This is a genomic window from Methanobacteriaceae archaeon (assembly GCA_013403005.1).
Classification (GTDB): domain Archaea; phylum Methanobacteriota; class Methanobacteria; order Methanobacteriales; family Methanobacteriaceae; genus Methanobacterium.
Genome location: JACBOA010000015.1, coordinates 12501 through 127843, shown reverse-complemented (window position 1 = coordinate 127843; position 115343 = coordinate 12501). Strand labels below are relative to the sequence as shown.

122 protein-coding genes, 3 tRNA genes and 1 pseudogene (2 of these 126 cut by a window edge) are annotated in these 115343 nt (G+C 38.8%); 19 read left to right on the top strand and 107 right to left on the bottom strand.

Features of this window, described 5'->3' with window-relative positions:
• The 4 genes from HVN35_09970 to HVN35_09955 all read left to right on the top strand — a co-directional run.
• Positions 1–162: the 3' end of a hypothetical protein gene (locus HVN35_09970; GenBank protein ID NYB52868.1), read on the top strand. The gene continues 249 nt to the left of window position 1, outside the view; only the last 162 of its 411 coding nucleotides appear in the window; the start codon falls outside the window, past its left edge; its stop codon occupies positions 160–162.
• Between the two features lie 25 nt (positions 163–187).
• Positions 188–634 carry a PepSY domain-containing protein gene (locus HVN35_09965; protein ID NYB52867.1) on the top strand — a complete coding sequence of 149 codons (447 nt, stop codon included), beginning with the start codon at positions 188–190 and terminating at the stop codon, positions 632–634.
• Between the two features lie 240 nt (positions 635–874).
• Entirely contained in the window at positions 875–1678 is an 804-nt protein-coding gene (locus HVN35_09960) for a hypothetical protein (GenBank protein ID NYB52866.1), read from the top strand.
• A gap of 42 nt (positions 1679–1720) precedes the next feature.
• Positions 1721–2413, top strand: a complete 693-nt coding sequence (locus HVN35_09955; GenBank protein NYB52865.1) for a TIGR00289 family protein — start codon at positions 1721–1723, stop codon at positions 2411–2413.
• A 138-nt stretch (positions 2414–2551) separates the two neighbouring features.
• Here the strand turns inward: HVN35_09955 and HVN35_09950 are convergent, their stop codons facing one another.
• The 44 genes from HVN35_09950 to ehaA all read right to left on the bottom strand — a co-directional run bounded on the left by HVN35_09950 (position 2552) and on the right by ehaA (position 40173).
• On the bottom strand, positions 2552–2932 hold the full coding sequence (locus HVN35_09950) for a hypothetical protein (protein NYB52864.1): 381 nt from the start codon (positions 2930–2932) through the stop codon (positions 2552–2554).
• On the bottom strand, positions 2922–3488 hold the full coding sequence (locus tag HVN35_09945) for an AAA family ATPase (GenBank protein ID NYB52863.1): 567 nt from the start codon (positions 3486–3488) through the stop codon (positions 2922–2924). The genes HVN35_09950 and HVN35_09945 overlap by 11 nt, the downstream gene beginning before the upstream one ends.
• A 2-nt stretch (positions 3489–3490) precedes the next feature.
• The gene (locus HVN35_09940) at positions 3491–4243 is read right to left on the bottom strand and encodes a phosphopantothenate/pantothenate synthetase (protein NYB52862.1); all 753 of its coding nucleotides are present in this window, start codon (positions 4241–4243) and stop codon (positions 3491–3493) included.
• A 123-nt stretch (positions 4244–4366) separates the two neighbouring features.
• A complete protein-coding gene (locus HVN35_09935; GenBank protein ID NYB52861.1) occupies positions 4367–5266 on the bottom strand; it encodes a DUF2101 family protein in 900 nt (299 codons plus the stop codon).
• A 51-nt stretch (positions 5267–5317) separates the two neighbouring features.
• Positions 5318–5830, bottom strand: coding sequence for a class III signal peptide-containing protein (locus HVN35_09930; protein ID NYB52860.1), 513 nt, complete (start codon positions 5828–5830; stop codon positions 5318–5320).
• Positions 5831–5996: 166 nt separating this feature from the next.
• A complete protein-coding gene (locus HVN35_09925) occupies positions 5997–7184 on the bottom strand; it encodes a prepilin peptidase (protein ID NYB52859.1) in 1188 nt (395 codons plus the stop codon).
• Between the two features lie 39 nt (positions 7185–7223).
• On the bottom strand, positions 7224–8837 hold the full coding sequence (gene pyrG / locus HVN35_09920) for a CTP synthase (glutamine hydrolyzing) (protein NYB52858.1): 1614 nt from the start codon (positions 8835–8837) through the stop codon (positions 7224–7226).
• Between the two features lie 426 nt (positions 8838–9263).
• Positions 9264–9986 carry a glutamine amidotransferase gene (locus HVN35_09915; protein NYB52857.1) on the bottom strand — a complete coding sequence of 241 codons (723 nt, stop codon included), beginning with the start codon at positions 9984–9986 and terminating at the stop codon, positions 9264–9266.
• Positions 9987–10161: 175 nt separating this feature from the next.
• The gene (locus HVN35_09910; GenBank protein NYB52856.1) at positions 10162–11481 is read right to left on the bottom strand and encodes a DUF1727 domain-containing protein; all 1320 of its coding nucleotides are present in this window, start codon (positions 11479–11481) and stop codon (positions 10162–10164) included.
• A gap of 255 nt (positions 11482–11736) precedes the next feature.
• Positions 11737–12963 (bottom strand): cofactor-independent phosphoglycerate mutase, encoded by a 1227-nt coding sequence (locus HVN35_09905; protein NYB52855.1) that lies wholly within the window; start codon positions 12961–12963, stop codon positions 11737–11739.
• A 216-nt stretch (positions 12964–13179) separates the two neighbouring features.
• Positions 13180–14202: a homoserine dehydrogenase gene (locus HVN35_09900; GenBank protein ID NYB52854.1), complete on the bottom strand. Its 1023-nt coding sequence runs from the start codon at positions 14200–14202 to the stop codon at positions 13180–13182.
• Positions 14203–14228: 26 nt separating this feature from the next.
• Entirely contained in the window at positions 14229–14717 is a 489-nt protein-coding gene (locus HVN35_09895) for an amino acid-binding protein (GenBank protein NYB52853.1), read from the bottom strand.
• On the bottom strand, positions 14714–14929 hold the full coding sequence (gene gatC, locus HVN35_09890) for an Asp-tRNA(Asn) amidotransferase subunit GatC (GenBank protein ID NYB52852.1): 216 nt from the start codon (positions 14927–14929) through the stop codon (positions 14714–14716). Before gatC ends, HVN35_09895 begins: the two co-directional genes overlap by 4 nt.
• Positions 14930–15092: 163 nt before the next feature.
• The gene (locus tag HVN35_09885; GenBank protein NYB52851.1) at positions 15093–16640 is read right to left on the bottom strand and encodes an asparagine synthetase B; all 1548 of its coding nucleotides are present in this window, start codon (positions 16638–16640) and stop codon (positions 15093–15095) included.
• A gap of 659 nt (positions 16641–17299) precedes the next feature.
• Positions 17300–18685: a cysteine--tRNA ligase gene (locus tag HVN35_09880; GenBank protein NYB52850.1), complete on the bottom strand. Its 1386-nt coding sequence runs from the start codon at positions 18683–18685 to the stop codon at positions 17300–17302.
• A gap of 148 nt (positions 18686–18833) precedes the next feature.
• Positions 18834–18904 (bottom strand) — tRNA-Cys (locus HVN35_09875).
• Between the two features lie 133 nt (positions 18905–19037).
• The gene (locus HVN35_09870) at positions 19038–20255 is read right to left on the bottom strand and encodes a hypothetical protein (protein ID NYB52849.1); all 1218 of its coding nucleotides are present in this window, start codon (positions 20253–20255) and stop codon (positions 19038–19040) included.
• 342 nt (positions 20256–20597) lie between these two features.
• The gene (locus HVN35_09865) at positions 20598–20993 is read right to left on the bottom strand and encodes a pyridoxamine 5'-phosphate oxidase family protein (protein NYB52848.1); all 396 of its coding nucleotides are present in this window, start codon (positions 20991–20993) and stop codon (positions 20598–20600) included.
• A gap of 151 nt (positions 20994–21144) precedes the next feature.
• Positions 21145–21789: a YkgJ family cysteine cluster protein gene (locus HVN35_09860; GenBank protein NYB52847.1), complete on the bottom strand. Its 645-nt coding sequence runs from the start codon at positions 21787–21789 to the stop codon at positions 21145–21147.
• Positions 21790–21898: 109 nt separating this feature from the next.
• Positions 21899–23275 (bottom strand): FAD-dependent oxidoreductase, encoded by a 1377-nt coding sequence (locus HVN35_09855; protein NYB52846.1) that lies wholly within the window; start codon positions 23273–23275, stop codon positions 21899–21901.
• Between the two features lie 323 nt (positions 23276–23598).
• Entirely contained in the window at positions 23599–24252 is a 654-nt protein-coding gene (gene rnc, locus HVN35_09850) for a ribonuclease III (protein ID NYB52845.1), read from the bottom strand.
• Positions 24253–24350: 98 nt separating this feature from the next.
• Positions 24351–25502, bottom strand: coding sequence for a tRNA 4-thiouridine(8) synthase ThiI (thiI, locus tag HVN35_09845; protein ID NYB52844.1), 1152 nt, complete (start codon positions 25500–25502; stop codon positions 24351–24353).
• Between the two features lie 68 nt (positions 25503–25570).
• On the bottom strand, positions 25571–26206 hold the full coding sequence (locus HVN35_09840) for a CBS domain-containing protein (GenBank protein ID NYB52843.1): 636 nt from the start codon (positions 26204–26206) through the stop codon (positions 25571–25573).
• Positions 26206–26961, bottom strand: coding sequence for a 4Fe-4S binding protein (locus HVN35_09835; GenBank protein NYB52842.1), 756 nt, complete (start codon positions 26959–26961; stop codon positions 26206–26208). Before HVN35_09835 ends, HVN35_09840 begins: the two co-directional genes overlap by 1 nt.
• Before the next feature lie 201 nt (positions 26962–27162).
• A complete protein-coding gene (locus HVN35_09830; GenBank protein ID NYB52841.1) occupies positions 27163–28077 on the bottom strand; it encodes a carbohydrate kinase family protein in 915 nt (304 codons plus the stop codon).
• Entirely contained in the window at positions 28074–28976 is a 903-nt protein-coding gene (locus HVN35_09825) for a formylmethanofuran--tetrahydromethanopterin N-formyltransferase (protein NYB52840.1), read from the bottom strand. Before HVN35_09825 ends, HVN35_09830 begins: the two co-directional genes overlap by 4 nt.
• A complete protein-coding gene (locus HVN35_09820; GenBank protein ID NYB52839.1) occupies positions 28977–30002 on the bottom strand; it encodes a hypothetical protein in 1026 nt (341 codons plus the stop codon).
• 224 nt (positions 30003–30226) lie between these two features.
• Positions 30227–31603, bottom strand: coding sequence for a 4Fe-4S binding protein (locus HVN35_09815; GenBank protein NYB52838.1), 1377 nt, complete (start codon positions 31601–31603; stop codon positions 30227–30229).
• Between the two features lies 1 nt (position 31604).
• On the bottom strand, positions 31605–32642 hold the full coding sequence (locus tag HVN35_09810; GenBank protein ID NYB52837.1) for a 4Fe-4S binding protein: 1038 nt from the start codon (positions 32640–32642) through the stop codon (positions 31605–31607).
• Between the two features lie 131 nt (positions 32643–32773).
• Positions 32774–33910, bottom strand: a complete 1137-nt coding sequence (locus HVN35_09805; GenBank protein ID NYB52836.1) for a nickel-dependent hydrogenase large subunit — start codon at positions 33908–33910, stop codon at positions 32774–32776.
• Positions 33907–34356, bottom strand: coding sequence for an NADH-quinone oxidoreductase subunit B family protein (locus tag HVN35_09800; protein NYB52835.1), 450 nt, complete (start codon positions 34354–34356; stop codon positions 33907–33909). Before HVN35_09800 ends, HVN35_09805 begins: the two co-directional genes overlap by 4 nt.
• Positions 34357–34413: 57 nt before the next feature.
• On the bottom strand, positions 34414–34839 hold the full coding sequence (locus HVN35_09795; GenBank protein ID NYB52834.1) for a DUF1959 domain-containing protein: 426 nt from the start codon (positions 34837–34839) through the stop codon (positions 34414–34416).
• A complete protein-coding gene (locus HVN35_09790; GenBank protein NYB52833.1) occupies positions 34836–35159 on the bottom strand; it encodes a DUF2104 family protein in 324 nt (107 codons plus the stop codon). Before HVN35_09790 ends, HVN35_09795 begins: the two co-directional genes overlap by 4 nt.
• Positions 35160–35169: 10 nt before the next feature.
• A complete protein-coding gene (locus tag HVN35_09785) occupies positions 35170–35430 on the bottom strand; it encodes a hydrogenase (GenBank protein ID NYB52832.1) in 261 nt (86 codons plus the stop codon).
• An 11-nt stretch (positions 35431–35441) separates the two neighbouring features.
• Positions 35442–36305, bottom strand: a complete 864-nt coding sequence (locus HVN35_09780) for an NADH-quinone oxidoreductase subunit H (GenBank protein NYB52831.1) — start codon at positions 36303–36305, stop codon at positions 35442–35444.
• An 83-nt stretch (positions 36306–36388) separates the two neighbouring features.
• A complete protein-coding gene (locus HVN35_09775) occupies positions 36389–36604 on the bottom strand; it encodes a DUF788 domain-containing protein (GenBank protein ID NYB52830.1) in 216 nt (71 codons plus the stop codon).
• A 119-nt stretch (positions 36605–36723) separates the two neighbouring features.
• On the bottom strand, positions 36724–37401 hold the full coding sequence (locus tag HVN35_09770; protein ID NYB52829.1) for a hypothetical protein: 678 nt from the start codon (positions 37399–37401) through the stop codon (positions 36724–36726).
• 24 nt (positions 37402–37425) lie between these two features.
• Complete coding sequence (locus HVN35_09765; GenBank protein ID NYB52828.1) at positions 37426–38106, bottom strand: EhaG family protein; 681 nt, start codon at positions 38104–38106, stop codon at positions 37426–37428.
• Entirely contained in the window at positions 38103–38588 is a 486-nt protein-coding gene (locus HVN35_09760; protein NYB52827.1) for an EhaF family protein, read from the bottom strand. The genes HVN35_09765 and HVN35_09760 overlap by 4 nt, the downstream gene beginning before the upstream one ends.
• Complete coding sequence (locus HVN35_09755) at positions 38585–38845, bottom strand: EhaE family protein (protein NYB52826.1); 261 nt, start codon at positions 38843–38845, stop codon at positions 38585–38587. Before HVN35_09755 ends, HVN35_09760 begins: the two co-directional genes overlap by 4 nt.
• Positions 38838–39122, bottom strand: coding sequence for an EhaD family protein (locus tag HVN35_09750; protein NYB52825.1), 285 nt, complete (start codon positions 39120–39122; stop codon positions 38838–38840). The genes HVN35_09755 and HVN35_09750 overlap by 8 nt, the downstream gene beginning before the upstream one ends.
• A 1-nt stretch (position 39123) precedes the next feature.
• On the bottom strand, positions 39124–39372 hold the full coding sequence (locus HVN35_09745; GenBank protein NYB52824.1) for a DUF2109 domain-containing protein: 249 nt from the start codon (positions 39370–39372) through the stop codon (positions 39124–39126).
• 10 nt (positions 39373–39382) lie between these two features.
• Positions 39383–39886 (bottom strand): hypothetical protein, encoded by a 504-nt coding sequence (locus HVN35_09740; protein ID NYB52823.1) that lies wholly within the window; start codon positions 39884–39886, stop codon positions 39383–39385.
• Positions 39883–40173: an energy-converting NiFe hydrogenase A subunit EhaA gene (gene ehaA, locus HVN35_09735; GenBank protein NYB52822.1), complete on the bottom strand. Its 291-nt coding sequence runs from the start codon at positions 40171–40173 to the stop codon at positions 39883–39885. Before ehaA ends, HVN35_09740 begins: the two co-directional genes overlap by 4 nt.
• 113 nt (positions 40174–40286) lie before the next feature.
• On the opposite strand from ehaA, the gene HVN35_09730 reads away from it, so the two are divergent.
• From HVN35_09730 to HVN35_09720, 3 genes are all read left to right on the top strand, one after another.
• Complete coding sequence (locus HVN35_09730) at positions 40287–40796, top strand: DUF1616 domain-containing protein (GenBank protein NYB52821.1); 510 nt, start codon at positions 40287–40289, stop codon at positions 40794–40796.
• Between the two features lie 105 nt (positions 40797–40901).
• A complete protein-coding gene (locus tag HVN35_09725; GenBank protein NYB52820.1) occupies positions 40902–41849 on the top strand; it encodes an SDR family oxidoreductase in 948 nt (315 codons plus the stop codon).
• Positions 41850–41952: 103 nt separating this feature from the next.
• The gene (locus tag HVN35_09720) at positions 41953–43182 is read left to right on the top strand and encodes a GDP-mannose 4,6-dehydratase (protein ID NYB52819.1); all 1230 of its coding nucleotides are present in this window, start codon (positions 41953–41955) and stop codon (positions 43180–43182) included.
• 88 nt (positions 43183–43270) lie between these two features.
• On the opposite strand, the gene HVN35_09715 is transcribed toward HVN35_09720, so the two are convergent.
• The 8 genes from HVN35_09715 to HVN35_09680 all read right to left on the bottom strand — a co-directional run bounded on the left by HVN35_09715 (position 43271) and on the right by HVN35_09680 (position 56009).
• Positions 43271–44923 carry a glycosyltransferase family 39 protein gene (locus HVN35_09715; GenBank protein ID NYB52818.1) on the bottom strand — a complete coding sequence of 551 codons (1653 nt, stop codon included), beginning with the start codon at positions 44921–44923 and terminating at the stop codon, positions 43271–43273.
• A gap of 1896 nt (positions 44924–46819) precedes the next feature.
• A complete protein-coding gene (locus HVN35_09710) occupies positions 46820–49030 on the bottom strand; it encodes a DUF2206 domain-containing protein (GenBank protein ID NYB52817.1) in 2211 nt (736 codons plus the stop codon).
• A gap of 246 nt (positions 49031–49276) precedes the next feature.
• Positions 49277–50404 (bottom strand): glycosyltransferase family 4 protein, encoded by a 1128-nt coding sequence (locus HVN35_09705; GenBank protein ID NYB52816.1) that lies wholly within the window; start codon positions 50402–50404, stop codon positions 49277–49279.
• Between the two features lie 15 nt (positions 50405–50419).
• Positions 50420–51421: a DUF362 domain-containing protein gene (locus tag HVN35_09700; protein NYB52815.1), complete on the bottom strand. Its 1002-nt coding sequence runs from the start codon at positions 51419–51421 to the stop codon at positions 50420–50422.
• Complete coding sequence (locus HVN35_09695) at positions 51414–52595, bottom strand: glycosyltransferase (GenBank protein ID NYB52814.1); 1182 nt, start codon at positions 52593–52595, stop codon at positions 51414–51416. The genes HVN35_09700 and HVN35_09695 overlap by 8 nt, the downstream gene beginning before the upstream one ends.
• Positions 52596–52600: 5 nt before the next feature.
• Positions 52601–53590 (bottom strand): NAD-dependent epimerase/dehydratase family protein, encoded by a 990-nt coding sequence (locus HVN35_09690; GenBank protein NYB52813.1) that lies wholly within the window; start codon positions 53588–53590, stop codon positions 52601–52603.
• Positions 53591–53638: 48 nt separating this feature from the next.
• Complete coding sequence (locus HVN35_09685) at positions 53639–54580, bottom strand: NAD(P)-dependent oxidoreductase (protein ID NYB52812.1); 942 nt, start codon at positions 54578–54580, stop codon at positions 53639–53641.
• A gap of 265 nt (positions 54581–54845) precedes the next feature.
• Positions 54846–56009: a nucleotidyltransferase family protein gene (locus HVN35_09680; protein NYB52811.1), complete on the bottom strand. Its 1164-nt coding sequence runs from the start codon at positions 56007–56009 to the stop codon at positions 54846–54848.
• A gap of 90 nt (positions 56010–56099) precedes the next feature.
• Between HVN35_09680 and HVN35_09675 the strand changes: the two genes are divergently transcribed.
• Positions 56100–56513 carry a hypothetical protein gene (locus HVN35_09675; protein NYB52810.1) on the top strand — a complete coding sequence of 138 codons (414 nt, stop codon included), beginning with the start codon at positions 56100–56102 and terminating at the stop codon, positions 56511–56513.
• A gap of 11 nt (positions 56514–56524) precedes the next feature.
• Here HVN35_09675 and HVN35_09670 read toward each other — a convergent pair whose 3' ends face one another.
• Together HVN35_09670 and HVN35_09665 are read right to left on the bottom strand one after the other, a co-directional pair.
• Positions 56525–58363, bottom strand: coding sequence for an ABC transporter ATP-binding protein (locus HVN35_09670; GenBank protein NYB52809.1), 1839 nt, complete (start codon positions 58361–58363; stop codon positions 56525–56527).
• Positions 58364–58367: 4 nt separating this feature from the next.
• The gene (locus HVN35_09665; protein ID NYB52808.1) at positions 58368–58826 is read right to left on the bottom strand and encodes a lasso peptide biosynthesis B2 protein; all 459 of its coding nucleotides are present in this window, start codon (positions 58824–58826) and stop codon (positions 58368–58370) included.
• A 576-nt stretch (positions 58827–59402) separates the two neighbouring features.
• On the opposite strand from HVN35_09665, the gene HVN35_09660 reads away from it, so the two are divergent.
• Positions 59403–64373 (top strand): DUF11 domain-containing protein, encoded by a 4971-nt coding sequence (locus HVN35_09660; protein ID NYB52807.1) that lies wholly within the window; start codon positions 59403–59405, stop codon positions 64371–64373.
• Between the two features lie 281 nt (positions 64374–64654).
• Here the strand turns inward: HVN35_09660 and asnB are convergent, their stop codons facing one another.
• The 3 genes from asnB to HVN35_09645 form a co-directional block, all read right to left on the bottom strand.
• Positions 64655–66541 (bottom strand): asparagine synthase (glutamine-hydrolyzing), encoded by a 1887-nt coding sequence (gene asnB, locus HVN35_09655; protein NYB52806.1) that lies wholly within the window; start codon positions 66539–66541, stop codon positions 64655–64657.
• 234 nt (positions 66542–66775) lie between these two features.
• The gene (locus HVN35_09650) at positions 66776–67063 is read right to left on the bottom strand and encodes a PqqD family protein (protein NYB52805.1); all 288 of its coding nucleotides are present in this window, start codon (positions 67061–67063) and stop codon (positions 66776–66778) included.
• Positions 67064–67492: 429 nt separating this feature from the next.
• Entirely contained in the window at positions 67493–68377 is an 885-nt protein-coding gene (locus HVN35_09645) for a hypothetical protein (protein ID NYB52804.1), read from the bottom strand.
• Positions 68378–69064: 687 nt separating this feature from the next.
• Between HVN35_09645 and HVN35_09640 the strand changes: the two genes are divergently transcribed.
• Both HVN35_09640 and HVN35_09635 read left to right on the top strand, forming a co-directional pair.
• Positions 69065–69286 (top strand): type II toxin-antitoxin system HicB family antitoxin, encoded by a 222-nt coding sequence (locus HVN35_09640; protein ID NYB52803.1) that lies wholly within the window; start codon positions 69065–69067, stop codon positions 69284–69286.
• Positions 69286–69475 (top strand): annotated as a pseudogene (locus HVN35_09635) (type II toxin-antitoxin system HicA family toxin). The gene HVN35_09640 and the pseudogene HVN35_09635 overlap by 1 nt, the downstream one beginning before the upstream one ends.
• 179 nt (positions 69476–69654) lie before the next feature.
• On the opposite strand, the gene HVN35_09630 reads toward HVN35_09635, so the two are convergent.
• The 3 genes from HVN35_09630 to HVN35_09620 all read right to left on the bottom strand — a co-directional run bounded on the left by HVN35_09630 (position 69655) and on the right by HVN35_09620 (position 72901).
• Positions 69655–70542 (bottom strand): hypothetical protein, encoded by an 888-nt coding sequence (locus HVN35_09630; GenBank protein NYB52802.1) that lies wholly within the window; start codon positions 70540–70542, stop codon positions 69655–69657.
• Positions 70543–70992: 450 nt separating this feature from the next.
• Positions 70993–71655, bottom strand: coding sequence for a plasmid pRiA4b ORF-3 family protein (locus HVN35_09625; GenBank protein NYB52801.1), 663 nt, complete (start codon positions 71653–71655; stop codon positions 70993–70995).
• Positions 71656–72205: 550 nt separating this feature from the next.
• Positions 72206–72901 (bottom strand): hypothetical protein, encoded by a 696-nt coding sequence (locus tag HVN35_09620; protein ID NYB52800.1) that lies wholly within the window; start codon positions 72899–72901, stop codon positions 72206–72208.
• 110 nt (positions 72902–73011) lie between these two features.
• Here HVN35_09620 and HVN35_09615 point away from each other — a divergent pair, with 110 nt between their 5' ends.
• From HVN35_09615 to HVN35_09580, 8 genes are all read left to right on the top strand, one after another.
• Entirely contained in the window at positions 73012–73389 is a 378-nt protein-coding gene (locus HVN35_09615) for a nucleotidyltransferase domain-containing protein (GenBank protein NYB52799.1), read from the top strand.
• Positions 73386–73805: a DUF86 domain-containing protein gene (locus HVN35_09610; protein ID NYB52798.1), complete on the top strand. Its 420-nt coding sequence runs from the start codon at positions 73386–73388 to the stop codon at positions 73803–73805. The genes HVN35_09615 and HVN35_09610 overlap by 4 nt, the downstream gene beginning before the upstream one ends.
• Before the next feature lie 198 nt (positions 73806–74003).
• Positions 74004–76253, top strand: a complete 2250-nt coding sequence (locus HVN35_09605) for a DUF1616 domain-containing protein (GenBank protein ID NYB52797.1) — start codon at positions 74004–74006, stop codon at positions 76251–76253.
• Between the two features lie 342 nt (positions 76254–76595).
• A complete protein-coding gene (locus tag HVN35_09600; protein NYB52796.1) occupies positions 76596–76889 on the top strand; it encodes a hypothetical protein in 294 nt (97 codons plus the stop codon).
• Between the two features lie 13 nt (positions 76890–76902).
• Positions 76903–77574, top strand: a complete 672-nt coding sequence (locus HVN35_09595) for a hypothetical protein (protein ID NYB52795.1) — start codon at positions 76903–76905, stop codon at positions 77572–77574.
• 62 nt (positions 77575–77636) lie between these two features.
• A complete protein-coding gene (locus HVN35_09590) occupies positions 77637–78254 on the top strand; it encodes a hypothetical protein (protein NYB52794.1) in 618 nt (205 codons plus the stop codon).
• Positions 78255–78390: 136 nt separating this feature from the next.
• Positions 78391–79212 carry a CPBP family intramembrane metalloprotease gene (locus HVN35_09585; protein NYB52793.1) on the top strand — a complete coding sequence of 274 codons (822 nt, stop codon included), beginning with the start codon at positions 78391–78393 and terminating at the stop codon, positions 79210–79212.
• Between the two features lie 145 nt (positions 79213–79357).
• Entirely contained in the window at positions 79358–80242 is an 885-nt protein-coding gene (locus tag HVN35_09580) for a glycosyltransferase family 2 protein (GenBank protein NYB52792.1), read from the top strand.
• Positions 80243–80451: 209 nt separating this feature from the next.
• On the opposite strand, the gene cobM is transcribed toward HVN35_09580, so the two are convergent.
• From cobM to HVN35_09345, 47 genes are all read right to left on the bottom strand, one after another.
• Entirely contained in the window at positions 80452–81219 is a 768-nt protein-coding gene (gene cobM, locus HVN35_09575; GenBank protein ID NYB52791.1) for a precorrin-4 C(11)-methyltransferase, read from the bottom strand.
• Between the two features lie 386 nt (positions 81220–81605).
• Complete coding sequence (locus HVN35_09570) at positions 81606–81860, bottom strand: PIN domain-containing protein (protein ID NYB52790.1); 255 nt, start codon at positions 81858–81860, stop codon at positions 81606–81608.
• Positions 81857–82120: a hypothetical protein gene (locus HVN35_09565; protein ID NYB52789.1), complete on the bottom strand. Its 264-nt coding sequence runs from the start codon at positions 82118–82120 to the stop codon at positions 81857–81859. The genes HVN35_09570 and HVN35_09565 overlap by 4 nt, the downstream gene beginning before the upstream one ends.
• Positions 82121–82360: 240 nt before the next feature.
• Positions 82361–83254 carry a thymidylate synthase gene (locus tag HVN35_09560; GenBank protein NYB52788.1) on the bottom strand — a complete coding sequence of 298 codons (894 nt, stop codon included), beginning with the start codon at positions 83252–83254 and terminating at the stop codon, positions 82361–82363.
• 264 nt (positions 83255–83518) lie between these two features.
• Entirely contained in the window at positions 83519–84415 is an 897-nt protein-coding gene (locus HVN35_09555; protein NYB52787.1) for a 4Fe-4S binding protein, read from the bottom strand.
• A 287-nt stretch (positions 84416–84702) separates the two neighbouring features.
• Positions 84703–85008, bottom strand: a complete 306-nt coding sequence (locus HVN35_09550) for a TIGR04076 family protein (GenBank protein ID NYB52786.1) — start codon at positions 85006–85008, stop codon at positions 84703–84705.
• A 172-nt stretch (positions 85009–85180) separates the two neighbouring features.
• Positions 85181–86203, bottom strand: a complete 1023-nt coding sequence (locus tag HVN35_09545) for an adenylosuccinate synthetase (protein NYB52785.1) — start codon at positions 86201–86203, stop codon at positions 85181–85183.
• Positions 86204–86498: 295 nt separating this feature from the next.
• Complete coding sequence (locus HVN35_09540; protein NYB52784.1) at positions 86499–87839, bottom strand: ATP-binding protein; 1341 nt, start codon at positions 87837–87839, stop codon at positions 86499–86501.
• Positions 87840–88245: 406 nt separating this feature from the next.
• Positions 88246–89925: a glutamate--tRNA ligase gene (locus HVN35_09535; protein NYB52783.1), complete on the bottom strand. Its 1680-nt coding sequence runs from the start codon at positions 89923–89925 to the stop codon at positions 88246–88248.
• Positions 89926–90041: 116 nt separating this feature from the next.
• Positions 90042–91040 (bottom strand): polyprenyl synthetase family protein, encoded by a 999-nt coding sequence (locus HVN35_09530; protein ID NYB52782.1) that lies wholly within the window; start codon positions 91038–91040, stop codon positions 90042–90044.
• On the bottom strand, positions 91040–92389 hold the full coding sequence (locus HVN35_09525; protein NYB52781.1) for an RNase J family beta-CASP ribonuclease: 1350 nt from the start codon (positions 92387–92389) through the stop codon (positions 91040–91042). Before HVN35_09525 ends, HVN35_09530 begins: the two co-directional genes overlap by 1 nt.
• Positions 92386–93441: a type 2 isopentenyl-diphosphate Delta-isomerase gene (locus HVN35_09520; protein NYB52780.1), complete on the bottom strand. Its 1056-nt coding sequence runs from the start codon at positions 93439–93441 to the stop codon at positions 92386–92388. Before HVN35_09520 ends, HVN35_09525 begins: the two co-directional genes overlap by 4 nt.
• A 482-nt stretch (positions 93442–93923) precedes the next feature.
• Entirely contained in the window at positions 93924–94718 is a 795-nt protein-coding gene (locus HVN35_09515) for an isopentenyl phosphate kinase family protein (GenBank protein ID NYB52779.1), read from the bottom strand.
• Positions 94719–95702: a mevalonate kinase gene (gene mvk / locus HVN35_09510; protein ID NYB52778.1), complete on the bottom strand. Its 984-nt coding sequence runs from the start codon at positions 95700–95702 to the stop codon at positions 94719–94721. It lies immediately after the preceding gene.
• Between the two features lie 266 nt (positions 95703–95968).
• Positions 95969–96817, bottom strand: a complete 849-nt coding sequence (gene amrB / locus HVN35_09505) for an AmmeMemoRadiSam system protein B (protein NYB52777.1) — start codon at positions 96815–96817, stop codon at positions 95969–95971.
• A gap of 308 nt (positions 96818–97125) precedes the next feature.
• The gene (locus tag HVN35_09500; GenBank protein NYB52776.1) at positions 97126–97722 is read right to left on the bottom strand and encodes a 30S ribosomal protein S2; all 597 of its coding nucleotides are present in this window, start codon (positions 97720–97722) and stop codon (positions 97126–97128) included.
• A 136-nt stretch (positions 97723–97858) separates the two neighbouring features.
• Complete coding sequence (locus tag HVN35_09495; protein NYB52775.1) at positions 97859–98050, bottom strand: 4Fe-4S dicluster domain-containing protein; 192 nt, start codon at positions 98048–98050, stop codon at positions 97859–97861.
• 196 nt (positions 98051–98246) lie between these two features.
• Positions 98247–99497 carry a phosphopyruvate hydratase gene (gene eno, locus HVN35_09490; GenBank protein ID NYB52774.1) on the bottom strand — a complete coding sequence of 417 codons (1251 nt, stop codon included), beginning with the start codon at positions 99495–99497 and terminating at the stop codon, positions 98247–98249.
• A 187-nt stretch (positions 99498–99684) separates the two neighbouring features.
• Positions 99685–99882: a DNA-directed RNA polymerase subunit K gene (locus tag HVN35_09485; GenBank protein ID NYB52773.1), complete on the bottom strand. Its 198-nt coding sequence runs from the start codon at positions 99880–99882 to the stop codon at positions 99685–99687.
• A 73-nt stretch (positions 99883–99955) separates the two neighbouring features.
• A tRNA-Gln gene (locus HVN35_09480) sits at positions 99956–100144 on the bottom strand.
• Positions 100144–100311: a DNA-directed RNA polymerase subunit N gene (locus tag HVN35_09475; GenBank protein NYB52772.1), complete on the bottom strand. Its 168-nt coding sequence runs from the start codon at positions 100309–100311 to the stop codon at positions 100144–100146. Before HVN35_09475 ends, HVN35_09480 begins: the two co-directional genes overlap by 1 nt.
• Before the next feature lie 78 nt (positions 100312–100389).
• Positions 100390–100791 carry a 30S ribosomal protein S9 gene (locus HVN35_09470; protein ID NYB52771.1) on the bottom strand — a complete coding sequence of 134 codons (402 nt, stop codon included), beginning with the start codon at positions 100789–100791 and terminating at the stop codon, positions 100390–100392.
• Between the two features lie 16 nt (positions 100792–100807).
• Positions 100808–101230, bottom strand: coding sequence for a 50S ribosomal protein L13 (locus HVN35_09465; GenBank protein NYB52770.1), 423 nt, complete (start codon positions 101228–101230; stop codon positions 100808–100810).
• A gap of 16 nt (positions 101231–101246) precedes the next feature.
• Positions 101247–101597 (bottom strand): 50S ribosomal protein L18e, encoded by a 351-nt coding sequence (locus HVN35_09460; protein NYB52769.1) that lies wholly within the window; start codon positions 101595–101597, stop codon positions 101247–101249.
• A 12-nt stretch (positions 101598–101609) separates the two neighbouring features.
• The gene (locus HVN35_09455; protein ID NYB52768.1) at positions 101610–102398 is read right to left on the bottom strand and encodes a DNA-directed RNA polymerase subunit D; all 789 of its coding nucleotides are present in this window, start codon (positions 102396–102398) and stop codon (positions 101610–101612) included.
• Positions 102399–102415: 17 nt separating this feature from the next.
• A complete protein-coding gene (locus HVN35_09450; protein ID NYB52767.1) occupies positions 102416–102814 on the bottom strand; it encodes a 30S ribosomal protein S11 in 399 nt (132 codons plus the stop codon).
• A 9-nt stretch (positions 102815–102823) separates the two neighbouring features.
• Positions 102824–103399 carry a 30S ribosomal protein S4 gene (locus HVN35_09445; protein NYB52766.1) on the bottom strand — a complete coding sequence of 192 codons (576 nt, stop codon included), beginning with the start codon at positions 103397–103399 and terminating at the stop codon, positions 102824–102826.
• Between the two features lie 18 nt (positions 103400–103417).
• Complete coding sequence (locus HVN35_09440; GenBank protein ID NYB52765.1) at positions 103418–103870, bottom strand: 30S ribosomal protein S13; 453 nt, start codon at positions 103868–103870, stop codon at positions 103418–103420.
• Positions 103871–104143: 273 nt separating this feature from the next.
• Positions 104144–104228 (bottom strand) — tRNA-Ser (locus HVN35_09435).
• Between the two features lie 387 nt (positions 104229–104615).
• Complete coding sequence (locus HVN35_09430; protein ID NYB52764.1) at positions 104616–105578, bottom strand: RNA-guided pseudouridylation complex pseudouridine synthase subunit Cbf5; 963 nt, start codon at positions 105576–105578, stop codon at positions 104616–104618.
• A gap of 150 nt (positions 105579–105728) precedes the next feature.
• On the bottom strand, positions 105729–105959 hold the full coding sequence (locus tag HVN35_09425; GenBank protein NYB52763.1) for a 50S ribosomal protein L14e: 231 nt from the start codon (positions 105957–105959) through the stop codon (positions 105729–105731).
• The gene (locus HVN35_09420; protein NYB52762.1) at positions 105959–106477 is read right to left on the bottom strand and encodes an AAA family ATPase; all 519 of its coding nucleotides are present in this window, start codon (positions 106475–106477) and stop codon (positions 105959–105961) included. Before HVN35_09420 ends, HVN35_09425 begins: the two co-directional genes overlap by 1 nt.
• 15 nt (positions 106478–106492) lie before the next feature.
• Entirely contained in the window at positions 106493–106777 is a 285-nt protein-coding gene (locus tag HVN35_09415) for a 50S ribosomal protein L34e (protein NYB52761.1), read from the bottom strand.
• A gap of 129 nt (positions 106778–106906) precedes the next feature.
• Positions 106907–107476, bottom strand: coding sequence for a DUF106 domain-containing protein (locus HVN35_09410; protein NYB52760.1), 570 nt, complete (start codon positions 107474–107476; stop codon positions 106907–106909).
• A 187-nt stretch (positions 107477–107663) separates the two neighbouring features.
• Entirely contained in the window at positions 107664–108224 is a 561-nt protein-coding gene (locus HVN35_09405; GenBank protein ID NYB52759.1) for an adenylate kinase, read from the bottom strand.
• A complete protein-coding gene (gene secY / locus HVN35_09400) occupies positions 108221–109573 on the bottom strand; it encodes a preprotein translocase subunit SecY (GenBank protein ID NYB52758.1) in 1353 nt (450 codons plus the stop codon). Before secY ends, HVN35_09405 begins: the two co-directional genes overlap by 4 nt.
• 70 nt (positions 109574–109643) lie before the next feature.
• Entirely contained in the window at positions 109644–110081 is a 438-nt protein-coding gene (locus tag HVN35_09395; protein NYB52757.1) for a 50S ribosomal protein L15, read from the bottom strand.
• A gap of 96 nt (positions 110082–110177) precedes the next feature.
• Positions 110178–110636 carry a 50S ribosomal protein L30 gene (locus HVN35_09390; protein NYB52756.1) on the bottom strand — a complete coding sequence of 153 codons (459 nt, stop codon included), beginning with the start codon at positions 110634–110636 and terminating at the stop codon, positions 110178–110180.
• Between the two features lie 9 nt (positions 110637–110645).
• Complete coding sequence (gene rpsE / locus HVN35_09385; GenBank protein ID NYB52755.1) at positions 110646–111293, bottom strand: 30S ribosomal protein S5; 648 nt, start codon at positions 111291–111293, stop codon at positions 110646–110648.
• Positions 111293–111874, bottom strand: a complete 582-nt coding sequence (locus tag HVN35_09380; GenBank protein ID NYB52754.1) for a 50S ribosomal protein L18 — start codon at positions 111872–111874, stop codon at positions 111293–111295. Before HVN35_09380 ends, rpsE begins: the two co-directional genes overlap by 1 nt.
• A gap of 15 nt (positions 111875–111889) precedes the next feature.
• Entirely contained in the window at positions 111890–112336 is a 447-nt protein-coding gene (locus tag HVN35_09375; protein ID NYB52753.1) for a 50S ribosomal protein L19e, read from the bottom strand.
• A 344-nt stretch (positions 112337–112680) separates the two neighbouring features.
• Positions 112681–113010 carry a 50S ribosomal protein L32e gene (locus HVN35_09370; protein ID NYB52752.1) on the bottom strand — a complete coding sequence of 110 codons (330 nt, stop codon included), beginning with the start codon at positions 113008–113010 and terminating at the stop codon, positions 112681–112683.
• A 5-nt stretch (positions 113011–113015) separates the two neighbouring features.
• Positions 113016–113549, bottom strand: coding sequence for a 50S ribosomal protein L6 (locus HVN35_09365; GenBank protein ID NYB52751.1), 534 nt, complete (start codon positions 113547–113549; stop codon positions 113016–113018).
• Positions 113550–113559: 10 nt separating this feature from the next.
• A complete protein-coding gene (locus HVN35_09360; protein ID NYB52750.1) occupies positions 113560–113952 on the bottom strand; it encodes a 30S ribosomal protein S8 in 393 nt (130 codons plus the stop codon).
• Between the two features lie 10 nt (positions 113953–113962).
• Entirely contained in the window at positions 113963–114106 is a 144-nt protein-coding gene (locus HVN35_09355) for a 30S ribosomal protein S14 (GenBank protein NYB52749.1), read from the bottom strand.
• Between the two features lie 8 nt (positions 114107–114114).
• A complete protein-coding gene (locus HVN35_09350) occupies positions 114115–114639 on the bottom strand; it encodes a 50S ribosomal protein L5 (GenBank protein NYB52748.1) in 525 nt (174 codons plus the stop codon).
• Positions 114640–115343, bottom strand: partial view of a 30S ribosomal protein S4e gene (locus tag HVN35_09345; protein NYB52747.1) — the 3' portion only. 22 nt of this gene lie beyond the right edge of the window; only the last 704 of its 726 coding nucleotides appear in the window; its start codon lies beyond the right edge, outside the window; the stop codon is at positions 114640–114642.

The window sequence follows — 115343 nt, the reverse complement described above, 5'->3', positions numbered from 1 at the left end:
TCAAGTTCGGGTAATTCAAGTACATTAACTATCATGCGCGGTGATAAAAATGTTACCATACCACTCATACCAAAACAATTTGTAAACAATTACACCCTAAACAGTGGTAAAAATTATAAAATCTCTAACATAAATAATACTATTATTATAATTGAATTATAACTGAACTACTTGGGTAGGTTTATCAATGGATTTAAGAGATTTAAGAAATTATATACTGGATTTTTGGAATGACGGATGGGAAAAAAAAGCACTTATAGTCTTGGGGGTTGTGGTTTTAATAATTTTGGTCTATGCCTTCAATCCTTTCCAGCCTAAAACTAATCTAACAGGAGATAATGGTGCTATTACACCTCAACCATCAAATATTCCCACAAACACACCAAGTCCTCCAACAAATGTAAGCACTAATACTTCAAACAGTTCCGGAAACATGTCGTTTGTTATAAGTGAAGAACAGGCCAAAAAAATTGCTTTACAGGGTAATAGTGGATACAAGGCTGGAGATCCTTTGCAAGGAACGGTTGTGGTTAACCAAACAACTGTAGTTGTTTGGATTGTACCCCTCTCTAAAAATTCCCAAACTAAAACTGTCTATGTTGATGTAAACTCGGGTAAAGTAATCAATATTTAAAAAGAATATTTGTTAAATTATGGGTACTATGGCCCACTTCAACGTTTTATCAATAAATATAAAATGAATAAAAAATAATTAAATACTAAAACTATTGAAATAGAAGAATTCTTAAAATGATGTATAATCTAACTATTGGAAAAATTTACTATTTTTAATTGATTATGAAATTAGAAATTTGTTGTTAGCAACTATATTCATATTAAGTAGTGAGATTACTGGAAAGCAGAGGATGAAACCATGGAAACACTATTTGTTATCGTAATGATTGTACTATTCATCCTTCTTCTTGCATTTGTCTTCTCAACAGCACTCCTCACACCATTCATAGGTAAAAAAAACTTTTTATTTGTTATTGCCATGGGTTTTATTGTGGGAGTAATTGGCGGAGCATTCTTCATAGCCCCAGTCTACGATGATCTGCCTGATATGGCCCGTGCCCTTTATATGTCTACCAGTGAAGAGCAGGAAGTAATAACTATCAACATTTCCACAGATAGTAATGTCAACCAGGCCATTGAAGAAGTAAAAAAAATCCCCGGTGTTTTAAGTGTTGAAAGTGGGGAAATAACAGTTAAAACTACAACTATTAGCAATGCTTGGAAGAGTAGTATCGAGTCGCGGATAACTACTGCTAATAGCAATATCACATCTGGAAAGGTGGTATCATCTGATACTATGATGGTTCAGATCAAACCTGGAAGTAATCCCACGGAGGTGATCAAGAAACTCAAAAGCTGGCTGGTGCTGGTTAGTGGTATCGATATTAAGTTCAGCATTGTTCAGGTTAAAGTAGTTGTTGATGCTTCCAAGGTGGATGAGGTTGTAAAACAACTCCCTCAGGGCGAAGTGGTGGTAACTGAAATTAGTGGCCCGGTGGAGAAAGAAATTCAAAGTCTAAAAAATATTCTTCCCTCTAAAAATAATGTGATCTTGTTCTGTGGATTCCTTGGAATTATTGTTGGCTTGGTGGGGATGTTTATAGACAGTATCTTACGAGGATTGAAAGGCATCAAAGATTTGTTGCGTAAAAAAGAAGATTGATCAGATAAAGGATACTTTAATTAAGACTTACAGATGATGATCATGAAAGCAGCAGTACTTTTTTCTGGTGGTAAAGATAGCACAATGGCTGCTTATAAGGCTATGGAAGATGGATGGCAAGTGGAATATCTGCTTTCTATGCACTCAGCAAACCCCAACTCCTACATGTTCCATGTTCCCAACATCCACCTTACCCAGTTACTGTCTGAGGCAATGGAAATACCTATTATAGAACAAGAGACACCTGGTGAAAAAGAAGACGAGTTGGAAGATCTGAAAAATGCCCTTTTTGAACTTAAAATAATAGGAGTGGATGCCATATTTACCGGGGCAATCGCTTCTAAGTATCAAAAATCCCGTATTGATAAGATCTGTCAGGAGATTGGATTAGAGTCTCATGCACCACTGTGGCACCAGGATCCTGAAGATTACATGAGAGAAGTTTTAAAACTGGGATTTGAAGTGGTGATAACTAGTGTGGCTGCAGAGGGTCTTGATGAATCCTGGCTGGGTAAAGTAATAGATGAAGATTTATTAGACGAGCTAAAAAAACTCCATAAAAAGCATGGATTGCACCTGGCATTCGAAGGGGGCGAAGCAGAAACCCTGGTCATCAATGGCCCTATATTAAAAAAGAAACTTGGTATTTTGAAATCCACAAAGGTTTGGAATAAAGATAGTGGATATCTACTTATTGAAGATGCAATTTTAGAAGATAAAATTTCAGAAGATTAAATATAAAGATAAAGATTAAAGCAAAGAATTTCTTGCCAAAAATCTGTATAAAATTAAAACTATCATTTTTACTTCGTTTAGATATGTACAACATTATTCAAAGAGTGATATAATTATTTTCAGTGACTTTTTTAAATGTTAATGGTCACATAACCAATTAATCAATTTTTCTGGTGTATTAGTTTCAATGATTAGTTCTATCTCTCCTAGGGAAGATAAGTTCTCATCAACCAGGTTAATTTTACTGGCAAAGGCTGCCTGTTTATTTAATTTTAATCTGACTTTTTTATTCTCTTTATCTAATCCTCTTAGCATTATTTTTAAAGCCGTATCTCTTATTCGTTGTTTTTCAAGGGATTCCTTTAAAGGAAATAAACTGGAAGTTGTCCCAGTTACTATAACAACATCTTCTCCTATTATCAGGTCATCATAGTCAAAAATATTGGAAAGTGCTTCAATGATTTTGTCCATATCTTCTGTGGGATTCACAGTTGCTTTTGCTTCCATTTTACAGTTCATTTTTTATAATGCTCCGTATTATATCTTTAAATTTATTTATACTGCTTTCGTTAACCACCATAAAATCTGCATTGGCGATTACATCCCCTATCCCGAATTTTAGTTCGCGCTGGTCTCTTTTTACAGATTCCTTAATTTCGGCTGAATCATCGGATCTCATTCTTTTTTTAAGCCTTAAAAAGCGTGTTTCAGGTTTAGAATGTACAGCTATTACCTTAAAGTCAGGAAAATTTCTTTTGAATATTTCAACCTCATATGGGCTGCGAATACCTTCAATAAGGAAGGATTGGGGTTTATTTTTTTTAGATTTGTCTTCTTGCGTTGAATAGTTATTTGAGGCATTCTTTATAAACTCCACACATCGATCAGCAACCACATATTCACCAAATTCTTTGCGTAATTCAACGGCTACTAGTCCGGGAGCTTGATTTCTTATTTTGGCTTCATTACGAATAACATCACCCATCCGGACTACATTCATTCCAAGGCTTTCTGCTACTCTGGATACCACGCTCTTCCCAGAACCTGGCATTCCTGTTACTCCTATTACCTTCATGATTACACTTCTCTAAAATGATGGGATATTAAATGGAGTGATTCTGAGATATTCTTTTGATTATTGAATTCACTCACAATATCATTCAACTCCTCTCGTGAACAACTTTTGAGTTTTTTCAGCTCCTCGTTCATTAATGGTATTGCTCGAACCACATTATCCACAATAGTAATGGAAGCAGTTTTGGATGTTCTTGATAAAGGATTTAAATCAATAGTTATGACCTTTTTCCCGGATTCTTTCAATGCTTGAGCCCGATCCCCATCCTCAAGTGGTACCAGAACTACATCTGCTCTGTGAATACCATCAGGGTGAGCTCGAGATCTGGGACCTTCCAATCCAGGGATCGGAACATGCTCATCTCCTTCTTTACCGAGGATATCTGTTGCACCAGCATCCTCTAAAAATTCTTCCATTTTCACAACCCTTGAGGGGGTCCGGTAGAACAGATTAATTTCAATCTTAGCAGAAACCAAACGTGATAAATCCACTAAATATTCAGCTGCAAGAACTGCAGTATTCCCGTTAACTGATATCACGGGATAATTTGCTAGTAAAAGAGAAGCACAAGCTGTTTTAATGGCTTTGATTGCAGGTGGAGTGGTTTCCTCACCCAGGATATAATCAAATGCCTCACCTCTGCCATGGGCGATGAGAGCGGTGTCAGCGAGAATTCCTTGTTTATATGCTTTTGCTATTTTCTCCCGTAGAACAAGGGAATAATAACGGGGATGGTTTGGTGAAATTTCATTCATTTTAAACTTCCTTTATGAATTTTTTTCCATGGATTATTTTTATGGGATCGATAAGATGATCATTAATTTGGTTAAACATTTATTAAGTTTAATAATCTAATTAAAATCTAAAAATAGCGGATGTTAGATTTTATGCACTGTTTCCAGTATTCTAATAGGTTTATTACCACTGTTACTGAAAACTTTTTGTTCTGTTTTTAATTTTACTCGGTCTCCAGCAACTGCACCTGCACTGTTTTCTACAATGTAGATATCTGGTTTAACATTGGAACGTATATCGAACTCTACCTTGACGTAAGCCATCTTTTCCCCAGTTTCAATAACGATTCCATATGTGAAGTCACGGTAATAACGAATCCTGAAAATAAGATAAACCCCTGCAACAGCGATAACTGCAAATATCAAGATGGTGAGGGATGGGAAGTAACTTAATGAAAAAGCCATTAACAAGTTAGAGTTAGTTCCCACTACAACCAGGATGATGCCTACTGCCAGATACATTAGGAAGAAATCCCTGTAAGCAGGAAATTCTGAACCATACATTAGTTTTACCCGAGTATATAAAAGATAAATGATATAGCTTGCTAATAGGATACCAATGATTCCGTAGAGAACAAGGGATAGAAAGTTAAAAAGATATATGACTGAAAAAATAAGGAATCCTGCGGATAATAGTTGCAGACGGAAAATTGTATCTTCTTTTTCTTTTGAAGTAAAATTGGCAGAAATAAGAATGACATCCGAATCTTGAGAACTTTTTGGTGGTGTGTGAATATTTTCATGCGAATGTTCTTTGGAAGAGGGTATTTTTTTTTTCTTGGTTATATTGGATACTCTTTCATCAATTCCCAGATTATCTTTCACCTTGGAAACATTTTTCTTCCCGGAGTATATTTTTTTTTTGAAATGATATGTATCTACATTCCTAAGTTTATAAGGAATTTTAGGTATGCTAAATATTAAATTACCAATTAAAGCGAAAATTCTTATGATTAAATCACCTAATTTAGTAAAAAAGCTCATATTTAACCTCTATAATGGCTGATCTATTGTGTATTAAATAAAATTATTGAATTATGTTGCTGAAAAATTAACAGCTATGGTTCTATTTCCTACAGGCCAATAAACCGTGACTTTATACCAACCACTGGCAAGATTAGCGCCATTAATTACATTCACGGGATAATTCGTATTAGCATACACAAAAATATCAGATCTACCATCTGTAGTAGCGATATTCATGATATGGGGAGAATTGTACGGGCCGCCTGCAATATTTGTTAAGTTCATTCCAATGAAATTACCACTAAGTGTTACATCTGGATAGGCAGTGGCATTGTTTGATACAGTGGTTCTCTGGGGAATATAAACATTCACAGTTCTTTTAGCTCCAGGTCCATTTGCATAAACAAGGTTAACAGCATCAGATATTGTTTTAATAGCATTCGTTGCGTCAGATGTTGTGGAAACTGCCATGGTGTTGCTTATTGAATTACCAACAAGGGGCATAGTAACCGCAGCCAGAATAATTAAAATAACCACTAGTAGAAGTAAATATTCTGCAGATGCCTGTCCTTTGTTTTCCATATTAATCACTTTCACTATATCTAAACTGTTATTATATATAAGGTATATTAAAAGATTCATATAAATATTAGCACTACTTGGCTATCACCAACCCTAATTATAGGATTTATTGTTATTTGAATGTTATGAGGGATTTCAGTTGTATTATAGGTCTGTTATCCCAAATTTAGTAGAGGATGGCAACCAGCACTGTCTGTAAGATGTATGCCAGATCTCCAATAAAAATGGATATTAAAAGCCCAATAAGGATAGATGGGGCAAAAGGCACTCCCTTTTTAATTCTAAACTCTGATGGTATTTTATTCTCATTATTCAATTTTTTTAAAAGTTCAATATCATCACCAGTCAACCCTGCAGCCAGATTACCCACCAAAAGTTTCCCTGGAGGTGTGGTAAGCACTCCAAGGTCTCTTTTATGAAATGCCTCCATAATTTTCCCAGTTAAACTCTTATCATCCACATAGATTTCACCATCTCGTTGGTAAATATTATATGCAGGGATCATACCCTCCTGGAGTTTTTCCAGGGAATAGTCATCCTGAAGGGCTTGTTTACTCACTGAGGTTAACAATTTTCTCACAACTTCAATTAGCATTATGGTGATGAATAAAATAATGATACTGCTTATGGTAACCTGGAAGTTATAAAAAAGAGCAGCTACAGTAAACAGTGAAACAAAAACGGCCTTAACCTGATTTGGTAGTTTAGAAATTAGCATGGAAAGTATGTAGATTAATATTAAAGAAATTATGATTATCTGAATCTGTGTCTGCTGCATTATGGACTGGAAATGTGATTCCTGAGTTATGAAAAACGTTATGGTCACAGCAGAAGTAATCACCAAAGTTAGAATTATGTTTTTTTGATAATCTTTTACTGGTTCTATCAGTTCACCCATAAGATGGGGTTTGGTTTTAATTACAATATAAAACACGTAAATAAGCAGGAAAGGGAGAATAGATAGAATACTGTTAATTATCAGTGTTAAGGGGAAAGGATAACCTCCTTCCAGGGGAAATGACACTCCTAATATTTGATAGGATATTAATGCAGGGTAAAATGGAAGAAGCGCGGCCAGTGCAGTGAAAAGCTTTACATCACCCCCAGCCCATGCCCCCATCTTCCAGAAAAGATAACCAAGTGCAAAAATAACTCCCGTAACCACTGCACAAATCACTATAAACCATATATCCCCTATCATGAAAGCATAAATTCCATTAAGGATCAAACCCAGGCCAATGAGGGGAAAAGTGAGTTTATTGGGAATAATCCCCCTGGTAAGATCCGTGTAACTAGCATATAAACAGGCCATAACAGCAATTATCGTGGTGATGAAGGGGATGTAAATAATCATCAAAATTCCTCTAACAATATTTCAAGCCTGATTCCTAAGTTAATTCCCTTGCTTTTGCTTATGATTCCTAAGAGCTGCCTCTAGAAATGATACAAAGATGGGATGGGCTTTATTGGGTCGTGATTTAAATTCAGGGTGGAACTGGCAACCCAAAAACCAGGGATGGTCTTTTAACTCTACCATTTCCACTAGAAAATCATCAGGGGAAGTGCCGGAGATAATCAGTCCTTTTTCCATAAGAGCATCACGGTATTCATTGTTTAGTTCGTATCGGTGACGGTGACGTTCGCTCACTTCCTCTTCTCCATAAGCTTCACTTGCCATGGTTTTTTCTTTAATTTTGCAGGGGTATGAACCCAATCTCATGGTACCGCCCATATTTTTAATCTTTTTCTGTTCTTCCATAAGATCTATAACTGGGTAGGGTGTGTTTGGGTCAAATTCTGTACTGTGAGCTCCTTTAAAACCTTCAAGACGGGCGAATTCTATAACCATGCACTGCATTCCCAGGCAGATTCCAAATAGAGGCACCTTGTTCTCCAGGGAGTAACGCACAGCATCAAGTTTTCCTGAAATTCCCCTCTCCCCAAAACCTCCAGGTATTAAAAGAGAGTCCAGATGACTCACTTTATCTTCATCAATGGTTTCTTCTGCCTGTATCCATTCTATGTCCACTTTTATCCCCAGATGGGCTGCGGCGTGTTTTAAAGATTCCCTGATACTCATATAGGCATCTTCCAGTTCCACGTACTTACCAATAATCCCCACACTTACATGGTAGGCATCCTGTTTCATGGATTCAACTACATGTTCCCATTCTGTCAAGTCCTGCTGCTTAGCATCTATTTTAATACGGTTAATGATGTACTCTCCCACATTTTCCTCATTTATAATCAGTGGAACTTCATAGATAGACCCCACATCAGGGGTGTTAATCACTGCCTCCCTTTCCACGTCGCAAAAGTGAGCAATCTTATTTTTTAGAGGTTGATCAATAGGTAACTCCGAACGGCATATAATCATATCTGGAATAATACCTGTGCTGCGGAGTTCCTTGGTACTGTGCTGGGTGGGTTTAGTTTTAAACTCACCTGCTGCCCGAAGATAGGGAACATAGGTCACATGTACGAACATCACATTATCATGACCTTCCTCATTCCTCAGTTGCCTTAAAGCCTCTAAGAAGGGTTGACTTTCAATATCCCCCACTGTACCTCCCACTTCAACCAGCACCACATCGGCCTGGCTCTCATTGGCAATTTTTCTTACCATGTCCTTTATTTTATTGGTTATATGGGGAATGATCTGCACACAGGAACCCAGATAATCTCCCTTACGTTCATGTTCAATGACCGAAGAGTAAACTTTACCTGTGGTTATGTTGGATTCTCCGGAGAGGTTAACATCTAGAAAACGTTCATAGTGGCCTAAATCAAGGTCTGTTTCCATACCATCTTCGGTAACGAAGACTTCTCCATGCTGGTAGGGGTTGAGGGTTCCAGAGTCCCAGTTAAGATAGGGATCAATTTTAATAGCTGTGACATCCACACCATATGACCTTAAAATTCTACCAATCGAAGCTGCGGTTATGCCTTTTCCAATTGAACTTACCACACCACCAGTTACCACTATATATTTAGACAGATGAACCATCTCCTTTTAAAAGATTCTAAAATTGTATCTTATTAATTTATTTTTCTTAGCGATGAAAATTATCCATTTTGGAATTTTTTTTGAATTTCTATTAATTTGTTATTAATTTAAAAATTTGGGCTCCGATCTTTCATCCTTTAATTATAGGATTTATAGGATTTAAATCAAGTATGGGGAGTACTACCAGATTTGAATTAATTATTGTTTTTAGATGGACTTCCGAATAGGATCTGCATAATAGGAACATCTATCTATTGGTTTATCTTATTAAAAAAAGTTATCTAAATAAAACCTGTTTTTTTAAAACCCAGTGAGAATTGGTAACTCCAAATTCAATTTCTTATTTTTCTTAACAATATAGTCTCTATAAAGAAGTATTTAAGATATTAAAGAGTATTTAGATAAAAAAAGATGATTCAGATAAGTTCAGGGTAAATAAAGTTGCAATACTTTATTGTGGGCTGAATATTCTTCCTGATCAGAAAGGGAGGATAACTTTTTCACTCCATATTTTCTCTCCAGAGCTTTCAGGATAAGGTGATCAGCCAGGTGAGGGTTTTTTGGAAGTAGAGGGCCGTGTAGATAGGTGCCTATACAATTTTGATAGACCATACCTTCTTGCTGGTCTTTGCCATTGTTCCCATGGCCAACTATCACCGTACCAAGGGGTTCATGGTCATGGTAGGTGCGGCCACCATGATTTTCAAAACCAAGGATAGTCTCAGGTGCAATTCCTAGGCTGTTTTTGATGATTATATTACCAATAAGTCTTCCTTCCTCACTTTTCGTATGGTAATCGAATATTCCCAGACCAGGAACATCGTTTCCATCTGCATCAATATATTTCTCACCCAGAAGCTGATAACCTCCACAGATAGCCAGAACAGGAGCACCATCTTCAATCAGATATTCCATTTCCTTCCGGTATTTTAAAAGGTGCGAATAAACAATATTCTGACCCCGATCAGAACCTCCTCCAATGAAGAAAAGGTCACCATCCCTTAGGGGTGCTTCCTGGTTCATGCTGAATCCCACAACTTTAACTTTTATACCTCGCCAAAGGCATCTTTGACGGAGACAGGTGACATTACCCAGATCTCCATAGAGGTTTAAAAGATCAGGATACATATGATAAATTTTCAGTTCCATATTTGTCCCTGCACATTTTTTTTCAATTTTTTATGAGTTTTTAATACTATTGGTTTAAGGTAATTTTTTTTTTAATCTAATACTTTTTTATTAGTTTAATTTATTTGAATAAAAGTTTTTCCTGATTCTTTAGAATAATAAGGATGTATTTGGTTCTTTTATTCTTTTTTATTGTTTATCGCCCGGGAAATTTCAGGTTCTTCAAATATTCACGAAAATGTGACATTTTCTTACCAGTACCCTCAAGACGTGCCAGTACCAGTTCACGAGCCTGAAACACAGCGGTATAGGTGGGTAAGATGTAGACAATTTCAACTTCCTCTTTCAAAACTTTTCCAATGGCCTGATCCATATTGTCATCTACTTCAATCATATCTACTGGGATTCCGGCATATTTAAGTCTCAGAGCCATATCTTCTGCCCGTCTGCCGGAACAGAAGATTTGCTTAATATGTTTAATATTTAATGTTTTTTCAACTTCAGCATCCCAGATCCAGGACACATCCCTACCATCAGCTGGGTTATCGTTAAGCACGAATAACATGGATTTCGGTCGATCATCCAGAGATATGCTGCTTATAGTTTCACTGAGTCCAATAGGATTTTTTACCAAGGCAATTTTAACTATTTTATCTGGGAATTGGAAATTTTCCATCCGACCCAAGTGATATTCAAATTCTTCAATGGACTGTGCCACTTTATCCAGGGGTATTCCTATTTCCAGAGAAGTTGATAATGCAGCACAGCAGTTATAAGCGTTGTATATTCCTTCATAGTCGAAACTAATTTCCTGAGAGGTGTTATCTCCCCTCTTTTTAAACTGGAAATGATACTGGTGGTCCTTATAATTTATTTCAGCAATGTTGTAGTCATAGGGAGGGTTTTCAAAACCACAATCCGGGCATTTATATCCTCCCAGTTGCCCGTAATTGTAATAACTGTATTCAAGGTAGCTGCTACATGCAGGGCAAAATCTGGACTCTACAATTCCCTGCTGACTGGTGCTGTACTGGTTTCGGTTAACTCCATAATAAATATTTTTTTTATTCAGTTTTCGGAAGTTAGAAACCAGAGGATCATCAGCATTGAGAATTAAAGTTGTTTCCAATGGTTCAAGAGCCTCTAGAATGTCCTGGAATGCTTTTTCTATTTCACCGTAACGGTCCAGCTGGTCCCGGAAGAAATTGGTAACCAGAACATAGTCTGGTTTGACATATTCAGTGACTCTCTCAAATGATCCTTCATCTACTTCGAAGATACCCCAATCGTATTCCTTTTTACGGTGGTGTAGAAAGGCACTTACCAGTCCCTGGGGCATGTTAGCCCCCCTTAAATTGGAAAGAACAGACCTAAATTCTCTTCTGAAGATGAAATTAAGCAGGTTATTGGTGGTGGTTTTACCATTGGTACCAGTTATGAGGATCTTTTTATGGCAGCGTTCATTGATTATTTTCAAAATATGAGGATGGATGGTCATGGCTACCTTCCCAGGCATAGCACTGGCACTGCTTTTTAAAATTTTCCGCAGTATGAAAGAGGCAATATTCCCAGCAGCAACTGCAAAATAATACCTGAATCTGGAATAACTTATATTAAATCCCACCTTTATTAACAAAGAGATCTAAAATTTATTAATTTAATATTTCATCTGTTTTATGTTTTCCTTTTTAATTGATTTAGGTTTTCCATGGTCTTATGAATAACTTTTATCCTGCCTTAAGTTAATGTCTTGCTCATTTAATTCTGAATATTATAACGCCTTTCTGTGGTTTGGATAATCAAGGAAGTATTTCAAAAACTTGTATCCTTCCCTTAACTTTTTAGAACTGTTTTTAAAACTTTTTAGAACTGCTACTTCACTGTAACCTTCAGTTTCATCAGCTTCACAATGGGGAGAATACACTGCATAAGGGATGGGATCTGAGGTATGGGTCCTAACATTAATGGGTGTGGGATGGTCAGGTAGTACTGCTATGGCATAATCACCTAGTGAGGGGAGTTCTTCTAAAAGTTTTCCAAGTATTCGGCGGTCGATGCGTTCAATGGCCAGAATTTTCTCTTTAACGTCTCCAGCGTGTCCTGCTTCATCAGGAGCCTCCACGTGTATGAAAATCAGATCATGGGTTTTCAGGGCTTCCAGGGCGTATTTGGTTTTTCCACAGTAATCAGTGTCAAAGTAGCCTGTGGCACCAGGAACACGGATGTTGGTAAGTCCCAGATAAGTTCCAATTCCTTTAATAAGATCCACACCAGTTATGGTTGCACCTTTAAGACCGTAAATATCTTCAAAAGGGGTCATATCTGGTTTCCTACCCTGCCCCCATAACCAGATCATGTTAGCGGGCTTTTTACTTTCATCTAATCTTTTCTGATTAACAGGGTGTTCAGCCAGGACCTCTGAAGATTTGTACATTAATTCATTTAGCTTAACTGACAATGGGTGTTTTGATGGTTTAAGGAGATGATGGTTTAATGGTTCTCCCACCACATCATGGGGTGGTGTTGATTTAAGGGAAGCAGCGTCTTTATCTTTAAAGACGAATAAATGTCGGTAACTGGTTCCCAGATAAAATTTCCCATAAGAGTAAAATGCTTGGTTTAAGGATTCTATTAGTTGGGATGCCTCGGCAGTGCTGATGTGTCCTGCATTAAAATCAGCTAGATTTCCCTCTTCTGCAGTTATAAAGTTACAGCGAAATGCAACATCCTTATCTGAAAGTTGAGCACCTATACTGGCAGCTTCCAATGGGCCTCGACCAGTGTAGTATTTTTTAGGATCATAACCCATTATGGAAAGGTTGGCCACATCGGAACCAGGTTCCATCCCCTGTGGAACTGTTTTCAAAAGGCCACATGAACCATTTTTTGCTATAAAATCCATATTAGGAGTGTAAGCTCGTTCTAGGGGTGTTTCACCATCTAATTCTTTAAGGGGTTCATCGGTCATTCCATCCCCAATAACCACTACGTACTTCATTAATATCTCCCAAACCAGTAAATTTGATAACAGTTCTGTTTGAAGTCTAAACCCAGATAATCAGATCTGGTATGCAATGAATATGTTAATAAAAAGCCTAAATCCATAAGTAAATTCATATCTGGGACTAATTTAAATAAATTTAATTTTATGGGTAAATAATCTTTTTAAACTTTTATTATATCTTTTATTACCAATTTTCTTTTATTAAACATTTCATCTTCGAGTTTTCCAGATACTTATTATATCGCTTAAAATAGCAGAAGCTGTTTCCACGGAACCAGCACCTTTACCAACCACAGTTACATCATCTGCCAGGTCAGTTTTCACAGTGGCAACGTTTAATGTTCCCTCCACATCCAGTGGAGATCCCTGGCGAACCAGGCGTGGTGATACTTCCAGAGAATCAGGAGAAGCTTCACCAATGAGCTTAATGAGCAAACCTTCCTTTTTAGCCAGTGCAATTGATTCAGATGTTATCCTGGATATACCTTCCACTTCAACATCTTTAAGAGTAACTGGTAGGTTAAGTATAGAGTTAGCCAGTATAACGATTTTACAGGCAGCATCAATACCCTCTACATCCTGATAAGGGTTGGTTTCAGCGATTCCCATTTCCTGAGCTTCTTTAAGGGTTTGTTCATAAGATGAACCCTCATTAGCCATCCGTGAAAGGATATAATTGGTTGTTCCATTTAATATTCCATATATTGATTCAATGTTGCATCCTGCCAGGGTTTCATGGGCGAAGTTTATTATGGGCATGGCACCCCCCACAGACGCTTCAAATTTGAATTCCACACCATTGGAATGGGCGCATTCTGCCAGTTCCTGGAAGGATAATGCTAGCGGACCTTTATTGGATGTTACCACATCTTTACCATCTTGCATGGCTTTTATAATATGGCTGTGGCCGGGTTCACCATCATCAATATCAGTGGGTGTAACTTCCACCAGACAATCATAATCTACCTCATCCAGAACCTGCAGACTTTCCATACCAGGAGCACCATAATGGGGATAAAGGGAAATTTCACCTTTTTCCTCCTTGATTTGGAGAAGTAATTCTTCATCCAAGCCTTCTGGGTTTATGGATGCCCCTGAACTATCAGTTACTGCTACAATTTCAAGATCAAGGTCATATCTGCTCTTCAAGTATTCTTTTTTCATGGATATTACACGGGCAACACCACGACCCACTGCTCCGAAACCTAAAATAATAATTTTCATTAATTTCACCTTTTACCAAAAGACCAAAAAATGGCTTAGATTTCATTAATAACCAGGAAACCTTTCTTGGCACCTAATTCTTTAACCTTTTTAAGGACTTCATTTTTGAGTCCAAAATCTGCTTCCATAACCATTTTAGTGGCTGAGTTTTTAGGGTTATCAGACATTTTAAGGTCGAGATCAGCCACTCTGACTCCTTCTAACTGGTTTAAATAGGCCATGGTGTTCTGCATATCTTCTTCTATAATATCTCCCACCAGGATGGTGCTGATCTGTTCCTTACGCAGGACATTGTCTACTTCCAGTATCTGGATATCCTTAGATTCCAATGCATCCATTACCTTATCCAGGGTTTCCTTATCACCCTCAATGGTTATCTGAACTGGAACAGTTCCACGTTCTGTTTTAAAATCTCTCTGGTGGATAACCGCAACTATGTTGGCTCCTAATCTTCCCATGGGTTCTAATGCTTCCATTAATTGTCCTGGAACGTCTGGCAAATCCAGTACTAAATTTAATCTCATTTTACCCACTTTCCTTTCTCTACAATAAGATTCCCATCCTCATCCACACGGGTGTTTCTCATGATTTTCTCAGAATCCTTTTGCTTAGCACAGTCTTCACGTGAGAGGTTAACGTTGTCCACCATGTAATGGGTTTCTTCCAAATCAGGTATGTCTTTCAATGCCTCAGAAAAACTTTGTAATATTTTCTCTGCCTCTTTTTCGATCTTCAACTTAGTTCACTCCCAGATGCAAATAGATACAATTAAATTTTTTGATTAATTTTTTTCCCAACTATTTTTTCATCGTTATTTAATCGCTATTGAAAAATGCTATTTAAAATTATATTATATTCAACGAGAGTTATAAACCATCTTTAGTTTAATTTTTATAAATTTAAATGTCTATAAATTTAAAGGATTTTTTCAGCTGGTCCATGTAATGATGATCCTTGATGATCTTTTTTCTAAGTATTTTATCAATGCCGGAACCATATTGAGCAGCCTTTTTTGGTCTTTTAACAACTTCATTGGGCACCCCAAGATCAAGGGCTACTTCTCGTAAAATGCGTTTGCGAAGAGCATCACCCTGGCCACAGATCTTGTATTTCATAGGTATCAGCATGGCTAAATTTATAATATCCAAATCCAGATAGGGAACCCTTAGTTCTACACTTCGGGCCATGGTTACTTTATCATCACGCTCCAGATTAACATGGTAAAGATTTTCAACATCACCCTTAAGGTCTTCCTGGGCTTCTTCTCCTTTTTCATGGTAAAAATTAAGATAGCGGTGGTAACCAGCGAAGAGTTCATCTGCACCCTGGCCCGAGAGCATCACCCGAAAACCATCCTCATTTGCCATGGCTGCTGCCAGATATGCAGTCATCCCCACCCCTAATTTCATCAAGTTCCACTCTTCTATGGCATTTAATACAAGGGGAGTGTATTCTCTCACCATCTTTTCATCAACCTTAGTGATGTGGATGGGCAAGTGCATGTGTTCAGCTATTTTTTCTGCAAATTTAAGGTCAGAAGAACCTTCACTTCCCACAGCATAAAGCTCAGCATGGACTCCCAGATCAGCACACAACACAGCAAGAATGGTGCTATCAACCCCTCCAGAGAAAAGTATCCCAATATTTTCCAATCCCCTCACTCTTTTTTCAACAGATTTAATGAGCATATTTCTTAAAATCTTTTTTAAATAATTTTTACCAGGATATTTACCATAGGTATCCGTAGACTTTTTAATTTCATCCTGGGATTTTTGGTGTGATTGATGAAATAATTGACTGTTAGAAAGTCCATCTTTCCAGGAAAACCTTTCAGGTAAAGATACTAACTCCTGATTATGCAGCATATAGTTTGGTGGTAAACTATGTGTGTCATTTATCCCCACTTTCTGCAGGGCTTTCCTTTCAGATGCTAATCCCAAATAATGATCATTTGAACCATAGTAAATGGGTTTTACACCTACCGGATCCCTGACAGCCACCAGGTCTTTACCATCATAGGCAACAAAGGCATAATCTCCATCAAGACGTTCTAATACTGGAGGAATGCAATCTGATAATTTACCATCATAATATATATTAATAAGAGCTGAAATTACTTCCGAGTCGCTTTTTGTTATAAAATCGTAATCAAAATCCTTTTCAAGTTCAAATCTGAGTTCATGATAGTTGTATATCTCACCATTACAAGTTAAGATTATATTACCACTTATCAGTGGTTGTTTTTCTTGATCACCCACAATTGACAGTAAGTTGTGCCCTATTGCTCTAAAACCTGGAGGTATATCTATTTCAGACAGGTCTCCATAGACAAGGTTCCCATCTACCCAGGCACCTGTACCATCAGGTCCTCTATGTTGAAGGGTGTGGAGCATGTCATACAATTTAAGATGAGCATTTTCCCCGATAATAGCCGCTATCCCGCACATGTTCTACCTGAAAAATAATTTATTCAGAATATATAAGAGTTATTAAGTTATAAGAGTAAATTAAATTGCTTAAACTGAACCTTTCTAGATCATTTAAAAAACTTTAATAAGTCAAGCTTGAACAAGTAATAGATTATTGGTAAGATTTAGTAATCTCATTAGGCATCAATGCAGGCATGAAAATCCAGAGTGAATTTATCTTATTTCCTGATGTAATTTTAATTAATATTATTTTATGAGTATTTATTTTTTGCCCATATTTCACAGTTATAGGGTATTTATCTCTCCGGAAGGGTTAAGGTTAGCAAGGCATTGTGCTTAATTTTTGATGAATTATTTGGGGTTTTCTCATTAAATTTCAAGCCTTTTCCTCTCTTTTCAATTATGTGCTGGAAACTGCAGTTTGGATATGACCATATATGACCATATAATTATATCATCTTTTGTTAAAGATCCATATTTATTGTTTAAGACCTACACTTATTGGTTATTTATCATTAGTTCTTTAGCAGGTCCTGATTTTGCGTGGGAATTACATACCACCCCCTATTTTACAAGGAGATCTTATTTGAAGTCAAATCAATTGTTCATTAAAAGAAACACCAAATTTTTTTAAGTTATATTTTAATATTCAAGTCCTTATTCTTTATCCTTATTCTTTATTTATCTTCTAAATTTATATCCAGATCACTTAACTTGCTCCGAATTTCATCTGAAAGTTCCCAATCCTTCCTCTCTCGAAGTTTTTGCCTTACATCAGTTATGATGTTAATCAGTTCTCCTGAAATTCCTTCATCTTGTACGGCACAGTCGGATGCGAAATTGAAACCAAATATTTCACCTATTTCTGTTAAGAAAAATTTTATATTTTGGAGTGATCTTTTGGAAATTAAATCATTATTCAGGGTCCTGTTGGTGTCTCGTATGAAGTTAAAGAGAATTGAAAGTGCATAGGGGGTGTTGAAATCATTATCCATGGCTTCCAGAAAATTAATCCGAGTTTGCTTCAATAAATTACCTTGAATTTTATCATTTTCTCCATTTTCAGGATGATCCTCATCTAGGAGTTCGTTTATGTTGTAATAGAATTTATATAATCTTTTTAGACTGTTCTGGGATTGTTCTAATATTTCATGGCTGAAGTCTATTGGGCTGCGGTAATGAGTGGACAGAACAAAGAAGCGGAAAACCTCAGGAGGGTATTCTTCCAGGAGTTCTTTGATAGTGATGAAGTTTCCCAGGGATTTGGACATCTTTTCTCCTTTGACATTCAGAAAACCGGTGTGCATCCAGTAGCGCACCATGGGTTTTTGGCCGGATGCAGATTCCATTTGGGCAATTTCTGCCTCGTGGTGGGGAAATATCAGGTCCAATCCACCACCGTGTATGTCATATTGAGGTCCGAAATACTCCTCAGTGATAGCTGTGTCTTCAATATGCCATCCAGGGCGTCCTGCACCCCAGGGTGAATCCCAGGAGGGTTCTTCATCCTTTTTCTTCCACAGTGCAAAGTCTTCTGGATTTTTTTTAGCACGGTCAGGGGTTATACGGTGCACTTTCAGATCTTCTATTTTGCGATGGGATAACTTACCAAAATCCGCAAATTTAGATACATCAAAGTAAACCCCATTTTCACTTTCATAGGCGAATCCCTTATCCAGGAGGGCTTCAATTTGTGCTATAATCTCAGGCAGATGTTCTGTTGCCCTGGCAAATAGATTGACATTATCCACTCCCAGGGCCTTCATATCCCTAAGATATTCTGCTTCAAATTCCCTGGCAAGAAGCAAAGGGTCCTTTTTAGTTTCAGCAGCCCTTTTAATTATTTTATCATCAATATCAGTGATGTTCTGAAGGTAGAATACACTAAAACCGCGATATTTAAGGTAACGGACTATAACATCAAAAGAGATATAGGTTCGGGCGTGTCCTATATGGGAATTATCATAGACTGTTGGTCCGCAGACGAAAAGTTTCACCCGGTTTCCCTTGAGGGGTTTTAGGGGTTCTTTTTGGCGAGATAATGTATTATAAACTTTTATCATTTAATCACATGATTTTAAAGATTGATTAGTATGATTTAAGTAAATAGAATATCAGTATATTTAGATTTAGATCAGTTAATAGACTTGATAAAGGTAAGTGGATCATTTAAGTGGATAAAAGTTGATTATATTTAATAGGGTTAATAGAAGCCGAGATCGGGATTTGAACCCGAGTAGCGTGGTCTGCAGCCACGTACCTAGCCTCTCGGTCATCTCGGCATATTATCATCTTGTGTTTTTTTTTTAAACTTCCTGGACTTAATACCCTAAATTATGAGTTAAAATACTATTAAGTTGTATGTATGTTGAACAATTTTCATATGTAAATATTTTGATAGAGATCTAGGGACTGTCAAAAACTTGGGGGATAACCATCAAAAACTTTTCTTTGGTTCCAAATATCAATTCTAATGTTTATACGTGACATTACTCCCTTTTTAATCTTCATTAAACGCTTAACACTTTTAGGAAAGGTTTTTTGAAATACATTTTCCAAAATACTTGTAGTTCGCTCAATATTTCCATCTTCCAAGAAAGCAAACAAGGTCTTAAAGTACGGCATAAAATAATCATAGATAATTGATTGAATAACCTTCGAATAATCTTTAATTTTGTTTAATATCTTTTTAAATCCATTTCTAGCACTTTCAAATGATTTAAAGTCAAATAAACTGAACAATTCTAGTTTTTCTTTTCGTATTTTATCAATTTCATCATCTGTGAGTTCATTTTCTTTAATATACTCCGTTATGATTTTTTTAAAAACTTTTAGTGCGTGAAAATAGCACCATTGATGTTTAAACCCTAATTCTTCAATAATAGGTTTATATTTTGCATCTAGATCCGTAGTTATGGCAATTGTTTTATTATTCATTGTATTTTGCTCTAGAAACTCTTTTATGTTCTTAGAATTCTCTTTAGAGTATATTTCATCAGCAACTATAATATTCTGTTTACTGTCGAATAAAGTGAATCTGTAGTTCCAAATACCGTTAATTTTAATCCACTCAACATCAAAAATGTAATATCCAGAATAACAGCTTTCAGAGTCTTCTTTATTGTTTTCGTATTCGAGTATCCAGTTTTCAATAGTTTGTGGTGAAACACGGACTCCTGTTTCTTTTTGAACTAAATAAGCGATATTACGCACTGATCCAATGAATAAACCGACTAATTCAATACATTTGTCCTTAAATTCGTGTGTGAAATTACTATTATCCTCAACAATTTCAGAGATATCAGTAGTAAATTTTTTACCACATTTGTTGCATTTATAAGCTTGAATTTCTGTTTTAACAACGCCTTTATAGTAAAATATAAGTATTCTTTCTTTAAACCCGTTTTTGTTCACGAATTTGCTGAAACAATCAGGACAGGTTGGATTTAACATCTCAATATGGAGTTTATCTTTTTTATACCATGTTTTTAATGTTTTGAATACTTTATGGTTTGTTTTATTTGATTTTAATTGGTTTTCAACAAATTTGGACAAATCTTCACAAAAATAGGAAAGTTTATAACCCTGATCAAACAAACTATCAATTGGAGCAAGTTTTTTTGTTTTTACCATACAAAATACTATGCTCCACTTATTATAAAAGTTTTTAGGTTTTTATTTCAGAAAATAGTATGTTTGAACGGGGATAAGAAATTGTATTGGTCATTTCATGATTTTTTGAAATCCCCCAAGTTTTTGACAGAGCCGAGATCTAGAGATAATATTCCTAGAGGTAACATTAATTCTGTCGCTGTTGTACTAAACTAACAGGAAATTCATTGGTTGCAATTCATTGGTTCTTGTGAACTTTTCTAATTTTTCATATAAATAATAATTCAATCTTTATAATTCATTCTAATGCATAACAAAGATAAGAGGAAGAAAGAAAATGTATCCTCTCCTTATTTAATCAACCTAATCAACCTTTTTACCAGCTTCAGGTCCGGGTTGAACAGAGTAGATCTCAGTTACTTTTACTACAATGGCTGCTTTGGGATTGAGTTTGGTCATAACATTCAGTGCCCATTCCACCACTTCATCGAATATTTCACCAGATTCAAATATTTCAGCAGTACCCTTAAACTGGTAAGGATTCGTTTTAGCGTCTTTGGTGACTATGGCCACATGAGGGTTTTCTTCAATATTTTTCCGGGTTTTGTTCATGTAGTTGTCAGCAATTAATATGCTTCCATTGTCAATGGGCCTTGCAAAACCTATGGGAACCACATTGGGAATTCCTTCGCTGCTGGCTGTTGCCAGAAATACTAAATCTTTCTCAATTGCATCCATCATCTCTTTGCTCATGGTCATTTTATCAACCTTTATATAGATTATATCCTAGTTGAATTTATTATTGTTGAATTCATTTAAAATGTATTCCTTTCCAAATCATTATTATTTGAAATACTTTTGTTATATTAATACAACAATGCCTTTGATACATTACTATTAATATCTCTTATTATTCACATTTGAGCCTGCGAATGGATTCGTCAAATAATATTATTGATTTTGCCAGGACCAGTTCCACAGAATAATTACAAGTACTACGCAGGTAAATGATATTTTTTGCCCTACCCTCGGATTCAATCAATACCAGTGGGTGATTTCGACATACCTGTGGTCTTGAATTGTATATTGAGCACAAGTTGGTTTCAGGGTCAATGAATTTACAGGGTTGAATATGTTTGAGTTCAAAATGTTCAGGATATAATCTGTTGGGTATAATATCCTTTTCCAGTTCAGGGTTGAAAGTGAGAAGAAGATTCAATTCATCTTTGTGAATGAATACGGATTCTGATTCTCTGCAGCATCTTCCACAAACAGTGCACCATTCTTCATGTTCAATGGCAAGTTCGTAATTTGATGGGCCGCCTATTACATCTAATCCAATGATGGCTGCAAGTTCAATTATCTCCTTAAGGTCCCCTTTAGTAACTCCTAATTTTTTGTACCTTTTCACTGATCTCTTCTTTTTCAATCGATTGAACACGGCCTTTTCCAGGAGTTCAACTTCTTCAGGAGAGTTTTCCCCAGCATCAGATTCTAAGGATTTCCTTCTAAGCTCCTGAAAAAGTTCTTTATCAATAATAAGATCTCTTAACATTCTGACACTCACTAAATTAATTGAAATAGAATTGATTAAATTTATACATGAAATAAATGTTTTTATTAGATACTATTTTATTGATACTATTATTTTTTGTATAAATTATTCATAGATTTCTGTTCGTAATTTTATTATTTTGAAAATCTTTCAAGTTGTCACATACATGTTCTGCTGCCAGAATAATAGGATCAGTTACCATTGAAACTGGAGGGGCATAAGAAAACTCTGCGGTAGCCAGTTCAGAGCATGTTACACCGTTTGATATTGCTAAAGTCATGGTATCAATTCTTTCCGCGACTCTTTCTTCCCCAATTATTTGACAACCGATAATCTGTCCTTTAATGTTGCATATGATCTTCACGTCAATTCTTTTAGCATCCGGATAATAACGGGCCTTACTGAGGGCTTTAATTTTCCCAGATATTACATCTATCCCTTTTTGAGGGGCTAATAACTTAGTTATACCTACAGCACCAAATTCAAGTTCCCCAACTTTAGAAACCATGGAATTCAGCACGGGTTTGAATTCTCCGCCAATTCCAGTAATATTTTTGGCAGCTATTTTTCCCTGACTTACAGCAGCTGTCCCTAACATGGATTGAGTGTATTCTCCAGTTATTGCATCTACTACTTCTACACAATCCCCAACAGCATATATATTTGAAACGGATGTTTGCATCTTCTCATTGACTCTTATTGCCATGTTTCCAAGTTTGCAGCCTGCTATTTCAGCTAATTTAGTCTGAGGTCTGACCCCCGTAGCCAGAATAACCATATCTGCCTTAACTGTTCTATCTTTAAAAACCACTCCTTCAACCTGTTTCTCACCCAAAATTTTCTCTGCTGGGCGATTCAGAATGACATCAATTCCTTGTTTTTCAATGTATTTGTGAACTATTCCCGCCATATCTGGATCTAATGATCTTGGAATAATTTGAGGTAACATTTCAGTCAGGGTTACTTTTAAACCCATCTGTTTGAGGGCGTAAGATGTTTCTAAACCGATTAGACTGGCCCCTACAACCACCGCATGTTTACTATTTCCAGACCACTCTTTGATTTTAAAACCGTCTTCAATAGTCCTGATTTTGAAAACACCTTCCAAATTTGTTCCTTCAATTGGAGGTATGTATGAAGTTGCTCCAGTTGCTATTACAAGGTAATCATAGGATAATTCTTTTACATTAGAATCATTTCCTGTTTTCAAACGGTATTTTACTTTATTTTCACTACTTATCACATCATATACTTCTGCTTGAGTTATTATTTTGATATTTTTCTCCAGATAATCATCTTTTTCGTGCATGATGATATTCTTAAAATTTTTGATTTCTCCACCTAAAACGTAAGGTATAGCACAGGGGGAATAGGCAATATGTTTTTCTTTAGTAATCACGGTAATTTCCGCATTTTTATTGCATTTTCTAATGTTTGATGCTGTAGAAAGTCCACCAGCACCACCACCAGCTATTACTATTTTCATATATTTCTCACCAAAGGATAATCCAGATACATATCCATAAAATTTTCATTTCACGAGTTGGTAATAGTTCTTTATATTTTTCTTAAAATAAACTCAAATAATCATCCATAAATAATAAAAAAATATGTAATTTTAATATTAATTTATAATTATAGATATAATTATAGATTTTTTAAAAAATCTTAAATATAGATAATTTTCAATTTTTTCCTTATTAAAACTTATTTGGCTCTTAAAATATTCTTTAACTGTCTTTTTTGTTTTTTTTTACTTGATGTTTTTAAATCTCCCAGAATTGCCAATTATAGAACACTAACCATAAATCAAAGAATATTTAAAGCTACACGAGCAGCATTCTGTTCTGCTTCTTTTTTACTTCCCCCGCAGCCGGTTCCGCAATTTTTCCCATTAATAAACACAGCCATGGTGAATTTTTTATTATGTGGTTCTCCTTCCTCTTTGATTAAATCATAAATTATGGTACGACCCTCCTGGTCGCATAACATTTTCAATTCAGATTTATAATCATGAAAAAAGATGTCCTGGTTTTCTATGTGGGGGAGAACAGTTTCATCGAGGAATTCTTTCACTTTGTCCAAGCCTTGGTCCAGATATAAAGCACCAACAAAAGATTCAAAAACATCACTGACTACAGAATCGAGTTCTCTTCTGGTTAATTCAGCACCAGCACCTAATTTTATATACTTATCCAATCCTAATTCTATGGAATAAGTGTATAGTGCCTTTTTACAAACATAATTAGACCGTATTCGGGTTAACTCACCCTCAGTTGAATTTGAGTTCATGCTATATAAGTATTCAGAAACTACCAAATCTAGAACTGCATCTCCCAGAAATTCTAATCTTTCATAACATTCATCGAGGTTGTTTTCATGGGAATAGGACTCATGTAGGAAAGCGACCTCATAAAGATGAATATCATGGGGAACAATGGAAAATTTTTCCAGGATTTTCATAATATCTTTTTTTTTATTTGGTGACACGTATGGAGTGGATTGATTTTTATTAATGGAATATCACTAGAGAATATCAGTGGCAACGAATGGTAAAGCTTTTATTTAAGTTTTTTTTGGGTTGAAACAGCCTTATTTAATTCATCCTCAGCATCAATTTTATCCAAGACCTCTAAGACTCTGGTTAATTCTGCATTGGTCTCAGGGTGGCGGGGTACTGCAGAACATCCCTCTTCTGGGAGTATGGAAATATCGTAAGTTCCTATCTTCTTGGCCAAGTTCTCAATTTCAACTTTGTCCAGTCCAATTAAAGGACTTAATATGGGCATCTGGGTAGAATATCGAGTTGCTAAGATGTTTGGAAGAGTTTGAGATGCTACTTGTCCGATGCTACTTCCATCAACAATGGCTAAGATTTTTCGATTTTTGGCAATTTTTTCTGCGATTTTGTACATCCCACTTTTACACAGTACACAAGTCATCCTTTCCGGGGCAATCTCAATGCACTTGTGAAGAAATTCACCATAGTCAATCTGGTAAAGATCTAATTTCGCCCCAGCAGAATATTCTTTCAGTTTTTCATGAATTCTCAGGATTTTCTCACTAGATTCTGAGGAATAGGGATAGGTGTTGAAATTGAGGAGAGTCACACTGCAACCTCTTTTCATCATTAGAAAACTGGCCACCGGCGAATCAATGCCACTTGAAATCAAAGCTATAACTCTTCCCTGAGTTCCTACAGGCAAACCTCCCAGTCCCGGCATTTTCTGGTGGAATATGAAGGTTTCATCCCCTCTTACTTCCACGAATAATTCAAAATCAGGATGAGAAAGGTCAACTTTAGATTGAGTTAAACCGTAGACAACTGAGCCACAGTATGCAGCCATTTCTTGGCTGGTGAAATCATGATCACCCACTCTCCTGCAACGGATGGCAAAGGAATCATCCCCCGAGAAAATACCATCTTCAACCAGTTTATTAATGTAAATTTCTATCAATTCTTTAATTGAATCATGATTAGTCTGGGTTACGGCTGCAGGACTGTATGAAACTATGCCTGGAATTTTATTGAGATATTCAAGGGCAGTTTCCAATTCATAAGGATGGATGAGTATTCTACCTTGTTTCAATTCCACATAACCATCAATAACACTTTTTATATTCTCAATGAGTTTACGCTCGAACCTGCCCCTAACTTTAGTGCTTTTTATTCCAATTTCCCCGTAACGAACTATTATTAATTTGTATTCCATATACAGGCTCCAAAATAAGTAAAAAATGGAAAGAAAAAGATAAAAGGGAAAATAATTCCCTTGCTTATTTATTTCCTTGCTTTAGCCACCTTTCTGGCAATAACCAGTTCACCAATGGCAATTAATCCTACGAAAAACTTTTCCAATCCTCCAGTAGCCCATATTGCCTCACCAAATGTGGAATCCTTTATACGTTTCTCGTAGTCTTTTCCTGTTACTCGTTTACCAGTTCTTCTTCGAGTTACAATGGCCGAAGCTTCCATGAGTTCATCCCAGCTCACTCCTTTAAGTTCATCTTCCATGGCCTCGAAGATCTTGGAAACTTTAATTTCATATAGGCTGGAAAGAGTTTTCACGATATCAAAAGTGCGCACCACACCTACCACCACATCATCATCATCCAAAACTGGAATACTGACCACCCGGTGTTGTGATGCTTCGAGTACTGCTAAACGTGCCGGGTCATTCTGATGCACATGTACAATATTATCTTTAACCTGCATCACATCTTCAACCTTCTTTCGACCTTCCCTGAAACCCCTAGTGACATCTAATGAAGTTATCCATCCAATAAGTCTATTCTGCCCATCAACTACAGGTGTGGTGAATTTGCGTTTTTCTTCCATCAATATGGAAACATCTTTTAGGGTTTCTTCAGGTGATACCACTATAAAGTTCTTGTCCATAATTTCCTTAACTAACATTACATCATCTCCAGTTTAAGAGCTCCTACTGGGCACTTACTAGAACAAACTTCGCATAAAATGCATTTATCTTCATCTAAAACCACCCTATCTTCTTCTACTTTAATGGCATCCACTGGGCAGTTTTCTTCACAGACTTGGCATTGCACACAAGTATCCTGATCTACCAGGAGCTTTTTGGTCTTAATAACAGGCCCTAACTCTCTTAAAAGTTCTATTGAACCCTCCGGGCAGACGTTAACGCAGGCACCACATCCTACACAGGCTTCTTCATCAATACATGCAATACTACCTTCAGGAACCTTAATGGCACCTGTGGGGCAGAATCTCACGCAAGTAGCACATGAGTCACATTTATCTGGATCAACGTGAATCTCTTCCATGCGCAGTTTACGATGTGGAACTTTTTGACTTTTAAGATGATATCTAACTTCATCAGATGTCACATGGGATGTGCTGTCAATGACATGAATGCAGCTAACTGGACATGTTTGGGTGCATATTTCACATTTAACACAGTTATCAAGTATTCTGGCAGGCTTGGAGAATCTAGCATTTTCAATAGCATTAACCGGACATTCTTCCACACACAGATTGCAGCGGACACACTCAGGAGATATGGTTATAAATTTATCCTCAAGGGAACAATCTTCAATTTCTCCTTTAAATCCTTCATGACTATCTTCCAAGTCCCTGGATTTGAGAGCCACTTCCCCCTCCAGTACTTCTTTCATCTTCTTGAATGTAACATCCATTTTAACACCATTTACCTTTAGAGCCCTATATAAAAAAAATCTAATTGTTTTATGTTATTTTTTTTATTCTTTTTTTATTTTTTTATTTTATTTAAAACATCTTTTATTAGCAAGTAATTTAGTTCAAATCGGTTATATTTATTAATATTGCTGCTTATTAGTGCTTAATGCCAAGACCTGATTAAGATTATGGTTAAATCATCACCAAGATATATCGTCAAGATCAGATTTTGATGGAAGGCCGGTAGTGGCTCCTATTTCCTGAACACAACATGCAGCAACGAAATTTCCAATAACTGCAGATTCTTTAATACTTTTACCATTAATAAATCCATAGATGAATCCTGAGTTGAATGCATCTCCTGCACCTGTGGTGTCCCGACAATCTACTTTCAATGCTTCTAAGATGTGGGTTCTAGCACCATCTGTTACTAAACACCCCTTATCTCCCTGTTTAATAACTATTACCTCAATCCCATAATTTAAGAGGGTGTTAATATTAACATCATGTCCTTCTGCAGGAGGCAGAAGAAGATCAAACTCACCCTGATTAATTAACAGAATATTGGTGCGTTGAAGAATGTTTTCCAGTAACTCCAAGCCATAAGATGCGTAGATCATCCCTGGGTCCAAACTGACAATAACCTGATCCGGGATTATTTCGAGTAATGCTTCCTGAGCTTTGATTGATTTGCCAACAAAAGATGTAAGGTGTAGAAGGCGTGTATTGAATGCGTATTCTTCATTTATCCCGTCTATGGTGATTTCGTCATTCACCCCGGGGTCAACGTATAATGCTCGCTGTCCTTCACCATCAACATAACCCTGTACTGTTCCACTTCTCCCAGAAGTGCTTAGGATAATCCCCTGAGTGTCCACTCCTTCACTCTTAAGGTTATCCAAAAGTTTCAATCCTTCAGAGTCTTGGGCAAGCTTCCCGATAAATCCTGTGTCTAATCCTAATCTGGCCAGTCCAACTATGGTATTGGCAGCTGAACCACCGCAACATTCGTGTAAATCTTCGATGTGACCTTCTTCATCCTTGCAGGCGATCTGGTTCACCTGGTAAAGTCGGTCCAAGTTAAGCGCACCAAATCCAATCACATCCAGGGTCATGGGAACATCTCTTTAAGTTGAATTTTATAATCTCCTAACTTTCCACCGTAATTCCCGGCGGAAATACCCAGCACATCATCATAATCCAGTAAAATTTCTATACCCCTCTTCATAGCTTTTTTAAGGCTTACCATGTCCAATCCATTTAAAACTATCTCTGGGATGTACTCCACACCGCGGGGTACCTTTGATTCTTTACCAAGGACCTTCTGCAGGGTGGGACAGTAAGGATGGTTAGTGGTGGGCCCTATCCAGGGGTAGTTGGTTTCAGGTTTAGAAGCTGCTGAACAAATATCGAAGGGAGTAACAACTCCTTTAACGGACTCAATGGCTTGTAGTGCTTCTCTACCTCCCTTTAGCACAGCTTCTTTACTACTGCAGTAGTACCAGAAATTAGCACCCATTACACCCTTCATGTATCCTAGTTTGCGTTCAATCAGAAAATCGGGTGTAGCAATGGGTACAATAATCATATGACGCCCATATAGATCTTCTTCCCATTCATATCCATCTCCACAATGACCCACATGTTTCATGGTGTCAATGTAACCTGCAGGATTAATGGATGCATCAAATAAGGATGTGAATGGTTTTACCAGGATATCTTGGCGGATGCGATAAGATAATTCAACTTCAAACTTTTCAATATCCTCTTTATCATACCAAAAATGTAATATAGCTCCTTTTCTACCATCAGGGGTCTTTTCTTCGGGTAACCATCCTTCGATTCCACCTTCCACTCTACCAATAACTGTTCCCGGGGTGGAAGTGGCATCATAGGCTGCTCTATGCAGAGTTTCCTCATCATCTGCTGTAACTATAACTCTGCAACATATTCCCTTGAAGGCTTCGGCATAGGTATCTTCTATTTTATCCAGACGTGTTTTTTTCCCTTTCATTTAACCCAAACCTCCGATTGCCTCTCCCCTAACTTGTTTTCGGAACTTGCTGCTGTCTTTTTTCAATTCTTTAAGGTTTTCTGAAGTAATAAGCCCCATCCGGGTGTAGGTTTCTTCAAGTTTAATGCTTAATTCTGGGTTAACATCATATTCCTTCAAAGCTTTTTCAGGATTTTCTCCAAATGATGTGGCAAATTCCAAAACAACTTTACTGTTGTATCGATAAAACAGGTCTGCAATTATAGAAGTTATAAGTGTATTATCAGAAATAATAGCAATAGATGCCTCTTTAAGTGCGTATTCATTCCCATTAAAAGATACTGCAACTCCATTATTTTTCCTTGCAAAACGTAGGGGTTCCACATCAGTAATGCTGTCCCCTACATACATCAGATTATGTGATTGGAAATTGTTTTTATGTATGATATCTAGAACTGCCTCTTTTTTTGCTTCTCCACCAACTGGATGGACCTCATTAAACAGGGAACCAATTTCCATCTTAGGTATTTCTTCCCAGAAAATCCGTTCCAGGTTATCAAATGATGGGTTAAAAATAACAGATGACTTTAATTCTTTAAGCCTCCGGGCATCCTCTTCATTCAGGGAATGGCTTTCCATATCGATTTGGGTGCAGTAACATTGATCAAATGGAAATTCAATCAAATCACAAAGAGCCCGGATGTATGGTTCGTAGCTGGTGCTAACAATAAATGAAGGCATCATATCATTCAAGTGCTTAAGGGTCTCCCTAGCACCAGGAATCAGCAAAACATTACCCGAGGAAAACTCCTCCATATTCTGATTAGTAGCACCATACGCCTTTAAAAAGGGCAAAATTAATTTCAAAGTATCTCCTGCATTGTAACCTGGTCTTTTAACTTCATCTACCAGGATGTCATCATATCGACTGACTATCTGGAAGAATCTTTCACCATCATCAATGAAATGAGCAGCCAGTTCAAAGGCATTATCATTTACTGATATGGGTCCTTCACAGTCAGAAACAAAAAATTTACTCTTCAACAGACATCCTCCTCGGAAGCTTGAAATTTTGTTTATTAATAATTACAGTTATAAGTACAGTTATTTAGTAAAATATTTTTAAGTACAATATCATAATAAACTTTTTATCAATTATTATTATCTATCAATTATTAAATATTTAAATGAGTGTTAGGTAAATAGTGTGGGTTGGTGTGGGGGCATGGATATAGAGTTTTTTGTTAAAAAATTAATGATAAATTAAGATGTTAGGGTACTGTTTCATGTAGCTCGACAGCTCTGGTGGGGCATATGCGCTGGCATTCACCACACAAAATACAGGTATCCTCATCTACCACTACCTGATCATCTACCATGCTCATTGCATCCACAGGACACTTATTTATACAAACACCACAGCGCTGACAGGATGCTGCGTCAACAGAAACTACACCTGTTGATGGTCCTAGAATATTACGCCGTTTAAATAGGATACGCCCATCTTCCACTTGGAAGGATTCCTTTTTAAGACTGATAGCTTGGAAGGGACATGTTTCAACGCATTTACCACAATATACGCATGCATCTTTAATGTGTACTGGGGAGGGCAACTCCAGTTCAATACAGTCAACAGGACATTCCTTGATACAGGCACCACAACCAATACATGCTTCTTCTGAAACATTAATCACACGGTGAGGGGCTGTGGCCTGGATAATTTCACTCAAATCTTCAATGTCAAGTTCACCTTCCAGCAGTGCCTTGATTTCATCAGTCACAAGTTCAGTGACATCCTGGGTGAATTCATCCTCTTTATGACTGTAGCTGACTTCACGGGTGATCTTATTTAAGATAGAATCAATTTTAACTGTTTCAATGGCTAATTTTTTACTTTCTTTCTCCAGAAGATCAAAAACTATATCCATGGTTTTGATCTTGCTGTAACCTTCATAGGCCCGTTTACGGGATGAATACTTAATGGCAGTGGAGGGGCAGACGTTCATACACTCCTCACACCGGGCACAGTAGGAAGGATTGATATAGGGAAGCTTACTGAGCTTGCTGATATTAATTGCTCCCCGGGATGGACAGACCCTGGTGCAGGTCATACAACCTATACATTTCTTTTCATTCACCACTATGGCTTTACCACCCACCACTGAGCGTGGTAAAATTTCACCATACTTAATGGCTTCAGTGGGACAAACTCGGGAACAGTAACCACAACGCACACATTTATCCTCGTCTATTTCACTATGAGCTTCCTCAGTACCAGAAGATGTAAGGTGAATGGCCCCGGTACGGCAGGCATCAACACATGCTCCACACTGACGACATAGTTTGGTGTTGATATTAGGAATGTTCTCTCTGCGTGGTTCGGAAAGTGTGGTTTCCATAGTTATGGCATCATAAGGGCAGGCATCCCTGCAGAGGATGCATCCGAAGCATTTATCATCGATTTCAATATGATTATCTGGGGGAACCTCCCTAACAGCATTTACAGGACAGGCATCTAAACAGGGCCTTTCAATGCATGAGGCACATTTATCATGGTCCACTTCGTAATCCACTTCCACATCCCGTAATGGTTTGTAGATTTTTTTCACTTTATCGGATTTTTCACCATTTTCTTGTGCAGTGGTAATTTTAATCAGCTCCTATGGGTAACTGAGAGGCTTTAACTGTGATATGTATAACACCATCCTCCAGGGAAGGGGGATCTAACAGGAATCGGGCTACAAAATAACCAGCCACTCCAAAAGGACATGTCTGGTAACAGGTACTGCAGCGGAGGCACTTTTTAGGATTTCTTCCAACGATTTTTTCTTCCTGATTGTAGCTTATGGCCCCAGATGGACATTCCTTGACACATAACTGGCATTTTTTGCATTTATCCTCGTCCCAGGTGACAATGCGAAGTTTCAGCCGGTCAGTGATTTTCTGGAAGATATCCAGTATCAGTTCATCATCTGCTATAATGGATCGGGCACGTTCAACCAATTCAGTGATTTCAAGGTCAAATTTGTAAACTTCCTTTTCAGTCAAATGAGTTATATCATCTCTTTTTTCTTCTATAGATTCTTCAAGCGTGTTCACGACCAAATTGATGATATCTTTTTGTTCCTGGACATGAGCTATGAATATACCCTTTACAGCCCCTTTCACCGGACAGTTCTTTAAACATTCCCCACAACTGATACAAACAGACTGATCAATGATAATCTTGTTATCTTCTTCGTAGATAGCCCCGTGAACCGGGCAGGCTTTCAAACATTTCTTGCAGCGGATGCAGAGATAATCATCGATTACAAACATACGGTCCGCTGGTAAAATAGTGAATTCTTCCCTGATGAGGTGGTTTTCACCGCAGGTAATTGTTTTGGGGTCAGTGGGACATACTTCTGCGCAGAAACCACAGCGGATACAACCTCGATTATTAATCACAGGATATGTTTTTCCTTCTTCTTCTGCAGTATCCTCACTTCTAACCAGGGATATGGCGTTAGGAGCAGGGCAAGCAGCGGTACACGCTCCACAGGATATGCAGTATTCAGGGAATACTTGGGGGAAGTCACGGAAACGTTCAGGTGTTTCAACGATTTCAGGGTTGGTTTTGGCTACTGCAAAATTTTCAGCCCACGATTTCCGGGCGAACTCGTAAAGGTACCAGATTACTGATGACATGATGCATCAACTTTGTTTTTAGTATTTTTTTGATGATTTGTTAATCGTAATTCTCAATCTTTACATTCTTTTTTTTTATTCGTTTTAATTATTCTCAGTTTCTATTAAGGTTTATTGGATGGTATTATTGATTATTTTAGATATTTAACCTTATGAAGACCATCAAATTCTCTTTTTTCCCCTTCTTCGTTGAGTATAACCACGCGTTCGGTGCAGGCAACACAGGGATCCACACTGGCATAGGTGGCTACGGCATCAGCCACTGTAGCCACATCCTGTAACATGTACTTACCACAGACATCAATGTTCATGATACTGGGTGTTCTAATGGAGATATTCTGTATAAGGTTCCCGTTAGTTTCAATAAAGTAACTGACTTCTCCACGGGGTGCTTCATTTCTCCAATCTGCATATCCAGCAGGGATGTCGATTTTTTTACGCACATCTCCCGGGGGAATGTTTTCAATGATCTGTTTGATGATCTTAATGGATTCGGTGATTTCATCGAAACGGTTCATGGTACGGGCGTAGTTATCTCCTTCTTTCCTCCAGATAACTTTCCAGTCAAATTCATCCTTATAAGTATGATGATCTTCTCGAACATCATGCTTCAAACCCGAAGCTCTGCCAATGGGACCCACAGCACGACCCTTAATGGCATCTTCCTTGCTCATCTTACCCACATCCTTAGATCTGAGACTTAAAAGTGGACCTTCATGGAACATTTCCACGTATTTATCATATTCAGCTTCTAAATCAGTGATGATCTGGTAGATGCTGTTAAGATGCTTCTCTTTAGCATCCATTCTAACCCCTCCTACCACATTCCAGCCCATGTTCACCCGGTTACCGGTGAGTAGTTCAATGGCATCCATAATGGGCTCCCTCAGGTGCAACATGTACATGAATAACGTCTCATGCTCAAGAGCTTTGAAGTAGGTGGAGTTGGCAATGAAGTGGCTCTGTATCCGGTCCAGTTCATTGGTGAGAGACCTTAGATATTGCGCCCGGAGGGGAACTCTTTCCCCAGCTATTTTTTCAAAGGTTTCTGCAAAGGTCTGGGTGTGGATGTAGGAACAGATACCACAAACTCTTTCCGAGAGAAATATGGCTTTTTGCCAGGTTTTACCCCGCATAACTCTTTCTATACCTCTGTGAACATATCCGTAGTCAATCTCGGCACTTATAACCTTCTCACCCCGTGTTTTCAGTTTAAGGCGCACTGGTTCTTTGAGTGCGGGGTGTATTGGTCCAATTGGTAGTATCATGGTTTCTGCCTCCCTTTGGCTGCAATGGCATCAGGACCCACTGCTAAAATAGCGGCTAAAATTTCTGAAGGCCGGGGTGGGCAGCCAGGTATTTCTGCATCTACCGGTATGAAGTCAGACACTGGTGCATAAACACTGCATCCTTCCTGGTTAAAAACATCCCCTGTCAGAGGGCAGTTTCCTATGGCTACCACTATTTTAGGTTCCGGTGCTTTGGCATAGATTCTTTGCAAATTTTTCTTCCATTGTTCAGACATGGCTCCAGTTACAAGAATTACATCAGCTTCCCGGGGATTATTGTGTACATAGATACCGTACTGTTCCAAATCATATCGGGGTGATAGGAGTGCCACCACCTCAATGTCACATCCATTACATCCTCCGGTGTTAATAAGGCACACGTGAATCGAACTTTTCCTTACAACATCTTTAAGGCCATCTAACATTGAGTTTACCTCTATTTATCTCATTATCTACTCATTAATTATCTAATCATTATCTATTTATCTCATTAGATATTCCAACAAATCTTTCCTACCCTCTTCCAGGGCTTCCTCATAAGACTTGTCTTCTTTTAATATTTCTGCAGCGATTTTATTTTTGATTCTTTCAGCTTCTTCCTCAGAAAGTATATTCATTACATCACAAAGCCAGCATAACCTCAGGTCTGCATGCAATTTTTCTTTAATACAGTAATGCTTTGATGATTCATAGCGAGGATGCAGGGCCTCTAAACTGGCCATATCCAACCTTTTAATTAATATTTCTTCCAATTGTTCCTCTGTAATTCCCAGTTCTTTAGAAATAGGTTCTACTATGTCCAATTTCCAGCGAAAACTTTCAATGATTCGCATCTTCATGATGCGCATCACATCATCCTCATCTAAAAGGGATATGTCCCCAGTCTTTCCTATATCCTCTTTGCTCAAAGGATCACCGTCCTCAATATCCAGATGATTCCAGCTATTATTATACCAATAAATGTTTCATTCCTACCATAACCTGGCCTCATCCCTAATACCATTGCCAGGAGGAACACACCAATGCTTATGGTGATATATTGGGGTATGAAAGTGATTAAAACACTGTTAAGTGCTAAACCCCATCCTATTACTGCCAAGACCATGGCAAAAATATCTAGCTTTCCTAAGGCATAGGGAGCTTTGTATTTCCGATAACTTAGTACCAGTCCAAGCAAGGATCCCAGTACAAATGAAAGTATGTAGATGAGATAAATTGTTTCATTCATTAAATCACCATTAAACTGGATGGTAAAGGTATATGAAAGCAGCTATGAAGCAGATGAGGGTGATGATCATTACCCACTTCTCAGCATTTTCAGAGAAATGGATGGCGCCCTTCTTATAAAGTAAGAAGGTCAGAATCATCAGGATAAAAACTGCAACAGTAAGGGGTAAAACTACATTCCACTGCAATACAACTGCCAGACTGCTGGCTAGAAATGCTCCGAAGGCTGCCAGGGTCATGAGGAACAGTGTGTCTTTTTCTTGCATTTCCATTTTATTTCTCCTTATAAGTAGGGTAAAAGTATTAAGGAACCAACTATTCCAATTATGGCAAAGCTCACCTGCATCATAATGGAATGATTGGGGTTTAAGATAGGGGTGGTGGCATTGATAAAAGCCACTATTGTTGATAGAACAACCATACCTACCAAGTACCAAAGTGGGGTTAATCCTCCAATGAAAACTGTTAAAAACACCCATAAAAGCATGTACCATGCTATTGATTCTGATATCATAAGATAACCTCTTAAAAGTCCGAAGTGTTCTGTTTCATATCCAGAAATGATATCTTTTCCTTTGGTTATGGCGAATGGAGAGTATGGAGCTTTGGATAATATTAAAACGAAGAACATGGCTGCTGCTAAAGGTATGCTGTATATTAAGGGTCCATTTGCAGATTGGTAACTCACTATTTGAGCTATGTTCATGGTTCCCACTTTGAAGTAAATGATTATTAGCACTGCAAATAGTGGTACTTCGGCTGCTGCTGAGAAAACCGCTCTCACACAGCTAAGTTTACCATAAGGGGATCCTGAGGAGGATCCTGCATTGTGCTCCACAATTTTATGGATGGCATATATGGCAAATATAAGTAAAAGGGACCCTTGTGTCACTGGACCCACAATAACTGCGGAAACCCATATAACACATAACATGGCAGTTATAGCTATATAAAAGGGCATTGCTGCTGTTTTGGGGAATGAAGATTCTTTGATGAAGAATTTGAGTGTGTGCAGGAGGTGCTGGATGATGGGTGGCCCAGGTCTCATTTGTATTCTGGCCATTATCTTCCTCTGCAGTCCAAAAAGGACGCTTCCCACCAGAAATGCAATGAGAACGTTCAACAGAATGTTTGCCATTAGATTCAATATGATCACCGATTATTAAGTCCTTTTTTTTGCGGTTATTCACGGTTAAAGTTTTAAGTGTTTTTGATATGGTTTTTTAATGCTTAATATCCAATAAATGGTTCCCGGGTTTTATCATCTTCTTCCTCTTCAGGTCCTCGGGCCATGACAATCAGTCCAAAGGATAGTATTAATGTAGGTATGAATATAATGGAAATTGCATAAACCACCCAGTTAGGTGGGTTGAACAGGAGAGCATAGATTATTCCTGCCAGAGAGATTATTAACAGTAAATAACTTGATATTTTTAGTTTATCCATTATTTTCACCAGATTCATTTTAAATTACTTTTAATTTGATAAATTTCAAGAGTTTTGGTGACAATTCCGGTTTTTTTTTAAATCATTTTTTTCCAAATCATTTTTTCATTTATTTATCTTCAGAATGGTTTGTTTATGATCAGGAGTATTTCAATCACTCGAACTATTACCAGTAGTGAACTTAAGTGAATAATCAGCAGGAAGGGGGAACCAGGGGTTCGAAACATCTCTGCTTTGGTAGCGTAAAACGGAGCCACTCCAGTCTCACCCGCTACTCCAATGAACAACAGGAGTGAACCGAAGATCATCAAGGCAGTGGTGGGAATTTGTGAGATTTCCAGTAAGCTTAGGGTTCCAGTTGATGCTAGGATCATAGCTGCACCTCCAAAAAGGGGTAAAACTGCAATCATGGCAACTAATCCATACTGGAATGCAGCATCCAGAACATCCACCTGCTTCACAGCGGCAACTATTCCAATGTTAACAATACCAATGAGGCACACGAATAAGGTGAAGTTGAATAGGTCTCCAGTGATCATGGAACCAGCAGTGGCCAGTCCACAGATAATGGCCAGGAAACGTCGGATTTTGAATTCATCCTTATCAACTTTAACTTCTTTATCTTTAAGGGTGCCTACGCCAGCTTCAACCTGGGTTTCTGTTCTGCTTATGGCTATAAGGGTAGTGAAGGCGAGAGCACTGGCAAACATAAACAGGTTTACTGGAGCCAGATACAGGACGATATCTCCTAAGGGTATGTATCCCATTAATTGTTGGCCCAATATGATGATATCCATTTTTATAACTCCTTACTGCTCCTTCTATTTCTTATTGAATTCTTCACGACCAATAACTCCTATGAGACCTGCTTTATATGCGACTTTAATGAAAACACCAAATGCTGCCAGGAACAATGCCAGGAGCCAGAACTGTGGGAATGCGAAAAACATCAGGAATCCCACTAGCCATAGGCACCATGCAATACCTGATACTCCAGCTATGCCTTCCCAAGTGTCTGATGGGACGCCACGCATCCGTTTGGAGAGAACATAGAATAATATTCCCCCACCTGCTACTGCCCCACCTGTAAATCCTGTAAGGAATGCTCCATAGGCAATTAATATTATGGCTAAGAATGTCGGTGCAGTGTTCATCACTTCCATATCCATGGATAAGGGTAAGGGAATCAATTCAGCATTTTTGCCTTTTTTTCTCATCTCCCTACTCATGAGTATCTCGGAAATGGCTAAAATTTCAGCCAGTTCCACCACTAATCCGGGTAGTATGAGTGCTTCTGCCAGGTCGGTTCCAACCGCAGCAACCAAAATTAACATTCCAATACCCACAATGTCCGTGAGTATCAGGGCGCTCAAATCATTTTTCTGGTAAGCGATGGCCATTAAACCTATAAGTCCCACAATTAAGCCGGTGAAGATTGCAGGAAGATATAGGGAAACCACCATTGGAGAAACAATGCTGGGTACCAGTACTGATGCACTCATTCATCTTCCCTCCTTCTCATGGTGAAATGTAAGGCCACCCATGATGCCACCACAAAGGCCATCATGAGGATACTGGACTCAAGGACGGTGTCAAATCCTCTTGAGTAATATAATATCTCGTCAATCAATCCACCCGGGGATGAATAAATAGATGTACCATAATAGAGAGTGGTGTTACTAACTCTGATTGCAATTGGGGAAAGATAACCAGTTACCATGCCTGCCTGCTCTGAAAATTGAGGATACTGAGATCTGACAATTCCTGGTTCTTTAAGAGGAACTCCGCCACGATCATAAGGGGCTAACGGGTCCTGCTCACTTATTTGTAGCTGTGGTGCAGGTCTTGGGTACAGCTGATTATCGTTAAGTGCCAGAGGCATCAAGAAACCAACTAATAGTAAAACACCCAGGATCACGGAATAAAACCGGGGGATCCTTTTGGGAGTGGCCAGGGAATTCCATAGTCTGCCTATTCTACTCATAAATCAGCCCCCACTTCTTCCAGTCTAACTATGGCTCTTAATAGGATCATGGTGATAATGGTGGTTGCTGCAATGTAAGTGAGCAGTGCAATGGTGTGATTGTAAGTTAAAAATATAAGGGAAACGCCTACTGCAGCAATTTCTGTGTTTAAGGTTCGAACAATAGGATCTTTAACTCCAGGGCCTATGGCAGTACCAAGGCCACCCAGTATGACCAGAGCCACGCCAGTATAGAACCATATGTAAATATCAAGCAAGGTTCACTTCCTCCTGGGATTTTTGATTTTTCTTGCGAACCTCATTAATCTTAATAATTCCGATAAGTAAGATAATGGTGGCTATGGGGTCGAAGATGGCTGCGGCCATGGCCACATCCAGATACTTGGCAGCCACGATCATTCCCACAAAACCCGCCTGGAGAAGGGCAAACATGATCACTTTATCCAGTGGCTTGGGAAGGGATATGATTCCGGCAGTACCTATTAATGTGAGTGCTGCTGAAACTGTGGTTAAATTTATAAAGTCAAGGTACATTTTATTTCACCATGATCTCTTCTTTCACCCTTCCCAGAGAGTAGGCAATGGCATTGGAGCTTAAAGTTGAAGCCACGAAGAATGTAATGGCAATAATTGCTCCGAAGGGTGTTTGTATGTATAAAGCAATAATTGCAGACATGCTGAATCCGATAACGTTAAGATAGAGAAGTCTTTCCTCACGGTTCTGGGCTAAGAGTGTGCGCAGTGCCATGATCACAACGATAATCCCTAATATTTCGATAAACATGATATTGCACCTATGTTAATTTGGTGTGCCTCCCCATTTTCGCTGCTATTTTCCCCAAAAGCCGGGAAGCAGCAGGATGGTGTAATCCCTGTATGGTAAGGATGGCTATCACCATTCCTACAATATAGTATTCAGGTTTAAAACCGATAAATGATGTTAAGTAGATAATTGCAGTAATGCTAAGCGCTCCGGTGGTACCTGCATATCCAGGGTCAGCACATAACCTATTACCAAAGTACACTAAAAGAGCAGCTATTAATCCTCCCTCAGGTATTCCGATGCAGTAACATCCCACAGAAGCCAGTAAGGTTCCAGCGGAAGCATCGGGTGAACAAACTATATTTCCCTGGAAGAAACCTCCAGCCAGATCTCCACCTCTTTTTTGAACTGACCTGCCTATAACATCCGCACCTTTAACTCCTGGTGATTCTGGAAGACCCATCCAAGTGTCAATTATGACAAAGTTCAACCAGGATATAATGGCAGCCAGTGCAATGCCTAGAATTTCATTCATTCAGGTTCCTCCGATTCAGGTCTGGGAACTACTTTTTCTAAAATAAATTTGGCAAATAAAGCAGTAATAATCCCGGTGATTAGTGCAACGATATATCCCTGGTAACCTAACTCGTAAACCATGGCATAGAAACCTATAGCCATCACTGCAGTTGGGAAAACAGCACTGATGGTCCACGAATGCCTCATGGGTTTCTCAGGCAGTAATGGTAGCCTCAAAGCCAGTGCAGGTAGCAATGCGGCAGCCAGGGCAATAAGATAGTTGAAAACATTAGCATGAATAATCATGATAAATAGGTGGTCTCCTTTATGTATTTAAATGTTTACTTTTCCATAAGTCATAAGTAATATCAAATTTTATATTTCCTAAATGATTATTAAAATTTATTGCTTAAAAAAATATGCTATATGGCTGGAAAAAACATTTAATTTACTCCAAAAAATATATAACTTTTATAAGCTCAGTTAACAATAAAAAGGAGTTTATTATGAACATAGACAGGACTTTATCCATCTTTTTAACTTGTATTATATTAGTGGGAATTATTGCTGTAGTATATATCATACTGAATCCATTTCAAGGTGAAAAATTTACAGAATTTTATATTTTAGGGTCTGAAGGCAAGGCCGGAAATTATCCTACTAACTTGAATCAAGGAGATATTGGAAATATCACTGTTGGGGTTGTCAATAAGGAACAAGCAACTATTAATTATTTAATGGTGATTAAAGAGTCCAATCAAACATTAAAATCAGAAAACTTTACATTGAATGATGGCGAAAAAAAAGAATTACCATTTAACTTCACAGCAGAATCAAATGGTCAGCAGAAAATTGAATTTAATCTTTATAAGTTACCCGATACCAATAAAGTTTATAGATATCTATTTTTGGTGGTAAACATAAATTAAATTTTGATAGTTTGAAAAAATTTTTAAAGCCAATAATTGTGCTTATATGACTTAATTTTCGATTTTAAATTGAAATATAGGTTATTCGTGGATTAGGAGATTATAATGAAAAATAAAAAAGTTTTGGTTACAGGAGGGCTAGGTTTTATTGGTTCACATTTGGTTGAGAAACTTTCTCATGATAACCAGGTGATTATAGTTGACGACCAGTCTACAGGAAAGATGGCAAATATCGAAGAATTTGATCAGGATAATATAAGTATCGTACTAGGTGATATTAACCAAATCGACTTGGTAAATACAATGGATGGTTGTGATTATGTTTTTCACCATGCAGCTCTGGCCAGTGTCCCAGCCAGTGTTGATAATCCATTACTCTGTAATAAGGTAAACGTAACGGGCACTTTAAAAGTTTTAGTTGCTGCAAGGGATGCTAATGTTCAAAAAGTTGTTTTTGCATCATCATCTGCAGTTTATGGAGATAATGAAAATCTTCCTTTATCTGAAGACATTCTTTTGAATCCATTGTCTCCATATGCAAGTAGCAAGGCTTCTGGTGAAATGTACTGTAAGAATTTCACTGATCTGTTTGATTTATCTACAATATCGTTGCGTTATTTCAATGTATTTGGTCCCCGACAAGATCCAAATTCTCAATATGCTGCGGTTATACCTAAATTTATAGATGCTTATATCCATAATGAAAAACCTGTGATATTTGGGGACGGTAAACAGACTCGTGACTTCATATATGTGAAAGATGTTGTTAATGCAAATATTATTGCAGCAGAATCAAATATAACTGGTGTTTACAATATTGCTTCTGGTGAAGTTATTAGCATTAATCAACTTATTGAATTAATAGAAGATATAGTCGGTGAAGAACTAGATGTCAAATATGAAGATCCCAGAAATGGTGATATTAAACATTCTACTGCAGATATATCCAAAGCCAAATCATCAGGGTTAATTAAAAAACACGATTTAAAATCGAACCTTGAAGAAACTGTTGTTTGGTTTAATGAAACAATTAATTATTTTAATCGAAAATAAATATCTCTCTGAAAACATATTCCTAAATAATCATATATCAATTATTGCGTATTGAGATTTAAAACAAATTTATAAATACTTTTACAGATAAGGAGGCTATTATATGAATTGGAAAGGAAAAAATGTTCTTATCACAGGTGTTGCTGGATTTGCTGGTTCTTACCTTGCAAAAAAATTGCTTGATTTGGAAGCTAATGTTTGTGGCATGGTACGAAAAAGGGCAGATGGTACTAAAGCAAAAAATTTGATTGATAGGGGAATCATTAACGATTTAACTGTTACAGAAGGTGATTTAACAGATATAACATCTTTAGCCAATGCTTTAGATTTTTCGGAACCCGAATATATATTTCACTTGGCGGCACAGTCTTTTGTTCCCAGATCTTTTGAAAGTTCTCTGGAAACTCAGATGATAAATTGCATAGGAACTGCAAATTTGTTGGATGCCGTACGAATTAAAAATATTGATCCTAAAATTGTCTTCGCAGGTTCAAGTGAAGAATATGGTCTCGTTATATCATCAAAAGACCATTATAATAGTGCAAAAAAGGAATATGGGACAATATTTCCAGAACCTGAAAAAATCCCTGAAGTTCCTATTAGTGAGACTAACCCTCTGCGTCCAATGTCTCCCTATGCAGTTTCCAAAGTTTATGGAGATTATCTAATGAGAAATTATTATCACTCCTTTGGATTGAAAACTGTTGTATCTCGTGCTTTTAATCATGAAGGAGCGGGTCGAGGCTTGATGTTTGTGACTTCTGTTGTAACAAATCAAATCATGAAACTGAAGTACGGGGAAGTAGATAAGATTAATATAGGAAATTTAAATGCATTCCGTGATTGGTCTCATATTAATGATATTGTAAATGGTTATTTGAAGCTCGCTGAGAAGGGAATATCTGGAGAAGTATATAATCAGGGTTCACAAAGAACTAATTCTGTTTTAAGTTATATACTTTTAGGTTTGAAAGAATCTAACTGGCAAATAAACAAAATAGAGACTTTTAACGGAGATAAAATTATTAAAGACCCCGTTGAGCATGATGATAATGAGATATTTGGTCTTAAATTTGCTAAAACAAAAGTTGATCAGATGATGCTTGAGGGAGAATTAGAGTATACTCTTAAAGATAAGGGCATATTTGTCCACACTGATCAGGGAAAAATTTCAATTGAATTTAATCCACACAGATTCAGGCCTGCTGAAGTTCCAATACTCTTAGGAGATACAGGAAAGATTCAAAAATTGGGTGCAGAAATTAAACACAGTCTGAATGACATTATTAAAGATCAGTTAAACTATTTTTTGAAAAAAGAGAACAGAAATTGAGATTGTGATCATTTAATAAAACCAAATTGAATGGAAGTAAAAAATTTATTTTTTTCCATATCATCTTCTTTTTATATATTTAGTTGGATCATACATTAACTTTCTCGTATATAACAACCACACCAATTGATTTAATTATTTTATAACCCTTAAGATCCGGATGAGGGTTACTTATAGTGTCAATATAATACTTAACATTGTTTTTCTGGAGATAATCAGCAAATTCATCTGAATTGTTGAAATATCTTGGAAAAGCTGCAAATACTTCTTTCTTAAAAAACCAAGTAGCTGCATTAGGATAATCAGAACCAATAACTACTTTCATATAATTAGGATCATAATTTTTTATCCAGTTACTCGCATCGCCAATATCCACAGTAAAACTTTTTTTAGGGGTATGTCCAAAATATGTTGCTGTAGATGTAGACAAAAAAACTAAAGCTATAACTATATAAATTATACCACATTTAAAGTTTGGATTATCTATTTTAGTTTTTAATTCCAATAAAAATTGATTCAAACCCAATATTATGAAATAAACAAGTGCTGGGGCCATTGTAATGAAATATCGATCTACTTTAAATGGCAGAGTAGATTGGAAAATGAAAAAAGCACAGAACCACGACAAAAATACAAAATCCATATCTATTATTCTTAGAGTTTTCTCAGAAACATCACTACTTATAAACCTATATAAAATGTATAATAATGTCAATAAAAATATTTCACTGAAAATTAAGGATTTATAATAGAAACTGATTATTAACAAACTTAACAAAGCTAACAATATTATAATTTTTATAAAATTTGTAATATTTATTAGTGATTTATCTTCGAATCCTATTCTTGAATTAATACCCCTATAAACATAAAAAGAAAGGCCAATTACAGTTATCAGACTAATTAAATAGGATAATAATGAAGGATAACCATAAGATGGATTTAATATTTGGTGATATGTGCCCTGGAAAGGGCCAACTGAAATATAATTCAAAATATTTTGTGAAAAGTATAAAAGATTAGGATTATAACCGACATCACCCACTCCAGTGGAAGATGAAGTTACGATCAAAAAGAAAAGATTGTAAAATGCAGCACTATCTATTTTAGTTATAAAATATACTAAAATCAAGAATAATGCTCCTATTTCTATTCCTATTCCTAATAGAACCTTTTTCATGTTTTTAATTTTTTTTATATTTTTAAAATTTATCAACAGACATAAGATAATCGGTATTATCATCAGACCAGCAGTGTACCTGGTAAGTGAAGCAATGACAAAGACTGGTAAAACTAAATATAAAAATTTTGAATCTTTATTTAAACCAATAATAGTAAAATAAAGTGCCCAAATAGAAAATACAACTCCAGGTATGTCTATACCTCCACTAACTGCCCAGGATAATACAACTGGTAATGAAATAAAAATTAAACTACCTGTTAAACTTTGTATGGAATTAAAACGTTGTTTTAATAGTAAATAAAATCCAATAATTCCTATTAAGAATATTAATCCACTCACTATGAAAATAGCATTGATTGACAAATAACCCATTCTAAACAGAATAGATGTTAGTAATGGAATTACAGGAGGAAAATATGTAATAACACCTCCACCATTCATACCTGCGTAATAAACTGCATTGTTAAGATAGTTAAAAACATCCCAATAAGGAACTCCAATTTTTATCTGAACACTTAAAAGATATGAAATCATTCCTAAAGTGATTAAAATTAATATAAAGAGAGGATTTTTGTATAGTCTTCGAAAAAGTCCTTTACTATCTTCTTTTAGATTTTTTTTACCATCCAAATTATCACCTGATTTCACTAGACAATCATCTATAAGAATAACTTAATAGATTTTACAATTGCTCTTTTTTAGATTAATAACAAGCAGGGTAGTTAATGTGATTTTTTTTATATTGTATTTATTTTTTAAACTATTGAGACTTTCCCATTATACATTGGCAATGGAATGTTGATTATTTTTCAACATAAAGCACTTATTATCTTTGTGTGGTGGTTGGGTTCCCGTTTAGTTTGGTTCCGTGATGGTTGTGGTGTTGGGTTGTTGTTTTCTGTGTATTTTTGTGTCCAGTTCGCTGCCTCGGATTTTATGGTGTTAAATATATAAGTCCTGCAGCAGCATAGTTCACGGGATTTGTTGTTCCCTTTTCTTGATTAGAATAGGTTATATTTGTTGTTTCATGGTTTGTGTTTGAATAGTTTGTATCTTTAGTTAGTTTGGTGCTTTCTGATGCTACGTTCACCGTGTTTGTACTTAGAACGAGTGTGATACTAATTAATAATAAATTAATGTCAATTTATTTTCAATATTACTGCCACATATGATTTATTGATAAGAATACTTTATGAGTTTTTTCCGCAGATTACATTTTATTACCGCTTAATTTGATTTTGTTTAAATGAATTTATTATTATTTATTGAATGTTCAGATTAGTTCTTTATCAACATAGATCGATATTAAATATGTAGGTTAATTATGTAGGTTAATGAATTAAATAACAGTAAAGAGTTAAGATAAGCATCAGGTGCAAATCAACTTTAGATTTTTCTAAACTCATTAGAAGGTTTTCTCTCGTTTTGATGACTGCCAATTAGTACTATGAATTTTGTTTTTAAATGTCTAAGTAAAGAATTTGAGGCGTATGTGGAGGTTAAATAGGAAGATAATCATTTCAACTGATATCCGTATCAGAATTAATCTTGACAAAAATCGTCTTATGATGATAGAATTTAGAAGAAATGGCTATAAATTATGGCTTTTCTATTATGAAAAAAAGAAATTGTGTTGGAGCTGAATTAACTATAGCCATGGATATAAGACACTTGTACAACCATTAGGCATGCTATTCCACCAATGGGGGCAGTTCATGTACAGTAAAAATTTTATCTAGAAAATCCGTTGCGAACCTAAAAATATAAAAAGGGGATACTAAAAAAATGAGACTTATCCTTGCCGTGTAAAGGCTATTTTTCAGTTTTAAAAACTATGGGTCTGGATTAAGTGGACTAATTAGAATTGTTCCTTTAATTCGACCATAAGAAAAATTCACGAATAAGATAAGAGTTTTCCGCCGATATATTACAAAATATATTATAATATTAGAGTTATGTGCATGGGAAATCCATCAAAATATTTATAAAAACGATTAATAAGTAAATTAAGTAAATTATATGATAAATGGGGCAATTTAAGTCTATAAGAAGCAAAATTGAAACTTTAACAAATTCTTCAAGAATGGAGTGGGCTACAATACAACCTCTATATCATACAAATCAGTAGCAAAAACCACCTATTTAAGTGTACTTTTAGCAGCCTTAATAGTATCCAAACTAAAACCCGATAACAAGCAACTACAACGCCTCGCTGAAATGTAAAAATCTAACACCCTATAAAGTCCATACAAAGCAAAATCGAAGACTTTATCAAATTCTTCAAGAACGGAGTCGGTTATGAACAAGTACCGTCTTATACATACAAATCAGTAGCAAAAACCACATATCTAAGTGTACTTTTAGCAGCAATAATAGTATCCAAACTAAAACCAGATAACAAGCAACTACAACGGCTCGCTGAAATGTAAAAACCTAACACCCTATAGATAATAATTAAGTATTTAGAAATATATCATTTCCAGTGTTGCTATAAATCTTGTTAATTTTGTTCAAATTATCCAATGAATCTTGAGAGATCTTTGTTTCAGACACGGATGTTCGTTTTCGTAGGATATTAAAACCCATAACTTTCACAATCGAATTTAAGTAGAAATATCCTATGTATCCTTTTGAAGTTGTTTTATTCAGATCAATAATTGTTGCATTCCTAAATCCAAAAACATACAACTCAGTGCTCCCATAAGCAGTAAAAGTTCGTTGTTTTGAGTCATAATGATCGATGAACCATTCTGCTGAGCTTAATTCACTTGATGAAATGGTTTGAACCTTTAAGTACATGAGCCCTTTCGTTTTTTCAATCTTCGTAATATCTTTCGCATGGTGCATGGATAATGGAATTGAATTAGGTAAATCATCATCCACAATCTCATATACAAAACCAGAATTAAAAAGGAAGAATATTGCTAAAAATAATGCTAATAATCTATTTAATGTTATTCCACTAACATCAACTCTAAATTTTAGAAATTTTGCCGTATTCGTTTTAATTAATGTTAAAAATCTCTTAAAACCAAGCACCATATATGGTGCTAAAATTAAAGATGTAACCTGAAATATTCTTTCAAAGCCAAGCGAAAACCCTGCAAAAGGCAAAACCACAAAAATACCTAAAATTGCACAACTTGAAATTGCCATAATCTCAAACGTTTTTACTTCTTTTTTAATTCGTATACGTTGTAACAGATCAATCATTCCAATGACTATGAAAAAAAGAACAGAATAGAAAATATATCTGAATATTGTGTGAAAGATTTTTGAAGAAGATGATGTGAGAACTTTAACTGAAACATTTGCTTGGGGAGTAAATATGTCTGAAAGTCCATTGAATATTGTTTCAATAAAACCCACAAGGAAACCCAGAACCGACCCGTAAGAGACATAAATTTGCCATGCAACTATTAAAACTACCAATAATAAAATATAATTTAAATTAATTTTGGACTTACTAAAAAAAAACGTGTACTTTAAACTCGTTTTGGAAATGAGATATTTTAGAAATATATACGATAGAACATAAAAAAGAAAAATATAAGCCAGTGAGTAGTGAGAACAGACTAATGCAAAGGTAAATAAAATAAATACAATTACATTTGCTGCATTGTACTTTTTGTCAACTATTAACCAGAGAAGTAATACAAAAAATAGTTCTGCAATTTGTTGTCTTGCAAGTCCTATCATTAAAAAAAAGAACTGTGAGAGTGAAATGACAAAAAACACAGCTAATAATTTCTCTTTTTCTGTAAGATCTATGGCATTTTCATAAAATGAATACAATACAACAGGCACTAATGAAAAGAAGAATGGTGCAATATATTTTAAATAGAAAACATTGTCAAAGCCACACATGATCGAAAATATTGGGGGAAGTATTGTAATACTCAAAACAGAATTTAATAAGCCAGTCGTAGACACATCCCATATCTGATTTATGTATGTTAAATTCGCCTGCCAAAGTTCTCCAAATATATCAGTTCCCACTAAAAAAGGAGAAAACAATGAGACATGATACAATAAAGCAAGGGATGTAATAAATATTACAAAGGGATAGAATTTTGAATCAAACTTATTGAATACAACAAAAATAGGAATAAGAGATATTATTAAAATGAAGATCATCAATAGAAGATTGTTATCTAAGTAATAAGCAAAATTAACCCCTATCACGCCAATAAACAGATTCAAAATTATTAAGAGTAGATATGGGTTCATTAAAGAAAGATTGATTTTACTGGGCTTTGGTTTGTAATCGTTGTCAATAAGATAAGCAATAATTAAGAGTATAATTACTGAAAAAATGAAGGTTAATTGAAGAATAAGCTGAGTAAGAGGTTTTAAAATTCCAATTAAAGGTATTATCTGATTTAAAATTAATCCAATAATCATAATAAGGGCTAAACTAAGTCCTATTGAAAATGTAAATGACTTAGTAAGCCCCAATTCATGAAGATTTAAAATTCGAAGAATAATGAATCCTGGAATTAAAAGAATCAAAACCCCAAAAAAGGCTTTGAAATCAGGTAAACAGATTTTTAATGTTTCTAATAATGAAATAGAAATATAAACAATTAATATTGAAAATATTAATACCGTAAATCTTCTCATTGACCAGTCATTGATTTGTAACTCATTAATATGTAAATCCATTGAATCACATCGATAATTCCTTAAACGTCAAATATTAAATGCCCGGTGTTAATGTCAGATGGGGACTGTAAAATTAATGTGTGTTTTAGTGTTCATGAAAAATTGAAATTAGTTAATTATTGGTTCTTTCACCAAACAAAGATAAAGTATAGCAAAGATAAGTTGCAAATATCACTCAACCCCTAATAACTTTACACCCCGTCAGATGAAAAAGTTTTAATATATTATTAATTCATTGCGTAGTTTTCAATTCATTCCTGTATGTTTACATTCCTTATAAATATTATAAGCTTTTAATAATCTTTTCTCCATAATACTCCATTTATATTTTTTCTCATAAGCATTTCTTCCATTCTTTCCTAATTTTTCATATATACTTGGATCTTTAAGTGTTACGATAGCTTTTTTAATAAATTCTGCATTTCCATAGGGAACTATTATTCCACATCCTTCTTTCTGAACAATATTTGCCATTGAAGTGCCATCATTAACTATAATAGGTTTTCCAGACATCATAGCCTCAAAAAGCTTATTCGGACTAGCATATCTATTATTAGGAATAGCAGGATCATAGAAAGCAAACAGCACATCTGCGGCCAGGGTTTCATTAATAATATCTTCATAATCCAAAAAGCCTTTATATTTAATATTTTCATTAATCCGGGTTAAATCTTTAATTTCATTTTTTAATGATCCCTCTCCAGCAAAGATCAACTTGATATTCGTACCGTTTATTGCTTTTATGACAGCAAATAAACCCCGTGATTCATGTAATAAACCACCATAAAATAAAACTAACTGTTTATTTAATGTAATCCCCTGATTTGATGGTATTGTTATATTTCTAAAATAATCAGGGGGAGAATTGTAAATGTAATAAATCTGATTAGTTTTAGAGCTTTCGATCTGCACGAGTCTGGATTCGTCTGCCAAAAACAAAACATCTGTAAAACCTATGAAATATTTTTCTAAACCGGAAATAAAATTCTTGAAAAATCTGGGAATTGATGAAGGTAAATTATCGGCATAAAAATCATAAATTGTGTAGTATAATTTTTTTCCTTTAATCAACTTAACTAAGGACGCGGGAATCAACGTATCAAGATCTGTTGCATGTATTACATCTGAATCATCTTTTAGTAAATAAATGAATTCAAATAACCACCAGAATGGTAAGTAAAAAACAATATGAAATTTGTCATAAGGCGCTCTTAAATTAAAGGTTATCTTTTTATAATTAGCTTGATCATCATTAGAATCTGCATTGCGATCCCACAATAGCAGTTTAACTTTACAACCATGTTTAGATAAACAATCAGCTACTTTATTTATTGCAGGGTCGATAGCCCTTGAACGAATCAAAATAACTTTCATTTAACCTCCAGAAAATTATTTTTTGCAATATTCTTCAAGCTCATTTACAACTGTTTTTTCATCACTATTTCTGAAAAATTTAGCAAATTTATATATAACTGGTGTTACTGGAGAGTCCATGACAATCTTTGCCATTATTTCGCTTTCGAAAAGCAGTTTTGAAAATTGATCAATGAAAGTTTTATTTGAAGAAAATTCCATGACAAATTCATCCCAATTCTGATTAATATTAATTTTATCTAAATTAGTAGGCCCCAAACCTTCTTCTTCAGCCGTTAAAATATGCTTAGCTTTTTCAATGGGGATCCCCATAACTGCTGCGCCTAATGCATCAATGGAAACAGGATTATTTGAAGTTAACAATAAATCGAGTTTTTTGGCTTGCCCATACATTGGCCCATGACCATCAAGAGCATATATTCCATCCATAACCACAATTTTAGGGTTGAGGGATTTAGTTATTAAAGTAAGCTTTTCACTCAGATTCTTGTGGTGTAAACATCTCATGGTATCCGGATAACATCCCCACAAGTTTTTCATACTGAGAGTTACACCGGTCATGACGTGCACCTTTAACACTGGAACAGAAATAAAACAATCCACATCATCAAGAAGAAGTTTAGGTAGTTGAACTTTGACCTTTTTACCCGCAATCTCTTCTTCAAGAAATCTTGAAGGCAAATGAGACAAATTTACCAGATCAACGCCCGCATCTCTGCAAATTTCAGGCATTTGGTGACCTTTAAAAGAATCATCTGCAGTGAAAGAATGATTACCTCCATTTGATTCTCCTAGTATAACATTATCCGCTCTGTCTTTTAAAATTTCTAGTAGAAATTTGATTAACTCCGGAGATGTGGTAATACCCTCCTTATAGTAGGGATAAGTAAAATTCGGTTTAATGAATACTGTGGAATCTTTTTTAACTTCTTTTTTCCACTTTATGAATTCAAGACCTCTTTCTATATCTTCTTTTAGATCTTCAATTTTTGATATGTAAGCTAAAGATTCATGCAATCTTAACTACCTCATCCAAAGTTTTTTCAAATTCGTCAGTAATTGACTCCCAATCTTTATTTTCAACAAATTTTCTAGCGATCTTTCCATCAACCTTATTATTTAATTTAAATCCAAGACTGATTACATCTTCCGGTTGATTTACATAGAAAATTCCATTTTTTTCTCCAAATTCTTTTTTTATGCCAAGAAGGTTTGTTGTGATGACAGGTTTTTCCATTGCCATATATTCATATATCTTAATAGGAACTATGTCTTGCATTATTTCCTCATCAGGATAAGCAGGTAAAATACAGACATCAGATGCTGCTACAAACTCAGGTATTTTATTATATGGTTGTTTACCAGTTAATATGAGTGTTTCATGTAATTGATATTTTTCTCTTATTTCTTCAAGATCGGAGTACGCATCCCCATCTCCTACTACCATCAATTTAATTTTTTCATGATTTCCTTTTCCCAGTTCCTCTGCTACTTCTTTGACACCTGCAAAGTGATAAATCCAACCCATGAAAAAGAGTAATAATTCATTATCTTTTACCCCATACTTTTTACGGATAATTGAACCATCAATATCCTGATCAAATCTGTCTAAGTCAATACCAGCATCTATAACTAATGTTTTGTCTGCATTAGCACCAAGTTGTATAACTGACTCAGATAGCTTTTTGTTAATAGTTATAATCAAATCAGAATTTTTGATTATATTCCTTTGAACTTTTTTACCAACGAGCTGTAACGATTTTTCTGGTATTAGCGTATAAAGAACGTCAATAAGATAATAAAAAAATGGTATTTTGTGTTTTTTGGCTGCTCTAGCAGCAATATATGTATTAATCAAACCAAAACCAACAATAACATCGGGTTTAAATTCCTTGATCTGGCGATTGATTTCTCTCCAACTAGTCCAAGTCCAGGAAATATAATTTAAAACTGGAACCTTGAGTAGGCCTGGCCTTACCACGTCTATACTGGCTTCATCATGAATTTTATGAACACCTTTAAAAACCTGTCTTTTGGAGATTATTCCCTCGTTCTTATTGGTTTTCCAGTCAATCTCATAATCAATAACACGTATCTTATGACCTCTTAAAGATAATCGTTCCATAAGATGGTGTTGTTGATGGGGGTTCCTCTGGATCCAGTCGGATTCCTGTACAACAAGTATATTCATAAATATCAAAATTCTGCGCTTCTCTCGATATCATCCCAGTTTTCCACAAACCAGGAATAGGTTTTCTTCAAACCATCCTTAAAAGTTGTCTTAGGATTATAATTAAGAATTTTTTGGGCTTTTTCAATGGAAGAAAGCAAACGTGTCTTAGCATCCCAGTCCCTTCGGGCTGCGTAGGCAATGCCTTCCGTGTTCCCGGTTAACTCATTAATCATGTTAGCCATGTCAATGACTCTGGTTTCAGTGCCAGAACCAAGGTTAATTGCTTCACCAATAGCCTCGTCCACTACTCCCATAGCCATAAGACCGTTAACAATATCATCCACATAGGTCCAATCCCTGGTCTCAGTCCCATCCCCAGTTATGGGCAAGGCCTGTCCAGTCATAGCCCAGTACATGAAATTAGGAATCACATTCCGGTACTTACCAGGTACTTCTCCAGGACCAAAAACATTAAAAAACCGGGCATTAACAATAGGCAACCCATAAAGGTTATGGAAATAGTTAGTGTATAGTTCTCCCAACAATTTAGTAACCTGGTAGGGGGTGTGAAGACTGATGGATATATCATGTTCTTCAAAGGGCATTTTAGAGTCCAACCCATACACTCCACAACCAGATGAAGAATAAACAAAACGCTCCACATCCACAAGATGGGCGTACTGCAAAACTTTCAGGATACCCATCCCATTAACCATCAAATCCAGTTCAGGGTTATCCACACTGTTCTGGTTGGCAAAGTGAGCTGCCAGGTGAAAAACATAATCCGGTTTTTCCTTAAAAACCCTTTTAAGCATCTCATCATCCAAGATATCCCCTTTAACAAAATCTATATTTTCAGCTTGAGGAAGATTCCATTCATAAGCTGAATCCAGGTTATCCAGTATAATAACTTTACCCGCATGCTCTGATAGCCTCTGGGAGAGGTTGCTACCCACGCAACCAGCACCACCAGTCACTAAAACAGTTTTATCATTGTAATCATAGTAATCCATGTTATCTCCCCACCAAAGTGTTTAAAACGTGTAATTTTTAATTATTAGCTAATCATCAACTCTATAAAACCATCGCATCCATTCCACAGTTCTCTTGATTCCCTCTTCAGGATCAACCTTGGGATCATGCTTCAGATCTTTAATGGCCTTGGAAAAGTCCATGGTCTTAACCTGAGTGGTGAAATCCTCGGCTTCTTCATAGGTTACCAGAGAATCATCCCGCCCCACAGCATTCAAGACCAGATCAGAGTATTCTTTAATATCCTTCTCCCACTCTGTACGCCCGCCCACATTGTAAACCTCACCAGGGATGAAATTATCCACAATATTGGCAAAAGTGGATACAGTATCCTCCACATAATCAATAATACGCTTATGACCTTTATAAACAGTGTAAGGCTGATTATGCAATGCTTTATAAATGAAAATGGGTATGAAACCCTTGTAGGGAGAATATTCCTCATGGGGGCCGTAGCAGTTAACCGGGCGCACCCGAACCGTTTCTGTTCCAAACATGGTAGCGGAGTTCATGCACATTAACTCACCCGCCCATTTAGTAATGGCATAATCATTCATCTGATAAGTATCCTTAATGGGATTGTTGACCATGACATCCTCACTCATTATGCCCGTGTAATCCCCGTATACCTCAGCTGATGAGAAGAATATCATCCTGAAGCCCAGTTTTTCCTGCAAACGTAACATATGTTTGGTTCCAATAACATTGGTCTGCCACAGGTTTTCATAGTATTCCTCACCATTCCAGCGACCGTATTCAGCAGCCAAATGATAAACGTAATCAAAATCCCTCTCATCAAAGAGTCTTTCCAGCTGTCGGTAGCTGCGCACGTCACATCGCTGGTAGTTGTCCCGGTTGTTGTGAAGCAGGTCAACAGCCAACACTTCATGACCTCTCCTTTCTAATTCCTTAACCAGATTGGTTCCTATGAATCCTGATCCGCCTGTAACAAGTATTTTTTCAGTTTCTATAGAAAAACCTCCCCAATAAAACACAATAACAAGTTAGTAATTAAATGACCTATAATAATTTGTAACTGAGACAATAATATAAACTTTGCTAAAGTAGAATAAAGGAAGATAAAATTTCATTCATATTATACTTTTGTGGGATTATGAAATTAGTGGGGTTTTAGCAATATTTGCATGAAAAATTTGACATAATTTGTATTTTTTTGGTAAAAAAAACTTTATAATCGAATTTAAAGTTTTCATGAAATTAAAAGACCCCTTATCTTTACAATCCCTCAAATAACCGATTTATAATTTGTAGGGGCCTTATTAAAATGAATAAGGAATTAGGCAGGTCCCGTTCAAATAAAGCCCATTCATCACTCTGGGGAATAATTAAGATTTTTAAATTGTCTTTAAAGCCCTGAATTTTACTTTCTCTAATTTTAAACCTTAAAATAAATTTGTCCATAATGTTTAGCTTTTCTGGAGTGAAAATCAGATATAATATATTTTTACTTAACTCCTGAATGTAAAAATCCTTCTTGATTCCCTTATTTACAATTTTCGGGTATCTCAAATTAAATAAGATTTGCAAAATATAAAGATTGGAAAATAGTATACGCTGAACACCCAGTTTTTCTGCCTTTTTAATCATCACTCCCCAATTTAGATCTTCGAATTTTTTTATTAAACTCGCCAGATCATAAAGCCATGATAAACGACTCCACATGTGGCCAGCAACATGAATTGACAGAATCAGAATTAAATCTTCATTACTGAAGGTCTTAATGGATCTGTTATTCATAAAAACTGACTGTAAATTGATCTTATCGATAGGATAAGAAGTTTCATTAGGAAATGAGAAAGAAAACCCAACCACATTCCACTGAATTTCAAGAATAATACCATTATGCCTATTTTTAAATTTGTATTCCCTCTGGGATTTTAGATATTTCTTTTCTTTACTTGGGGAGAGGTTTAATACTGCTTCAAAATTCTCATTAATGAGTATTCTTTTTACTTTATAGAAATCTCTTTTTTCAATGAACAAGTCTAGATCGCCAAATTCTCTTAAAGAAAGATTATCATAACCCTGGATTGCTAGAACTGGACCTTTGTAAGGAATTGTAGTTACGTCAGCCTCATCGAGTAATTTAATTATCCTCAACACTTCTCCAGTGAATGAAAGATTTTTATAACTATTTTTCACCAAAAAATCCTTCAGAAAATTCAAAACATCAAAAGGAACACTATTAGGATAGTTTTTAAGAGTGTAATAAAGCATAGGTCTTAAACCATGATAAGAGGCTCTCTTTAATAAATAGTCCCAATCAACTCCCTTTTGGATAATTTTTTGGATTTTAGTTTGTTTTTTAGTCTCAATGGGAGTATGTGATAAATGAATGAGTAATTCATCTTCTTTTTTTATTCGAAATGGTAGTTGCATTTATTTAGCACCCTGCAAATCTTTTGAATTAGAGAAGTATTTATTTAATAAATTATCTAATGTTATCTGTAATTAAAATCGAGTGAGAATATGGAAGAAATTATACCAATACTACTAATATTTCTTATTACCGGGTTAATTTTTAGCTCAGGTTGTATAGAAAGCAACAAAGCCAACAGCACATGGGGAGAAAAGAAAATATCATTAGATTTAATAAATGTAGCAAACAACACCAAAGGAAATCGCAGCGAACGAAACGAGTCCATCTACTACGTATATGGCGATATAAACAATAATAACCCTTACGATGCCTTAAATGTTAAAATCAAGGTAACCACATATTATTCTAATGGAACTGTATTTGCAGTTAATGACACCCCTTACTTGGATCCAAAAACTATTCCTGCCAAGGGAACCTCATATTTCTATGCTCAATTTGATGATCCTGAAAAGAAAATTGCCCGATTTGAAGTTAAAATAATAGATGCAAAAGGTGAATATTGAACTTGAAATGTTTAATGAGCTATAATCCCCTGCACCTCACAAACTTTCCAGAACTTCCCCTCCTTATTTTCCAAAAGCTCATCCCAGGTGCCGGATTCCACCACCTCACCCCCATCTAAGAGGTAGATATAATCAGCATTTTTAATGGTGGAAAGCCGGTGGGCTATCATTAGAATAGTGATTTCACCGTGCAACTTATCAATAGACTTTAGGATTTTCTTCTCATTCTCAGAGTCTAGGTTACTGGTGGCCTCATCCAGAATCAGGAGGGATGGTTTCCTCAAAAGAGCACGGGCCAGTGCCAGGCGCTGCCTCTCCCCCCCAGACAACCGGACACCCCTATCCCCAATCAGTGTGTCCAGACCATCAGGAAGTCGGGATACGAATTTGTGGGCAGCAGCCAGTTTCAAACAGCCCCCCACTTCCTCCTGACTGGCATCAGGACGTGCAATGAGTAAGTTAAAGCGCACAGTTTCATTGAAAAGGAAGGTGTCCTGTGCCACATAAGCAATCCTACCACTCCATGAATCCTGAGAAGCAGAGATGGGCTGTCCATTGAATCTTATCTCACCCGTATCTGGCTGGATTAAACCCATCACCAGGTCAGCTATGGTGCTTTTACCTGCACCAGACGGGCCCACAATGGCCGTAGTCCTACCTGCAGGGATCCTGAGGTTAAGGTCTTTTATGCTAAAGTGATGTTCATCATGGTAAGTAAAGGAAACATCAACCAGTTCAACCCCTTCCCCATCACCAGATTTTGCAGTTCCTAGAACTTCTTCTCCAAGTTCCCGTCTCCTCATATCCTCTTTAAGGTCAGCATTCTCCAAACACTCCCCCTCCAATTCCATAACATTGGAAAAAGCGGGTAGCATGGTTATGAAATACTGGTAGCTGTTCTGGATGGTGGAAAACCTGGGTATCATCCGTACAAAGATGTAGATGAGGAGCAGTAAACTGGCGGTGGGTATCTGAACCACCTGAATCAAAAAGAGAACCATAACTGCCAGCACAACCACTGTCCCTATGTCAAATAACAATTTAACATCTGCATAACTGCGGATGGTGTTAAGATACCTCTGGGCAACATCATCCGCCTGTTGGGAGAAAATTTTCACGTTCTCCTCCTCCAGGTTGAAGCTTTTAATGGTTTTCATCCCATCCAGGTGCTGCATGACTGATGAGTAAATATCCCGGGTGGTGTTGGTGATTTCCTCCCCACTGAACTGCGACCTTCTCACCCTCCTCCTTAAAAGGAGCAGAATAACCACCCCTACCATGAAGATCACCCCGGTGAAGACACCTGCCAGTTTAAGGGAGAACACAATGTAAACCACCAGCACCATGGTACTGGCAATCAGGTTCAAAAACATGTAGGTTCCGGTGCTGATCCTTTCTATCTCATTAGTCAAGGCATGGGCAAAGTCAGATGATTTGACCCTGGTGAAAAAGAGCCAATTAGAACGGGTTATAGCTTCATATAATCTTTTCCTGAGGTGTGCTGCGAACTTGTATTCAATTTCATAACTAGCCAGTGTCTGCCACCTGGAAAGAAGCGCACCCAAACTCACAATACCCACATATAAACCTAGAACCAGGAACAGGGTAGGTTCCAAACCCAGGGACTTGATGAAAACAGAGACCCAGCCGGTGATCTGTCCCAGTGACTCCTGACCAACATCCAGTCCCACCAGCTGCAGGAGGGGGATGAGAATCAGGAGGCTAGCTGCTTCGTTGAAGCTGATAACCACCATGAGGGTTAAAGCCAGGGCCATCTTTCTGGGCATTAACCGGGTTAAGTTTTGAGTATACTGGCCCAGGAGACTGTTGTTAAAATATTTCTTTATCATCAACTCATCCATTATCTAATTGTGATCCACTATTAACATCAAGAATAGTCTTATAATCCTTTTCAGACTCCCCTAATACAACATCTCCCTCACGTTCCAACCAGGCATGGGCTTCAAACTGCCCGTCTTCACTGGAAACACCAATTTTTATCTGAGTATCGTAACCATACTTGGAGAATAATATATGCCCTGCCAGTGCCTGCACCAGGCAGGTGGCTCGGAGCACGTACCTGGAGGCCATCCTTACCATAAAGCTGATCCTGGGCAGGGAAAAAGAAGTAGAATTATGAGAAAATCCATTAGCAGGTGAGGATACCCTGCTAATTTGTTGCACTCTTTTTTTAACATAATTAAAGGGGAATATCCAGAGGATGACCCTGATGTAAATTACCCAGTAGAGTGCCCTTAATGCCAGTGTCTTTTCAGGGAAAGGTAATTTTATGAAACTTTTCAGGGGAATCATATATTATTTTCCTACACAAGTTCTGTTAAAATTTCTGTTATTGACCATATAATATATTATATATTATAATAGGGAATACATCAACCCAAAAAAAAATATGGAAACATTGCATGGCACAGGCTAAAACTTTGCAAAAAAAAATTCCAGTAACCCTTGATGAACTAAAAAAATCTTTGTGACGATCCTCACAAACCCCAGAAATATTGATCTATTTCCATGAAAAACACTCAATTTAGCCATACCCAATGTGACCATATTCACATAGATATAAATAAAAGACCAAGTTTTATAAGGTATTTTCACCACATTTATTTCTAGGAAAATTTTAAAGTTGTGAAAGTATTTTGCTCAACAAAAACAACCACTATTTTTGTGAATATTTTCACGCTTTTATATACTATGAAGTGACTCTTGTCACAAACATATAAGCAAAAGAAAAACCTTTATATGCATGGAATCACCATAAACTTATCCATCGGAATATTAGTATTTCAAAATTATATTGTTCATGGTCAACAATAAAAAAGGTGAAAAATTCAAGATAAAAAAAATGTCCAAAAAATTTGGGGGAAAGAAATGAAAGGAAAAAAACAACTCTTAATGTTTCTTTTAGCATTTGCATTTGTGCTAGCCATTGCTGGTACTTCTGCAGCTGCTATTAACAATACAGAAAACACTACCAACCTTACTGCATCTGCCAGTACTTGTTCTGGATCAGATCCTATAATCACTGGTACGGTTACTGTTAATGAATACGGCCATGTGAGGCCATTAGAAGGTGCCACTATAACCGTGGATTCAACCGCTGGGAAAGTTTTAGCCAGCACAACCACAGATGCCAATGGATACTACTACCTGAACTTTTACAGCACCGACACCACCTTTAATGTTATAGCCAGTTACATGGGATGCAACTCCATCACCAAAAGTGTGACTGTGGCCAATGGCCCTAATTACCCCACTGACCCTAATAAATACGGTACAGCCAATTTCGAGTTAACCCCCAAAACCGCAACTTTAACTGGTACCGGAAACGGCCGGACTGTGTACATCCAGGGACAGAACAAGAACGGATTTGCAGGTATAATCAATGTCATAGTTGATGGAACAACATACGCTGCATACTGTATTGATTTATTCACCCCCATCAGCATAGGCGACACCCTACTGGTTAACGGACCTCTCCCTGGAACTGCAGGAGATTTACCCAGTGGAGTGGATTGGGGTAAAGTTAGCTACATCCTGAATACTTACACTGGTTCCACCAGTGATGAAGCTGCAGCCATACAGTGCGCTATCTGGTACTTTACTTCTGCACCTTACGGACCTTACAATCCCTCAGCACCTTTAGGGACTTACTACCAGTACATGACCGCCCCCAACGATGCTAGAATTGGTGGCGCCACTGGTTCCACTGCAGTAAGAGACAGAGCATGGGTGATTATTGGTGAGGCAATCTCCATGAAATATCCTTACAGTTTAGAAGTCACCCCTGAATCAGTAACCATACTTAACGGCCAATCCGTTAGCATTACTGCCACAGTGAGAGATAAAAACGGGACCCCCCTATCCGGAGTTACTGTAAACTTCCAGACAACCCGGGGAACTCTAAGCAGTAGTTCCGGGGTCACAGATGTTAATGGCCAGGTTACTGTAAATTTATCCAGCATAGGTAATAACCGAAACGCAGTGGTCACTGCATATGTCAGTGGAAACTACGGGAACCTTTTATATGATAACAAGTACGAAACCCCCCGGAAACAGAACCTGGTAGCCCGTAACGTGTTACCCTTAACCATCACCGACTTTAGTATAATAAACACTGCAGTACAGGCTGATGTTACCTTAACTCAAACTGTAAACGGAGGAACCACTGCCACCGTTAATGTGGGAGACAAGGTTACCTTTGTGGTTACTGCCACCAATGCCAACCAGAACACGGCAACCGGAATAATGATCACCGACATCATCCCTGCAGGATTAAGTGGAGTGACTGTAACCCCATCTTCAGATACAACCTACTACAATGGAGTTTGGACCATACCCACCTTAAACAAGCAGGCCAGTGCCACTTTAACTATCACTGGAACTGCAACTTCAGCCATGGCTGGATTGAACACCGTTAACACTGCAACCAGAACTTCTCAGGAACAGTACAATTCTAAACCAGCCACTGTTAGTGCCACTGTTTACACCAAAAAAGCAGATGTAGTTCTAACTTCAACAGCCACCACACCTGTAAATGTAGGCGACACCGTAACTTACACTGTCACAGCCACCAACAACGGCCCTGACGCAGCAACCAATCTTAAAATATCTGATATTCCCCCTGCTGCTTTAAGTGGAGTAACCATCACCCCCTCTGTGGGAACCTACAGCTCTGGAATTTGGACCATACCATCACTAGCTAACGGTGCAGTTGCCACCCTAACCATAACTGGAACTGCAACTTCCAGCATGGCCGGATATAACACCATCAACACTGCAACCAGAACCAGCCAGACTGAATACAACAGCCAACCAACCACCACCACAGCCACTGTTTACACCAAAAAAGCAGATGTGACCATAACCAACACTGCCAACCAGAGCAACCTTAATGTGGGTGACACTGGAAGTTTCACCCTCACTGTCACCAACAATGGACCTGACCTGGCAAATATCCAAATAACTGATTTACTATCCCAGTTGCCTGCAGGATTCACTGCAGGAACACCAAGCACTGGTACATACAACCCGGTTACTGGTGTGTGGACCATCACTAATCTGGCAACTGGATCTGCTAACGCAGCTACCCTGGTATTCAGTGGAGTCATCCAGGCAGCACAAGCCGGAACAACCATTACCAACCACGCAACTGCAACCAAAACCGAATACCCTCAAACAGTCACCATACCAGATGCCTCAATATATGTTAAGAAAGCCAATGTTACCGTAACCCAGACAGTTAACGGTGCCAGCAGTGCCATAGTCAATGTGGGTGACACTGTTACCTACGTCATAACTGCCCTTAACAGCGGCCCTGATGCTGCCAGCAACCTGCAAATAACCGACTTGCTGCCAAGCGGATTATCTGACACCGGCTACTCCATAATTGGACCTGGAACCTACAATTTAAACACTGGCTTGTGGGACATTGGAAACTTAAACAGTGGTGCAAGTGCAGTTTTAACCTTAACTGGTAAAGTTACTGCCTCCATGGCTGGATTAAACACCACCAATTACGCTAACAGAACCAGCCAAACAGAATACAACCCAGCAGCAGCAAGCACCAGCACCACAGTTTACACCAAACTCTCTGACCCCATAATCACCCAGACAGTGAACGGTCAGAGCACGGGAATCGTTACTGTGAATGTGGGCGATGATGTGACCTTCGTGGTTAATGCTTACTGCAGCGGACCGGATGATGCAACTAACATTAAAATTAGAGATGTGGTACCTGCCGGGTTAACCAATGTCACTGTAACTCCTTCCGTAGGATCTTATGATCCTGAAACTGGAATCTGGAGCATTGACTTCCTGGAAAAGTTCACCAGTGCCACTCTAACTATAAGTGGTAAAGCAGGACCTGCAATGGCAGGTTACAATATAACCAATAATGCAGTTGAGATTAACCAGACTGAATACAACCCTAACCCTGGTAACAGTACAAGTATACCTGTTTACACTAAAATGGCTGATGTTACGCTCAGTCAGACTGGAAGTTACTACCAGAATGTTGTAACTTTCATAGTGACTGCAACCAATAACGGACCGGACACTGCTACCAACATTCGCATAGAAGACGTGATTCCTGCTGGACTGACCAATGTCACTGTTACACCTTCAGAAGGAACAAGTTATGCTAATGGTGTTTGGACCATACCCGAATTATTAAATGGCGCATTAGCATTTTTAACTATATCTGGTAATGCAAATCCGCAAAATACCATTGCCAATACTGCAACTTTGACTGAACAAAACGAATACAATCCATATATAGGTCAAACTATAAAGAAACTGATTTACGTACCCTCTGCAGATGTTCGAGTGACCATTTACACGACAACAGGCAAATACGACAACTGGGATGTAAACAACGACGTAACCTGGGCAACAGACGCCATCAACAACGGCCCAGACGATGCACACAACATAATAATAACAATCAGCCTACCACTAGGACTAGACTTCAAAGGTGCAGACCCACGTTCAAACGGAGCATACACCTACAACTCCACACTACGAACAATAACCTGGACCATTGACTTCATGCCCAGCGGAGGTGCAGCATCACTAGACATACTAACATACATCAGCAAATCAGGAGACTTAACAATAACTGCAACCAAAATCAACCAAACAGAATACGACCCAAACAACAACAACAACGCAAGAAGCAGAACACTACCCATACCACAACAAGTCGACATACAAGTCACACAAAACGTCGATAATCTTACTCCTAACATAGGTCAAACAATTATTTACACTATAAATGTAGTGAACAATGGCCCAAGTAACGCTACTGGGTTATCTATAAAAGACAGTTTACCTGCAGGATTAACATTCCAATTCGCAGATACCCACGGAACAGGAACATACAACGAAAACACAGGAATATGGACCATAGGAAACTTCAAAAACGGACAAACAGCAACACTAACCATAACAGCACTCGTCAACATTGCAACTTACATAAAGAATACTGCAAAACTCGAATCTGTGGACCAATTTGATTGGAACTTTAACAATAATGCACAAACAACAATTATTAATCAGGGAAGTTACACAAAGACTGCAGATGTTCGGGTGACCATTTACACGACAACAGGCAAATACGACAACTGGGATGTAAACAACGACGTAACCTGGGCAACAGACGCCATCAACAACGGCCCAGACGACGCACACAACATAATAATAACAATCAGCCTACCACTAGGACTAGACTTCAAAGGTGCAGACCCACGTTCAAACGGAGCATACACCTACAACTCCACACTACGAACAATAACCTGGACCATTAACTTCATGCCCAGCGGAGGTGCAGCATCACTAGACATACTAACATACATCAGCAAATCAGGAGACTTAACAATAACTGCAACCAAAATCAACCAAACAGAATACGACCCAAACAACAACAACAACGCAAGAAGCAGAACACTACCCATACCACAACAAGTCGACATACAAGTCACCCAAAACGTCAATAATGAAACAACGATTCAGACTCCAAGTGGAAATACTATTACATTAACTATAAATATCCAAAATAATGGTGATAATGCAACTGGTTTAACTATCAAAGACAGTTTACCTGCAGGATTAACATTCCAATCCGCAGATACCCATGGAACAGGAACATACAACGAAAACACAGGAATATGGACCATAGGAAACTTCAACAACGGACAAACAGCAACACTAACCATAACAGCACTCGTCAACAGTGCCCTCAACAATAAAACTATAATAAATACAGTTAAACTCGAATCTGTGGACCAATTTGATTGGAACTTTAACAACAACAGCCAAAAAACATATATTAATGTTGAATAATACTAGAAGGATTGTTCACATATTTTAATTTTCTTTTTTTGGAGATTTTTACGAAAATTTATAAACCAAAAAAAAAAGAAAATATGATAGAAGGAGTTCAAATATGCCCCAGAAGGTCAAGTCAAAATACTCAAAACCTGTTTTAAAATACCACGGGAATTTAAAAGAAGTTACTCTAGCCGGACAAGATGGTTCAGGAGATTATGCACGAAAATATGGTTCTTCTTAATATTGAACCATCAATGGATTTTTTTTCTGTAATTTTTTATTTTTATTCTTTCTCAATTTTCTTTTAAATGGTTAAAAGAACTTTCCAACCAAAAGGAAAGAATTGCGATTTTCCAAATATCAATCGAATCTGCACCCTCAACACCTTCAATATATCTTCTATAAATCTTAGGTAATTCTTTACAATCAACATATTTTCGTATCAACTTATTCTTATATATCAAATCATTCAAACAATCTCGTTCAAATAATAACAAATTCCTTTCAAATACATGGAAAAAATTAATTTTACCTCTACGCCATTGAACTTCATTTGGAAGGAGATCGCTAAGCCCATATCGAACTAACAGTCGACCCCATCCATTGTCGTATTTTATATGGGTGGGAACTGCAAAACAAAATTCAACTAAGCGTTTATCCATCATAGGATGACGAGGTTCAATTGAATGAGGTGCTGCAAATTTATCCATCATTTCAAAAATTTGTTGATGAGTTGCAAGTGTTAGATAATAATAATGGATTCTTCTAGAATTATTTGCAGCTCTTAATGGATATAATTCCATTTGTTTATACAAATTCTTTAAATCAAATTTTTGAACAAAATCTTTATTAATGTTAACAAAGTCTTTTTCCCGCCTAATACCTTTAAAATGAAGCCATATATCGTGAAATTCAGGAACTAACTTAAACAATACTTCAGCCACAAATAATTTAAAAAACTCAACAATTCCCCCATTTGATTTAATCTTAATTTCATCGATTAACTTAAACCATTTAAATCGAACAAATAATTCAAATAAATAATTTTCACCTTTATAGAGGAGACAATCACCATCATGCCCACCTATAACAACCTTAACACCTTTATCACTCATTTTTTTATATAGTTTCCAAATCATGGCCATGTTAGGTGTTTCAAGAGGTTCATCCTGATAAAATAATATTTCATCAGCCCCATCAAAAGGACTGATTGAATCTCCTACCAAATAAAAAGGTTTGAATCCATATTTATCAACAATTTTTTTGATATAATAACTTTCGTCAGTTTGCTTGATTTCATTAAAAATTAGGGAAAAAGTTAGAATATCTGTATGAGTTTTTGATAAAATCTTTTTTGCCATTACAACAACAGATGATGAATCTATTCCCCCACTTAACTCAAATCCAATAGGATGAATAGTTCTTAAACGACATTTAATTGCTTTTTCAAAAATTTCACGAAATTTCAAATAATAATCTTCGTCAGTATCAAAAAATATTCTTAAGTTAGGATCCAATTCCCAGTATTTCTTCAACTCATAGTTATGAAACTCAATATACAAACAGTTAGAAGCTGGTAGTCGAAATATATTATTGTAGAAAGTTAATTTTCTATCAGTACTAATTGGTATTAAATGATAAGCTACTTTTATTTCATTTAATTCCAGATTTAAGTCCTCTCCATAGTATAAAAGAGATTTGATCTCACTTGCGAATAAAAAATAATCATTAGATAAATGATAATAAAAAGGCTTAACCCCCATATGATCCCTAGCACAGAACAAAGTTTCCCTATTCTTATCCCAAATAGCAAAAGCAAAATCCCCTAAAAGCTCCTCAGGGCACTTTTCACCCCACTTCTCATAGGCCTTTAGAATGAAATAACTATCAGAAACATACTCATTATCTTCAATTCCTAATTTAGGTGCGAGCTCTTTACGGTTGTCTATCCTGGCATCAGCAGTTATGACCAGTCCAGATTCCTCATCTTCAAAGGGCAGGATTTCATGGAGGGATTCAGGGGTTGTGTGGAGCATCTGGTGGCCGAAAGCCACTGGGCCCTCGCACCATATTCGGGATCCGTCTGGTCCGCGGTGTGATATTTTATCATTCATTTTCTTTATATCGGCAGGATCTACATCCTTACCATCCCTTCGAAAGATTCCAGTTATTCCACTCATAAAAGTCCCACTGTTTAAAATATATAATATTACAAAGGATATTAATTAAGAACAATTCAAGCACAGATACATAGATTCATAAAATATTCATCCAATAATATTTAAATCTATAATTATGGACTTAAACTAATCTATTTACATGAATCGGTTTAATTTAATTCTAACCCCTTTAATTCAAGCCTGCATTAAGTCGTTGGCTGAACATTTACTCCATTAAACTATTAAAAAAAAAAATCAATCCTCATCATTAATTATGATCATACCCTTTCCTGCAAGCTCGTGGAGTAAATCAAATAAATCCTGTTCGCATTCTTCCTTTTCCACATCATATTCAGCTAGAATTGCATCTCTAACTTCATTGATAGTTTTTGGTTCCTTGATCTGCTCCCAGATAAAGGCTCCCACAGGATTCAATCCATAGTAAATCCCGTCTTCCATTCCCAGAAGAACTATTTCATCTTCCACATTACAGTAAACATAATCCTTGCTCACGGTTACAATGGTAGAACCTGATAATTCCATAAATTCATCTCTCCCTAATAAAAAATGATTTTTTTCTTCAATAAGTTGACCATATAATAAATTAACTCATAATAAACTCATAATAACTTCCAATGAAAGTTTTAGACAAGTTTTAAATTTATGTGAAGTTTTCATTCCATAATAAGTTGTCTGATAACCCTTAAACTTTAAAATATTTTTACTCAACATCTTAAATAAATCTTATGACCATGATGGATTAAGGATGAGGTTCGTATTTCTTTAAAAAAAATGACTTGGCAGATGATGATTAATGAAAAGATGATAGTAAAAAATTATTTAGGGATTTTAGGGAAATTGTAAATGAACTGCAAATAAAAATCGAAATAGAAATGGAAAATAAAAATGAATAAAAGGAAAAAGGAAAAATAAAAAAAAATAGAGGTTTAAAAAAAAAAGGTTTTCTACTGTTTAGTGATGTTTCTTACCGGATACGACTGTTCCACCCATAAGCATTAACATTCCGGATGCCAGGGATGCTAAAGGTATTCCAGGGTCATTTGATACGGGACTTTCACCTTGTTCTGCACCAGATCCATTAGTTGCATTGGTTAAATCAACATCGGTAGAATCATTGGTTGATTCATCAGTTTCTCCTGCACCCACACTTTCCTCATTTACTGTCTCAGTTTCCCCAGATACTTCTTCGGTTGAAACTTCTTCAGTTACTTCTTCAGTGAATAGAACAGATTCTAGAGCAGATTCTTGAGTGGACTCTTCAGGGATTTCTTCTAGAGTGGGTTCTTCAGGACTTTCATCCAGCAGGGGTTCATTAATATCTTCTTCTGGTGGTTCTTCTGGTTCTGGGTCGGGTAAGGAACCTGTTACCTGGTATTCTATGTAATTTCCGTTTACAAAGCAGTTAATTATGGTCAGAAGGCCATTGTTAACAATGGCTTCACCAGTACCATAGTTCCATATGGCGAGGTTTTCCAGAACCACACTCACACCACCTATGGAAACGGTTGCAGATTCACTGCTGGATTTGATTACATTGTCCTGGGGGTTGGCCCCTAGACCATTAATGTTAAGGTTTTTATTGACACGAATTTGTTCTTCATGGACTCCACTATCAATTTGAACATGATATCCATCCATGGTTTCATAATTATTAACTGCATCATCAATGGAGGTGGGTCCGGTGAATGAATAGCCATTTTCAACCACATATGCACTGAGGTAGTCTCCCCCTTGTGGCTCTAGACCGGCTGATACTGCTCCACTCACCATCAACGCCACCAGGAGGGTGAGCACAATGAATGTAAGTTTCATTTGCAGATTTCTGGTCATGTTCATTTTTTCTCACCTTCCTCAATTTTTCTCATGAAAATCATTCTCTAATACATACCCTCTTTTCACAATCAGATAATATTTAAAAAGATTTTAGTGAATAGTGTCACAAAGTAATGTGAAAATTGTCACAAAAATACTAGTTTTACCTCCCTAATCAATCTAAATCTTATAAAAAATGTTTATATCAATTAAATAATGATTATTAAATAATAAATAAGTTTATTTTAAAAACAAACTAAAATAAACTGAATTTGATATGCATTTTTTTGAGATTTCATCAACAATTTGGAACAAAAGAATGCTCCAGGAAAACATATGGTAAAAAAAGTGTTTCTCTAGACATTACTGAGAGAACCCTAACTATTTATATTACTAAATATAAAATAATTAATATTATGTTTATATTTTGTAGACTATATAAAACCCATCATGACTCATGCAAAGGAGAAGGAAATTCAACAATCTAAAACAATTGGCACTAAAATAACCCCAAGAGAATATAAAGAAATATCCTCCCCTGATATATACGCAGGAATCTATCTAAGTGCCTCTGTTTAAAAAACTTGTCATATTCTGGAAAATAGGCTAAAATTAGGGATAAGATATCTTTAGTATGAAAGAAAAGGTTTTCAAATAAATTTATGTGCATTAAAATATTAATAAAAATATAAATTGTGGGAGATGTTTCAGATGAAAACTACATTCACCGCCATATTTGAGAAGGTCAACAATTGTTATATAGGATATGTTGAAGAACTTCCCGGTGCAAATACCCAGGGAGAGACACTTGAGGAGGTGCGAGAGAACCTCTGTGAGGCCATTGAATTGATTTTATTATCTAATCGAGAAATTACTGAGAAAGGATTGGAAGGGAAGGAATTTATTCGTGAAAATATAAAAGTTGATATTTGATGAAAAGACGCAAATTAATTCGTCATTTGGATGATTGTGGTTGTGAATTTCTTCGAGAAGGTGGAAAACACACAGTTTACTATTAATCCCTCTAACCAGAAGACATCCACAGTTCCCAGACATGTTGAGATTGTTGATGCACTTGCAAGAAAGATTTGCAAAGATCTAGAAGTTCCATTTCCAGAATAATCCAATCATATCATGTCTTTATAAAAAGTTAGCTAAAGTGATGTCAAAAATTGTTTTAAATAAGGTTATTTGGATAAAATATTTATCCCGAAATTTTTTTAGGTAACACATAAAACCAGTCTTCATCCAAAAAAAGTAGTAAAAAATTGGTAAAATTTGAAGTCCCATTTTTTTACGATTTAAATATCCTTTTCAATCACCCTTAAAAGCTCTTCAATCTCTTCAAAAGAATGGGAGATCTCCAGCCGGCATACTTTAACACTATTTATAAGCTGGGCGCACAGGATTAGGTTCTCCTTCTGGGTGGTTTGCTGGAAGATCCGGTTGGCAGTGGAGTGTCTGATGAGATCAATCAGGTTTTCCTGAGACTTCAAACGAGATACTTCAGTCTTAGCTCCCTTTTCTATTAAGTATATCCTCTTTAATGTAACTGGTTCCTGGGAAAACCCGTAGGAAGCATCACAGAAAACCTTCCCCACAATGGTCCTTATAGGCGTTATGATGTCCGTGTTATCTTTAACCTGATTGTAGGAATCTTCTGATAAACGAACATGGGGATATCCAGGATAAACCACTGCTTTCCCATCTATAAATTTTATGGCCAGGATATCATCAGCCACTAGGGGGTAACCATCAACATATAAATGAATAGCTGTGGTGGACTTACCATTACCCCTGTGACCCAGAAAGGCCACTGCTCCTCCATCCACCTTAACTGCACTGCCATGCAATACCAGAAATCCCCGCTGATGTAACATCAAGGCCATAACCGGTCCTAATAAAAAAGGAATCACATTAATCTCATCACCATCATCGAGTTCAGCAACTGGCTCCACAGTTACACGGTTCCCCCCGCTGATTTTGACTTTTCCAATGTCCTCCCACCACAAATACACATCACTACCTGCAACCAAGTAGTTGGTCCCTTTAACATCCGCATGGGTTACCTGGGAGGGGTCCGCTTCTCCCAGAACTATCCTAACGTCTGGATAACCTGAACCTTCTACCATTCCCGGTAGTTCGATTTCTGATGCAATTTCCAGTCCGAATGCTTTATAAAAGTACATAATTCTTACTATTTCCTCCAAAATTAACTTAGACTTAAAGACTTAATATTCAAAATTAATGAGTAATGGTCTTCTTAATTCTTAATAAAAAGTTTAGAGCATCTTAAATATTAATTCAGCTTTTCTCTTAATAATAAGATAACATCGACTTTATCCCGGTACTTTTGGAGAACTTTATTAGTGAATTCACAAGAATCGCCATTAGTTATCCTGGAGATTCATAGAACTAAATATGCCTCCGGGATTAAATAAAATTTTCCGAAATAGTTTCTGTATATAAATTTTTAAGTAACTCATTGCATGTAGGAGTTGATTTATTTTTCTAACCAAAGCTTTGAATGATGGATTTTCTATTATTTTGTAATAATTCTTCTTTGAAGATTTTAGGTGTTCTAAGTCTTTAAATATTTCTGTGATGGTCCGAATATTTGGAAAATACAACCGTATTAATTATGAATCGCCAAGACCTCTGAAAACAACAGCTTCCGGGTTGAATTCTTCTGGATCAAAGTTATCTCCCAACCATTCCACTGTCTCCTCATATTCTTCATGTTCAGGGTCTTTCAGGATTTCCAGCATCTCCTGATATCCCCCCACACCTCCGCAGTCTTCAGGTGGAGAGGCCCTTTTACCCCCAGTACACTGAGGATAAGCAGCACCCTCATCCAGGCTTTGGATCTTCTCCAGTTTTATTATATGCTCCCAGTAATCTCCGAAGTCGTAGATGTACCTTCCCCTGGGATTTTCCAGGTCGAACCAGTCTTCGATTAACTCATTATCCTCTTGAGAATTGTCCAGTGAGATCCTATTCCCACTGAATGGGTCGGGAAGCTGGAACTCGTGCAAGTGGTAATCCTCCCAGCCCATAACATCCTGGATGGCCTTATGCAGATCCTTCAGGGTACTGTCCCCGGGAACCAGTATCCTCCTCCAGATAGGTGGTCTTATCCCCTCCAGATCAATTCTAAACTGATAAATGGATTTTCCTACTTTAGACAATTCGGTGCCTGCATCTGTTTGGAAAAAGGTCTGCTGAGTCTTATCTTTTTTAGGTTTTCTTTCACCCCTGCTCCTGGTGGAACTGGGTACACTGTTTTGATTGAGAGAATCCATATCCTGAGAATATCCCCTTAGGGCAAGTTCCTCCTTCAAAAAAGCCTGTATTTTCTCATTTTCTAGTAGTGCGTCTGGGTCTCCTTTTTGTATCAGTGTTGCTATATTTTCATCTTCTTCAATTAGTTCAAGCAGTTTTTCAAGGGATTCCTCTGGTATGAAAAGTTCCATAGCCTCGAGAACTGGATTATTCTCACCAGCAGAGTCCATTATGCCCTGCTTAACCTGTCCTAAAACTTCCAGTTCATACACTTCATCCAGTTTTACACCCATTTTGGTGGTGATTTCCAGTAGGGGGAACAATTCTTCATTTTCGTAGAGTATGGTCTGTGGCAGGTGCTGGGTTTTGGTGACTGCCTGGTGGAAGGTTTCCAGGAAGAGAGATTTCCACTGGCTGGGTTCTGCCAGTTCCACCTCCAGGGAATCACCTCTTTCATGGTCAGCCCAGGTGATGACTGCCGGGAAGTAGGGTCTTTCATCTGATCCCTCCTGAACTGCCTCGGGATAATAAAATAAATCAACTTCCCAGGTGCCCTGCTTTTTCATTTTCTTAAGTTTCATCTGTAACTTTATCTGGAAGGGATACCTCTCCCATATTAACCTTAGAAATAGATTCTTCCTCATCATTACTCTCACTTACGCACCCCTCATCATCCGTGGGATCTGTCCAGCTGTCCTTCCACTCACCTTTGTGGTCAGGGATTCTGGTGAAAATTTTCCCCAAAACTGGTGGGGTGAGGAGTTCTGGGTCTTCTTTAATGCCTTGGCCAACAATTATGGCCTGCTCCAGTATCAGGGTTAGAAATCTGGCTTCATCACCATCCAGGTACCAGGGCATGTAATGGGGGCGGAAACTTCTAAAGAGGGGCCATTGATTCTTACCCCTGAATCTCAATCCCAGTTTACGTATGATCTGGTAATCTTCATCCTCAATATCATCACGGTCTTCAAATGAAACCACCAGCACTCTCTGCTGAAAAAAAGCATCAGGGTCATCTGGGGTAATTCTACCAGATTGTATATCACAATAGTTTTCCAAGCCTTCAGGGCCCAGGTAGGCTGCCATGCCATAGAAAGATTGCATCCTGCCCATAACAGTGCAGTAGGCTGTTTCACCAGTTTCCGGGTTTTTAACTGCGAATATCTGCTCATCCCACATCCATTCCCATGGTTTGAGTTTCTTGAATTCGGTTGCTTTCTGGTAAAGTTCTTTCCATTCCTTTATTGACGGTGAGTTATCTGCCATATTATGACACCTATAAATTTTCGATTTATGAATAAAAATGATACCATAAAAACTTATTATTCATAGTAACATATACAATTCTTGTGATTTTTTTGCCACATAAAAAAGATATGATCAACAAAGTCCTGCAGATTATAAAAGAAAGAAAAGATTTTGATAAAGTAAAATTCATCATTCTCTATGGTTCTGTAGCCCAGGGGAAAGATAGAGAAGACTCTGATATCGATCTATGTGTTTATTATGAGGGCAGCCGGTTAGATGCTTCTCGCTTTCGATTGGAAACTCTTTCTGAAATTTTAAGTGATGAAATAGATCTGCAGATTTACCAGCAACTCCCTTTATATATCCGGAAGGATGTTTTGAAGGGTGAACTGCTCTACTCCCAGGACAATCATTTCCTGCATGATGTGGCCTGCCAGACCATTAAAGAATTCGAGGATTTTAAGAGGCATTATTACCATTACATTGGGGAGGAATTCATCACATGAGGCGAGATATTATTCGCAATAAAATCAAAGAAATCCATGAAAGCGTAATTATGGTACAATCAAATTTACCTGATACTTTAGAAGAGTTCCAGGACTTAGGACTGGTTAAAGATGGTATTTATAAAAGGATTGAATTTTCCATAGAAAATGTTTGGGACATATGCTCCATTATCAACTCTGAATTATCCAGTGGAATACCTCAAGATGAAAAAGATATTATAGACAATCTGATGAAATCCAGAATCCTGAGTATTGATCTTGGTGAAAAACTCAAGATAATGAAAGGATTCCGTAACATAGTTGTACATCGTTACGGTAGTTTGGATGATGAAATCGCATTTTTAACTCTCCATGAACATCTGGACGACTTTCAAGAGTTCACAAGCCAAATTGAAGATTTTTTAAGTAGAAAATAACTAAAAATCAAAGCATTAATTTAACCGTACCATATTTTTTTAGATTACGACTCCCCCCCTATTTCAAAGATTACAGCGATTTCTATTGTAAACTCCTAAACTTTTTAACAGCCCCATTTCTATTACAATTTATGTATTTATAACCCTCCTCCCAACACTGATTACAAGTATTTATACCTCCTCCTCCCAACACTGATTATGAAACTCTCATCACAGAAAGACCTTCTACTGGTTATCATCCTCAGCCTCGTGGTTCTTATACTGACCTGGCTGCAGTTATTCAAGGGTTACACCTTAACCTTCATCACCACTATCCTGATACTTTTCTTACCAGGCTATGCCATCATAACAGCTATCTGGCCCACTGATGAGAGAATGGGCTGGGACTTACGCACCGGCATAGGTTTCGTGCTGGGACTTTTTTTCCTGCTATTCTTACCCCTAATACTTAATTCACTGAGTCTGAAATCAGTTGAAAGCAATCTGAATAATTTAATCTTCATTATAGCCATCCTACTGTCATTACTGGCCATGGCCCGTCGCTCGGGGAGGGAATCAGAAGAAGAACCTTCTGAGATGGATTATCAGCTTACCCTGGAAGAATCCATTGAAAGAGCAGCATACATGCGCCGGCAGGCCCGTGAAGAACAGGAATATGAGGATCTGGAAACCTATCCACCTGAAGAACCCCCAATCCAACCTGATGAGCTGGGTGAAGAAGAATTTCTGGAAGAGGAAACTCCGGATCTTCAAAAAGAAGGTACTGATTATTTACCTGAAGAAGAGCCAGATGAACTGGATTATGAATCCTGGAAGGAAGAAATAAAAAAACAGAAGCCCCTCCAGTATGAGAGAATTAAAGACAAAGAGGAAATTAAAAATTTCCCCTTAAGGGTAGAAAGGCCAGTTAAAACTGATGTTACCACCTCGGATTATGAGAAGGAAATGGACACCCCTGTATGGTGGGATGAACCTGCAGAGGAAAAATCTGGTTTTAAATACTGGGATCTTCTAATAATCCTGTTTTTAAGCGGAGTTTCACTCTTATTCCTCTGCTTCAATCCACTGAAAACCACTGCCACTTCAGTAGTATTTTTCATATTACTGCTATTCATTTTGGGTTATGCTGCCCTTACCATCATATTCCCGGATAAATCCCGGGCAAGTTCAAGGGATCTGATACTAGCCAGTGTTATTGTAGCGCTGGTCCTCTTCACTCTCTCTTTCCTGGCTTTTTTAATGCATCTATTACCCTCCCTCCCCAATTATATGGTGGGGGTGATGCTAGTCGCATCAGTGGTGCTGGTGGCTGGGGCTTTCCTGCGTAAATGGAGAGCAACAAAAGGAGAAGATGAATTAGAAGAAGAACCTGAAACCCAAGAGATTACTGCTGAAGAGAAAGAATTCACCACCCCGGAAGATTTACACAAAGCAGAGAAAGCTGAAAAATCGCATGAAAAACTTGTGCAGGAGAGTGAAGAAAGCAAAAAGAAAGATACTCTTCTAGAAGGTATTGGTCATGTGGTTAAAACTGTTGATACTAAAAGGGATGAAGATGGTGAATCTCTTGGCGAGAAAACTCCTGTTGACTGGGTTAAACCTCGTTATCCCTTCACGGACCTTTTACTGGTTGTTGCCATAACCATTCTAACTGCAGCTTTTGTACTTATACCACCCTTGAATCAAACCTTCATCAGAACTATCCTTGGAATCTTACTGGTTCTGTTTATTCCCGGTTACGCATTAATAGCTGCTCTTTTCCCTAAAAGGGATGATCTTGATGGTATTGAAAGGGCGGCTTTGAGTTTCGGTTTGAGCATCGCTGTAACACCCCTTATTGGTCTGGCACTTAACTACACGCCCTGGGGAATACGCCTGGACCCCATCCTCATCAGCCTCACCATTTTCACCCTGTCCATGTGCCTGGTAGCATTCCTGCGAAGGAAGAAACTAACTGACGAAGAAAGGTTCAGTGTGCCTTTCAGTGAGTTTATGAAGGGAATGAAAGAATCATTCCAGGGAGAATCAAAAATAGAAAGAATTTTATCCATTATACTCATCATCAGCATTATCCTGGCCATTGCCACCACAGTTTACATTATTGTAAAACCCAAAGAGGGTGAGAAGTTCACGGAATTCTACATCTTAGGACCCAATGGAACAGCCAGTAACTATCCCACCAACCTCACCACCGGACAAAACGGCACTGTTATCATTGGTGTGGTGAACCATGAATATGCCACCACTGATTATAAACTGGTGGTAAAGGTAAATAACAGCACACTTAAACAAGAAAATTTAACCCTGTCCAACGGAGAAAAGGTGGAAATACCATACACCTTCACTGCAGGAACTTCTGGTCAGAAGAAGATGGAATTCTTACTGTACAAATTACCAGACAACGAAACAGTGTACCGTTCACTGCACTTGTGGTTGAATGTTAAATAGAAAATCTGATGGAATGATAAATCCCATTAGATTAAATTTCTAGTGAAGTGACAAGTTCAACATAATACTCTGCTAAAGAAAAATATGACACCGGAATTAGGAGATGGAATGCTCTTATAAGAAATAAAATATTCTAGCTCCTTCTAATGGCTTTAAAATACTCTTGATATTTTTCACCAAAAAATCATTTCGTAAAGCTTATTTACAACTAAAAAAATAATACTCACTGTATAAATGCAAATAATGTGTACTAGAACCACATAAATACACCAATTGTGATTAAAGGATTATATTGCCCAAAAAGGAAAAAAATATATAATAGAAGAAAAAGAAGGTTTAATCATGATATCAACAGTAACCACAACCACCACTACTACAACCACCACCACTGCAGCCACATCTGCTACTGCTGCCACCACCGTGACAACCGCGGTGACTTCAGCGGATATTTTAGGCTACAGTTTAATTGCTGTGGTGGCACTTATCGCGTTTTTGGCCCTGAAGGAGATTTTAAGCTCCGAGGCTCACAAAAATAATAAAATAAACACCTTTATTAACAGCTCTAACGTTGCTATACTGCCACTACTTTTTGTATTCGGTGCAGTTGTAACCTACAAAGTTGTTACCATACTCTAGGGAGTGGTCTAAAATGAGAAAAAATTTAGGATTATTGTCCATCCTGGCAGTAGTCATAGTGGTTGTGGCTGTATCCGGATGTTCCAACAATACCAATACTACTAGTAACTCCAATGTCAATGCTATTAACGAAAAGAGTACCAAATTATCGCTAACAAACAATGGAACTACTTGGTTACAAGTAGAACTGGTTGCCAATGGTACTGCTAAAAATGGTACAAACAGGACCATATATGCAGAAACCTTTATCAAACCTAACGGAACTGCCACCATTGATTTATCCCAGATACTGGGATACGGCAACGAACCATTACCCGCTGGAACCACAATACGCATCCAATCCTGGAAAGGACTCTTTAACAACACTAACGGTGTAGGTACTAATGGAACCATTAACCTCACACTACAGGGATGGTCCAATACCTTAAACCCAGGACCTAAAGACAATTCAACTAATATCAACTTCAGCCCAGTACCCATCTATCAGTTACCAGCAAACATCAACGATACAACAGTATTCATCGCAACAACCCCTGAGGAACTGGCAAAAATCACACCATACGACACTGCAGACCAGGAACCAGTCTTCGAAGAAGAGGTACTAATTGTAAATGCAGATGGAACTGTAACCATCATAGTCACCAGACCCCCTGAACTGTGCCGGTTAATTGCAGCCATCGTCTAAAAATAAAAACCCTTTTTTTATTTTCCCTTATTTTTTGTTTTACTAATAACTATCTGATAGATATGAACCGCAACCTACTCTTCATAGCTGTTGTACTAATTGTGGGAATTGCATGCATCTCCTTACTCGAAGTCACACAGGGAGTCATTAGTGGTTTTGTTTTTGAACAGATCCCCTACAACTACACATCTAAAGTATGGATACCCCCCACACATCCTGAAAACCCCAATGAGGCGTCTCTAGGTGGATTTTACAAAATTAATGGTAAAGGGAAGAATTTTAACTTCTTTTTAAAACTTTCAGGTGCTGAGAAAGCTGAAAGTCCCCTGGATTACACTGAAGATGGGCTGAGAGGAACCGGGAAAATTGATGAAATAAAAATCACCTGGGGAACCCTGTACTCCCTATTAAATAAAGATGTTAAGGCTGCCATGTTCAACACCAGTTTCAAGGGACATATGAACCTATCTTGCGCTGCCTGGACCGGGGTGACCTACTTCCAGAACGATGGAAAAACTTTCAATGGTAGCTTCACCATCGACGGGGTGATGACTGACTGGGAGGGCACTTACACCTTGCAGAGGGAGGGTTTCCGCATTCTTGGAATCAGTGACTTCATATACTACCCTAACCAGGAGAAATCAGCAGCTAAAAGTGTTAGGAAAACCTATTACCTTTAAATACTTCATTTACAAATACCAACTATATTAACAATAACCAAGTAAATCGTCATAATAGTTACAGTTATATGTGATGATAACGCTTAACTTCTTGTATTGTACTTTCAGATTCAATGGTTGAAGTGGAGAATAAATCGTGAAAAGCAGTGAAAAAGTCCATCATAAAGGTTTGGAAATAGGATTGCCCGGAAACTATGTTATTACTTTAATTGCCTATCTTCTGGCCCTGATTGCTGCTGAACTGGTCACCACCTATGTAAATAAAACTTGGGGATTGGCTGCTCATACCATTATCCTGTTCGCACTTCTGGTGAACGCAGCCATGGTGGAGTCCCTGGATTTTTCCAACCTGCTGCGCAGTATGATGCCCATCCCCATCATCCGCATTGTTGGACTTTCCATACCCATGATGCAAATAAAACCCCTGTACTGGTTCCCCATAGTTGCTATTCCCCTTTTCGCCGCATCCATCGCTATAATGCGCAGCCAAAACCTTACTTTGGAGGAAGTGGGACTTATTCTAGGTAAACTCCCATTGCAACTCCTTATTGCCACCACCGGGTTTATCACCGGTATTATTGAATTTATGATCCTGCGTCCCGACCCTTTAATTTCTCAGTTTACACCCTTACTTTTAATTGGAGGGTTTTTCATTCTTTTAATAGCAACCGGGCTGGCTGAAGAATTGCTTTTCAGGGGCATCCTCCAGACCAATACCATGAAAATGATAGGACCTGCCTTTGGACTGATTTACACTTCCCTGGTGTTCACCACCATGCACATTGGCTGGATCTACTTTGCAGACCTGGTATTTGTGTTCAGTGTGGCCATGTTCTATGGTTATGCTTTTATTAAAACCAGATCTATCCTGGGAATTACTCTGGCTCACGGAATATCAAACTCCATGCTGTTTCTGGTGATGCCCTTTGTAAACCTAGCAGTGTTTGGTTTGCATTAACACCCCCCCCTAAAAAAATATGAAAATGAAGAGACTATATGGAAGGATAAACATATTTGTAATCTTTTTAGATAGAAATATTAACAACAATTAAATATATTGGCATACTTATACAATATTACTGGATTCAACTGGAGGAATATTAATAAAAGTTACAGCTGTGATACCTGCCTACAACGAGGAAAAAACCATTGGCAGCACTGTTCTGGGAACACGCCAGAAGGTTTTAAGAGTGATCGTTGTGGATGATGGCAGTACTGATAAAACTGCTGAAATAGCCAAATTAGCCGGGGCAGAGGTGGTGGTGCACCCCACTAATCAAGGTAAGGGAGTTGCCCTTAAAACAGGATTTAACGCCGCCCGGGACGCAGATATCATAGTAACTCTGGACTCGGATGGCCAGCACAACCCTGCAGAAATACCTAAACTACTGGAACCCATCCTTAAAAATGAAGCAGACGTGGTTAATGGGAGCCGTTATTTAAATGGTAACAGTGGAGAAACACCTGCCTATCGAAGGGTGGGGCAGAATGTTCTGGACACTGCCACTAAGATCAGTGGAAATATCGATGTTACCGACAGCCAAAGCGGTTTCAGAGCATTTGCCGGTCACACCATACCCGTATTTCGCTTCCACAGCAAAGATTACACCATTGAAAGTGAGATGTTAATTGATGCCGCCCGGGCTAAGCTGCGAATAAAAGAAGTTGAAATTAACACCACCTATGGAGAAAAAAACCAGCATAAAATGAACCCTGTAAAGCATGGGTTGAGTGTTCTGGTACGACTTTTGCAGGATATGGAATTCAACCGCCCCTTATACTATTTCACACTCCCTGGATCAATCATGATCATAACAGGGATGGTTCTGGGCCTTTATTTCTTCGGAGAATACCTGGCTGGAAGCATGAAGACTTTATTCCCCACAACTTTAGCAGCCCTGTTAACAATTTTCGGTGCTTTCATTGCCTTCACTGGTCTAATTCTGCACAGTGTTTCCCGGATGATCTGGAGAGTTATGGGTAAATAAAAATTGTATGAACTGATTTTCAACAATTCCACATAAATGAAGAGGATAAACTAACACAGAGACCTGATTAGTTTCATGCAAATTAAAAAAAACCCCCCAAATAAAATATTCTAATCCTTGAGAAATGATTTTTTCTATATTATCTTTTATTCTAATTCTTACTGATTCAGAAGAGATGATGAATTATCTTCAAATTCAACACTTACTATCTATTCTCCTTCACCCTTCCGGTACTCATGTGTAAAGTGAGCATCATATAGCTTGGAAGGAGTCACACTACCTGGATGAAGAACCTCCCCTACCACTATTATTGCTGTCTTCTGGATACCTGCATCCTTGACTTTATCTATTATATCAGTCAGGTTTCCCCTAACAATTTTCTCATCCTTCCAGCTGGCCTTCTGCACCACTGCCACCGGGGTTTCAGGGTCGTAGAAGGTCAAGAGTTCACCCACCACCTTACCAATCATATGCACTCCCAGGAATATACACATGGTGGCCTGATGCTCTGCCAGGCGGAATATGGCCTCCCGGTCTGGTTTAGGGGTTCTGCCTGATGGCCGGGTTATTATAACAGTTTGAGAAACTTCTGGTAAAGTTAGCTCAGTTTCCAGGGCTGCAGCTGCGGCAAATAGGGAGCTTACTCCCGGGATGATGTGGTATTCTATTTGTTTACTTTTCAGTTGCTGTATCTGCTCTTTTATGGCACCGTAGATGGACGGGTCTCCGGTGTGCACCCTGGCAACCAGTTTACCCTCACCAGCAGCTTCACCCATCACATCTACTATTTCATCCAGGTTCATATGGGCACTGTTGTAGATCACTGCTTCTTCCTTGGCGTAACCTAATATTTCAGGGTTCACCAGTGACCCTGCATAGATAATGACATCTGCCTTTTCAATCACTTTAAGTGCTTTAAGGGTGATTAGTTCCGGGTCTCCGGGTCCGGCTCCTATGAAAACAACTTTACCATTCATTCTAAAATACTCCATAATTTTAGGCGATTTATTTCCTTTGAAAATTTTAGATTATAAATTGAGTGTAGTTTAAGATTATAAATTTGTACTCATCACCTTCTTTCAGTGCAAAAAACATGTATTTGATGCGAAATGATTGGTCCATGCAGTTTAATCCATAAATACTGTGAATGGGAAGACTTTGAGGTACATGTGAAGGTATAAGGTCAAGAGCGATCCAAATACAATTTTTTATCATTATTTAAAATTGATTTTGATAATTATTGAATTACTATGATTCCCTTTTTATTGTTAAAATCAGAATCAAAGCTTACTTTGGTGAATTGCTAAATCTTCCATTATTGCAATATACACTGCATCAAAAAAGCTTATTTCACCATCATACTTTATAAAATGTTTGAATGCTTCATAAACAAATGACTATCTTCTGCTGTAGTAAAATCCTTTAATGTATCATATATCTTTATAATGTCCTTTGTTTCTAATTTCTTTTTTAAAACAGTTATTGTTTCAGCAACAACCAGTTTTGAAATTATTTTTTCTCCATTTTTGATAATTTTAGCTATTTCAACAGCTCTATCATGGTTTTCTTCTCCATTTACAAAAAAAGCAATTGAATAGCTAGTATCCAGAAATATCATAACTCACCATTTCTCAACTTCTTTACTTCTTCAGTTGCACTAAATGGTTTTTTAGCAGTTACTATGCCTGCTAATTTGAGAAAATTATCTCCTTTGGTTTTTTTCTGCTTTTTCTCCTCTTTTTCAAGCATTATTCCTTTTTTCAGTAACTGATTTATAATCTCTGTCTGTGTGGTTTCTTTACTATTTGCCAATATCTTTAATTCTTTTAACAAGTCTCGCTCAATGTTCATGTTTGTTTTAACTTTTTGAGTAGCCATAGAACTTAACCTCAATATTTAGATGGTATACTATATGGTTAATTTACCATATAAATATAATATCTAAATAGCCCCCTAAGCACCTCTAAAAGGTTTAGAATTAACTAACATCTACTTTTATTAGTTTAAAAACATATTATGCTAATGATTTGTCCATCAGTTAACTCCATGGCTGTAAGAATGAACAAATATTAAGTATAGGGGGAACTTTGCTTAAACCCTTCTAAAATTCTTAAAATTTCATTCAATTGGAAACTTCTTCTCTTCCATTTCTATTGAACCGTAGGGACATTCCTGTATGCATATCTCACAACAGCCGCAGGTTGCCGGGTCAATAACTGCCTGCTGGTTCTCATTTAATCGGACTGTGTCCATGCCAATCTGTACCTGGGGGCAGTGTTTAATACATTCGTGTTCACATTCATCTGCTTCACAAGTCTCATGATCCACCACTGCCGATTTCATAGCAAAACCCAGCGCTCTTCTAACTGCTTCTTTGGTCTGGTAACCTGCCAGGTGGAGTATGGTGTCTCCCACTACCGAATCTGTGCCCATGCTGGCATTGCAGGGATAGTTGTGCAGTTTATTCCCTGCTTCCAGTTCTGCTTCCTCTGCTGGGAAGCCTTCAATATTCTCAGCTATGTAATGGGTGCTGCCACAGGGTGCACTCCTTATAACCTTAACTTTTCTGATGATACCATCTGCATCTATCTCCAGCACTGGTTTCCCGAATTCTCTGGCGAATTCATCTATGAATTCATCTCCCACGGGTTCCAGTGAACAGAATGGTTTGGGGAACACTATCTTAACATCTGGGGCTGATTCCTGGATTTCTCTTTGCAGTCCTGGTGGTACCTGTGCCGGGTCATGGAGGGGTATGATAACTGATTTAGCCCCGCTTTTTTCTGCGATGATGGGCACCACCATGTTTATATCTCCAAAGAGCCCCACTGCCAGTATGAGGTCTGCCTGGGGGATGTTCCGGGGCACGTACCCTGAAAAGTCGTCTATGAACTCTGGCAGGTCATCAGGTATCTCCTCTAAACCCACCATGCTACTGGCCAGTCCCATCTCTGCCAGACTGTTCACAATGCGACTACCATAATTCCCGGAACTTATAATATAAAGCTTCATAGTACTCATCTCATGCATAAAAGTTAATACCTAAGTTAAAAGAACATTCAATACTATAATCCTTAATTAAAGTACTTAATAAATTAGTTGATATAAAAGTGTGAGAATGGTGATGAAACTATTCTCAAAGGTCTTATACAGATAGAAAATTCAAATAGATTTAACTTTCAGGTTTTCTTTAGCAATTTACAACATAAAAACATAACCTTCACCTGATTACTTGAGAAATGATCTATTGATTTCTTTGGGAGATGATCTCAAAGTTTAGTCTTTTCCTAGTTCAAATCTTCCTTTTTTAATTTCAATGGCATTTAAGGGACATTCTCTCACACATATTTCACAGTACCCGCAGGTTGCCGGGTCAATTAGAGCCTTATCCTCCTTTAGGGTTATGGTATTCAGTCCTATGAGCACCTGGGGACAGACTTTAATGCACTGCTCCTGGCACTGGGAGGTGTCGCATAGTTCCGGGTTTACCACTGCTGATTTAACTGCAAATCCCAATGCTCTTTTTATGGCTTCTTTTATCTGGTAACTGGCCAGGTGCATGCTGGTGTCACCTACTGCCGGGTCAGTGTCGGTGCTGGCATTGCAGGGGTAGTTATGGAGTTTCTGGGTGGCTTCAAATTCTGCATCCTGCACTGGCATACTCCACAGTCCCCGGGCAATGTAGTTGGTGGAACCACAGGGAGCTCCCCTTAAAACTTCAGCCTTCTTAATGAACTTATCTGACTTGATGAACAGGACTGGTTTACCAAAACGGCTGGCGAACTCATCGATAGGGGCATCACCCACTGGTTCCAGTGAACAGAAGGGTTTGGGGAAAACAATTTTAATATCCGGGGCTGAGTCAATGATTTCCTGCTGCAGTGCAGGTGGCATCTGTTTAGGACCGTAAATGGGTATTATGGCGGATTTGGCCCCGGTTTTACGAGCCACCTCCGGAACGATCATATTTAAATCCCCAGAGAGTCCCACAGCCAGGATTAAATCAGAGGGTGGTAGATTTTTAGGAATGTATCCTGAAAAATCATCCAAAAAAAGAGGTATATCTTCTTTAAATTCTTCCATTCCCACGATGTTACTGGCCATGCCATGTTCAGCCAGATTGTTAACCACCCGACTACCATACTTACCTGAACTTAAAATGTAAATTCGCATATCCACCACCCTCCAAGAATATGATATTTTCTGTTCTAGTAGTATTGTATTGTTGTTTCTATTCTAGTAATATTGTTTTGTTGTTGCCTGCGGATAGAACTTTCCATTTAGTTCCCTGTGGATATCCATTTAATGATGCTGATTTCTGACCATTCAATACATATTTTGTGAATTTTATATTATCATAAAACTTATGGATTATAAAATAAGGACTATTTTATCTAAAACCCACTTGATAATCCACTTTCTTATCTATTAATCCAGTTGATAATCCACTTTCTTGTTTATTAATCCTCTTTACGATCCACTTTCCTGCAACGGAATATCACTGTTCCCCCATCTGTGTAGGGTCGAGCAGGGTCAACACATTGCAGATAAGCATGATCCTCATCACCTTCCCTGGTGAGTCCCAGTTCCAGTGGGATCCATTTATGCTCCAGGATAGTAGTGTAGTGTAAGATGGTGGACAGGGCATGGGTGCACAGGGCATCCGTTTCATCCAGAATTATCTCCGGATCCTTAAATACCATGAGGTCGCCCTTTTTATACACTGGGCAGTGCCCCCTTATCTCGTGGACTGTTATTTCCAACATTCATTAACCCCCTTTAAAGTTCAATACCCTTGAATGATGGTAAATTTCATATAAACTAGTGGATTTCACCTGAAAATGGTTCCCTATAAAATAGGAATTGTTTAAAAAATTGTTTAAAAAAAAATGAGGATGTCTGTTGAAAATATAATGTTATTAGTTTTATTCTGTCCAATTACATTAGCTCTTCCCTGAGGTCGATGGTGTCTGCCAGGTCCGGGCCGGTGCTGATTATGGTCACCGGTACCTTGGTTTCATTTTCAATCTCTTCCACAAACCTCTTTATCTCACCAGATAGGTCTGAGTATTCTGTCACTCTTTCACATGACGGGTATAATCTGTCCACACAGGTTAAAGCTATCTGCGTTGCCCCGTTAATCATGCAACTTTCCCGGGCAAGGTCCATATCAAAGAGTCCCACTCTTCGTCTTCTGCCAGTTACTGTACCATATTCTTCCAGACCCATTTTTTCAGCTTCTTCCTGTTTCATCTCAGAGGGGAATGGACCTTCTCCCACACGGGTTATGTAGGATTTGAAAACAACAATAACATCATCAATACGGGTGGGACCCACACCAACATCTGCTGCTGCAGAGGAGGCTGTGGTGTCCTTACTGGTAACAAAGGGGTAAGTTCCATAATAAAGTGATAATCCGAAACCCTGAGATCCTTCGATGAAAACATCCCGACCTTCATCCAGGGCGGTGTTAACTTCCAGGGGCACATCAGCAGTGAAACCATCCATGGAATCAATATCAATGGCCTGTTTAATGGTACGTAAAGCACGGTCCCGGTTTGCGGGTCCGCAGCCAGTTCCGGTGCTTCCAATCTTTTTGTGGAGATGGTCTGATCCCTTATCCTGTTCTTTGTGTTCTTCTTCAATTATAGCGCAGCGGTAATCAGCAAAGGTTCTACTTTTCACCTTATACTTGTTTAGATAGTCCAGTTCATAGTGGAATACTGCTGGATCTACCAGTACCCCTGCACCTATAAGCAGCCGTGCTCCGGTGTGAACGAATCCTGATGGGATCATCCTCAGCCCATATTTTTCACCATTAAACTCCACTGAATGCCCTGCATTGGGCCCCACACCTGCTCTGGCAATGATTTCCGGTTTATCCTGGTAACAAAGGTAGGTAATGCATTTACCTTTACCTTCATCTCCCCAGCCTCCTCCTACTAGTATATTGCATGTCATGTGATCATCCTCGTTGTGATTTTAACCTCTCTTATATTGTCCATAGCCTATTAAAAACATTTCCCCACAACAATGACCATGCATGATAATGGTTTAAAATGGCTTTAAATGCTTTTAAGATGAGGATTAAAGCTTTAAAGGCGATGAATCTATTATCCTTATTTGTTAGCTTATTGATTATACTTGATTGTGTTCTTCGAACCAGATTAATCTTATTGGTATTCTAATGTCCTTAAAAAGAGTTGGAAAAATCTATTTTTTCAATATTAGAATTTATCAGGGTTTATTGCACTGGCTACTTTTGCGGTTTACTCCCCTGACTTATAATTCTGTCAAATAGTTCAGGAGTGTATTTGCGCTGCATGGACACCAGTATATGCTGATCCAGTGCTTCTTCCAATATCTCCACTGTCATCTTCTCCTCTCCCCTCCGGATTCGTATGGCCTGTGCAATCTGAGCAATGTCACGGGCATGGGCAAAGGTGGGTTTTAAACTCTCACCACCATCCACCTGCGGGATGTAGACTCGGCGGAAACGTTCCAGGACTTCCTCCTCATAATCTTCCCTTAACATGTCCAGATTGCGTTTGAAGACCTCCACAATCTCATCAGAACTGGGAACATCCAGGTAGACATGCAGAGGTGCTCTTCTAAGGTGGGCCTCATCTATAATGGTGATCTCCAGGTTGGTGGATAGGGCGGGGATGAAATGAGTGTGCACTATCACTGGTGCTCCTTTAATGTAGATCACATCCTTCTTATTCTCCAGGGGTACGATCATCCGGTTTAATAGAACGTTAGGATCTTCTTTCTGCCTTCCCAGGTCATCCAGTAAGAGCACACCTCCATTGGCTTTTATAATGGGTGATGTTTCAAATACACCCTTATTGGGATTGTATAAGGTTTCCATTTTCTCAGTACTCAACTCGGATCCGGTGAATACAAAGGGTGCATATATTTTAACCCATCTCACATCCCCTGGTTGTTCAGGTCTTAACCTGTGAAAATCAGGGTCGTACATCTGGATTATGTTCCCAGAAAATTCCACATAACGGGGCATGATAATGGGTGGCAGTAACTCGGACATTTTACTGGTTAGGAAAGTTTTACCAGTGCCTGGTGGTCCGTAAATAAAAAATCCCTTACCTCCAATAGCAGATTCAGTTAAAACCTTTTTAGGGTACTCCATCCCCACCACATCATGGAAGGCTTTCTCAATTACCTCTGAAGGTATTTTAATGGGGTATCTTCCCTTTAACTGGACTTCCATGATTTTGAAGTACTCATCATAGGTTACTGGGGCGATACCCACGTAGGGGTTTTCCTCCATTAATTTAACTGCCTTTAAGTGGCCCTGTTTTTTTATGGTGTAATCCACACTGGCAAAGAGGAATCCCCCACCGGTTTGGCCAATTAGGTTTTCCTTTTCCATGGGTTTAAGGCATTCTTCCAGGATGTCTATGTGCAGTCCAACAATTTCATGCATCTGCTGAACTGTAATATTCCCATAGGTGTTGATAACCTTTAAAAGAAGATTCTGAATGAAAGGGCGCGGCAAATCTATTTCATCAAGTGATTTAGGCTCCTCTAAGACCTGGAAGAGTTTCTGCATTTTCGCATCATGATAATATTCCATTTAAACATCCTCGAATGGATTATTAAAAATATCACTCCCCAAAAGGAGAACTTTTTGTATATAAATTAAATGGGCATTTCATATGCTATTATTTATATGGAATTATAGGCAGTTATACCTTAACTTCACAGAAAGAAAATGATTTACCCCTACCTTAGTGATATATTTCACAAGGAGGATAGTCCAATCAGCAATTGCAATTTTGTATAATTCACAAAATGAGAAATTTCATAAAATGAGAAATCAAGATAAAGGTCAAGTATGAATTTGAAATAGTTCATGAAAGGTTATGTAATGAAAGGTTATGATGAGTAGAAAAATAAGAAAAAAAGAGCTAACAATTAATCATTTCTATTTACAAGAAGGGGAGTTAAAATAAAAAAATTCCATCCCTATTTATCCATCCCTATTTATGTGCATAATAAAACCTGATTATCTCACCATTTACTTGGTCTAAACGGGCAAATCCTACTCTTTCGAGTTGAACCACATCTTCTACTTCAGCTTTCAAAATAGAAGGCTCTGCATAACCTTTGACCATGGAGGCATCAGGCATTACTATTTCTATTTCTCTAAATCCATTGGCAGGCACCCACTGCACGATCTTGGCTTTAAATTCACGGGCTTCTTCTATACCTTCACTATGGTAGATGGCTTTTCCATCCTGGAAGGTGATGTTAACTGCATCCATTAGCCTTAGAACCTGTTCAGGGTCAGATGGAATGTCCTTACGGTCCAGGTATATTCTTTCCTCAAAGTCCAGTTCACGCATTCCCCGGTCCAAGTGGTCAGGGTGGAGTGGTCTTTCCACAGTTCCCCTTAGGGATTCTGGTAAACCCTCTATTTCCACCAGCTGGGGATTGGCCACCATAAAGTATCGGTTGGCCTTCTCTTCCAGGAAGGTGCGGTTGAGTCCGTAGATCTTCTTCCAGCTTACAGCAGTATCCGCCATTTTAACCCCGATCTCCAGCATTAATTCACGGATGGCATCAGCCTGTATTCCCCTCCGGGCAATGGCCCTGATGGTTCCCAATCTTGGGTCATCCCAGCCACTGTATACTCCTTCTTCAATACCCTGACGTGCTTTGGATGTGGAAAGGGGTATATCTTCCATTTTCAAACGACCGTAATGGATGAACTGAGGAATTTCCCATCCCATATGTTTATACAAGTATTCCTGTTTTTCACTGTTGGCCAGGTGGTCTTTACCCCGTAGTACATGGCTTACACCGGATAAGTGGTCATCCACGGATACTGAGAAGTTCATCATGGGATATACTTTGTATTCAGTGCCCAGGCGGGGATGTTCATGTTCCACCACTCGCATGGCCACCCAGTCACGAATGGCAGGGTTCTTATGCTGAATATCAGTTTTCACCCTGAGCACCATTTCTCCCTCTGCAGTCAGTGGCATTTTCTCCCAGAGGGTGAGGTTTTCCTCCACTGATGCATCCCGGTGGGGGCAGGGTTTAGATGAATTTTTTAGTTCCTTAAACACGTCTCCTGGACATGAACACATGTAGGCTCCACCATTTTTAATTAGTTCCTCTGCCTGTTGATAATATGTTTCCATCCGGTCGGATTGTATAATCACTTCATCCCAATCAACACCCAACCAGGATAAATCTTCCTCAATCATCTGGTAGGCTTCCGGGTCCACCCTGCGGGGGTCGGTGTCTTCAATCCTCAGGATTAACTTACCCCCGTAACGTTTCTTGTATTCCTGGTTTAAAACTGCTGCCCGGGCATGGCCTATATGCAGGGGGCCTGATGGATTTGGAGCAAAACGCAGCACAACTTTACCCTCCACTTCAGGTAAATCCGCTAATCCCTTCACCTTTTCCAATTTCTTCTTCTCTACAAAACCGCCTAAAGCTTCCAGTTCCTCCTTCTGGGCTTGGGTAGACATGGCATTAACCTGGCTTACAATCTGACCAGCCAGTTTTGACACTTCTTTGGCCTTTTTCCGGTATTCTGGATGGGCAGACATTATCATCCCTATCACTGCTCCGGCTTGGGCCTGTCCACCGTGTTTGGTGGCATTGATCAGGGCCTGTTTTTTTAAGAGTTCTTCCAATTCCTGCATGATAATCCCTTTTACTTGTGAATTTATTTCCTGCCTTGGTCAAATTTATTTACTCAGTTCATAGAAGTGTGATAATAGTAAAAGTAGTGAAAGTAATGAAAAATAAAGGTTGACTGTTAGTGACTTCTCTCCAGTACAAAGTCTGCAATCTTTATCAGCGCATCCTTGGCTGGGCTGTCATCTAAAACATCCAGTAACTTTTTAGCCTGGTTCACATCTTCCTGTGCCACTTTCCAGGCGTAGTGGATGGAACCGTATTTTTCCATGATCTGCATGGCCTCGGACACATGCTCATCACCTTCCTCTTTAAGGATGGTTAAGAGTCGTTCCCGGTCCTCTTCGCTGGCCTTGGAAAGTGCGTTTACCACCAGAAGGGTCATTTTCCCTTCTACTATGTCACTGCCTACTGGTTTTCCCAGGTCTTCTTCACTGCTGGCCACATCCAGGTAGTCATCCTGTATCTGGAAGGCCATGCCAATCAAACGACCGTACTCAGCCAGGGCTTCCACTTGTTCTGGTGTACCTCCACCTAGTATTGCTCCGGCTTTGGTGGCGGCGGCTATTAATGCAGCTGTTTTCTTGTAGATCATCCATAAATATTCTGATTCTGTTACATCGAAGCGCTCTGCGAATCCCATGTCACAGGCCTGTCCTTCACATATCTTTACACAGCTGTCCACCACGGTGTTTAATGCTGGTAGTACCAGTTCAGGTGCCACTCCATCCTCTTCGCTTCTAAGTATGGTGGTGAAGGCCTTGGAGAAAAGGGTGTCTCCAGCCAGTATGGCCATGGGTTCTCCCCAAAGTACGTGGACTGATGGTTTACCCCTTCTTTTCTCATCCTGATCCATAATATCATCATGTATTAAACTGAAGGTGTGGATGAGTTCCACTGCAGCTCCTGTTTTCAGGGCTGCTTCCGCAGTACCACCCACTGCTTCTGCACTTAAAACCACCAGTGAGGGTCTTAGTTTCTTTCCACCTGCCTTTACCAGATGTTCAGATGCTTGGCGGAGTGTTTCAGGGTCCACTGTTTCCAGTGCTTCTTTTATTTCCTGATCAATCCGGGTTGAATATTTTTTGAGGATCTCGGTTACTTCCAGTTTTGTGTCCATTAAACTCCTCCATTGAAAACCTGTGCCTGTCCATTTCTCAGTACATGAATATCGTTACCCATCTTGTATCCTTCTTCCTCAGCCAGTTCGGTGTAGGCTGCTAGCATCTCCAGGTCCCCGTGGGCTGGTATGATGTGTTCGGGTTGCAGCATGCGCAGGAAGTCCCGGTGGTCTTCCCGTCCAGCGTGTCCGGATACATGGGCATTGGTGAATATGCGCGCTCCTTTATCTTTCAAACGACGTTCCATTAAATTACGGTTGGCCACATTGGTGGGGTTGGGTATGATGGGTGCACTGACCACGACATTGTCTCCTGGGGCTACATTGAACTGGGTTCTTCCACTGGCTATCCTGGGTAGAAGTGCATCTGGTTCTCCCTGGTGTCCGGTGGTGACCAGTATATATTCCGATCGGTTGTCTTCTGCCCTGGCCAGGGCTCGGTTTACTGATTTGGGGCTTCCGAATATACTGGCCCCTGTTGGTAGATCCAGCAGTCCTATTTTTTCGGCTATGCTTCCAAATCGTTCCATTGATCGGCCCAGGAGCATGATCTTCCGGTCACTTTCACTGGCTATGTTACAGATAGCCTGGATTCTTTCAATGTGACTGGAAAAGGTGGTGACCAGTAATCCTTCCTTGGTTGGTAGGATATCCCTCATTATGTCCTCCAGTACTATTCGGGCCACTTTCTCAGAGTGGGTTTTTTCCTGCTGTTTTTCTGTCATCCGGGTGGTTTCCACAATCAAAGCCAGCACACCCTGGTTTCCCAGTTCTTTTAGGCGCTGGTAATCTGGTGGGGGGCTGATCATCTGGTGGTTGTCGAATTTAAAATCTAGGGCGTATACAATGATACCCTCTGGGGTGTGCAGGATAGCATTCACTGCCTGGGGTATGCTGTGGGTGGTGTGCACGAATTCCAGGGTTATGTCTGGGGATAACTGTAATTTTTCTCCGGCATTTAAAACCTGTAGGGGGTTGGATACTTCGAATTTCCTTTCCTGTTTGATACTGTTTTCCACCAGTGCCAGGGTGTAGGGTGTTCCAATAAGGGGTGCGTCGTAGCGGTGGGCCAGTTTGGCAACTGCTCCTATGTGGTCCAGGTGTCCGTGGGTGAATACAATGGCCCTTACCTTACCATCCACATCTTTCATCAGGGTGTCATCTGGTATTACTCCCCTTTCAATTAAGTCCAGGCTGTGCATGCGGGCTATGTCAGTGTCTTCGTGGACGTTTATCCGGTCCAGGTTGATTCCCATGTCGAAGATTATGACGTCTTCCCCTACTTTTACTGCGGACATGTTTTTGCCCACTTCTTCGTAACCACCAATGGCAATTACTTCCACACTCATTCAGATGACCTCCTTGCGTAAACTTTAGTGTCATAACCCCTTTCTGTGAGCCATTCTCTTGTTTTCCCCCTGATGACTATGTCTGTTTTTTTTAGTTCCTCCATGCTGGATGCACCCACCAGGTACATGGCCACTTTCATCTGGTCAATGAAGTTTTCAAAGAATTTTGAAAGCATACCCTCACCCATGTATAATGCTTTGAGTGCGGGTAAGGCCATGCCTACTGCGTCGGCGCCGAGTGCCAGGGCTTTCACAGCTTCCAGACCATTTCTTATCCCTCCTGAGGATATTACCGGTACTTTAACTGATTGGGTTACTTCCACGGTGCTGATGGCTGTGGGTATGCCCCAGTCCCAGTAGAGTTTTCCCATGTCTTTTTCCTGGGAGCGGTAGGTTTCCACTGCTGCCCAGCTTGTTCCCCCTGCTCCAGCCACATCTATGGCACTGACACCAGTTTTCTCCAGGGTTTTCGCATCGTTTCCACTGATACCTGCACCGGTTTCCTTGGCAATTACAGGAATTTCCACTGCTTTGACTGCTTTTGAAATGTTATCCAGATGTCCTCGTGAATCCACATCACCTTCAGGCTGGATTGCCTCCTGTAATGGGTTCAGGTGAACTGCCAGGGCGTCTAGTTCCATCATTTCTGCTGCTTCCTGTGCGAGTTCTATCTGTGGTGCTCCAATGTTACCTATGAGGAATGCATCAGGGGCTGTTTCACGAGCCACGGCGTAGGTGTATGTTAATTGTGAGTTTTCAACTGCTGCCCTCTGACTCCCCAGACCCATTCCTATGTTGAATTTTTGGGCTTGTCCTGCCAGTTTTTCATTTACTGCCACTGATGCAGGGTGTCCCCCGGTAATAGCTGTTATTATAATGGGCGCCCCCATCTTTTTCCCCAGGAAAAAGGTGGATAAATCTATTTCTTCCTTATTTACTTCTGGAAGTGCTTTGTGAACTAATTCCACATCTTCCAATCCTGTTTTTTTATGGTACTCCACATCACTATGGGTACATAATAGCAAATGCTCTAATTTTCTATCAGAAATCATAATTTCTTTCCTTTTTTGCTTTAAGTTCCTTTAATTTCGTTTAAATTAATCTAATAAATCAATTTTCTTCTTTTAAAGTAAATTTCTTAAAAAATCTTTCCATTAGTCTAAATAAATCAATTCCATCACTCAAAGTAAATTCATAAAATTTCATTGATTAAATCTACTTACTAAATGAATTTCATCCCTTAACAGTAAATTCATGAAAATTTCTTTTTTTAGTCTTTTAATGTGTTAATTGGTATTTTCTGTTTTAGTAATTCCTCTCGTGCTTGTAGAATTTTATTGAGTATAATTGTAATTTGGGCGATTTTTTTATCAAAAATTTTGAATTATTTTGAATTATTTTATAAAGGTTTTATCTGCATTGGCTTTGAATTATTTATTATCTCTATTTAAGGTCCAGTTTAAGTCCTGAATCTGATTTTAATGTGTTAATTAACGCGATTAGTCATTTTTCGCATTATTGATTTATATCCTATTTACTTCCTTATGATAGTTCCCCTGACCTTTTCACCCCTTAGGGCAGATTCTACTAGATGAGGGGAACTGGCATTGATTATCTCTGATTCTATGCCTTTTTCTGCCAGTCGTAAAAGTTCAGTTAACTTCCCGGCCATTCCTCCCGTAACATCCACTGTGCGGGCTCCTTCTAAAAACTCCAGGTCTTCCAGGGATTTAACAAGAGGGAGTAGTTGGGCTTCTGGATGTCCTTTGGGGTCGCGATTGTAGATTCCATCCACATCTGAACCTAAGATAATCCTATCTGTTTTTAGATTCTCTGCCAGGTAGGTGATGATCTGGTCTCCGGATACCACTGCCATCTGGATTGATTTATCTTCATCAAGTAACACATCACCATGTAAGACTGGTACCATTCCCATTTTCAGGTATTTTTTAACCATACCTATCTTAGCTTTTTTTATACGCTTATTCTCACTTACCATGAAGGATGATGGTGGTAAAGCTATGGCAGGTACTTCATATTTCAGGAGATAGTTACAAACATGGTGGTTGAGCTTAGACACAGAATTTTGGGTTAGGGTGAATCCTTTAATTTTACGATGAAATTCTTTTCTATCTTTAATTTCTGAGCCAATTTGAAATTTACGGGCATAGGGGTGTCCGAAGCTTCCTGCTCCATGGACTATGATGAGCTGCTTTACATTACTCTGTGATATTTCCTGGGATATGCGTTCCAGATTTTCCGGGTTCAGGGTGGGTTTATCTCTGTCTTTTTGGGTGATGACACTACCACCCAGTTTAAGGATAATCATTTACCATGTCACCCCTTCTGAGGATATTGTAACCGGAAAAGCATTTTCAACAGATTTTAGTTTTTCAAGCACTTCCTGTGTTTTACCAGGACAGTAGGCAATAATACTGCCACCTCCTCCGGCTCCGGTTATTTTTGAACCTAGGGCCCCTGCCTTACGGGCTTCGTAAACCATGCTGGATAATTCTTTGGTGTTAACACCCAGAGCGTCAAGTAAACCCTGGTTGATGTTCATTAACTCCCCGACCTTATCCACTTCCTTCTGGATAATTGCATCCCGGGCTTGATTGGTTAATGTTTCCATGGAATCCAGTAAAGGATTTATGATCTGGGGATGATGACTGCGGAGTTTTTTCACCTTTTCTACCATTTCACCAGTGTTACCCGGTTTGGATGTATAACCCACTACTAATGGCATTTCCATGCTTGTTTCCAGTCTAACTGCTCCTTTTCTATGGGTGAAGTAACTGAAACCTCCGAATGTTGATATGGTGGTGTCCAGTGGACTTGCTGACCCTTGAACTTTTAATTCTACCTGGTGAGCCATTCGGGCCAGTTGTTTTAGGGTTACCTCCTGTTGAGTGTAGCTAGAAGCAGCTGCTATGGTGGCAACGGTTATGGCTGCTGATGATCCCAAGCCTGCGCCAAGGGGAATATCCAGATGGACATCTATGTCCAGCCCCTGATCTAATTTAAAAAAACCTGAAAAAAGAGCATTTTGAACGTATTCCAGTATCCCTGCGTTATAAGGTGGATTTACATCAGAAAAATTCTCATCTTTGGGAGTTACTTTACCAGTGGGAATATCTATTAAACCATAAACATCTAACTCGGGAATTTTAACCTGAATATCCTCCCCAGTTCCTTCCTGGATGGTTACAATGGCTTTCCGGTCAACGGCCACTGCAATGGCTGGCTTACCGTATACCACTGAGTGTTCTCCGAAAAGAATCGCCTTACCTGGTGCGGATGCCCTGACTGTCATTGGATGGTACTCCGTTAATCTAAAATCCCTTATATGAACTTAAATATAATTTACAACTCCGTTTTCTATTTTTTTCTCCCTTTATGAACCATGAACCCATGGTTTTATACTGCTGAATAAATTTGTGAATAAGTTACGGTTACGGGCTATACAATTTTCATAAAAATATATAAAGCGTGATGAAAGTTATAGAAAATATTTCTCGTTAAATGATGTGGCCTTTTTAGTTGTTTAATGGCTTATTTTCTTTTATGGCTCATTTTTTTTTAACTTTTCTGAAACACGGCAGATCCATATCCCACCACAGAACTGTAATCGCCTCCAGTATCTCCGCTGGTAGCATATTTTAGGATCTTGGCTTCATTTGCCCCCATGGTCTTGGATGCAGTTATGGTGGCAATTACTGGTCCGTAACCACACATGGTCACATTGTATTTTCTTATTTGATTTACCATTAATTCTTCATCCATTTCTTTTATGGCCTCCAGAACCTTGGTATCATGGGTCTGGGCAACCTCATGAGGCTGGTAATGGGTGAAGTCTGTGCTGGCAATCACCACCACATCCCTTCCCAAGTCATTGGATGTTTGGGCTATGGCCAGTCCCAGTTCATGTGATGTTTCCATATCCTGCATCATCATAGAAATAGGAACCATCTTGAAATCTGGAGAGATTTCCTGCAGGAAGGGCAACTGCACCTCACAGCTGTGCTCTTGCAAATGGGCTGAAGGATCATCATCCAGTAAGGAGTATTCATCCATAAGTGCGAGTGCAAATTCCCTATCTACTTCCACTTCTCCCAGTGGGGTTAACCAGGACATTTCAGTCATGGTGGATAGTCCTGATCCCATTCCTGTGTGGTTGGGGCATAGTATTACCAGTGTTTCAGGCATACCATCAGCTGCCAGCTTAAAAAAGGAATGTGCTGCCACTGGTCCAGAATAGACATAACCTGCATGGGGAGATATCAGCCCCCTAATACTCCTCTTAGTGCCAATTTCTCCTGGGATCATACCTGGCCCTATCTGGTGCAGGTAACACCATTTGATCCTCTCTTTCAATGCATTTCCATCTGCTTCATAGAACATTCCTGCCACAGCAGGTCTTCTAATCATAAGATTCCCCCTTCATTATCTTTTAATACTTTTATAATCCTTTTTAATAAATAGGTGTGAAAAACCTTTACCAGACCCGTTTAAATATTTTTAAAACTTGGAACTGATGTTTTTTTTATTTTGAAATTAGAGTAATATTATTAAAGGATTTATATTATTGAAAGATATTATTAGGGTGCATCAGGAGGATGTGGTCAATTTAAGAGATGTTGATTGTTGGACATCTCTTGGGATTTGAATTAAAAACTCCCAGTCTGGATACGCATGAAACTATGTCTTGGACCTAAAATCTCTCAAGACCCTGAAATTTATATTTTGAGTTCGAATTCTGATGGGGGTACATCCAGATCATCTTCAGGTCCGATGACTTGGCGTTCCCTGAGTATTTGTCGGGCCATTAACCAGTATACCAGGGCTATTGCTTTTCTTCCTTTGTTGTTAACTGGTATGACAATGTCCACGTTACCCAGAAGGTTTTCAGTATCGCAGAGGGCAACTACTGGTAATCCAATCTGCTTAGCTTCAATTATTGCTTGTGAATCGCTTCTTGGATCAGTTACCATTAGTACTTCGGGTTCTATGAATTTCGCGTAGTTGGGGTTGGTTAGGGTACCTGGTATGAATCTTCCAGGGATGGTTTGTGATCCAGTTATTTCTCCAAATCTGCGCACTGGGGTCTGACCGTACTGACGGGTAGACACAGCCAGTATGTCTTCTGGTTCGAATTTAGCCAGGAATTTTGCTCCGGATATTATTCGGTCATTGGTTTTCCTGACATCTAAAACGTATAATCCGTCTGCACGCACCCGGTAAATGTAACGCTCCATGTCCTTGGTTTTTTGTTGTGTGCCTATGTGTAAACCTGCTGCTAAGTATTTGTCCAATGGAATTAATAGTTCTGACAACTTATCCACCTCTAATTTCTATTTTATTTGTATATAATAATCTAAAATGGAGGAATCTTATTTTTTATTCCTTGATGGAATATTACACTCCTCTTATTGAAGGAATTTTTTCTCTCCAATGAATGAGGGAATATTATTATTCCTCTTCCACCTGCACTGCTTCGTTGGGGCAGACATCCATGCAGACTTCACATAAGCTGCAGTCTTCCTTGTTCTGTATGACGATTTTGTCTCCGTCTAATATTAGAACTTCCATGGGGCAGACATCCACACATTCAGCACAGTCTGCTCCGTCGCAATTATCGTGGTCAATTGTTATTTTTACCATAAAAATTCTCCTTAAATTCAATTTTTTAATTAATTTAACTTATTTAATTTATTCGCTTATTTAACTGATTAAACAGCTTTAATACCCATATAACTAAGTATAATTAGGGATAGAGGTTTTTTTATTTTAGAGGGCCAATGAATTTTTAATTTTAAAAAATTATTGTTATTTAGTACCTTTTATCGATTACTCCATCTTAAGGTGTGAGGTTTGCCATTTGTGGGTTGCTCATTTCTTCTTCTATTCTGATGAGTTCATTGAGTTTTGCTATTCTTTCCCCGCTAACTGCTCCTGTTTTGATGATGGGACATCTCCAGGCTACTGCTAGATGTGCGATGGTCTCATCAGTGGTTTCACCTGAACGGTGGGATACCACTGGAATGTAGCCATGGGTTCGTGCCAAATCTACAGTGGCGTAAGTATCACTGAGTGTGCCTATCTGGTTGGGTTTGATTATTATAGAGTTTGCGGCACCTTTTTCTATTCCTTCAGATAGTATGGTGCTGTTGGTTACGAAAATGTCATCCCCACAGATGATGCATTTTTTCCCTACTTTTTTAGTTAAATCAGCGAAGCCTTGGAAGTCTCCCTCCCTTATGGGGTCTTCTACAAAGAACATGCCAAAGGTGTCTATGATATCTGCAACGTAGTCTACCTGTTCCCCGGTGTCCCTTTCAACCCCTTCTTTGTGGTAGATGTATTTTTCTTTCTGAGGATCCCAGAATTCACTGGCTGCCAGGTCCAGGCAGGGTTTTACCCTGACTCCGGTTTCATCACTGATTTCTTCACAGGAAGTGGCCTGGATTTCCAGTGCTTCCTGGTTGGTGAGGTTTGGTGCCCAGCCCCCTTCATCTCCTTTACCACCTGTGAAAAGGGCATCTTTTTGGACTATTTTTTCCCTTATCCTGCGGTGCACTGCTGTGTTGGTGAACACTGCTTGGGTGATGTTTTGGGCTCCAACTGGTAGAATTAAGAACTCCTGAATGTCGGGTGCATTACGTCCTGCGTGTGCTCCTCCGTTTATCATATTTCCCAGTGGGTAGGGTATCTCAGAGGGCATGTTACCTCCTAAGAATCTGTAAAGTGGCAGATTGTAGGATGCTGCTGCGGCTTTGGCCACTGCCATGGAAACAGCTACAGTGGTGTTTCCACCTATGGCAGATAAGTTGGGAGTGCCATCTATCTCCTTTAAAACCAGGTCAATCTCCTGCAAGTCTTCGGCGTCCATTCCGATGAGTTCTGCTGAGATTATGTCCTCTACTTCTTCTATAATACCATCAACCCCTCCTGAGGGGAATGATACCACTTCACGAGATCCGGTGCTGGCACCACTGGGTGCAGCTGCTCTTCCGAATCCACTCCAGGTGATTACATCCACTTCTATGGTGGGGTTTCCTCTGCTATCTAAAATTTTCCTAACCCGGATGTCTTCAATAACACTATCCATTAAAAAACACCTCTTAAATAAAAAATAATGGTTTTTTAGGTTTTATTTATATGATTATTATTCATAATAATGATTTTTTTGATGAATAATTGTGAATAATTTTTTTCTTGCCTGAATAGATTTTAGTGATTCTCGAATAGAATCATCTAAATATTATAATACCTTTAAATTCATACCCTAATTATTTTCATCCTGCTTTTTTATGCATTTCTCTAGGTCGGACATCTAGGGGGAGCACCTTTTTTTGAAGTTCCATGGTTGCTATGTCTATGGGGTCCAGATCGGGTGTTACATCCACCCTTGGTTTGGCTCCCATGGAAATTTGTAATGCCCTGGCACCTATTATTCTGGCCTTTTCAAAACGGGTTAATTTTTTACTTGCCATAGATTTCGCCTCTTTTTGAGTGAAATAAAAAAATGGTTTTTTTATGATAAATGGGTTTTTATATTGAAAGTAATGGGACCGCCGAGATTTGAACTCGGGTCTCCAGCGTTCCGGTGTTTGACCATCCCCGTTCCAGTTGTAAGAAATTATCCTTATTAGGTTAGTTGGGCTGATTATTCTATAAAGGAATATTTTTACCGTCCACTTACCTGGAAACTTCTTTCAATGGCTGGGAGGATGGACCATGCTACCCTACGGTCCCTACCATACTTCTACATGGGCTATGAACATTCTCCGGCAACAGTATTTGGTGATTCCCAGGTCGTCCAGCACTTCCTTGGGGTCCTCCCCATTTTCAGTTCTTTTCTGGTAATCTTCAAAGTAAGCTGATATTACCTTTCCACATGACAAACATCTTACAGGAATCATGTTCTCCTCTTTTTACTATATTTCCACATATTATAAAATTTTTGATAAATTAAATATAAAAAATGGGGGTTGGTGAATTTATCGGTAACTCTTCTGCCTGCGGGCTCGAGCTCCACGACCACCGTATTTTTTTGGTTCGGATCGGCGGGGGTCTCCTACCAGCATGGTACGGTCGTATTGACTGAATTTTTCTTTAAGTTCGATGTCTCCAGTCCACTGGACCAGTCCTTTGGCTATTACCATTCGGGCGGCTTCTGCCTGTCCCATAACTCCTCCACCAATGACTTTTACATCTATATCCACTTGGTCTACTAAATCTCCGGCCAGGGTTAGTGTTTCGTTAATTTTTAGTCGTGCCAGTTCAGGGCTGTATAATTCGACAGGCTTTTTGTTGATTCTCACCCGACCTTTTCCTTCTCTGAATCTGCCCCGGGCAATGGCGGTTTTTCTTTTTCCACTGGTATGAATAACCTTCTTCATTGTTACACTTCCTCACCTAGAATTTGGCTCCCAGCAAGTTGGATATTTTTCCAAGTTCCACTGATTTAGAGACATTTTTAGGCTGAGCTTCTTTTAAAGCTGTGATTTCTTCTTTTTCGAATTCTGAGGGAATTCCCACATGAACTTTTAAGCCTTTGAGGGCTTCTCTTCCTTTGTGTTTTTTGTAGGGTATCATTCCTCTAACTGTTCTTCTGAATATGTCATCGGGTCGGCGGGGGTATTTCGGTCCCATTCTGCGGGGGTTGGATATGCTGGCTCGGTCTATCCTTTGTTTGTACTTGGCATAGGTCCAGTCCTTGTTACCGGATATGATGATCTTATCGGCATTTAAAACTGTGACCTCTTCCCCGGATAGAAGCTTTTTACTGACTGAACTGGCCAGTCTTCCCAGTACGAGTCCTTCTCCATCTATGATCATTTACATACACCTTTATTTATTCAATTATTCTTATCCTGCTTCCCTGGGGGTTTTCTTCCATTAAGAGGTTGATATCCAGGCATTTGCCACCGGCACTTTTAATTTTCTCTTCTGCTTGTTTGGAAAAGTCAAGTGCTGCTACTTGAACCTTGTGGTCCAGTGATCCGCTTCCCAGTACCTTACCAGGTACCAGTACTATTTCATCTTCACTGGTGTGTCTGTTTATTCTGGATATGTTAACTTCTGCCTGGTTTCGGGTTGGTTTTTCTAGTCTGCGTGCCAGGTCTTTCCAGAGGGGTGTTTGTTCCTGGTAGGCTTTTTCTTTGAGAATCTTTATGAGTTGGTTAAGTTGGGGGTTAGTTTTCATTAACTTGCCTCCTTAATTAGTAAATTCAATGATTTTATCAGCTTTTTCTTTCAGGATATCACATGCTTGTGTCAGTACTTCGGTGGGAGATAGTGATCCGTCAGTTTCCATGCGGAATATAAATTTGTCCTCTGTAACATCTACCGTGATGGCTTTGCTATCGCAGTTTTTCATGCAGGTGCGGCATAGTGAACAGTTCTCCAGGTCCACTACTTTTATCTGGTTCTTTTTTTCGTCAAATTCCAGTACTGATCTGGGACATTCTTCCACACATTGGAGGCATGCTTCACATTTATCCATATCCACAGTGATCTGTGGGTAGTATTTGTAGGCGCAGGTGGTGGTGGGTTGCCATTTGGCATGTTCTTCTCCCACTCCCAGTTGTGCTATTGCCTCCAGTTCCACTTCTTCGCCTTCTTTGAGTTTTACTATGGGGATTGTATCTAAAACCGGTTTGGTACTGGGATCTTTTGACTCCAGGTCTCCTGAGTACAGTGTTTTAGGTCCTTTACCTTTAAGGATTAAGGATACACTGCAGCGAGAGCAGTGGTCTTCACAGTCACATTCAGATGGAAGTATTAGTGCTTCAGTGTCAGTGGCAAGGGGTATCAGTCCCAGTCTATGAGCCAATGCTTCGTCGAATATTCTGGCATCGTTTTTTAAGATCTCCACAGTTTCAATGGCCAGGGTGGGTACTTCCACCATGCTGATCCGGCGCAGGGCATTAACCAGACTTACATCTGCCCCTTCTATAATGAAGGTGAGCTGGTTGTTGTCCCTGTTTTTAATTTCTATCTCCATTTTGACACATCACAGTTTTATACCCTTCTACCCCTTTTACCACCAGGTCTTCCGGTACCATCGTGGGGGATGGGCGTTACATCTTCTATTTTTCCGATTTTAATCCCTGCTCGGGCCAGTGCTCGGATAGTGGCCTGTGCTCCAGGTCCTGGTGAGCGTGGTCCGTTTCCTCCAGGTGCTCTTACTTTGATGTGCAGTCCTACGATTCCTTTTTCTTTCACATCTTCTGCTGCTCTGGTGGCTGCTTCCATTGCTGCAAATGGTGATGATTCCTGTCTGTCGGCGCGAACTACTTTTCCACCAGACCACTGGCTGATGGTTTCTGCTCCGGTGACATCGGTGATGGTGATGATGGTGTTGTTGAAGGATGAGTATACATTAGCTACTCCCCATTTTTCTTTGTTTTTTTCTGCCATGTTATCACCTTATCTTCTATTTCTCCTTCCTCGGTAGTTATCCCTTTTTGGTTTTTCCTTCTTAGGTTTCTCTTTCTTAGGATTTTCAGGGATTTTTAGTTTTATAACTGGTGAACCAGGATAGTATCCAATGAGTTCCTCTTCTCCTTTTTTCACCAGGTAACTGGGAGAGTTAATTTTTTTGTTGTTCAGGGCTATGTGGCCGTGAACCACAAATACTCGTGCTTCTTTGGCTGTGTAAGCCAGTCCTTTTTGGTGGACCACGGTCTGTAGTCTGCGTCTTAAAACATCTTCCACTGTGAGGTTTAATACATCCTCCAGTTTGGCGTTTTCAGGTAGTATTGCATGTCTTGTCAGGTGGCCCAGGAGTTGCTGTCTTTCCTGGGAGTTGTGCTCACTGGTGGTTCCTAATAATTCCCTTGCATCTCTCCTGTACCTTTTAACCATGGTTTCGGCTTTCCAAACTTCCTTCTTGTTTTTCAAACCGTATTTTTGTACTAATTTGTTTTCCTGTTTTATGCGGTCTGCATTCCAGGGGTGTGAGGGAGTGTCATATTTTTTCCTAGCCTTTCTTGGATGTCCCATGTTATCTTCTCCTCAGGTTTATCCTCTTCTTCTCCTTCTAACTCCCACGGAACTTCCTTTTCTGAAGGTGGATTTGGTTCTCTGACCCCTTACTGGTAGTCCCACTTCGTGTCTTCGGCCTTTGTAGCTTCGGATTTTCTTCATCCGGTTGAGATCATCCCTTAGTTTCATTACTAGGTCAGATTCTATGAGGTGGGTGGTTTCACCGGTTTCATAATCATTCCTGCGGTTCAGCATCCATTTAGGGATGTTAAGGTTTTGAGGGTTACGCACTGCTTCTTCCAGGCGCATTACTTCTTTATCAGATAGGTATCCTATTTTCTGGTTGGGATCAAAGTCCATAGTGGTGCATATTGCACCGGATAATGCCTTGCCCACTCCCTTTATATCGGTTATGGCGTTGACAATGGTCTTGTTCCCGTTTACGTCTTTACGGGCGATCCGGACCATGTGTTTGAAATCATCTTCCATGTAGGTTTTCCTCCGTTTTCCATGTTCATCTATTATTTTTGGAGTTGTTTTGTGCGGATCATCAGTACAACTAACTTAGAGTTGTCTGAAACTTTTTACTCAAACTCCGGTTTTTAATTGACTTTTTAATTGATTTAAAGATTTTAAACATGTGATCATAGTATAATTTATGTTTAACATGTTCAAAGATCATCCAATTATGATTCAATTATTTTAATTGATTTATCCGCTGCTTGTTTGACACATAAAACCAGTTTCTGGTTTTTTGGTGAACGCCGGGACTGGGATTTGAACCCAGGCGGAGCAAAGCTCCACAAGATTTCCAGTCTTGCGCCTTACCAGGCTAGACTATCCCGGCATGATATTAAACATTCTATTCTGATTTAAAATGCAAGTGTATTTAGAAAAAATTCAAGTATTTTATGCTCAAATTATTATACTCAAATTGTTCCACGATCTCCTAAACATTTAGAATATTTAGATAAATATGATATTATTCACTTAAATATGTATTGGATTTTCTGGTATTTATCCACAATCTTTCCACAATCTCAATCCAGAATCTTTCATCCAGGTGAGATGGGTATGCTAGTTGATATATATTTGATTTATCTTAGAGTCTTAGAGTTTAGAGTTATCTTAAAGTCTTAGAGTATAGATTATCTTAGAGTCTTAGAGTATAAAGTTTAAGATTTTTCTAGAGACACTATTTAGGTGAAAGTGCAGGACAAAGAGTAGTTTTTTTTTACTTCCACATCATGGGATATGTGCCAGGTTCCATAAAAACCTTTTTTATATCCACCATAATACCTTTCTCTGCCCGCTCTATTTCAGAACTGTTGGCCAGTGCCCTGCCAGATGCAACCAGTTCACCTTTTAGACTTAAAACAGCCACAGTTTCGTTCTTTTTAATACCCTCTGAGTACTGTAGTATTCCTCCAGAAGCCAGGTCTGCACCGTGGCACAGTGCATCTACAGCTGAATCGCGAACCACTATCTTTTTAAGGTGGCTGGCTGATTGTTCCATGGGGAGTACGCATTCCCTGAGTGGAGCTTCATTCCCATCTTCCTTCCAGTAGTGGTAGGCATCAGTAAGATCCTGGAGTGTTTTGAGGGTTTCATCCTCTTTAAAGTTTCCTACCCTTGTTCGGCGAAGTTCTGCCATGTGGGCTCCGCATCCTAATGCTTCACCTATGTCGTGACAGTACTTCCTGATGTAAGTGCCTGCTTGGCAGCCAATTTTAAAGAGGGCATCCTGTCCATCGATTTCCAGAATGTTAACGTAATAAATGGTGCGTACCCGCAGTTCTCGTTTTACTGCAGAACGCATGGGTGGTGTTTGGAATATTTTACCAGTGAATTCCCCTAGAATATCCCTTATCTTTGCCTCATCCACGTTTTCATGCAGATGTATGAGGCAAACGTATTCTTTGGGTGCTTCCAGGAGTAGTTGTATGGCTCTGGTTGCAGTGTCGATTCCAATGGGAAGTACACCAGTTACTCTGGGGTCCAGGGTACCGCCGTGACCAGTTTTCTGTGCATGGAGAATCCTTTTCACCCAGGAATCTATTTCATGGGAGGTTGGCCCGGAGGGTTTGTCCAGATTGATGATCCCCTTGGACAGGTGCTCCTCTATGGGCCGCTCATCAGGAAAAGAACCATATTCAGGGTTTGTTTCCCCGTAGGCTTTCTGGAGGAGTTCTGTCATTTTGAGAACCTTCACTGGTCTTTAAGTTTAAATTCCAAATTTTTATCTAAACTGTACCCTATACTTAATTTGGTTATATCTTAATCTAAACTTCATTTACTTGTTTTAAGTTCAAGTAAGGTGCAATCAACTAGTTTTAAGTCATTGCTGTTAAGCCAGTGCTGCTTCCAGATCCTTGATGATGGTTTCTGGGTCATCACTTGTTATTTCTATTACCTGTTGAGTTGGTTCCAAGTGTTTGATGTTGCATCTGCGATTTTTCACAGCACTTCCCACTACTTCTACAAATTTATCATCTATAATCTCGACTATTACACATTTTTCTCCGGCTTCTCTTCCGGAGATTTTCATACAAATTCTTCCAACTTCTATTGCTGGCATTAAATCACCTCAGTTACTTTTAATATGATTTGTGCGACGCTATCAGCCTTAAAGGCGTGAGTGTTAATTATTATGTGGTAAACATCCAAGTTACTAATATCTATGTTGTGTATTTCCATGTACCTCTGAGCTTCACTGTTTTCTCGGGTTTTAATCTCTTCTCGGGCCACTTCAATGGATTTGTTTTCCCGTCGGCTGATACGCTCTGAGCGCACATCCAGGGGTGCATGGCACCATACCTTCAAATCAGCATCTATGAAATAGGCTGATAGGCGGCCTTCCACAATGAGATCATCTGCTTCCCGTGCTAGCTGAGCCTGTCTCTGGTCTATTTCCAGGTCAATTTCTATGTTGCCCTCGGCGAACTTACTGAACTCCAGGATGTCCATATCCCTCTCCATAGCCATCTCTCGGAATATGTCTCCTGCTGATACTACGGGTATTCCTGTTTTTTCAGATAGAATGCGAGAGGTGGTGCTGGTTCCACTTCCAGCAGGTCCGCCGATGGTGATGATCATTTGGGATCTGTTCCTCTAATCTTGAGATGCGCCTAATGATCGGGCCTGTTTTTTAAAGAATTGTCTGGTACACTCTGGGCACAGATAACCGCCAAAGGGCCGGTTAGGCCTTTTTTTAGATTTGGCGAGTTTTCTTATCTGGTAAGGTCTTCCGCGTGGAACACCATGTAAGAGTTTACCGCACTCCGCACAATGGTGCTTTTTAGGTTTCTTCTTCTTATAGTGGAGTACAGTTTTACCTCCAGGAGTCCTTCGGAAGGTTCTTTTATATGTTCGTGACCTGTATCTTAATGCGGGCATATTTTATCTCCTTTTTTAAGTTTGAATTATTTTTTTTTTATAAGTTGAAAAGTTTTCTATATATTGAAATGTGGAGGATGTTGAATCCTATGTATACTATCCTCTTACATGTACTACTAATCTTTTAAATTAAATTCCTCCTCCTTTTAGTCCCAGGAATTTCCTGAAGATGAGGGACATGGCAAAGGAACATAAGATGTACCAGCCCAACCATTCAATAGCCATGACCGGAACTCCCGGTGATTGGTGGTAAAACATGTGGAACAACCATACAAATAGCACATAATAGACAAATGATGGTAATTCTACTACCAATTTGTTTATGGCTGGTTGAGCTGCCATCCACCAGAAGATGAGGATGATGGGCACGAAGGTGACAATCATGGGTTTGAAGGAGTTCATCATCATTTCCTGCTGCATTTTCATGAATTCTGATTGCTTCTTCTGAACTTCAGCCAGGGCTTTAGGGTCGCCAGATTTCTGGGCTGCCATCATTTCCTGCTGAAACACCTTCATTTCCTTCTGGGTTGACTGTAACTTGTCCTGGTCAACCAGTAGTTTGTTAGCTAGGGTTATGAAAAAGGCTACAATGGTGGAGATAACAAAAACACCTAACATTGGGCCCCAAGCATTGACTATGGGCATGAATACGAAGTCCAGTGCCGCGAATACTGGTTGAGTTATAAATTCAAATGCCATTTTTTTATCCTCTTATGACCCTTCAATCAGGTTTATCCAATTATCCCATCTCATCAGGGTTGATTTTCATTATATAAGTTCTTAGTTTATGTTAAACCTTCTCATCAGGGTTATTTATCTCATTAGGTTTGTTTAATAAATCTCATCAGGGTTTTTAATAAATTAATAATCATATGAGGGTTTATCCTTAATTCATCAGGATTTCTTTCATTTCATTAACTGGTTCATCTAACCGGTCGTTATGATTTTCTATAATCTTGACTGTGGCCCCGGTGTAAACTGCATAAGCCATGGCTGTGGCTCGGTTCATTTCTTGGTGTAACTCTATATCCTTTAATCGTTCCATGTCTCTAATCCGGGTGGTGTCACTGATTCGGCGCATGAGTATTTCATCTCCATCGGCTTCAATGAGGATGAACATGTCTGGTTGCAGTTCTTCCAGAACCCATTGGGGTAATCCTGGTAGAAAACCGGAGGGTGTGTTGATGGTGCAATGAGTGTCCACAATGGTGTTGGCAGACTCAGCTCTTTCTCGTATAGCTTTAGCAGCCTTTTTCTGGACTTTTTTCTGGGTTTCTGGTGGGAGTTTGCGCATGGCATCCCGGTGTTCGACTAGTTTCAGATCACGAGCGATTTCAAACATCACATCTCCATAATTAACATGGATAAAGTCTGTTTCTTCAAGGGCGTGTTGAAGCACAGTGGTGCTCCCTGATCCTGGTATTCCTGCAACTACCACTACTTTCATTTTGAATCACCTAAGAAATTTCTGAGCATGGGGTGCATGTCCATTAATTGTTCCTGAGCTATTTCTTCGTAAAGCTGGTAAACAATACCAACTGTCAATAGAACACCAGTTCCACCTCCCAGGGCACCGGTGAGGTCTGCTCCAAATGCTAGTAAACCTACAAAAGCACCACCAAGTACAGTGATGGCAGGTATGTATTTTTTAAGTATTCTTTCAAACTGTGTTCTGCTGCTTCTAAATCCTGGTATCTGCATTCCCATTCCATGTAATTGTTTGGCCACTGCTTTAGGGCCGATGTTGCTGAGTTCCACCCATAACCAGGCAAATAGGATGCATGAGGCTGTGAATACCACCCCATAAAACAGCACTTGTAGGGGGTTGGTTAGCAGACTGGAAAGTCCGGTGGGCATGGTTAGATAATATGCCAGGCCGTTGATGGCTTTTCCATTTTGCACAGTTCCAAGTATGGGAAATCCTAATTTCTGGAACATGGCAGCGAATAGCTGCACATTTAAGAGTAAGGCACTGGTCAGGATTACAGGCATGTTACTGGCGTAAATGAATTTCAGAGGATATTTACCCCGGGCTCCCTTTACCCCACCAAATGATAGTGGTATTTCCACTCTCATACTCTGCGCATATACAGTTACAAAGAAAACCACAATAACTGCAATTATGGGTATGAGTATGCTGAAGTCTGGTTGGCTGGTGGTTAGTAAGTACAGGAATTGGGGTATGGCTCCGGATGGTACGCCTGGTGATGCTGGTGAGGATAAGGGGTTTAAAGATCCGGTTATGATTTGTGAAGATACTCCTGCAGCAATGAATAATCCCACTCCACTTCCAAATCCCCATTTAGAGACCACTTCATCCAGGAAGATAATTAGTATTCCTCCAATGGTGATCTGTAAAATCATGATCCAGACAAATTCGGATGAGGATGGAGTTAATGCACCGGTTAATACCAGAACTGCTCCTTCAAATAGAGTGAAGATTATAGCCAGGAATTTCTGTGTTCCCTGAAAGAAAGCCTTATCTTCATGCTGGGAAAGATCGAGGTTGAGTATCTTACCTCCTACTAAGAGTTGGAGTATGATTGATGCGGATACAATGGGTCCGATACCCAGGGTTATGATTGAACCAAAACTACCCGCCATTACTGCCCTGAGCTGGGCGAACTGATCCACCGAATTTGCACTTAAACCGAATAGTGGGATCTGGCACAGTATGAAATACAGTATCAGAATTACCCCAGTCCATTTTAGTTTTTCTTTAAATGGAACCCGGTAGGTTGGTGATCTTACCTGTGGTAAAAATGAGAAAATTGGCAGAAGAGCTTCCTTCAACAATGTCTTCACTCCTTAAAACATGAGATTTTAAAAAACCATCTACTGGTTGATTCATTTCCGAAGCCGTTACTTAGAGGGTTATTGCTTCTCCCCCATTTTCCTCGATTTTGGAAATGGCACTTGCTGAGAAGAGAGGTGCTTTTATGGTTAGGGCTCTTTTAATTTTTCCTTTACCTAGCACTTTATCATAACCCAGTTGGGTGACGTCTATTATTATTTTATCACCTTCTTTCTGGGCTAAGTCTTGCTGAATGAGTTTTTCTGCGTTATCATCCAGGTAATCCAGGTTTACTGTTTTGTACTTTTTTATGGTTTTTTGAGGTCGTTTGAATCCGCTTTTACCAAAGCGGTTGGGGTCATACTTAACTACCCAAGTCCACATATGCTTATGGCCTCCGGCTTTTCCTCTTCCACCACGGTGGCCGGCTCCTCTTCTTTTCTTAGAGCAACCGCCTCCTATGGTTCTGGAGCCACGCATTTTGTTTATTTTACGGGTTTTCCTTATCATGGTGTACACCTATAATCGTGATTAAATTTAATCTAAATTAATCCTTTTCAAGTAGGTTGAATAGATTAGATTACTTACTCATATAAAAATGTTCTATTAGATCATTTTTTTCACGAGTTGGGAGATTTCCTCTCCCCGGTAACCCAGTGTTCCACCTTCTTTGTAACTTTTTCTTATATGGTTGTAACCCTTTCTTGGGGGGTGTAATCGGAATACAGGTTTTAAACCAGCATCTTCCAGGGTGGTTTCCTCTTTAATGAGGGCTTCAGAAAGTTCTTCAGCTGATTTGTAGTCACTGTTTAAAGCTAGAGCTTCTGGTGTGAACCTTTCTCTTCCAGGAAGTCTTCCCCTTTTTTCAATTAGTTGGGTTAAGGTCTCCTGGTCGATTTCTCCCCAGGTTATGTAATCCTTAGCTTTCTGGAGCATTCCCTGGTAACTGGGAGTGTCAGGCAGGAGGACGGCGTGATTGATTCGGGTTAATCGGAGCATGTCCAGGGTGTCTGCTATCTGTTTCTTTATTCCAGTGCGTCCTCTGACTCTTAATGCTATAATCATGATATCACCTTATTCCACACAGACGCCCAGTTTTTTAAGGTCTTTATTTGGGGCTTTTACCATACTTAACTTTTTAAGGGCGTCGAATACTGCACCTGCAAAGTTGATGGTGGTCTGGGTTTGTCCTCGGGTCTGGGACCATACATCATCTATTCCTGCCAGTCCCAGTATGGTTTTACCCACGTTTCCAATGGCCAGCCCCACTCCTCCCGGAGCAGGTATTAGGGTTACCCGTACACTGCCGCTTTTTCCTTCCACTTTGAAAGGTACGGTGTGTTCTCGTCCGCAGACACATCCCCAGTCTCCGCAGCCTCTTCGAACTTTGATTACGTTGTATTTAGCATCATCTACTGCTTTTCTAATGGCAGGGCCTACTTCTTTAGCTTTTCCCTGTCCCAGTCCAACGTATCCTTTTTTGTTTCCCACGGCTACTATCACCCGGAAGTTGACTTTCCTCCCGGATTTGTGCATTCTCTGCACCAGGTTTACGTCCATGACCTCTTCTTCGAGATCTGGGAGTAGGAAATCCACGATCTCCAGTTCCATAATGGGCAGTCCACGCTCGAAGATCTCATCAATGGATGTGATCTGACCCTCCTTTACCATGCGCCCCAGGTTGGTTTTGGGCTCCCATTCTTCATTGCTGTAATCATTCATTATGATACCTCTTTTTCGATCTTTTCCTTGATACTCTGAAAGTGATCAGGTAAATTCTGTGGGGATAATCCCTTCTTCAAGTATTGTGAGAACTTTTTCTCCAGTTCTGCCTTTTCGAGTGTCTGAGCGTACTGGGCTATGTGTTCTCCAGTGATTCGGTCTTCATCAGGAAGGATAACATCTTTGTGAGGTACCTCCAGACCGGCATCTATTGCTCCTTTCAGTACAGCATAGACTCTTGATCCTTTGGTTGAACTTTGCAGTCCCATATCCAGAACTGCTCCCTGGATACCTTCTTTTATTGATTTTTTACCGCAAAGATATCCGGTGAGGTAGGCGGCTGAGGTGTTTTTACCACTGCCCAACCATCCCATGTTCTTTAGTTCCTGGGAGTGTGCTGATACCAAGGTATTATCTCCTGCAAGTTCAACATCAACAATTTGAGCTATGGTGTGATTACCAGTTATGCGGACAACCAGTCGATGTTTGTCCAATCCTATAAGTTTTAATCTTGCACCGTAGTCGGTTTTTCCTTCTCTTCTACGCTTGAATGCTACTTTGTATCTTGATCCGTGTGCCATTGTCATATCCCCTGTTTATCTTAATAGGTCATGGTCTCTGGCATAGGTTTTCATGTAGGATTTACTACGGAATGCTCCACCTTTAGCCATTCTGTATAGCTTACGGTAGGTGGTGCGGTTTATTTCTCGCTCATCCCTCATGTCCTTGAGGTCTTTTCGGAGTGCCCTGATGGTGGTCATCCAGGCTTGCTTTTTAGGGTTTCGGGCCCCTTTTGCTCCTTTAATACTTCCTCTGCCTTTCCTTCTTCCTTTCTTTTTCTGTTCAGCTATCTTTTTTGATCGGTAACTGCTGATTCCTTTTTTGGGTCGTGCTTTAATGTATCCTTGCTGGATGAGTTGATTAACTCCTTCCCTGGTTATTGCCCTGGAAACCTCTTCCAGGTTGTTTGGGTCTATCCAAACCCTGTTTACACCCACTTTCAGCAGGTCTGCAGCTAGTCTCTTCTGAGTAGTAAGATTCATAAAGAAACCTCCATAATTGACCTTTAAAAAAGGTCAATTGAAATTTTTTTTAACTAAAATCCTGATGATGGTTTTCTCAGGATTCTAGAAAAGATGCTTAATTCAATTTCCCCTGCATCTTTAATTTTTTCTTGTTTTTTTCTATTTTTACCATCAAACCTTTAATTAAAGATGATGATGGCCCCGTTATTTCCTAAATGACAGATTTTTAGGTTTTATTCCATGAAAATATGGGTTTAATCAAGATTGGATCTTATCCATATTTTTAAACCTAAAAGTCCCTGAAAGGTGATTTTAGGATCATTATTCAATTCTTGTGATTGATTAATTGAGGGTTTAATGTTTTATTCGTTTAAGATCTTGATTTTAAGCTCTTTGGCTTTGTCAATTATGACTTCTCTTTTTCTTAGTCCTACTGTTGAACTGATCCTTGCGGCATGAACTTCAGGATCCAGCTTTTCCAGGTCTTTCACATTGCACACCCTTACATCCCTGTATCCGGAGGGATGTAATCCTTTGGTGGCGTGGGGTGAACAGTATCCAATAGTGGGTAGGGCAGGTTTACGAGCCTGATAACGTCTGGCTTTACTGAGTTTACCCCTGGCTTTCCTCCACTTGGTGCCCAGTTTTTTGTACCTGTGCCATTCCTGTCTTCTGAATTTAGGTTTCTTCATGGGGATCACTCCTTAGCCACTAAGTATATTCCATCCTGGAATACCCTGGGGTCTCTTCCCTTGATTTTTGTGGCCTGTTCTAGGTTGGCCATGGTCTGGCCCACATCTTCCTTGTTTACACCGGTGATAATTACCTCGTCACCCTGTATTTTTACCTGTGCTGTGCCCACGATCTTAGCTGTTCGGGGGTAGCGTTCTCCTAGGAAGTTTTCAATGGTTACTTTGTCCTTGGTTGCCTTGACAGTCATGGGAAAGTGAGCGTAAACAATTTTCATTCGGTAGGTGAATCCCTCGGTTAATCCGTGGATCATGTTGCTGATATGGGATTTTATGGTTCCCAGCATTGCTTTATCCTTCTTTTTGGGGAAGCGAGTTTCCAGGACCACTAAGCCATCTTCCTGTTTGATGGTGATGTTGCCCTGTTTGAACTTACGTGAAAGTTCTCCTTTTGGTCCTTTAACTGTCACTTCTTTGTTGATGGTGACTTCCACGCCTTCTGGGACGGGAATTTCTTCGGTAAGAACCACTGCTAATGCCATTTTTATCACCTTAGTAAACGTATACCAGTAGTCTACCACCAATCCCACGCTCTTTTGCCTCATTGTGGGTCATTATACCTTCGGATGTGGTCATGATCATGATTCCGAAGTTTTTTGATGGTAGGTATCGTTTTTCAAATTTTTCGAATTCATCTTTCTTCACGGCGTGCCTGGGCTTTATCACACCGCACTTGTTTATGTTTCCCTCAAGTTCCACGGTGAACTGTCCAGCTTTTTCATCATCAACATATTCGAATTCACCAATGTAACCTTCTTTTTGCATTGTCCTCAGGACCTGCCCAATCATTTTAGACGCAGGGGTTATAGTGCATTTGTTGTTTCCCTGCATTTCGTTATTCCGCATGTTAGTGAGGGCGTTGGCCAGAGGATCCATAAGTGTCATCTTGTCACCTCTAGTTAAACTTCTTAAATCCTATTTTAGGGGCGAGTTCCCTGAAACATTGTCTGCAGAGCATGAGCCCGTATCTTCGCACTAAAGCCGAGTGGTCTCCGCACCTTCTGCATTTTCGGGATGCCTTTCCGTATTTTCTGGGCAATTTATCACCTATTCATCATCTTTATCCGATTTTAATATAATCTGGAAATTTTCCTTCATAAACTCCATTGTCTCGTCACGAGTGACCTGATGCTTGTGAGGAATATGCTTCCGCTGTATTTTCCTTCTTTTTATCCTGTATCCAGGTTTTTCGAAGGTTATGTTAACGTTCATCCCGAAAATTCCAATATCAGGGTCGTATCGCATCCCAGGAATATCGATATGTTCTTCGATTCCAAAGGATAAGTTACCCTGTCTATCGAATTGTCTTGGTTTGATTTTGTTATCAATTCCAGAGAGAATGAGTTTTATAGCATCGTGGGCCTTTTCACCTCGCAGGGTTACTTTACATGCAATGGGTTGTCCTCTTCTGATACCGAATTCAGGGTTGGTTACCTTGGAAATAGTTCGCACTGATTTCTGGTTGGTAATACTGTATAAGAGTTTTTCTGCTCTTGCCAGTCTTTCACCGCCTTCTCCCACTCCAATGTTAACCGTAGCCTTTGCAATCTGTACTTGTTGCATGGGGTTCATCTACTGACCTCCAGGGAGTGAAATTACTGGTTTTTCTTTTCCCAGGACAAAAACGTAATCCTGTAAGGTTTGGAAAGTTTTTTCTTTGGTTTCGATTACTACAGTGTTGGGCATGGAACTGCGGGTTATATTAATCTCTTTCACTGTTCCCTTCTCACCAATATGTTTACCGCCGGTTATTAGCCCAATAGTTCCGTCTTCAAATTTTATCTGGTCTTTTATATCCTGTTCTGGTACGCTGAGTACTAAAACATCACCAGTTTTGAAATCTCCGTCAGTGAGAACATTTCTACCGTCGTGGAGGTTTAACTGCGTCTTCCCGCCTTTGATGGTGGTTTTGTCCTCTATTCTGCATAGCTTGAACTCGGTGTTTCCCTTTTCTATAGGGTGTAAGACCAGCCTTCCCCTCTCATCAGGGAGTACCCGGTATGCTTTCTGAGTTTTTGGTATTTGGATTACATCCATGAATCCCACTGGGAATTTATAATCCTTCCTAACTCGTCCATCCACCAGTATTTCACCGTTGTTAATGATTATTCTGGCTTCACGAGCATTGTCTGCTATTTGGAGTATGTCACGAACTATGACTAGGAGTGGTAATGAACCTTCAATTGAATGAGGTCCTGGACTGGGTTTTACCGTCCACTTAAATTCTTTAGGGTGGATGGGCCAGTGTTCTGGTGATTTGAATCGTTTTAAATGTT

Bases quoted from the DNA above. Each gene is read 5' to 3' on its own strand.
- HVN35_09965 (NYB52867.1), top strand. From the start codon at position 188: ATGGATTTAAGAGATTTAAGAAATTATATACTGGATTTTTGGAATGAC.
- HVN35_09960 (NYB52866.1), top strand. From the start codon at position 875: ATGGAAACACTATTTGTTATCGTAATGATTGTACTATTCATCCTTCTT.
- HVN35_09955 (NYB52865.1), top strand. From the start codon at position 1,721: ATGAAAGCAGCAGTACTTTTTTCTGGTGGTAAAGATAGCACAATGGCT.
- HVN35_09950 (NYB52864.1), bottom strand. From the start codon at position 2,932: ATGAACTGTAAAATGGAAGCAAAAGCAACTGTGAATCCCACAGAAGAT.
- HVN35_09945 (NYB52863.1), bottom strand. From the start codon at position 3,488: ATGAAGGTAATAGGAGTAACAGGAATGCCAGGTTCTGGGAAGAGCGTG.
- HVN35_09940 (NYB52862.1), bottom strand. From the start codon at position 4,243: ATGAATGAAATTTCACCAAACCATCCCCGTTATTATTCCCTTGTTCTA.
- HVN35_09935 (NYB52861.1), bottom strand. From the start codon at position 5,266: ATGAGCTTTTTTACTAAATTAGGTGATTTAATCATAAGAATTTTCGCT.
- HVN35_09930 (NYB52860.1), bottom strand. From the start codon at position 5,830: ATGGAAAACAAAGGACAGGCATCTGCAGAATATTTACTTCTACTAGTG.
- HVN35_09925 (NYB52859.1), bottom strand. From the start codon at position 7,184: ATGATTATTTACATCCCCTTCATCACCACGATAATTGCTGTTATGGCC.
- pyrG (NYB52858.1), bottom strand. From the start codon at position 8,837: ATGGTTCATCTGTCTAAATATATAGTGGTAACTGGTGGTGTGGTAAGT.
- HVN35_09915 (NYB52857.1), bottom strand. From the start codon at position 9,986: ATGGAACTGAAAATTTATCATATGTATCCTGATCTTTTAAACCTCTAT.
- HVN35_09910 (NYB52856.1), bottom strand. From the start codon at position 11,481: ATGCCTGGGAAGGTAGCCATGACCATCCATCCTCATATTTTGAAAATA.
- HVN35_09905 (NYB52855.1), bottom strand. From the start codon at position 12,963: ATGAAGTACGTAGTGGTTATTGGGGATGGAATGACCGATGAACCCCTT.
- HVN35_09895 (NYB52853.1), bottom strand. From the start codon at position 14,717: ATGAGATTAAATTTAGTACTGGATTTGCCAGACGTTCCAGGACAATTA.
- HVN35_09885 (NYB52851.1), bottom strand. From the start codon at position 16,640: ATGTGCGGGATAGCGGCTATTATCGGGGAAAATGCTCATCTTAAATTG.
- HVN35_09880 (NYB52850.1), bottom strand. From the start codon at position 18,685: ATGATAAAAGTTTATAATACATTATCTCGCCAAAAAGAACCCCTAAAA.
- HVN35_09870 (NYB52849.1), bottom strand. From the start codon at position 20,255: ATGGTAAAAACAAAAAAACTTGCTCCAATTGATAGTTTGTTTGATCAG.
- HVN35_09865 (NYB52848.1), bottom strand. From the start codon at position 20,993: ATGACCATGAGCAAAGAGATGATGGATGCAATTGAGAAAGATTTAGTA.
- HVN35_09860 (NYB52847.1), bottom strand. From the start codon at position 21,789: ATGTTAAGAGATCTTATTATTGATAAAGAACTTTTTCAGGAGCTTAGA.
- HVN35_09855 (NYB52846.1), bottom strand. From the start codon at position 23,275: ATGAAAATAGTAATAGCTGGTGGTGGTGCTGGTGGACTTTCTACAGCA.
- rnc (NYB52845.1), bottom strand. From the start codon at position 24,252: ATGAAAATCCTGGAAAAATTTTCCATTGTTCCCCATGATATTCATCTT.
- thiI (NYB52844.1), bottom strand. From the start codon at position 25,502: ATGGAATACAAATTAATAATAGTTCGTTACGGGGAAATTGGAATAAAA.
- HVN35_09840 (NYB52843.1), bottom strand. From the start codon at position 26,206: ATGTTAGTTAAGGAAATTATGGACAAGAACTTTATAGTGGTATCACCT.
- HVN35_09835 (NYB52842.1), bottom strand. From the start codon at position 26,961: ATGGATGTTACATTCAAGAAGATGAAAGAAGTACTGGAGGGGGAAGTG.
- HVN35_09830 (NYB52841.1), bottom strand. From the start codon at position 28,077: ATGACCCTGGATGTGATTGGATTTGGTGCGCTTAACTTGGACCGACTT.
- HVN35_09825 (NYB52840.1), bottom strand. From the start codon at position 28,976: ATGAAAGGGAAAAAAACACGTCTGGATAAAATAGAAGATACCTATGCC.
- HVN35_09810 (NYB52837.1), bottom strand. From the start codon at position 32,642: ATGTCATCAGTAATCTGGTACCTTTACGAGTTCGCCCGGAAATCGTGG.
- HVN35_09805 (NYB52836.1), bottom strand. From the start codon at position 33,910: ATGATACTACCAATTGGACCAATACACCCCGCACTCAAAGAACCAGTG.
- HVN35_09800 (NYB52835.1), bottom strand. From the start codon at position 34,356: ATGTTAGATGGCCTTAAAGATGTTGTAAGGAAAAGTTCGATTCACGTG.
- HVN35_09790 (NYB52833.1), bottom strand. From the start codon at position 35,159: ATGAATGAAACAATTTATCTCATCTACATACTTTCATTTGTACTGGGA.
- HVN35_09785 (NYB52832.1), bottom strand. From the start codon at position 35,430: ATGGAAATGCAAGAAAAAGACACACTGTTCCTCATGACCCTGGCAGCC.
- HVN35_09775 (NYB52830.1), bottom strand. From the start codon at position 36,604: ATGGATAAACTAAAAATATCAAGTTATTTACTGTTAATAATCTCTCTG.
- HVN35_09770 (NYB52829.1), bottom strand. From the start codon at position 37,401: ATGGATATCATCATATTGGGCCAACAATTAATGGGATACATACCCTTA.
- HVN35_09765 (NYB52828.1), bottom strand. From the start codon at position 38,106: ATGAGTGCATCAGTACTGGTACCCAGCATTGTTTCTCCAATGGTGGTT.
- HVN35_09760 (NYB52827.1), bottom strand. From the start codon at position 38,588: ATGAGTAGAATAGGCAGACTATGGAATTCCCTGGCCACTCCCAAAAGG.
- HVN35_09750 (NYB52825.1), bottom strand. From the start codon at position 39,122: ATGTACCTTGACTTTATAAATTTAACCACAGTTTCAGCAGCACTCACA.
- HVN35_09745 (NYB52824.1), bottom strand. From the start codon at position 39,372: ATGTTTATCGAAATATTAGGGATTATCGTTGTGATCATGGCACTGCGC.
- HVN35_09740 (NYB52823.1), bottom strand. From the start codon at position 39,886: ATGAATGAAATTCTAGGCATTGCACTGGCTGCCATTATATCCTGGTTG.
- ehaA (NYB52822.1), bottom strand. From the start codon at position 40,173: ATGATTATTCATGCTAATGTTTTCAACTATCTTATTGCCCTGGCTGCC.
- HVN35_09730 (NYB52821.1), top strand. From the start codon at position 40,287: ATGCTATATGGCTGGAAAAAACATTTAATTTACTCCAAAAAATATATA.
- HVN35_09725 (NYB52820.1), top strand. From the start codon at position 40,902: ATGAAAAATAAAAAAGTTTTGGTTACAGGAGGGCTAGGTTTTATTGGT.
- HVN35_09720 (NYB52819.1), top strand. From the start codon at position 41,953: ATGAATTGGAAAGGAAAAAATGTTCTTATCACAGGTGTTGCTGGATTT.
- HVN35_09710 (NYB52817.1), bottom strand. From the start codon at position 49,030: ATGGATTTACATATTAATGAGTTACAAATCAATGACTGGTCAATGAGA.
- HVN35_09705 (NYB52816.1), bottom strand. From the start codon at position 50,404: ATGAAAGTTATTTTGATTCGTTCAAGGGCTATCGACCCTGCAATAAAT.
- HVN35_09695 (NYB52814.1), bottom strand. From the start codon at position 52,595: ATGAATATACTTGTTGTACAGGAATCCGACTGGATCCAGAGGAACCCC.
- HVN35_09690 (NYB52813.1), bottom strand. From the start codon at position 53,590: ATGGATTACTATGATTACAATGATAAAACTGTTTTAGTGACTGGTGGT.
- HVN35_09680 (NYB52811.1), bottom strand. From the start codon at position 56,009: ATGCAACTACCATTTCGAATAAAAAAAGAAGATGAATTACTCATTCAT.
- HVN35_09675 (NYB52810.1), top strand. From the start codon at position 56,100: ATGGAAGAAATTATACCAATACTACTAATATTTCTTATTACCGGGTTA.
- HVN35_09670 (NYB52809.1), bottom strand. From the start codon at position 58,363: ATGATAAAGAAATATTTTAACAACAGTCTCCTGGGCCAGTATACTCAA.
- HVN35_09665 (NYB52808.1), bottom strand. From the start codon at position 58,826: ATGATTCCCCTGAAAAGTTTCATAAAATTACCTTTCCCTGAAAAGACA.
- HVN35_09660 (NYB52807.1), top strand. From the start codon at position 59,403: ATGAAAGGAAAAAAACAACTCTTAATGTTTCTTTTAGCATTTGCATTT.
- asnB (NYB52806.1), bottom strand. From the start codon at position 66,541: ATGAGTGGAATAACTGGAATCTTTCGAAGGGATGGTAAGGATGTAGAT.
- HVN35_09650 (NYB52805.1), bottom strand. From the start codon at position 67,063: ATGGAATTATCAGGTTCTACCATTGTAACCGTGAGCAAGGATTATGTT.
- HVN35_09645 (NYB52804.1), bottom strand. From the start codon at position 68,377: ATGAACATGACCAGAAATCTGCAAATGAAACTTACATTCATTGTGCTC.
- HVN35_09640 (NYB52803.1), top strand. From the start codon at position 69,065: ATGAAAACTACATTCACCGCCATATTTGAGAAGGTCAACAATTGTTAT.
- HVN35_09630 (NYB52802.1), bottom strand. From the start codon at position 70,542: ATGTACTTTTATAAAGCATTCGGACTGGAAATTGCATCAGAAATCGAA.
- HVN35_09625 (NYB52801.1), bottom strand. From the start codon at position 71,655: ATGGATTCTCTCAATCAAAACAGTGTACCCAGTTCCACCAGGAGCAGG.
- HVN35_09620 (NYB52800.1), bottom strand. From the start codon at position 72,901: ATGGCAGATAACTCACCGTCAATAAAGGAATGGAAAGAACTTTACCAG.
- HVN35_09615 (NYB52799.1), top strand. From the start codon at position 73,012: ATGATCAACAAAGTCCTGCAGATTATAAAAGAAAGAAAAGATTTTGAT.
- HVN35_09610 (NYB52798.1), top strand. From the start codon at position 73,386: ATGAGGCGAGATATTATTCGCAATAAAATCAAAGAAATCCATGAAAGC.
- HVN35_09605 (NYB52797.1), top strand. From the start codon at position 74,004: ATGAAACTCTCATCACAGAAAGACCTTCTACTGGTTATCATCCTCAGC.
- HVN35_09600 (NYB52796.1), top strand. From the start codon at position 76,596: ATGATATCAACAGTAACCACAACCACCACTACTACAACCACCACCACT.
- HVN35_09595 (NYB52795.1), top strand. From the start codon at position 76,903: ATGAGAAAAAATTTAGGATTATTGTCCATCCTGGCAGTAGTCATAGTG.
- HVN35_09590 (NYB52794.1), top strand. From the start codon at position 77,637: ATGAACCGCAACCTACTCTTCATAGCTGTTGTACTAATTGTGGGAATT.
- cobM (NYB52791.1), bottom strand. From the start codon at position 81,219: ATGAATGGTAAAGTTGTTTTCATAGGAGCCGGACCCGGAGACCCGGAA.
- HVN35_09570 (NYB52790.1), bottom strand. From the start codon at position 81,860: ATGATATTTCTGGATACTAGCTATTCAATTGCTTTTTTTGTAAATGGA.
- HVN35_09565 (NYB52789.1), bottom strand. From the start codon at position 82,120: ATGGCTACTCAAAAAGTTAAAACAAACATGAACATTGAGCGAGACTTG.
- HVN35_09560 (NYB52788.1), bottom strand. From the start codon at position 83,254: ATGAAGCTTTATATTATAAGTTCCGGGAATTATGGTAGTCGCATTGTG.
- HVN35_09555 (NYB52787.1), bottom strand. From the start codon at position 84,415: ATGCGAATTTACATTTTAAGTTCAGGTAAGTATGGTAGTCGGGTGGTT.
- HVN35_09550 (NYB52786.1), bottom strand. From the start codon at position 85,008: ATGTTGGAAATAACAGTCCACGAGATAAGGGGGCACTGCCCAGTGTAT.
- HVN35_09545 (NYB52785.1), bottom strand. From the start codon at position 86,203: ATGACATGCAATATACTAGTAGGAGGAGGCTGGGGAGATGAAGGTAAA.
- HVN35_09540 (NYB52784.1), bottom strand. From the start codon at position 87,839: ATGGAATATTATCATGATGCGAAAATGCAGAAACTCTTCCAGGTCTTA.
- HVN35_09535 (NYB52783.1), bottom strand. From the start codon at position 89,925: ATGCAGGAATTGGAAGAACTCTTAAAAAAACAGGCCCTGATCAATGCC.
- HVN35_09530 (NYB52782.1), bottom strand. From the start codon at position 91,040: ATGGACACAAAACTGGAAGTAACCGAGATCCTCAAAAAATATTCAACC.
- HVN35_09525 (NYB52781.1), bottom strand. From the start codon at position 92,389: ATGAGTGTGGAAGTAATTGCCATTGGTGGTTACGAAGAAGTGGGCAAA.
- HVN35_09520 (NYB52780.1), bottom strand. From the start codon at position 93,441: ATGATTTCTGATAGAAAATTAGAGCATTTGCTATTATGTACCCATAGT.
- HVN35_09515 (NYB52779.1), bottom strand. From the start codon at position 94,718: ATGATTATCCTTAAACTGGGTGGTAGTGTCATCACCCAAAAAGACAGA.
- mvk (NYB52778.1), bottom strand. From the start codon at position 95,702: ATGACAGTCAGGGCATCCGCACCAGGTAAGGCGATTCTTTTCGGAGAA.
- amrB (NYB52777.1), bottom strand. From the start codon at position 96,817: ATGATTAGAAGACCTGCTGTGGCAGGAATGTTCTATGAAGCAGATGGA.
- HVN35_09495 (NYB52775.1), bottom strand. From the start codon at position 98,050: ATGGTAAAAATAACAATTGACCACGATAATTGCGACGGAGCAGACTGT.
- eno (NYB52774.1), bottom strand. From the start codon at position 99,497: ATGGATAGTGTTATTGAAGACATCCGGGTTAGGAAAATTTTAGATAGC.
- HVN35_09485 (NYB52773.1), bottom strand. From the start codon at position 99,882: ATGGCAAGTAAAAAATTAACCCGTTTTGAAAAGGCCAGAATAATAGGT.
- HVN35_09475 (NYB52772.1), bottom strand. From the start codon at position 100,311: ATGATTCCTGTAAGATGTTTGTCATGTGGAAAGGTAATATCAGCTTAC.
- HVN35_09470 (NYB52771.1), bottom strand. From the start codon at position 100,791: ATGAAGAAGGTTATTCATACCAGTGGAAAAAGAAAAACCGCCATTGCC.
- HVN35_09465 (NYB52770.1), bottom strand. From the start codon at position 101,230: ATGATCATAGATGGAGAAGGACTCGTACTGGGAAGACTGGCCAGTTCA.
- HVN35_09460 (NYB52769.1), bottom strand. From the start codon at position 101,597: ATGAAAACTAACCCCCAACTTAACCAACTCATAAAGATTCTCAAAGAA.
- HVN35_09455 (NYB52768.1), bottom strand. From the start codon at position 102,398: ATGGAGATAGAAATTAAAAACAGGGACAACAACCAGCTCACCTTCATT.
- HVN35_09450 (NYB52767.1), bottom strand. From the start codon at position 102,814: ATGGCAGAAAAAAACAAAGAAAAATGGGGAGTAGCTAATGTATACTCA.
- HVN35_09445 (NYB52766.1), bottom strand. From the start codon at position 103,399: ATGGGACATCCAAGAAAGGCTAGGAAAAAATATGACACTCCCTCACAC.
- HVN35_09440 (NYB52765.1), bottom strand. From the start codon at position 103,870: ATGGAAGATGATTTCAAACACATGGTCCGGATCGCCCGTAAAGACGTA.
- HVN35_09430 (NYB52764.1), bottom strand. From the start codon at position 105,578: ATGACAGAACTCCTCCAGAAAGCCTACGGGGAAACAAACCCTGAATAT.
- HVN35_09425 (NYB52763.1), bottom strand. From the start codon at position 105,959: ATGCCAGCAATAGAAGTTGGAAGAATTTGTATGAAAATCTCCGGAAGA.
- HVN35_09420 (NYB52762.1), bottom strand. From the start codon at position 106,477: ATGATCATCACCATCGGCGGACCTGCTGGAAGTGGAACCAGCACCACC.
- HVN35_09415 (NYB52761.1), bottom strand. From the start codon at position 106,777: ATGCCCGCATTAAGATACAGGTCACGAACATATAAAAGAACCTTCCGA.
- HVN35_09410 (NYB52760.1), bottom strand. From the start codon at position 107,476: ATGGCATTTGAATTTATAACTCAACCAGTATTCGCGGCACTGGACTTC.
- HVN35_09405 (NYB52759.1), bottom strand. From the start codon at position 108,224: ATGAAAGTAGTGGTAGTTGCAGGAATACCAGGATCAGGGAGCACCACT.
- HVN35_09395 (NYB52757.1), bottom strand. From the start codon at position 110,081: ATGATAAGGAAAACCCGTAAAATAAACAAAATGCGTGGCTCCAGAACC.
- HVN35_09390 (NYB52756.1), bottom strand. From the start codon at position 110,636: ATGATTATAGCATTAAGAGTCAGAGGACGCACTGGAATAAAGAAACAG.
- rpsE (NYB52755.1), bottom strand. From the start codon at position 111,293: ATGAATGATTACAGCAATGAAGAATGGGAGCCCAAAACCAACCTGGGG.
- HVN35_09380 (NYB52754.1), bottom strand. From the start codon at position 111,874: ATGGCACACGGATCAAGATACAAAGTAGCATTCAAGCGTAGAAGAGAA.
- HVN35_09375 (NYB52753.1), bottom strand. From the start codon at position 112,336: ATGAATCTTACTACTCAGAAGAGACTAGCTGCAGACCTGCTGAAAGTG.
- HVN35_09370 (NYB52752.1), bottom strand. From the start codon at position 113,010: ATGAAGAAACCTAAATTCAGAAGACAGGAATGGCACAGGTACAAAAAA.
- HVN35_09365 (NYB52751.1), bottom strand. From the start codon at position 113,549: ATGGCATTAGCAGTGGTTCTTACCGAAGAAATTCCCGTCCCAGAAGGC.
- HVN35_09360 (NYB52750.1), bottom strand. From the start codon at position 113,952: ATGACACTTATGGATCCTCTGGCCAACGCCCTCACTAACATGCGGAAT.
- HVN35_09350 (NYB52748.1), bottom strand. From the start codon at position 114,639: ATGAACCCCATGCAACAAGTACAGATTGCAAAGGCTACGGTTAACATT.